Annotated in this window: 90 protein-coding genes (1 of these 90 running past the window's edge); 37 read left to right on the top strand and 53 right to left on the bottom strand. The window is 46.2% G+C overall.

Features of this window, described 5'->3' with window-relative positions; translation table 11 throughout:
* On the top strand, positions 1 to 1737 hold the 3' portion of the coding sequence (locus DVG78_RS18690; protein ID WP_114462564.1) for a phosphocholine-specific phospholipase C. Its footprint begins 840 nt before the window's first position; the window shows 1737 of its 2577 coding nt (coding positions 841-2577); its start codon lies beyond the left edge, outside the window; it ends in the stop codon at positions 1735 to 1737.
* Positions 1738 to 1884: 147 nt separating this feature from the next.
* Positions 1885 to 2406: a c-type cytochrome gene (locus DVG78_RS18685; RefSeq protein WP_114462563.1), complete on the top strand. Its 522-nt coding sequence runs from the start codon at positions 1885 to 1887 to the stop codon at positions 2404 to 2406.
* Positions 2407 to 2556: 150 nt separating this feature from the next.
* On the opposite strand, the gene DVG78_RS18680 is transcribed toward DVG78_RS18685, so the two are convergent.
* From DVG78_RS18680 to DVG78_RS18655, 6 genes are all read right to left on the bottom strand, one after another.
* A complete protein-coding gene (locus tag DVG78_RS18680; RefSeq protein WP_114462562.1) occupies positions 2557 to 3609 on the bottom strand; it encodes a sugar phosphate isomerase/epimerase family protein in 1053 nt (350 codons plus the stop codon).
* Between the two features lie 236 nt (positions 3610 to 3845).
* Positions 3846 to 5612 (bottom strand): RagB/SusD family nutrient uptake outer membrane protein, encoded by a 1767-nt coding sequence (locus DVG78_RS18675; protein WP_114462561.1) that lies wholly within the window; start codon positions 5610 to 5612, stop codon positions 3846 to 3848.
* Between the two features lie 20 nt (positions 5613 to 5632).
* Entirely contained in the window at positions 5633 to 9142 is a 3510-nt protein-coding gene (locus DVG78_RS18670) for a TonB-dependent receptor (protein WP_229598268.1), read from the bottom strand.
* A gap of 239 nt (positions 9143 to 9381) precedes the next feature.
* Positions 9382 to 10479 carry a FecR family protein gene (locus DVG78_RS18665; RefSeq protein ID WP_114462560.1) on the bottom strand — a complete coding sequence of 366 codons (1098 nt, stop codon included), beginning with the start codon at positions 10477 to 10479 and terminating at the stop codon, positions 9382 to 9384.
* Between the two features lie 184 nt (positions 10480 to 10663).
* A complete protein-coding gene (locus tag DVG78_RS18660) occupies positions 10664 to 11278 on the bottom strand; it encodes an RNA polymerase sigma factor (protein ID WP_147277114.1) in 615 nt (204 codons plus the stop codon).
* A gap of 78 nt (positions 11279 to 11356) precedes the next feature.
* Positions 11357 to 12505, bottom strand: coding sequence for a Gfo/Idh/MocA family protein (locus DVG78_RS18655; RefSeq protein WP_199563273.1), 1149 nt, complete (start codon positions 12503 to 12505; stop codon positions 11357 to 11359).
* A gap of 227 nt (positions 12506 to 12732) precedes the next feature.
* On the opposite strand from DVG78_RS18655, the gene DVG78_RS18650 reads away from it, so the two are divergent.
* Positions 12733 to 13959, top strand: coding sequence for an MFS transporter (locus DVG78_RS18650; RefSeq protein WP_114069759.1), 1227 nt, complete (start codon positions 12733 to 12735; stop codon positions 13957 to 13959).
* Positions 13960 to 14049: 90 nt separating this feature from the next.
* Here the strand turns inward: DVG78_RS18650 and DVG78_RS18645 are convergent, their stop codons facing one another.
* A complete protein-coding gene (locus tag DVG78_RS18645; RefSeq protein ID WP_114462558.1) occupies positions 14050 to 14760 on the bottom strand; it encodes a tetratricopeptide repeat protein in 711 nt (236 codons plus the stop codon).
* 186 nt (positions 14761 to 14946) lie between these two features.
* On the opposite strand from DVG78_RS18645, the gene DVG78_RS18640 reads away from it, so the two are divergent.
* A complete protein-coding gene (locus DVG78_RS18640; RefSeq protein ID WP_114462601.1) occupies positions 14947 to 15609 on the top strand; it encodes a hypothetical protein in 663 nt (220 codons plus the stop codon).
* A gap of 72 nt (positions 15610 to 15681) precedes the next feature.
* On the opposite strand, the gene DVG78_RS18635 is transcribed toward DVG78_RS18640, so the two are convergent.
* Both DVG78_RS18635 and DVG78_RS18630 read right to left on the bottom strand, forming a co-directional pair.
* The gene (locus DVG78_RS18635) at positions 15682 to 16380 is read right to left on the bottom strand and encodes an MIP/aquaporin family protein (RefSeq protein ID WP_114462557.1); all 699 of its coding nucleotides are present in this window, start codon (positions 16378 to 16380) and stop codon (positions 15682 to 15684) included.
* 92 nt (positions 16381 to 16472) lie between these two features.
* On the bottom strand, positions 16473 to 18569 hold the full coding sequence (locus DVG78_RS18630; RefSeq protein WP_114462556.1) for a pyrroloquinoline quinone-dependent dehydrogenase: 2097 nt from the start codon (positions 18567 to 18569) through the stop codon (positions 16473 to 16475).
* A gap of 105 nt (positions 18570 to 18674) precedes the next feature.
* Between DVG78_RS18630 and purB the strand changes: the two genes are divergently transcribed.
* Positions 18675 to 20018, top strand: a complete 1344-nt coding sequence (gene purB, locus DVG78_RS18625; RefSeq protein WP_114462600.1) for an adenylosuccinate lyase — start codon at positions 18675 to 18677, stop codon at positions 20016 to 20018.
* A gap of 67 nt (positions 20019 to 20085) precedes the next feature.
* Here the strand turns inward: purB and DVG78_RS18620 are convergent, their stop codons facing one another.
* Together DVG78_RS18620 and pbfA are read right to left on the bottom strand one after the other, a co-directional pair.
* The gene (locus DVG78_RS18620; protein ID WP_114462555.1) at positions 20086 to 21018 is read right to left on the bottom strand and encodes a carbon-nitrogen hydrolase family protein; all 933 of its coding nucleotides are present in this window, start codon (positions 21016 to 21018) and stop codon (positions 20086 to 20088) included.
* Positions 21019 to 21020: 2 nt separating this feature from the next.
* Positions 21021 to 22379 (bottom strand): (R)-1-hydroxy-2-aminoethylphosphonate ammonia-lyase, encoded by a 1359-nt coding sequence (gene pbfA / locus DVG78_RS18615; RefSeq protein ID WP_114462554.1) that lies wholly within the window; start codon positions 22377 to 22379, stop codon positions 21021 to 21023.
* A 180-nt stretch (positions 22380 to 22559) separates the two neighbouring features.
* Here pbfA and DVG78_RS18610 point away from each other — a divergent pair, with 180 nt between their 5' ends.
* From DVG78_RS18610 to DVG78_RS18600, 3 genes are read left to right on the top strand one after another with little or no spacing between them, the layout of a single operon-like run.
* Positions 22560 to 22763: a hypothetical protein gene (locus tag DVG78_RS18610; protein WP_114462553.1), complete on the top strand. Its 204-nt coding sequence runs from the start codon at positions 22560 to 22562 to the stop codon at positions 22761 to 22763.
* 43 nt (positions 22764 to 22806) lie between these two features.
* Positions 22807 to 23289, top strand: a complete 483-nt coding sequence (locus tag DVG78_RS18605; protein WP_114462552.1) for an RNA polymerase sigma factor — start codon at positions 22807 to 22809, stop codon at positions 23287 to 23289.
* Complete coding sequence (locus tag DVG78_RS18600; RefSeq protein ID WP_114462551.1) at positions 23286 to 23828, top strand: hypothetical protein; 543 nt, start codon at positions 23286 to 23288, stop codon at positions 23826 to 23828. The genes DVG78_RS18605 and DVG78_RS18600 overlap by 4 nt, the downstream gene beginning before the upstream one ends.
* A gap of 285 nt (positions 23829 to 24113) precedes the next feature.
* Here the strand turns inward: DVG78_RS18600 and DVG78_RS18595 are convergent, their stop codons facing one another.
* Together DVG78_RS18595 and DVG78_RS18590 are read right to left on the bottom strand one after the other, a co-directional pair.
* Positions 24114 to 25208, bottom strand: coding sequence for an AI-2E family transporter (locus DVG78_RS18595; RefSeq protein ID WP_114462550.1), 1095 nt, complete (start codon positions 25206 to 25208; stop codon positions 24114 to 24116).
* Positions 25209 to 25335: 127 nt separating this feature from the next.
* Entirely contained in the window at positions 25336 to 26796 is a 1461-nt protein-coding gene (locus DVG78_RS18590) for an META domain-containing protein (RefSeq protein ID WP_114462549.1), read from the bottom strand.
* Positions 26797 to 27003: 207 nt separating this feature from the next.
* Here DVG78_RS18590 and DVG78_RS18585 point away from each other — a divergent pair, with 207 nt between their 5' ends.
* Positions 27004 to 28773, top strand: a complete 1770-nt coding sequence (locus DVG78_RS18585) for an AMP-dependent synthetase/ligase (RefSeq protein ID WP_114462548.1) — start codon at positions 27004 to 27006, stop codon at positions 28771 to 28773.
* 16 nt (positions 28774 to 28789) lie between these two features.
* Here DVG78_RS18585 and DVG78_RS18580 read toward each other — a convergent pair whose 3' ends face one another.
* From DVG78_RS18580 to ffh, 6 genes are all read right to left on the bottom strand, one after another.
* The gene (locus DVG78_RS18580) at positions 28790 to 31894 is read right to left on the bottom strand and encodes a ligand-binding sensor domain-containing protein (protein WP_114462547.1); all 3105 of its coding nucleotides are present in this window, start codon (positions 31892 to 31894) and stop codon (positions 28790 to 28792) included.
* 68 nt (positions 31895 to 31962) lie between these two features.
* Positions 31963 to 32940 (bottom strand): glycoside hydrolase family 43 protein, encoded by a 978-nt coding sequence (locus DVG78_RS18575; protein ID WP_114462546.1) that lies wholly within the window; start codon positions 32938 to 32940, stop codon positions 31963 to 31965.
* A gap of 45 nt (positions 32941 to 32985) precedes the next feature.
* A complete protein-coding gene (locus DVG78_RS18570) occupies positions 32986 to 33915 on the bottom strand; it encodes a S66 peptidase family protein (protein ID WP_229598267.1) in 930 nt (309 codons plus the stop codon).
* Positions 33916 to 33984: 69 nt separating this feature from the next.
* Positions 33985 to 34512 (bottom strand): NADH-quinone oxidoreductase subunit J family protein, encoded by a 528-nt coding sequence (locus DVG78_RS18565; RefSeq protein ID WP_114462545.1) that lies wholly within the window; start codon positions 34510 to 34512, stop codon positions 33985 to 33987.
* Positions 34513 to 34532: 20 nt separating this feature from the next.
* Positions 34533 to 35024: a hypothetical protein gene (locus DVG78_RS18560; RefSeq protein WP_114462544.1), complete on the bottom strand. Its 492-nt coding sequence runs from the start codon at positions 35022 to 35024 to the stop codon at positions 34533 to 34535.
* A gap of 39 nt (positions 35025 to 35063) precedes the next feature.
* Complete coding sequence (gene ffh, locus DVG78_RS18555) at positions 35064 to 36377, bottom strand: signal recognition particle protein (protein WP_114462543.1); 1314 nt, start codon at positions 36375 to 36377, stop codon at positions 35064 to 35066.
* Between the two features lie 146 nt (positions 36378 to 36523).
* On the opposite strand from ffh, the gene DVG78_RS18550 reads away from it, so the two are divergent.
* The 13 genes from DVG78_RS18550 (at position 36524) to DVG78_RS18490 (ending at position 47565) form a co-directional block, all read left to right on the top strand.
* Positions 36524 to 38695, top strand: coding sequence for a T9SS type A sorting domain-containing protein (locus tag DVG78_RS18550; protein WP_114462542.1), 2172 nt, complete (start codon positions 36524 to 36526; stop codon positions 38693 to 38695).
* A 147-nt stretch (positions 38696 to 38842) separates the two neighbouring features.
* Positions 38843 to 39211 carry an NADH-quinone oxidoreductase subunit A gene (locus DVG78_RS18545; RefSeq protein ID WP_114462541.1) on the top strand — a complete coding sequence of 123 codons (369 nt, stop codon included), beginning with the start codon at positions 38843 to 38845 and terminating at the stop codon, positions 39209 to 39211.
* An 86-nt stretch (positions 39212 to 39297) separates the two neighbouring features.
* Entirely contained in the window at positions 39298 to 39843 is a 546-nt protein-coding gene (locus tag DVG78_RS18540) for an NADH-quinone oxidoreductase subunit B (RefSeq protein WP_114069742.1), read from the top strand.
* Between the two features lie 58 nt (positions 39844 to 39901).
* Positions 39902 to 40402, top strand: a complete 501-nt coding sequence (locus tag DVG78_RS18535) for an NADH-quinone oxidoreductase subunit C (RefSeq protein ID WP_114462540.1) — start codon at positions 39902 to 39904, stop codon at positions 40400 to 40402.
* A gap of 74 nt (positions 40403 to 40476) precedes the next feature.
* On the top strand, positions 40477 to 41709 hold the full coding sequence (gene nuoD / locus DVG78_RS18530) for an NADH dehydrogenase (quinone) subunit D (protein ID WP_114462598.1): 1233 nt from the start codon (positions 40477 to 40479) through the stop codon (positions 41707 to 41709).
* 12 nt (positions 41710 to 41721) lie between these two features.
* Entirely contained in the window at positions 41722 to 42222 is a 501-nt protein-coding gene (locus tag DVG78_RS18525; protein ID WP_114462539.1) for an NADH-quinone oxidoreductase subunit NuoE family protein, read from the top strand.
* A gap of 21 nt (positions 42223 to 42243) precedes the next feature.
* Positions 42244 to 43584, top strand: a complete 1341-nt coding sequence (gene nuoF, locus DVG78_RS18520) for an NADH-quinone oxidoreductase subunit NuoF (protein WP_114462538.1) — start codon at positions 42244 to 42246, stop codon at positions 43582 to 43584.
* A gap of 31 nt (positions 43585 to 43615) precedes the next feature.
* Entirely contained in the window at positions 43616 to 44707 is a 1092-nt protein-coding gene (locus tag DVG78_RS18515) for an NADH-quinone oxidoreductase subunit G (protein ID WP_114462537.1), read from the top strand.
* Positions 44708 to 44767: 60 nt separating this feature from the next.
* Positions 44768 to 45865: an NADH-quinone oxidoreductase subunit NuoH gene (nuoH, locus tag DVG78_RS18510; protein WP_114462536.1), complete on the top strand. Its 1098-nt coding sequence runs from the start codon at positions 44768 to 44770 to the stop codon at positions 45863 to 45865.
* Positions 45866 to 45921: 56 nt separating this feature from the next.
* Entirely contained in the window at positions 45922 to 46500 is a 579-nt protein-coding gene (locus tag DVG78_RS18505; RefSeq protein WP_114462597.1) for a NuoI/complex I 23 kDa subunit family protein, read from the top strand.
* Positions 46501 to 46509: 9 nt separating this feature from the next.
* A complete protein-coding gene (locus DVG78_RS18500) occupies positions 46510 to 46776 on the top strand; it encodes a type II toxin-antitoxin system HicA family toxin (RefSeq protein WP_114462535.1) in 267 nt (88 codons plus the stop codon).
* Positions 46769 to 46984: a type II toxin-antitoxin system HicB family antitoxin gene (locus DVG78_RS18495; RefSeq protein WP_114462534.1), complete on the top strand. Its 216-nt coding sequence runs from the start codon at positions 46769 to 46771 to the stop codon at positions 46982 to 46984. The genes DVG78_RS18500 and DVG78_RS18495 overlap by 8 nt, the downstream gene beginning before the upstream one ends.
* Before the next feature lie 35 nt (positions 46985 to 47019).
* Positions 47020 to 47565 (top strand): NADH-quinone oxidoreductase subunit J family protein, encoded by a 546-nt coding sequence (locus DVG78_RS18490; protein ID WP_114069732.1) that lies wholly within the window; start codon positions 47020 to 47022, stop codon positions 47563 to 47565.
* 82 nt (positions 47566 to 47647) lie between these two features.
* Here the strand turns inward: DVG78_RS18490 and DVG78_RS18485 are convergent, their stop codons facing one another.
* From DVG78_RS18485 to murA, 11 genes are all read right to left on the bottom strand, one after another.
* Positions 47648 to 48748, bottom strand: coding sequence for a DNA alkylation repair protein (locus tag DVG78_RS18485; RefSeq protein WP_114462533.1), 1101 nt, complete (start codon positions 48746 to 48748; stop codon positions 47648 to 47650).
* Between the two features lie 84 nt (positions 48749 to 48832).
* On the bottom strand, positions 48833 to 50974 hold the full coding sequence (locus DVG78_RS18480; RefSeq protein ID WP_114462532.1) for a 3-hydroxyacyl-CoA dehydrogenase NAD-binding domain-containing protein: 2142 nt from the start codon (positions 50972 to 50974) through the stop codon (positions 48833 to 48835).
* A 49-nt stretch (positions 50975 to 51023) separates the two neighbouring features.
* Positions 51024 to 52229 carry an acetyl-CoA C-acetyltransferase gene (locus tag DVG78_RS18475; protein ID WP_114462531.1) on the bottom strand — a complete coding sequence of 402 codons (1206 nt, stop codon included), beginning with the start codon at positions 52227 to 52229 and terminating at the stop codon, positions 51024 to 51026.
* A gap of 129 nt (positions 52230 to 52358) precedes the next feature.
* The gene (locus DVG78_RS18470; RefSeq protein ID WP_114462530.1) at positions 52359 to 52922 is read right to left on the bottom strand and encodes a hypothetical protein; all 564 of its coding nucleotides are present in this window, start codon (positions 52920 to 52922) and stop codon (positions 52359 to 52361) included.
* 43 nt (positions 52923 to 52965) lie between these two features.
* Complete coding sequence (locus DVG78_RS18465) at positions 52966 to 53637, bottom strand: C1q-like domain-containing protein (protein ID WP_114462529.1); 672 nt, start codon at positions 53635 to 53637, stop codon at positions 52966 to 52968.
* Positions 53638 to 53780: 143 nt separating this feature from the next.
* The gene (gene cydB, locus DVG78_RS18460) at positions 53781 to 54815 is read right to left on the bottom strand and encodes a cytochrome d ubiquinol oxidase subunit II (RefSeq protein ID WP_114462528.1); all 1035 of its coding nucleotides are present in this window, start codon (positions 54813 to 54815) and stop codon (positions 53781 to 53783) included.
* Positions 54815 to 56194: a cytochrome ubiquinol oxidase subunit I gene (locus DVG78_RS18455; RefSeq protein ID WP_114462527.1), complete on the bottom strand. Its 1380-nt coding sequence runs from the start codon at positions 56192 to 56194 to the stop codon at positions 54815 to 54817. The genes cydB and DVG78_RS18455 overlap by 1 nt, the downstream gene beginning before the upstream one ends.
* 119 nt (positions 56195 to 56313) lie before the next feature.
* Positions 56314 to 57732 (bottom strand): amidohydrolase family protein, encoded by a 1419-nt coding sequence (locus tag DVG78_RS18450; protein ID WP_114462526.1) that lies wholly within the window; start codon positions 57730 to 57732, stop codon positions 56314 to 56316.
* 13 nt (positions 57733 to 57745) lie between these two features.
* Positions 57746 to 58993, bottom strand: a complete 1248-nt coding sequence (locus tag DVG78_RS18445) for an MFS transporter (RefSeq protein WP_114462525.1) — start codon at positions 58991 to 58993, stop codon at positions 57746 to 57748.
* 61 nt (positions 58994 to 59054) lie between these two features.
* Complete coding sequence (locus DVG78_RS18440) at positions 59055 to 59927, bottom strand: histidine phosphatase family protein (RefSeq protein WP_114462524.1); 873 nt, start codon at positions 59925 to 59927, stop codon at positions 59055 to 59057.
* 26 nt (positions 59928 to 59953) lie between these two features.
* Positions 59954 to 61261 carry a UDP-N-acetylglucosamine 1-carboxyvinyltransferase gene (gene murA, locus DVG78_RS18435; RefSeq protein WP_114462523.1) on the bottom strand — a complete coding sequence of 436 codons (1308 nt, stop codon included), beginning with the start codon at positions 61259 to 61261 and terminating at the stop codon, positions 59954 to 59956.
* 102 nt (positions 61262 to 61363) lie between these two features.
* Here murA and DVG78_RS18430 point away from each other — a divergent pair, with 102 nt between their 5' ends.
* Positions 61364 to 61966, top strand: coding sequence for a pseudouridine synthase (locus tag DVG78_RS18430; protein ID WP_114462596.1), 603 nt, complete (start codon positions 61364 to 61366; stop codon positions 61964 to 61966).
* 133 nt (positions 61967 to 62099) lie between these two features.
* Positions 62100 to 64205, top strand: coding sequence for a hypothetical protein (locus DVG78_RS18425; RefSeq protein ID WP_114462522.1), 2106 nt, complete (start codon positions 62100 to 62102; stop codon positions 64203 to 64205).
* A gap of 710 nt (positions 64206 to 64915) precedes the next feature.
* Here DVG78_RS18425 and DVG78_RS18420 read toward each other — a convergent pair.
* The 8 genes from DVG78_RS18420 to DVG78_RS18385 form a co-directional block, all read right to left on the bottom strand.
* Entirely contained in the window at positions 64916 to 66010 is a 1095-nt protein-coding gene (locus tag DVG78_RS18420; protein WP_114462521.1) for an aminotransferase class V-fold PLP-dependent enzyme, read from the bottom strand.
* 398 nt (positions 66011 to 66408) lie between these two features.
* Entirely contained in the window at positions 66409 to 66762 is a 354-nt protein-coding gene (locus tag DVG78_RS18415) for a four helix bundle protein (protein WP_114462520.1), read from the bottom strand.
* 266 nt (positions 66763 to 67028) lie between these two features.
* The gene (gene aroQ / locus DVG78_RS18410; protein WP_114462595.1) at positions 67029 to 67445 is read right to left on the bottom strand and encodes a type II 3-dehydroquinate dehydratase; all 417 of its coding nucleotides are present in this window, start codon (positions 67443 to 67445) and stop codon (positions 67029 to 67031) included.
* Between the two features lie 136 nt (positions 67446 to 67581).
* Positions 67582 to 70689, bottom strand: coding sequence for an efflux RND transporter permease subunit (locus tag DVG78_RS18405; protein WP_114462519.1), 3108 nt, complete (start codon positions 70687 to 70689; stop codon positions 67582 to 67584).
* A gap of 32 nt (positions 70690 to 70721) precedes the next feature.
* A complete protein-coding gene (locus DVG78_RS18400) occupies positions 70722 to 71843 on the bottom strand; it encodes an efflux RND transporter periplasmic adaptor subunit (protein ID WP_114462518.1) in 1122 nt (373 codons plus the stop codon).
* Positions 71844 to 72072: 229 nt separating this feature from the next.
* The gene (locus DVG78_RS18395) at positions 72073 to 72576 is read right to left on the bottom strand and encodes a hypothetical protein (RefSeq protein ID WP_114462517.1); all 504 of its coding nucleotides are present in this window, start codon (positions 72574 to 72576) and stop codon (positions 72073 to 72075) included.
* A gap of 60 nt (positions 72577 to 72636) precedes the next feature.
* Positions 72637 to 74043, bottom strand: a complete 1407-nt coding sequence (locus DVG78_RS18390) for a RagB/SusD family nutrient uptake outer membrane protein (protein WP_114462516.1) — start codon at positions 74041 to 74043, stop codon at positions 72637 to 72639.
* Positions 74044 to 74063: 20 nt separating this feature from the next.
* A complete protein-coding gene (locus DVG78_RS18385) occupies positions 74064 to 77048 on the bottom strand; it encodes a SusC/RagA family TonB-linked outer membrane protein (protein WP_114462515.1) in 2985 nt (994 codons plus the stop codon).
* A gap of 228 nt (positions 77049 to 77276) precedes the next feature.
* Between DVG78_RS18385 and DVG78_RS18380 the strand changes: the two genes are divergently transcribed.
* Entirely contained in the window at positions 77277 to 80291 is a 3015-nt protein-coding gene (locus DVG78_RS18380; RefSeq protein ID WP_114462514.1) for a PD-(D/E)XK nuclease family protein, read from the top strand.
* An 83-nt stretch (positions 80292 to 80374) separates the two neighbouring features.
* On the top strand, positions 80375 to 82072 hold the full coding sequence (locus tag DVG78_RS18375) for a M14 family metallopeptidase (RefSeq protein ID WP_114462513.1): 1698 nt from the start codon (positions 80375 to 80377) through the stop codon (positions 82070 to 82072).
* 176 nt (positions 82073 to 82248) lie between these two features.
* Here DVG78_RS18375 and DVG78_RS18370 read toward each other — a convergent pair whose 3' ends face one another.
* On the bottom strand, positions 82249 to 85620 hold the full coding sequence (locus DVG78_RS18370; RefSeq protein WP_114462512.1) for a UvrD-helicase domain-containing protein: 3372 nt from the start codon (positions 85618 to 85620) through the stop codon (positions 82249 to 82251).
* A 145-nt stretch (positions 85621 to 85765) separates the two neighbouring features.
* Between DVG78_RS18370 and DVG78_RS18365 the strand changes: the two genes are divergently transcribed.
* The 6 genes from DVG78_RS18365 (at position 85766) to DVG78_RS18340 (ending at position 92214) form a co-directional block, all read left to right on the top strand.
* The gene (locus DVG78_RS18365; protein WP_114462511.1) at positions 85766 to 86269 is read left to right on the top strand and encodes a GNAT family N-acetyltransferase; all 504 of its coding nucleotides are present in this window, start codon (positions 85766 to 85768) and stop codon (positions 86267 to 86269) included.
* A gap of 12 nt (positions 86270 to 86281) precedes the next feature.
* Positions 86282 to 87514, top strand: a complete 1233-nt coding sequence (locus DVG78_RS18360) for a carboxypeptidase-like regulatory domain-containing protein (protein ID WP_114462510.1) — start codon at positions 86282 to 86284, stop codon at positions 87512 to 87514.
* A gap of 122 nt (positions 87515 to 87636) precedes the next feature.
* Positions 87637 to 89418: an ABC transporter ATP-binding protein gene (locus DVG78_RS18355; protein WP_114462509.1), complete on the top strand. Its 1782-nt coding sequence runs from the start codon at positions 87637 to 87639 to the stop codon at positions 89416 to 89418.
* 23 nt (positions 89419 to 89441) lie between these two features.
* The gene (locus tag DVG78_RS18350) at positions 89442 to 89906 is read left to right on the top strand and encodes a lipocalin/fatty acid-binding family protein (protein WP_114462508.1); all 465 of its coding nucleotides are present in this window, start codon (positions 89442 to 89444) and stop codon (positions 89904 to 89906) included.
* Positions 89903 to 90229 (top strand): MerR family transcriptional regulator, encoded by a 327-nt coding sequence (locus DVG78_RS18345; RefSeq protein WP_114462507.1) that lies wholly within the window; start codon positions 89903 to 89905, stop codon positions 90227 to 90229. The genes DVG78_RS18350 and DVG78_RS18345 overlap by 4 nt, the downstream gene beginning before the upstream one ends.
* Positions 90230 to 90237: 8 nt before the next feature.
* Entirely contained in the window at positions 90238 to 92214 is a 1977-nt protein-coding gene (locus DVG78_RS18340) for a hypothetical protein (RefSeq protein ID WP_114462506.1), read from the top strand.
* Between the two features lie 34 nt (positions 92215 to 92248).
* Here DVG78_RS18340 and DVG78_RS18335 read toward each other — a convergent pair whose 3' ends face one another.
* The 5 genes from DVG78_RS18335 to DVG78_RS18315 form a co-directional block, all read right to left on the bottom strand.
* Positions 92249 to 92638, bottom strand: coding sequence for a DUF5615 family PIN-like protein (locus DVG78_RS18335; protein WP_114462505.1), 390 nt, complete (start codon positions 92636 to 92638; stop codon positions 92249 to 92251).
* Positions 92638 to 92877: a DUF433 domain-containing protein gene (locus tag DVG78_RS18330; RefSeq protein WP_114462504.1), complete on the bottom strand. Its 240-nt coding sequence runs from the start codon at positions 92875 to 92877 to the stop codon at positions 92638 to 92640. Before DVG78_RS18330 ends, DVG78_RS18335 begins: the two co-directional genes overlap by 1 nt.
* Positions 92878 to 93047: 170 nt before the next feature.
* Positions 93048 to 93842 carry a thymidylate synthase gene (locus tag DVG78_RS18325; RefSeq protein ID WP_114462503.1) on the bottom strand — a complete coding sequence of 265 codons (795 nt, stop codon included), beginning with the start codon at positions 93840 to 93842 and terminating at the stop codon, positions 93048 to 93050.
* Positions 93843 to 94045: 203 nt separating this feature from the next.
* Positions 94046 to 96184 (bottom strand): methylmalonyl-CoA mutase, encoded by a 2139-nt coding sequence (scpA, locus tag DVG78_RS18320; protein ID WP_114462502.1) that lies wholly within the window; start codon positions 96182 to 96184, stop codon positions 94046 to 94048.
* Between the two features lie 57 nt (positions 96185 to 96241).
* Positions 96242 to 97621 carry a methylmalonyl-CoA mutase family protein gene (locus DVG78_RS18315; RefSeq protein ID WP_114462501.1) on the bottom strand — a complete coding sequence of 460 codons (1380 nt, stop codon included), beginning with the start codon at positions 97619 to 97621 and terminating at the stop codon, positions 96242 to 96244.
* 363 nt (positions 97622 to 97984) lie between these two features.
* On the opposite strand from DVG78_RS18315, the gene dnaA reads away from it, so the two are divergent.
* Positions 97985 to 99412, top strand: a complete 1428-nt coding sequence (gene dnaA / locus DVG78_RS18310) for a chromosomal replication initiator protein DnaA (RefSeq protein ID WP_114069604.1) — start codon at positions 97985 to 97987, stop codon at positions 99410 to 99412.
* Complete coding sequence (locus tag DVG78_RS18305; protein WP_158550052.1) at positions 99378 to 100436, top strand: GNAT family N-acetyltransferase; 1059 nt, start codon at positions 99378 to 99380, stop codon at positions 100434 to 100436. The genes dnaA and DVG78_RS18305 overlap by 35 nt, the downstream gene beginning before the upstream one ends.
* A 57-nt stretch (positions 100437 to 100493) precedes the next feature.
* On the opposite strand, the gene lysM is transcribed toward DVG78_RS18305, so the two are convergent.
* Entirely contained in the window at positions 100494 to 100958 is a 465-nt protein-coding gene (lysM, locus tag DVG78_RS18300; protein WP_114069602.1) for a peptidoglycan-binding protein LysM, read from the bottom strand.
* A 139-nt stretch (positions 100959 to 101097) separates the two neighbouring features.
* Here lysM and DVG78_RS18295 point away from each other — a divergent pair, with 139 nt between their 5' ends.
* The 3 genes from DVG78_RS18295 (at position 101098) to DVG78_RS30105 (ending at position 102918) form a co-directional block, all read left to right on the top strand.
* Positions 101098 to 102090, top strand: a complete 993-nt coding sequence (locus DVG78_RS18295; protein ID WP_114462499.1) for a 2-hydroxyacid dehydrogenase — start codon at positions 101098 to 101100, stop codon at positions 102088 to 102090.
* Positions 102087 to 102533 carry a GNAT family N-acetyltransferase gene (locus tag DVG78_RS18290; protein ID WP_114462498.1) on the top strand — a complete coding sequence of 149 codons (447 nt, stop codon included), beginning with the start codon at positions 102087 to 102089 and terminating at the stop codon, positions 102531 to 102533. The genes DVG78_RS18295 and DVG78_RS18290 overlap by 4 nt, the downstream gene beginning before the upstream one ends.
* 211 nt (positions 102534 to 102744) lie before the next feature.
* On the top strand, positions 102745 to 102918 hold the full coding sequence (locus DVG78_RS30105) for a hypothetical protein (RefSeq protein WP_158550051.1): 174 nt from the start codon (positions 102745 to 102747) through the stop codon (positions 102916 to 102918).
* Positions 102919 to 102991: 73 nt separating this feature from the next.
* Here DVG78_RS30105 and DVG78_RS18285 read toward each other — a convergent pair whose 3' ends face one another.
* The 8 genes from DVG78_RS18285 to DVG78_RS18255 form a co-directional block, all read right to left on the bottom strand.
* Positions 102992 to 104149 carry a hypothetical protein gene (locus DVG78_RS18285; protein ID WP_114462497.1) on the bottom strand — a complete coding sequence of 386 codons (1158 nt, stop codon included), beginning with the start codon at positions 104147 to 104149 and terminating at the stop codon, positions 102992 to 102994.
* A gap of 12 nt (positions 104150 to 104161) precedes the next feature.
* A complete protein-coding gene (locus DVG78_RS18280) occupies positions 104162 to 104887 on the bottom strand; it encodes a hypothetical protein (protein ID WP_114462496.1) in 726 nt (241 codons plus the stop codon).
* Positions 104888 to 105019: 132 nt separating this feature from the next.
* Positions 105020 to 111157, bottom strand: coding sequence for a SpvB/TcaC N-terminal domain-containing protein (locus DVG78_RS18275; RefSeq protein ID WP_114462495.1), 6138 nt, complete (start codon positions 111155 to 111157; stop codon positions 105020 to 105022).
* A gap of 130 nt (positions 111158 to 111287) precedes the next feature.
* Positions 111288 to 111407 carry a DUF45 domain-containing protein gene (locus DVG78_RS30385; protein WP_229598271.1) on the bottom strand — a complete coding sequence of 40 codons (120 nt, stop codon included), beginning with the start codon at positions 111405 to 111407 and terminating at the stop codon, positions 111288 to 111290.
* A 183-nt stretch (positions 111408 to 111590) separates the two neighbouring features.
* A complete protein-coding gene (locus DVG78_RS30655; protein ID WP_374755723.1) occupies positions 111591 to 111710 on the bottom strand; it encodes a phage integrase SAM-like domain-containing protein in 120 nt (39 codons plus the stop codon).
* A gap of 383 nt (positions 111711 to 112093) precedes the next feature.
* Complete coding sequence (locus DVG78_RS30095) at positions 112094 to 112246, bottom strand: hypothetical protein (protein WP_158550049.1); 153 nt, start codon at positions 112244 to 112246, stop codon at positions 112094 to 112096.
* Positions 112247 to 112355: 109 nt separating this feature from the next.
* A complete protein-coding gene (locus tag DVG78_RS18265; RefSeq protein WP_229598266.1) occupies positions 112356 to 113693 on the bottom strand; it encodes an ATP-binding protein in 1338 nt (445 codons plus the stop codon).
* A 564-nt stretch (positions 113694 to 114257) separates the two neighbouring features.
* Positions 114258 to 115178, bottom strand: coding sequence for a DUF2971 domain-containing protein (locus tag DVG78_RS18255; protein WP_114462492.1), 921 nt, complete (start codon positions 115176 to 115178; stop codon positions 114258 to 114260).
* Positions 115179 to 115343 lie beyond the last annotated feature (165 nt).

The raw sequence follows: 115343 nt of genomic DNA, 5'->3' as shown, positions 1-115343 counted from the left end.
CTGGCCACTCAACTCAAAACACTGCCCGACGAAATTGCCACGTTGGAACAAAAGCTCAAAACGCTTCCACAAACCGGTAAAGAAACCGAAGTGGCCCAAAAAGCCCTGAAACGCAAGCAAGACATGCTCGTACTTGCCAAGCAAGACCGCGAAAAATGGAGTCGTGAGAATTTTGAAAAACTTTCGCAACGCGAAAAAAACCTGCACCAAAAAGCGTTTACCACCAATATCAACGACCCGCATTACCACGAACTGACCACGCATACCTACAAAGATGGTGATGTTGAACGTCAGGTATCTATTCCCAAAGGCGATACGCTGCACCAATTCAGAGAAGATGTAACAACGGGCAAATTACCCACTGTTTCGTGGGTGATTGCCCCCGAAAACTTCTCCGACCACCCCGGCGCGCCTTGGTACGGTGCTTGGTATATTTCGGAGGTCATGGATATTTTGACCCAAAATCCTGATGTTTGGAAAAAGACGATTTTCATCGTGACTTACGACGAAAACGACGGCTATTTTGACCACGTGCCCCCGTTTGTGGCTCCCAAACCCGACCTCTCTGACGGTAAGGTTTCCAAAGGCATTGACCCGAGTGTGGAACACGTGAGCATGGAGCAGGAAAACAAACGCAAAGAGGCAAGTCCGCAAAACAAAGGGCGGGCCGGGTCTATTGGCTTAGGGTATCGAGTGCCCATGCTGATTGCATCACCTTGGAGTAGAGGTGGTTATGTCAACTCTCAGGTATTTGACCATACGTCGGTGTTGCAGTTTATGGAACATTTTTTGAGCCATAAAACCAAGAAAAAAATCGAAGAAACCAACATCAGTGCTTGGCGTCGTACGGTATGCGGTGATTTAACATCGGCTTTCCGACCTTACAACGGCGAAGAAATCAAACTGCCGACTTCGGTGGTCAAAGATGCTTTTATCCAAAGTGTTCACAAAGCCAAATTCAAAAAAGCGCCGTCGAACTTCAAACAACTCAGCGCGGCTGAAATTGAGCAAATCAACCAGAATCCTGTGGCATCGCCGCTGATGCCGCAGCAAGAAAAAGGGATTCGCCCTGCCTCCGCCCTGCCCTACGAACTATATGCCGAAGGCAAATTGAGCGCCGATAAAAAATCGTTTCAGATTCATCTCAGTGCCAAAAATGACGTATTTGGCAAAAAGGCGGTTGGTGCACCTTTTCAGGTATATGCACCGCACAAATACCGCACCCAACCCAGTGGTGCATTTGAAGACCTGAAAGCATGGTCGTATGCCGTGACCGCAGGCGACACCCTGACGGATACGTGGCCGCTGCAAAATTTCGAGAACGACAACTATCACCTTCGCGTGTACGGTCCCAATGGTTTTTTCCGAGAATACAACGGAAATGCCAACGACCCGCAAATCTCGGTGCAATGCGAATACCAGCGGTCGTCGCCGCAGGGCAAACAATTGACAGGCAATGTAGAATTGAAACTGCGTAACCTAGGCTCGCAGCGAAAAATCAAAGTGCAGATTATTGATAATGCCTACAAAACGCCCACTCAAACCAAAACACTCGACGTCGTATCCAACAAAGGCAGTATGCTGTCGGTAGTTCTCGACCTTAAAACCAGTTTTGGCTGGTATGATTTCAGCGTAAAGGTAGAAGGGGTTGACAGCTTTGAACAGCGCTTTGCGGGAAGAGTAGAAACGGGAAAAACCTCTTTCAGCGACCCCGTCATGGGACGAGTGGAGTTATAGCACCGCCGTTAGGTCAAACATTGCAGTAAGGTTTGCAAAAAGTATCACTAAAAGGGGCATTTTATTGCTATTTATTGGCTAATAACTTGCACCTTTTTACTTTTTTCATAAGTTTGCTTTTGTAACTTTTTAACCTCCCTTTTTAGCATGAAAAAATGGATTACTGCTCTTTTTGCACTTACGGCAATTGTGTCGTTGGTTGCACTTACTCCTTCGCCCGTTTCGACCAAGTCGGCCGACCCGCGCGAAGATAGCCTTGCCGCCGACCGCGCCAAATACACCAAAATGGTTAAAGAAGCCATTGCAGGCAAAGAAAAACTACCCGCCGAACAAGTTTTCAAAAACATCAAACTTTTCAAGGGACAACCCGCGGAGGCGATATTGGGTATCATGGAAAACCGTTGGAGCAAAACGCTTGGCGTAAGCTGCAGCCACTGCCACAACGTAAACGACTGGGCATCAGAAGAAAAGCATGACCACGCCATTGCCCGAGACATGGTAGCGATGGTTGGTAAAATCAACGATGATTTGCTGGCTACCATCCCTGCTTACGCCACTAAAGAGCGCAAGCCACGCATCGGATGCAGCACTTGCCACCGTGGTGAGTCACACCCTGGCCGGCCAAACACAGCCCGTGCTGGTGGTCCAGGTGCTCCTGCCAGAAATTAGCCTTTTGTAACGTCGCAAATAAAAAAGCGTCGGACGGTTTGAAACCGTCCGACGCTTTTTTATTATGTCAGGGTTTGAGAACCCTGACATAAGTTTTTATGGGGAACCTTCCGAAAATTTAAAACTTTCGGAAGGCTTTTATTTGACGATTTACAAACCAAGCACTTTACGGTTAAAGGCTTCGTCGGCGCCCGTTCCTGCAAAATCATCAAAGGCTTTTTCAGTCACTTGAATGATATGGTCGGCAATGAACGGTGCTCCTTCGGCGGCTCCTTGAATCGGCGATTTGATGCAGCACTCCCATTCCAACACGGCCCAACCGTCGTAGTTGTACTGCGAAAGTTTTGAGAAAATACCGCTAAAATCCACCTGTCCGTCGCCCAACGAACGGAAACGACCTGCGCGGTCGGCCCAGCCTTGGAATCCACTGTAAACGCCCTGCTTACCTGTTGGGTTGAATTCAGCATCTTTAACGTGATACGCAAAAATACGCTCGTGGTAGAAATCAATGAATTGGAGGTAATCCAATTGTTGCAACACAAAATGGCTTGGGTCGTAGTTGATACCCGCACGTGGGTGATTGCCCACAGCTTCCAAAAACATTTCAAACGTAATTCCGTCGTGGAGGTCTTCGCCGGGGTGAAGCTCATAGCCAACGTTCACGCCCGCTTCGTCGAACGCGTTCAAAATCGGTGTCCAACGCTTTCCGAGTTCTTTAAAGCCCGTTTCCACCAATCCTGCAGGGCGCTGCGGCCACGGATACAAAAACGGCCACAATAACGCACCCGAGAAAGTTACGTGTGAGGTTAAACCTAAGTTTTGAGAAGCTTTGGCGGCCCACATCAACTGCTGCACCGCCCATTCGGTCCGGGCCGCAGGATTATTGCGTACTTCGGGCGACGCGAAACTGTCAAACATGGGGTCATAAGCGGGGTGAACGGCCACCAATTGCCCTTGCAAGTGCGAAGAAAGTTCGGTGATTTCAACGCCAATGTCGGCCAATTTTCCTTTGTATTCGTCGCAATACGTTTTTGACTCGGCGGCGGTTTTAAGGTCAATGCAACGCGGGTCCCAAGTCGGGATCTGAATGCCTTTATAACCCAAATCAGCCATGTAAGCGGCGATGGTATCCAACGAATTAAACGGGGCTTCATCGCCCATGAATTGCGCCAAAAATATGGCAGGTCCTTTGATGGTTTTCATTGATTTGAATAAGTAAAAGACTAAAATTTGGTATTTATGCCCGCAATTAAGCAAATCGCTGCAAGCTTTTTGATAAATAGGTAAAGTAAAAAAAAGAATTTTATTACTGTTTTAAGAATCGTTATTCTCCCCCAAAAACAGCATTAGCTCGGTCATGGCCCGAGCTAATGCACTGATAGCTAATGCACTGATAGCAGAATAAATACTTAACGTCTCGCCTTCATATTAGGCTCAATCTACCAACCTGGATTTTGGGTAAGTTTGGGATTGGTAATAAGATCTCCCGTCGGAATGGGGTAATAGTAGTTTCTCTCCGCCCACTTTCTGGGAATATTATTCAGCCAAGTAAGTTCGCCCGAAGTATCTCCCGAAATAAGCTGAGAATTTGGCTTACCCGCAATAGACGGTGAAACTTCTACGTAGGTTACCCCCGGAACTTTGGTCGGAAGCGTTTTGTAGAAAGCGACATCCAAAATACCATCTTCGTTCAAATCCATCGGTTTATTCAGTTCTGGAACGTACATTCCGTTCCATTCCATTTGCATCAACTCGCCCCTTTTCCAGCGTACGATGTCGTCAAAACGGAATCCTTCTAAGCACAATTCGATGCCTCTTTCGCGGCGTACTTCCAACAAAACAGGGTCAGTAATGGCCGGAAAATACGTGGTTTGCAGATATTTATCAACCACGGTTGGTTTGGTGGTTAGCCCGCCGGTAATCCCCGCTCTTTTACGCAACGCCCCGATGGTTAGGGCCCAATCTGCATCCGTAAGTGTTCCAAGCTCCGCTTTGGCTTCAGCATACGCCAACAACACTTCGGCATACCGGAAAATACTCACTGAGTTGATATTTAGGTCACGGGTATCGTAATACATATCATCCAACGCCCATTTGATGGGCATATAACCCGTAAACGTGTAAGAGAAAAGCGGCGGAGATGGCACCAAAACCCCCGCATTTACGCGCTTATAATCTCCCGCCCGGATGGTTTGGGTCAGCCGCTTATCGCGCCCTTTTACCTCATCTTTAAACAACATGGTTTTGTAGGCTGGATTGTTGGTAAAGGGCGTCCCATCGATGTTCAAGTAAGTATTGATAAAGCTACGGATAAAACTAGCTTTGTCGCCATACGTACCGCTGGTCCAGTACCAGTTGGCATCGTTCAAGTTATTCAATGCCAAATCACACACCGCCGAGAGCATTACTTCGGTCGCAATCGGCGCGCCATTGATAAACACCTGACGGTACGATTTATCAATACCTGCCCCGTCATACAATTTATAGCCCGACTCATCCATCACCTTCTTGGCCGCTACTGCCGCCTGGTTTAGCAACCCACTCGCCGTAGCCTGCAACCCCAGATTGGTGTGGTATTTACGAAATGTACCTTCGTGTAAGGCAACGCGTGCTTTGAAGGCATAGGCCACGTATTTGGTCACCAAACTACGAGAAGGCTCACTTCCCGAAATGATATTTTGACAGGCAAAATCCAAATCAGCCAAGACCGAATCCATCACCATAGCGCGGGGGTCACGTCCCTTAAACAACAATTCAGTATCGGTCACGTCAAGAGGTCTGCCAATCCACGGCACATCGCCAAAACGTTTTACTTTATCGAAATAAAACCACGCTCTGAAAAACTTGGCAATGCCGAGGTAATTGTTGCGGACCGCGACGGGAACTCTGGGGTCGTTACAGTTCTGGATGAAATAATTGATATTTCTTAAATCATTCCATGTCCAGCCCGAGCTTATTTGGGCACTGAAGTTGCCTTCGGTAATAAACGGCGGCGAATCTCTACGGGCCAAGTAGTCCGACATGGCATCGGCCCGGTGAAGATTTTTGCCGTTAAACATCGTGTAAAACGAATTTGTATAGAGTACCAAACCGCTCTCACTGCCAAAAATAGGGCCTTTTGAGGTGGTCGCTTCGGGAAGTTCCTCCAAATTACAGCCCATAAACAAGGCAGAGGTCAGTAATACAAAAATATATTTGAGCTTCATGATCGTGCTTTTTTAGGTGATTAAAACGTGATAGACAAGCCACAGGTGACACTTTTCATCAACGGATAATTATAAGCATCGCCTGAGTTTCCACCGGGATTAAATACTTGATCGGAAGCCACGGCGCTTTCTACGTCAAAATCACGGGTGATTTTGTACAATGGCGACAATGACCAGATATTCTCGGCCGAAAGAAACACCCGAGCGGCCGAAGCGCCGATTTTTCCAGCAATGGTACGCGGCAGATTGTAGCCCAATTGGATATTTTTCAATCGTAGATAAGCTACATTTTGGAGGTATCTGGTCTGGGCGGCGCTGAGGGTTCCGTTGGCATTGCTGGCAATGCGAGAAACGTATCTTGGGAAATAAGCATCGGGGTTTTGTTCCGTCCAGATATTGCCAAGTTGGCTTTTGGGAATGTCGCCATAAGGACGGTTGTACTGCCCCCAAAACAGGTTTGCTTCGCGGCTAGGATACCAGTTTTGTTTTCCAACACCCTGGAAAAAGGCCGAGAAGAAGAAGTTATTCCAATCAGCTCCCAACATCACCCCGTACGTATATCGCGGAGTGGAGTTTCCAATGATTGAACGGTCGCCCGGGTTTTCGATTCTATTAGTACCTGGAGTAATTTCTCCGTCACCATTTGTATCCCGAAACTTAATATCTCCCGGAAACCACAGCCCATTAGACGCCGTTCTGAATAAATTTTGGCTGGCGCTGTTTTTCACGTCATCGGCCGACTTGAAGAAACCTTCGGTCTGATACCCCCAAATTTCTCCCAATACCTGCCCTTCGTAATAATCACTCAAAAGTTTTTGAGGGTTGTTGTACTTGGTAATCACCGCCTTATAATCAGCGAGGGTCAGACGAACATCGAAATTAAAGGGTTTTGAAGCGACCGAAAATTTATCCCGGTACGAAAGCATTGCCTCCCAACCTTTGGTTTCCAAGTCTGCGTAGTTGCCTCGTGGCGCAGCCGCACCAAAAACAGCGGGCAGCGTCAAACCAACCGTAAACATATCGGTAGTGGTCCGGATGTAAGCATCGGCCACAAACGTGAGCCGATTGGAGAGCATCGACAAATCAATTCCGACGTTTTTGGTGGTAGCGGTTTCCCACGTCAACCCTTCTGGCAACACCGTTGGGTTTCGGGTTTGCTGGGGTCTTTGGCCATTGAGCACCATTGCAGATTGCGAAATCGAAAATTGCTCTAGGTATGCATACGAGCCAATGTTACCGTTTCCTAGAGAACCGTACGAAGCCCTGAATTTCAGGTCAGAAATAATGTGCGCGGGCACTTTCCAAAACGGTTCTTTTGAAACTCTCCAACCCACTGAATAGGAAGGAAAGAACGCAAAACGCTGATTGTTCGGAAATTTTGAAGAACCATCGTAGCGGCCGTTCAACTCCAACAAATACCGGTCTTTGTAAGAATAATTAAGTCGGGCAAAACCTCCTTGTATTTTCCAGCGCTCCCAGCCACCCGTGGTGTTGATGGCTTGTCCAAGGGCCAAATTGATGTCGTTGGCATCTTCAAAAATCAATCCGTTTCGCTGCGCCGAAAGGCGTCTGAAATTAGACTGTTCGTAGTTGTATCCCGCCAACACTTTCAAATAATGGTTTTCCTTAAACGTGTCCTCGTACTCGGTATAAAAGTTCGTGGTCATGTAGGCCGTTTCGCGGTACACATCGTTGATATAATTGGTGGTGGTTCCTACGTAAGCTATCGTGCCGGGTTTGATGCTGTAGGGCACGGGTACGGCTTTGGTTCGGTCGTTGTTGTCGGTGTTTTGAATCGTAAAATCACCTTTTACCCTGAATTTATCATTGAAAAACTGGGCCGCAAAACCTGTCGTATTCCTAAACACTTTTTTGTTGTTATCAATACCGTTTTTGCCATAATAAAAGTCTCCGATACTATAGGCCGACGAAAAAGTGAGTGTGCCGTCGGGGTTTAACATGGGAGCTAGCGGGTGGCCTTCATCCGCAATATTTCTCCATATACCACCGCCCTCGCCCACGTTGAGCGGGTTATGGTATTTCATGTCGGAGTATTGCGACATATTGTTGATTTTCAACCAAGGAAAAAGTTGGATTGAGCCTTTTCCCGTAAAGTTAAACACCCGATAATCGTCTGAGTTGTAGCGAAACAAGCCTTCCTGTCCAAAATAACGGCCCGTAATTAAGTAACTCGCCTTGTCGCTGCTCCCAGAAATACTCAGGTTGTGTTCATTCGAGCTGTTGTATTTCTTGTATAGGTGTCCGTAATAGTCGGTACTGCCGTAGTAGACGTACTCGCCCGTCGCGGGGTCAATTTCCACCTCTGGTAATCCCCCTACTTCTGACCTTCTTTTCAATTCGTTTAAATACGCCTGCGAAAATTTAAGGGTTTTGTTGGCGTTTTGGGGGAAAGTACCGCCAAAATTGACAAATGACTCCGCAAACATTGAAGCCCAAGTGTAGCCATCAGTAACCAAATCAGGTCTTGCAATGGGTTGTTTAATTGAATAATTGCTGGAATACGTCACGTTGGTTTTTCCCGCCGTAGGATTTTTTGTGGTAATCAGCACCACCCCAAACACACCCCTAGCGCCATAAATAGACGCAGAAGCCGCATCTTTCAAGAGCGTAATGCTGGCTATATCGTTGGGATTCAACAAACTCGGGTCACCTTCTACGTTGTCAATCAGTACAAGCGCGCTTCCACCTTGGCCGATGGAAGTGGTACCCCTGATGTTAAAACTAGGGGCCTGATTTGGTTTTCCATCCCCCATTTTGATGTTAAGGTTTGGCAAAACACCTTGGAGTCCTTGGTTGATATTGGTCATGGGGCGGTTTTCAAACACCTCACTCGTAATCATATCCACCGCGCCCGTTAGATTGGCTTTCTTTTGAACGCCATACCCTACCACAACCACTTCGTTGAGGGTCTTTAGGTCGGCTTTGAGTGATAGCGTGATGCTGGTCTGATTCCCAACCACAATTTCTTGCGGTAAATAGCCCACATAACTAAAAATCAAAATCGCTTTTTCGTCAGGAACCGTCAACGAAAACTCGCCGTTGGCATCGGTTGTGGCACCGCGTTGCGAGCCTTTAATGAGTACGCTTACACCAGGTAGACCTTCTCCTTTTTCATCGTTGACCCGACCTTTCACATTTTGGTCAATGGTCTTGATGGGGGTAAATCCCCTTTTTTCGAGCAATTGCGTTTCAGCTTTAGTCAAAATAATGTACTCACCCGATGCTTCATACGCTAAGTTGAGCGGTTTGAGTAATTTTTCGAGGATAACCGATAACGGCTGCATATTGGCCGAGATAGACACTTTATCATTTTTGGAAACCAGTTGGGGCAGATAAGTGAATTTCACATTTGCTGATTTTTCCAAGATGCCCAACGCTGTTTTGAGCGGTTTGTTTTCGATCTGCACACTCACGTTTCGGGTAAGGGACTCCTGTGCCAGCCCTTCATTGGCAACGGCCAAGCCACTGAGCACGACGCTGATCAACAACTGTAAACATGTGATTCGCATAGCTATAAGCAACAGTTTGCGCTTTTTTGGTAAACTTTCCATACATTTGAATTGGTTTTAGTTCAAGTTTTTTTGAATAAAAACACCCCTCAGCACCCGATTTGTCGGGTATTTGCAGCTAACAAATGAAGGGGCTAAATCAGAGGGTCGGTAATGGTCGCAACATTGCCGACTTCTTTTTTGTAGTTGGGTAGCTATGGGGACATAGAGTAATGGTTAAAAGGTTATAATTTAAGCAATTACGGACACCCTCGGCTCGAAACCACGATTTCGGTCTCGACAATCTCGTAGCGTGCACCAATCGTTTTACAGATAATATCAAGCTTCACAAAAAGGGGTTCATTGCCCAACGGCGCCGTGACCGAACAGTTTTTCATGAGGTCGGCGTCGTACATGATATTTACACCGTAGGCTTTTTTCAATTTGGCAAATACTTCGGCAATGGGGGTATTTTCAAAGGTAAAATTGGGCGTCTCTACGGGCTGAGTCACGATGGCTGGCTGCTCCACCAATGCCTTATTGAATTTCTCATTTTGTCGTTCAAAAGTAGCCTGTTGATTGGGCAGGAGGTACAAACTTTGCAAATGATAATTGGCGATTTTTTCAGATTTCTTTAGTTCAGAAAGTGAGAAAACCATTACTTTTCCCGTCTTGACGGCCACCACTACTTTTTGCTCCTTAGAATAGGTCTTTACCGTAAAACTCGTCCCTAATACCCTCGTTACCAAATCATTAGCATACACATAAAAGGGTTTATTTGGATTACGAACTACCTGAAAAAAACCTTCTCCCGTCAAGAAAACCTCTCGCTTATCGCCCGAAAATTTCTCCGAAAAACTCACTTTACTACCTTTTTTTAGCTGAACCGTGCTCCCATCAGGCAGCGTTGCAGTATAATCAGAATGGGTGTTGTTCGAGACCTCCACCCGGGTATTTTCAGTGGTTTGCGCGGCTATTTCAGGGCGTTTCAGTTTAGAAATTGAGATAGGGTTTCGAAACCACAACCACCAACCAAGTCCCGCTGCCAAAACCACCACCGCCGCTATACGCGCCCAAAAAGACAGCCCAAAATGGACTTTAAAAGGAGTAGGTTTTTCTACCAACCGCACGATTTTCTCAACCTCCAACGAAATCTCATCTTCGTTGATGGCCGTAGGCTGATTTTTCAGGCCCAGCAACAAAATACGGGCCTGCGTAATCGTTTCCGATTTCTCGGGATGTTCTTCCGTCCAAAATTCCCAAAAAGCAGTATGCTCGGGCGAGGTTCCCTTTACCCAAAGGCAAAAAGACTCATCCGTTACGAAGTCTTCAACTTTAAACCTGCTATAATCTATCATAGAAAAAATAGTACTTATCCGAGCATCTAGTAAGGTATATCCAAAGAATACCTGCCGATACTCATTGAAAGCCAAAAATTTTTGCGCAAAAGAAGAAATTATTTCCCGTTGGGGAGAATTTGAATCATTATCAAATTGTCAAGACTGAGAGCGGGCGAGAATATCTACTTGATAAACAGCATTGTTACGCAATCCAGGCTATCAACAGAAAACCGAGGGTGGTCAGAAAAAAACGGGCTTTGAGCAGGCGCAGACCGTTGTGCAGCAAATTGGCGACAGACTGACGGTTGATGTGCATCACCTCCGCAATTTCATCATTGGTGAGGTCTTGGTAGAATTTAAGAAAAAGAACTTCCTGCTGCCGTTTGGGAAGTGCCTTAAGGTGAAGATTTAACTTGGCAATGATACTTTGGGTAGATTCGGTCGAAATAATCAACGCTTCTTCCGAATCAGCCACTTCCAACTGTTCGAAATAATCTTCAGAAGCTCGTAATTGCTGTTTTTGCAGTTCTTTGTACAGCCGATTCCTTACAATCTTAAGGAGGTATAGCTTTACGTTTTCGTTTGAGTCAATTTGCCCTTTTTTTTGCCAAATCAACAACAAAACATCCTGAATGACATCCTTAATAAGCTCACGGTCTTTGGTAAATTTTCGTCCATAATCAAACAACAGCCGATAATACCGCATGGAAATCTCACCAAAAGCGGCCGTATCGCCCGCTTTCAGTCGCTCCCAAAGCAAGGATTCTTCCTGTTGAATCTGACTGACAATCATGGACGTATAAAAAGCATCGTTCAAAGTAGGTTTGTCAATAATTGAATCATTTTCGGAAAGAATTGAGGAGCGGTTTTTGTTTTCCGCTCCTCAACCTTTTGACTAACTCTTAAATTTCACCCATTTGCTATTGCTTTTGCCAGAAGCAATGACCGTTTCGACAAACTGCATTCCACGGATTCCGTCCTCGATGGTTGGGAAATCTAAGTCAAATTCGTTGGGCTCTTCGCCGTTCATGCGCTTACGCACCGTACGCGCAAAATTTCGATAAACATTGGCAAATGCCTCGAGATAGCCTTCAGGATGTCCAAAAGGAATACGCGTGTGGGCATTGGCCGAGTCAGACAATTTACCGACCGATGGCTGATAGATTTGGTATCCTTCGGTCGTTTTGTGGTGTAGGTACTGGGGGCGTTCTTGGTGCCATTGCAGCGTTCCCAATTCGCCATAGACTCTGATATTCAACCCATTCCAATCTCCGTTGGAGATTTGGCTACAATGCAAAATCCCGTTGGCCCCGTTGTCAAAATGCAGCAATACGTTGGCGTCATCGTCCAGTACGCGTCCTTCCACTACTCGGTTTACGTCGGCACATAGCTCGGTGATTTTCAGGCCCGTAATGTATTCGGCCAAGTTTTCGGCGTGCGTACCAATATCCCCCACCGCACCAGCAATACCCGACCGTTTGGGGTCAGTACGCCATTCGGCTTGTTTTGCCCCTTCTTTTTCAATCGGGAACGACAACCAGCCTTGCGGATATTCCACAATTACTTTGCGAATTTTACCCAACAAACCATTTTTGATGAGTTGGCGGGCTTCCTTCACCATCGCATAGCCCGTGTAGTTATGCGTCAGGGCAAAGGTTAAACCGGTGTTGGCAATAATATCTTTGAGTTTTTTGGCTTCGGACAACGAAAACGTAACGGGTTTGTCGCAAATTACGTGAAAGCCGTTTTCCAATGCCATTTTGGCGGGGCCAAAGTGCATGTGGTTGGGCGTCACAATCGACACCGCGTCGATGCGGTCTTTGCGCCGTTTTTCTTTCTGAATCATTTCTTTATAATCGCCATAGCAACGCGATGGATCGAGCATGAGGTCTTCGCCCGACGCTTTCGATTTTTCGGGCGTTGAACTAAAAGCCCCGCATACGAGGTCAATCTCACCGTCGATAGCGGCAGCAATTCGGTGAACCCCACCGATAAAAGCTCCACGGCCTCCACCTACCATCCCCATTCTGATTTTACGAGCCATATACTTTTGAATTTTTGTGATTTGGTATTTTATTTCAATAAATATTCAGTTTGTTGAGCGTTTCGCCTTTTATAATTGAATGTAAATCAACACTTGCGGCGTCTCATTTTAGTAGGCAAAGTAAAAAAAAACCTTTTTCTCACGAAGTTTGGGTAAAAAAATCAAAATTAATCCTTTGCCTACTTGTATTATGATGTCATATCTAACCTTTAACCAACTTTCCAAAAATGATCAACAAAGCAAGACTTTTTAATGGAAGCTGTTTTGCCCTAATAACAACAGCTTTTTCATTCAGTATCCGAGCTGGAATTCTGGCACAATTAGGAACAGAGTTTAATTTAACTGCTGAGCAACTTGGCTTCATCAACTCTATGTGGTTTTTGGGCTTTCCCTTGGCCATGATTATCGGTGGACTTGTGTATCATACCGTAGGCCCCAAAAAAATCATGATGATTGCGTTTGTTTCTCACGCTTTAGGCATCATTTTGACCATTTATTCAGGAGGCTACACAGGCCTTTTGATTTCTACCTTCTTAATCGGGTTGGGTAACGGCTGTACCGAAGCAGCTTGTAACCCAATGATTGCCGACACTTATTCAGGTGCCGAAATGAGTAAAATGTTAAACCGTTTCCACATGTGGTTCCCAGGTGGAATTGTGGTTGGTAGTTTAATATCAAAATTCATGACCGACGCCAACACTGGCTGGCAAGCACAAATATGGCTGATCATGGTTCCAACCTTGATTTATGCTTATTTGTTTTGGGGTCAGGCGTTTCCAAAACCCAAAACCGAAGGCGTTACTTCGTTGGGTGAAAACCTAAAAGCAATGGCTACTCCGTTGTATATTTTCATGTTCTGCTGCATGGCCCTAACCGCCATCTCAGAATTTGGTCCTCAACAATGGACTGGCTTAATCATGAGTAAATCAGGCGCAAGCCCAATGTTAATCTTGGCTTTGGTAACGGGACTCATGGCCGTAATCAGATATTTTGCGGGGCCGATTGTTGCCAAGTTTGGCCAACAAGGTGTACTGTTGGGTTCAGCAGTATTGGCAACCATTGGTGTATATTTATTCAGTACCCAAACAGGGACAATGGCCTATGTTTCTGCCGTATTTTTTGCCATGGGTGTGGCATTATTCTGGCCTAACATGATTGGTTTTATTGCCGAAAAAGTACCTCTAAGTGGCGCCCTTGGAATGTCAATTCTTGGTGGCGTAGGTATGTTTTCGACTTCTATCTTCCAGCCTATCATCGGACAATGGATTGATGACGCCCGTGCCGAAAAAACGGCGCTTGGCTTAACCGGCGACGAAATGGAGTTGGCAGCAGGTCAGGCTACACTCAGCACTATGGCTATTTTCCCAGCAGTTTTGATTGTTGCATTTGCCATTCTGTATTTCTGGACGCGCAACTATAAAGCAGAAACATCTGCTACCGCTGCCGCGCACTAATACAAGCAATCATTTTATAAACAAAACACCCCGCCAAATAACTTGGCGGGGTGTTTTGTTGTAGGGCAGACGCAAGGCCTGCCCCTACGGTTATTTGCAATATTGTTCAATGGATGCCTTGGCCGCTGGATATTTTAACCGCTCGGCTTGCTTGAGATTGAGGCATCCGATTTCTTTTTGATTCTCTAAAATTTGCGCAACTCCCAACGCGTGAAACGCTTTGCCGAACTTGGCATCTGATTTGACCGCCTTTTCAAAGTTTTCAATAGCACCCTTAAACTCTTCCCTTTGGAATAAAACATTGCCGCGATTGTACCACGCTAGGGCATTGGTTGAATCAAGAACCGTGGCCTGCTCAAAGTCCCGCAGGGCGGCATCAGGCTGCGCCAAGGCGGCCAGTAACTGACCTCGGTTGACAAAAATCTCCGCATTTTTGGGGTCGAGCCGAACCGCTTCGGCATAATCTTTCAACGCGCCGTCGCCGTCATTTTGGGCTACTTTCAACAGCGCTCGGTTGTAATACGGGCGGTAATAATCGGGTTTCAATTTGAGGGCTTGGTCATAATCGAGCAAAGCATTTTGGTATTCTTTTAACTCATAATACACCACGCCCCGGGCGTTTAGGGCTTCGTAGTTACCGTTATCGCTTTCAATGGCTCCGTTTAGAAACGTCAGCGCTTCGCGAAATTTCCCCTCTTTCATCAGGGTTTTTCCTTTCTCAAATTTATCTTCTGACGAAAAACTGCACGATTGAAGACCCAAAATTAAACTGCTTAACAAAATTAGAAGTAGGTGTTTCATTGATTAGTGGTTGAATTGAACGCCCAAAGATACAAGCGAATGATAGCGATGCCAATAAATCAATTGGCCATAAGTAACCGTTCAGTAAGTTTTTATGACATTTCAACCCAATGCCTGACCCAGAACGAGCGGAAAACCTGTACATTTCGGCTTTCAAAAATCATCACATCAAACAGCACAAATGAAATGAATAAGAAGCTAGCGGCGCTTATGATCGGTCTCCTGAGTCAGGTGGCCATGGCGCAAATCTCAAACGACAACAGTCTCTCCGTACAGGTCGACGGCAAAGAATACAAAACCGCCCCGCGACGGATACGAATGGGCAACGTATGGTACATTACGGCCAATGCCACCAGTCCCGACAAATCACTGCGTTTTTGGTTTGTCACTTGGTCAAACAGCGACTTGCCAGAAGTGGGACTTTATAAAATTGTTGATGAAGATTTCAACGGAAAAAATACGGTTCAGCCGATTATGGCCGAGGGTAAATACAAAGGTGTGGCGTACGTTAAGTATGTAGAAGAAACAAAATCGCCGCGCATGGAATACCACGTAGGAAAATCGCGTAGGGAAAACGGCGGAGAAATTGAAGTGACCAAAGCTGCCGACGGATTTTTGGAAGGAAAATTTTCGGGCACGCTAGACGGTACTCATTTCAAAGAAAAAACGTCGGCAACGGCACTGGGTGGATTAGGTCGCCTGAAAGGCAAACTCGAAGATAAAGTATTTACGAGCGCCACGGGTTATGACTCTGACATCGACCCCGAAGGAAGAGGCTATAAGAAACAGGATACGAAAGACGAAATTGTCTTGTCGGGCGGGGTTTTTAAGCTCAAATTTGAGAAGTAACTTAGATTCACGCAAAGGCGCTAAGACGCAGTGATTTCTTTGCTTCTTAGCGCCTTTGTATGAAAAATAGCTTTACAAAAATAAAAATCCAGCGATAATAGCGCCCGTAACTGGCCCCGCAACCGGCACCCACGCGTATTTCCAATCTGAATCACCTTTGCCAACGATGGGCAAAATAGCGTGCGCAATGCGCGGCCCTAAATCGCGGGCAGGGTTGATGGCATAACCCGTGGTTCCACCCAAAGAAAGTCCAATGGCCCACACCAAAATGCCAACGGCAAACGGCCCCAAGCCCGTCGTAACGGCCCCAATTCCCTTTATTCCCATCAATAAAACGATGGTTCCGATTACTTCACTAAAAAAATTGGAACCCGAAGCACGGATGGCTGGGTCGGTAGCAAAAGTGGCCAATTTAGCCCCTTTATCTTCGGTTTTGGCGTATTGCGGTAGGTGATATAACCACACCAAAGTTCCGCCCAGAAAAGCCCCAATCATCTGAGCACTCACATAATCCACTACTTTTCCGTATTCATTTTGCGCAACGGCAAAACCAATCGTGACGGCGGGGTTGAGGTGAGCGTCGTAACCACCAAAGGCTTTCGCCACAAAAATACCGATGGTAACCGCAAACGCCCAACCAGCAGTAATGACAATCCAGCCGCCGTTATGGCCTTTGGTATTTTTCAAAACAACATTGGCAACCACACCGTTGCCTAATAAAATCAAAACGAGTGTACCGAGCAGTTCGCCCAAAAAAGGAGAAGGAGTCATTTAAGTGTAAAGGGTTAAGTTTAGCGTGTAAAGGGTTTGAGCTTAGAGATTATGCAAAACAGTAAAGATTCGCAATTAAATACAAAAACATCTTATGGCAATGCAAAAGCCACGTATTTATCGCCTGATTTGGTTTTTAGCTTTCCGCCACCGCACGCAATGACTACGTACTGCTTGCCCGCAATTGAGTACGTACTCGGCGACGCATAACCCGCCGCAGGAAGTTGAGTCTGCCAGAGTTGTTTCCCCGTTTTTTTATCAAATACCCGTAATCGCTCGTCGCGGGTAGCAGCAATGAAGAGTAAGTCGCTGGCCGTTACGAGTGGCCCGCCGTAGTTGTCGGTGCCCGTAATGGGGATTCCTTTGGCCGTCAATTCTGGATATTCTCCCAAAGGAACTTGCCACAACCGCTCACCCGTGTTTAAATCGGTGGCGGTCAGGGTTCCCCACGGCGGCTGACTGATGGGATAACCATTACGGTCGTACCAACGGTTGTAGCCCGTATGCTGATACGGCAACGCCCCACCCCTTGAACTAACTACCTGCTTATCTGATTCTTTCTGAAAAACAAAATCGACAATGGCTTGGCGCTCAGGCACCGAAAGGTGCGACAACGGCGGCATCATGCCGCGCCCTTTAGGAATAAGTTTGTTGAGAGCATCGGCCGTAAGTCGCTTGTTGATATTCACCAATGATGGATACGAGCCATCGTGATTACCCCGTCGGTCTGTTCCGTGGCAGGCCGCGCAGTTTTGCTTATACAATTGAGCTCCCGTTACAAATCCCCCGTTTGTTTCCTGATTTTTGATTACCAGCGAGGTATACACAGGAATTTCTTTGGAAGGTATGTACAAAACTCCCTGCGGGTCGGCCGCCGCCCCACCCCACTGCCCGCCGCCGTCGGTGCCCGGAAAGAAAATCGTCGTTTCTTTTCCAATGGGAATGTACGGGCCTCCAGTGCGTGATTTCCGAATCAATCCCAGAATCGAATCGCGGTCGGCCACGAATGAATTTAGATCTTGTTCCACAAAACGCTGCCTTGCAAAATACGTTGGCTTGAGGGGTATCGGCTGCGACGCAGCGGGAAATTCCCCAGGTACAGCATCGTAGGAATATTTCCTGTCTTCAATGGGAAACAGCGGTTTTCCCGTCACGCGGTCAAAGACAAAAATGTAGCCCTGCTTCGTAATTTGCGCCACTGCGTCTACTTTTCTGCCGTTGTGCATCACCGTAAGTAAGTTGGGCGGAGCGGGCGGGTCGCGGTCCCAAATATCGTGTCTGACGAGTTGATAATGCCAAAGTCGCTTGCCTGTATTGGCATCAAGGGCCAAAAGACAGTTGGCAAAAAGATTATCTCCTTTGCGATTTCCGCCATAAAAATCAAACGCCGCCGAGCCAGTGGGTGCATACACGATGCCCCGCTCACGGTCGATGGCCATGCCCGCCCACGCGTTGGCGCCACCGATATTTTGCCGCGAATTGGCCGGCCACGTATCAGCCCCCACTTCACCCATTTGGGGAATGGTACGAAACGTCCACACTTTTTTGCCCGTCCGTACATCATACGCACGGATGTCGCCCAGCAGCGCCGTTTCACTTTCCGAAACCCGAACTCCGACAATGAGCAAGTTTTTAAAGATAACGTTGGGCGTATTGGCCACCACATACTCATCCGCGCCCGGGCGTTCGAGGCCTTCTTTTAGGTTGATTCGCCCGTTTTGGCCAAATGAGGTAATGGGTTTTCCCCGCAGGGCATCAAAGGCATAGAGCCATTTTCCCGCCCCAAAAAAGATGATTTTTTCTTGTCCTTCGCGCCAATAGGTTACCCCACGACTGGTGGTGCCTTCGGTTTCGGTAACTTTGGATTTCCAGATGGGGTTTCCATTGGCGGCATCGAGCGCAAACACTTGGGTATTGGCCGAAACACCGTATAAAATTCCGTCGACAATAATGGGATTGCACTGCATTTGGGTACGGTGCCCAATCGTGTCCGCCCCTCCCGATGCGTACGTCCACGCCACTTTGAGCTGGGAAACATTTTCAGCATTGATTTGGGCCAGGGGAGAATAATGATTGCGGGCACCATTTCCGTTGTATTCTGGCCAATTTTCTCCATTTTCGGGAAGGTTGGGGGCGCTGACCAGGGCCGTAATGACCGCTAAAAAGACAACAAAGGGTGCTATTTTCATAAAGGAGAGGATTTGGATACCAAACTGTTTATAAAAGCATTTTCTAGGGTTTTCTACCAAATTTTTCCGATTCCCGGCGTATCTTTGCGCCTTAGAACCCAAGCTATGCAATTAAATTCCCTGACAGCTATCTCTCCCGTAGACGGGCGCTACCGTCGACAAGTTGAAAAACTTGCGCCTTATTTTTCCGAATTTGGGCTGATTCGCTACCGCATCCTGATCGAAGTGGAATATTTTATTTCTCTCTGTGAATTGCCATTGCCGCAATTGAAAGACTTCGACAAAGTGCACTATTCCGACTTGCGCGCGCTGTACGGCGAATTTTCGGAGAAAGACGCGCTGATGATCAAAGAGATTGAATCGGTGACCAACCACGACGTGAAAGCGGTGGAGTATTTCATCAAGGAAAAGCTGAAAGACAAGAAATTAGAGCAGTTTTTGGAATTTATCCACTTCGGGTTGACTTCCCAAGATATTAACAATACCTCCATTCCGTTGTCGCTCAAAGATGCCCTAAAGGCTGAAATTGTACCGATGTTTGATGAGGTGTTGGCCAAATTAAAAGCCTTGGCAGAAGAGTGGAAGCATATTCCGATGCTGGCCCGCACGCACGGGCAACCTGCCTCACCGACGCGCTTGGGGAAAGAATTTGGGGTATTTGCCGAACGCCTTGAAAAACAATTACAAATGCTTCAAGCCGTGCCCTTTGCAGCAAAATTTGGCGGAGCAACGGGCAATTTCAACGCCCACCACGTAGCTTATCCCGACATTGACTGGGTGGCTTTTGGCAATCATTTTGTCAATGATCACTTGGGCCTTTCGCGGAGTCAATTGACTACGCAGATTGAACATTATGACATGCTGGCGGCGCTCATGGATACCTTCAAACGCCTGAATACCATCCTGATAGACCTCGACCGTGATATTTGGACGTACGTGTCGATGGAGTATTTTAAACAGAAAATCAAAGCGGGCGAAATCGGCTCCTCGGCCATGCCGCACAAGGTGAATCCGATCGATTTTGAAAATTCGGAAGGAAATCTGGGCATTGCCAACGCGGTTTTTGAACATTTATCGGCCAAACTTCCTATTTCTCGCCTTCAACGTGATTTGACGGACTCAACCGTCCTCCGAAACTTAGGCGTTCCGTTGGCGCATACCGTCATTGCCTTGAAAGCCTTGATGCGCGGATTGGGCAAACTGGAACTAAACGAGCGCGCATTTTACGCCGATTTGGAAAACAATTGGGCCGTGGTAGCAGAAGCAATTCAGACCGTTTTGCGCCGCGAAGCCTACCCGCAACCCTACGAAGCGCTGAAAAATCTCACCCGCAAAAACGAAAAAATCACGGCCAACGCCATCGCCGAATTCATTGATACTTTGGATGTTTCGGACGAAATCAAAGAAGAATTAAGAGCTATTTCGCCGTTTAGTTATACGGGGGTGTAACGCGAAGTTTTTTATATAATTTACCGCCGTTGGTGTTTCTTACCAACGGCTTTTTTATGGAAGCCAATCACTTCACTTTCAACATGTCCGGTTGCCCCACCACTTTCAGTTGAAAAACATCATTTCGGGAATAATGCCCCACGACGTCAAAATCCAGTTTGCTTTTGGCCAAAACTGAAAAGTCCAATTCGGCAGTGAGTAAACCTTCTTCGTTCCAAAGCGGCCCCGCCAAGACCTCACCCAACGGTGAAATAATGACGCTGCCGCCACTGCTCATGATGGCAGGCTCGTGTATCAAATCTGCCTGAAAACGTTCGGGGTAATCTGATTTTTGAACAAACTGATTAGAAGCCAACACAAAACAACGGCCTTCCAACGCAATGTGCTGCATGGTCGATTGCCACGATTCGCGAGAATCGGCCGTTGGCGCGAGGTAGATTTCCACGCCACGTTGGTACATCGACATCCGCGCCAGCGGCATGTAATTTTCCCAACAAATCAACCCTCCTATTTTACCGATTTCGGTATCAAAACTGACCAATGTACTACCGTCGCTTTCGGCCCAAATGTAGCGTTCTAAGCCCGTAGGCTTGAGTTTGCGGTGTTTGCCGATGAGATTGCCCTGTTTATCAAAATACAGCAATGCACAATGCAACGACCCGCCCACGCTTTCGCGCTCGGTAACGCCCAAGGCCACAAAAATCCCTGCCCTGCGGATGGCTTCACCGATTTGTGCTACATAATGCGACGAAGTTTCGAGGCTATTTTCCCAATACTCCAACCATTGATTCCGACTCTTTTCGGTACGGCGTCCCACAATGGAATCAAAGTCTAACCCACGCGGATAACAGGGAATAAAGGATTCGGGAAAAAGCAACAACTCACAGCCTGCGGCAGCTCCTTTTTCTATCCACTCAATGACAAGTTGAACGGTTTTCTCAATGTCAAACAACGCAGGTGTGGCCTGAACCACACCTACTTTTATCTTTTTGTGTTGCATTTTTACTTGGTTTCTTCGCCTAAAGCATCGTCTATGGTATCAATGATAAAATCGCATTGGTCCTGCGTAAGAATCAGAGAAGGGCGCAGTGTAATGACATTGCCTTCGATGATTTTGAAGGCCAACCCGCGCTCCATGCAGCGATACATAATGCGCTCGGCCTCTTCGTAGGCCCGCTCTTTGGTTTTGCGGTCTTTGACAAGGTCGATGCCGATGTGAAATCCCTTACCCGCCACGTTGCCGATGAGCGGGTATTTATCCTGCATCTCCCGAAAAGCATTCATCAGATACTCACCTTTGGAAGCGGCATTTTCGACGAGGCGGTGCTCCTCAATAAATTCAATTTCGGCCAATCCCGCCGCGCAACAAAGTGGGTTTTTCTCGTGCGTAAAATGCCCGATAGAGCTATCTTGCAGTACGTTATATTCAGATTTAGAAACAATTCCCGCAAACGGCAGCATACCACCACCCAACGATTTGCCCAATACCAGCACGTCGGGCGTGACGTAATGCTCACTGGCAAACATTTTTCCCGTACGCCCCAAACCTTCGATGATTTCGTCAAAAATCAAGAAGATTCCTTCACGGTCGCAGAGGCTGCGGATTTCTTGCCAATAGTTTTGAGACGGTACAACGGGCGTGGACGAAATCGGCTCGGCCACGATGGCCGCAATGTCGGGTTCGTTGCGAATAATGAGCTTGATTTGACGCAGGTATTCTTCGTCGATGGCGTCAGTATCTTCCCATTTCCACGGATTGCGGTAGTAGTTGGGAAACTCCGCGTGCAGCGCCCCGGGCACCATCGGCCCGTTGCCTTTCAGAAAATGTGCCTGTCCGCTGACGGCCCCCGACTGAAAGCCCGTGCCGTGGTAGGCATCCCAGAAGGAAATGGTTTTCCACTTGCCCGTGATTTGTTTTGCCAACATCACCGCCATCTCAATGGCTTCCGAACCGCCCGGACAAAAAAGCACTCGATCCAGTCCTTCGGGTGTAATTTCAGTCAGTTTTTTAGCGAGTTGAATAGCGGGAATGTTGGTATATCTTCGGGGCGTAAAAGCCAACGCTTCCGTCATTTGCCGAATCATCGCTTCCACTACCGCAGGATTGTTAAAACCCGCATTATGGACGCCGTTGCCGTGCATATCCAAGTATTTTTTGCCGTTGAGGTCATAGATATACGCTCCTTCGGTCTTAGAAAGCACGTTCATGACGGGCGTAGAAAGCGCCTGATGAAAGAAATATTTGGCATCTTCTCCCAGCCAATGCAGGGTTTGGGCATCCAACGATTTCGTATACAAATGGCGTTGCTCGGAAGAATTAATATCACCTTGGTCTTCGGAGATTAGGTTTTCGGGGGTCATGGAATGTGGTTTGGAAAGTTAGATAAAAGTGTACCTAAGCCGTGGTTGTAAAGATAAAAGAATTATCATGAACAGGCTTCGGGTCATTTGTTATCCGTTGGTATCAATTATTAAAAAAAATTCGGTCAATGTAAGTTTTCAGTTTGTTCTGCTACTAATTGTTCAAAACATAAAAACAAGATGAAACTATTTAAATACTCCGCCATTGTTCTTTTGCTTTATTGCGCAGCATGTAGCAGTGAATCCTCCCCCGAAGGCCGATCAAAAATACGCGATGAAAAACTCCAAGTTGAAATCGAGCATCTGAACCGGCAAAACAAGGCTGTTCTTGACAGCATCAGCGCTATTCGCAGTGAATTAAACGCGCTGAAAAATCAAAGATAACTATCTTACTTTTCGCGAATTACTGATATGATTAAAACAGACTATGAATGAAACCGCATTCTTAACCCTCATGGCCGAGCACCAAGGGATCATTCATAAAATATGCCGACTCTACCGTGACAGCCGCGAAGATCGTGAAGACCTTTTTCAGGAAATTACGTTCCAGCTTTGGAAATCGTTTCCTTCGTTCAAAGGCAACTCTCTGATCAGCACGTGGTTGTACCGCATTGCTTTAAATACAGCCATCGCTTCTTATCGAAAAGAGAAGCCGACTATCGACTACGTTGAGACATTGCCCGAATTTGCCGAAGAGCCTCAAAACGAAGAGCTTATACTACGCCAAGAGCGTTTACTTACCGCCATGAAGCAGTTAAGTGAAAGCGAAAAAGCAATTATTGCACTCTATTTGGATGATCTGAGTTATCTGCAAATTGCAGAAATCCTTGGAATCAGCGAAAACAATGTGGGCGTTAAGATCAATCGAATAAAAACGAAAATTCAACAACTTTTAGCAAAAGAATCATGAACTCCGACGAATTAAAATCGACTTGGAAAGGCATAGCGCCACCCGCCAAAACAAATGAAGAAATCAAACTGATGCTGCAGGAAAACAGACATCCGGTCTTGAAAGGAATCAGAAAACAACTTACCATTGAGCTGTTGGGCTGGTCTGCCTTTTTAGTTTGTTATTATACTATGTTTGACGGCGCAACAAGACCTCTGCCCATCAATATCATTTTGGTGATTGTGTTAGTGATCTCTATCGCCCATACGCTATACGGCTATGCACTGGTCAAGTACCCGCGAAATGGCGACGCTCTTACGGCTTCGCTGGAAAAGCATATTTCCCGTATCAAACTATACGCAATCGGGTCGCTGATTTCAAGAATTTGCTACGCTGCCGGCTTGTTGTTATTCTTTACGTATTCATTAGAATTCACTACTATCAAATACTATTCTTTGGCCGCGATTATCCTCGTATTCATTGTTCAATTGGCATTTTTATACAGAATTTGGGCAAAACGAATAAAGGGGCTTAACGAAACATTGGCCGGTCTGTCCTGAGGTTTTGGAAACGTAAGCGTTGCCAAGTTTCGAATTTTGTTTTATTATCCAACGATTGATTATAAAGGCTGCGTTGCTCGGAAGAATTAATATCACCTTGGCCTTCGGAGATTAGGTTTTCGGGGGTCATGGAATGGGGATTATGCTATTTTCGTTTTTGTTGAAAAATATAGCTTATTTTCCATTTTTCATCCCAATAAGGTCAAAATAAAAACCTTATTTGACAAAATTTTGTCAAATAAGGTTAAAATATCAAAAACCATCACCTTATTTTCAGTTAAAGAATCACGATTTTTTGACCCGCACTTTAATCGTATCTATAAAACTACTTTTTTTCTTTTTCTTTTCTTCGCCAATCAAAAAACCATAGGGTTGTAAGGGCTCAATATTATCAAAAACAACTTTGGCAATGCCCACCAAAGGAATAGCCATTACCATTCCCGCCACACCCCAAACCAGCTCCCCAACCACAATGGCAATAATGGTAAACAATGGATTAATTTTGACTTGTGCTCCTACCACCAACGGTTCTAAAATATAGGTTTGCAGAAATTGAACCGTTCCGTAGGTAAGTACAATCCCGAGCACCATTCCCGAATCACCTCCCTGCGAGAGTGCGCCAATGACGGTCAGCGTGGTGCCCGTAATGTTGCCTACAAAAGGTACTATTTCAAACAAACCGCAAATCATGGCAAAAAAGAGCGCATTTTTTACGCCGATTATCGAAAATCCAACGCCGTACATCACCCAAAGCATGGCAATCATCATGGCCATCCCCAAGAGATATTGTTGAGCCACGTGCGACGCATCGCTGATGATTTTATTGCCTTTTGCTTTTTGGTCAACGGGCACCATTTTTAGCATGAATTGCTTCAAGTGCGTGCGTGAATACATCAACAAAAAAGTATAAACCAGCACCAATACCATGTCCACCAACAGACTCGTAGAAGAACTCATGACCGACAACACCATTTTTCCGGCATTGCCCACCCCCGACGATTGCTGCTGCTTTAGCAATTCTTTTTGTTTTTGGGGAGAGAGCCCGAATTGATTACTCAATGTCTCTTGCAATTTCTTTTCTAACTCCCCAACGTACTGTTGCATTTTCGGGAGGTCATCGACAAAACTGGCAATTTGCCATGAAAGTATCCCAATAATTCCCATCACAACAACGACTGAAAAAAGAAGGCAAAGAAAGGTGGCCAACCCACGCCCCATCCCTTTCTTTTCCATCCAACGGCCCAGTGGCAGCATCAGCATCGCAATAATGCAGGCCAGCGCCAAGGGCACTAAAAAGGGTTTGGCAAAGTGCAAGCCAGCGATACCCAGAAAAAAAAGGGCAAGAACTTGAAGGGCTTTGAAAAGCGACGAGGTGTGCATAGCGTTGTGACTGAATATAAATCGACCGATTTGTTATTGCCGAGAATCCTAGGTCAATGTTACTAAAAAAATCAGTCTACAATACACCACTTCAGTTACAGAGTAACGAGTTTTTCCCTTCCTACTCCTACTTCCTCACAAACCGCATCACGGCAATATCGCCCATGATAAATGTCAGCGTGTTTTCGTTAATGGAGTACATATTTACTTTTTTCAATGTCTCCAGAAAGCGATTTTCACCCTCACCGGGGCAAAACATCTTGGTCAAAGCCATGGGTGAATTGAAATTGAGCTTGTCACCGTCGGCATTGAGTTTACCCGAAAAACGGTTACAGCCCGTGTTTCCGCTCACTTGCCCCTTGGCTCCGTCAAATATCATCATGGGCTTTGTGTTGGGATACAGGCTATCAAAAAGCACCGAAGCCTCTGCAATATAGTTGAGTTCCCAAGTTCCGTCAAGGGGTGAGGCGGCCGTCATGCTTTCATTGTGGGTGTTAAGTTTTTCGGTCAAATACAGGTACGGCGGGTGGAAATGGTGCGCAAAAATTTTCTCTTTGCTTTCGGGGAAGCGTTGGTAATAGTCCTCGTCGGCCTTCAAAATAATCGTATTTCCCGTGCGTACGTAGTGGTTGCTGTTGTAATACGCCGGCGGCGGAGTGAAGCCCGTCATGTTTTGGCTTACAATCGTCGAGGCCATTTTTTCGAGGTATTTTTGGTAATTTTTATTGGCCTTATACGTCGGCTTACTGAGCTGATTATACGCATATTTGAGGGCGAGGTTTTTGGGGAATTTTTGCTTTTTGATAATGCCCTTGGCCCCCACAAACGGATTCGTCACGTTAAAATCGTCGATGGTCTGAATAGAAATGGGCACTTCTGGCACCCAGTCCGCAGAATTGACGACGTTGTAGGCCCAGCCGTTTTGGGTCAACGACTCGTACTCATACGCAAAATACAGATTTCCGGGCTTGGGGGCAGCGCTACAATAGGTTTTGAAGCGAATGTCGGCAGGAATTGCCTTTTGCTTTTGCAGACTGTAAACGTAAGCCGTCAATAAATACGCAATGGCTCCCCCCTGACTATGCCCCATGATGATGACATCTTTGATGCCTTTTTTGTAACAAGAATCTATTTTTGACAAAATATCCTTCGACATCGTGGCCGTACCAAGCAACCACCCCACATGTACGGCGGCTTTGGGGTCTGACGAAAGTTCGTATTTGAAAATTTCGCTTTGGTTCAATTGCAATTCGCCCTTGGCAGGTACCATCGCGGCGTAGAAATTCGCCAGCCAACTCACTTCTTTCTCGGTCGTTCCTCGGATACTGATTACGGCAATGGTATTGTCGTTGTGCGTCCATAAGTCCCACGTATTGTCCAGCCCAACAATGGGCGAACGGTACACCGATTGGTAATTGGTGGGCGCAGGAAAAGCCGCAACGTAGGCAGGAGCGCCAAACCGGGCCGATATTTTCAGCATTTCGATATATTCGGCTTTGTCAAAACCAGGCCGGAGGCGTTGCGCCTGAAGGCCATTACCCAATAAAAACAAACATCCAACAAGAAGAATAAAATAGAAGGTTTTCATGCGAGAGGGGTGTTTAATAGTTAACCGTTCATAACGAAGAATGACTCATCAAAAGTTAAAACTAAATTACGGCCAAAAAGTTGAACGAATCAACGGTCTACCATTTTTCAATGGTTACTGTTTCATTTTTTACCGTCAAATAACTTTGTTCTTCATACGTCTTCTTTTTTTACTTTACTTTACGCCCAATCAATCTCCTCCAACAACATGCAAACCGTTGCTACCCGTATATTTGATTTTTTAGACCTCTACGTCAAACCACAAAATAAGCCCGATACGCTGGCCTGTAAACGACACGGCGAATGGGTTACGTTTTCGTCACAACAGTTTTGCGAAGAGGTCGACAAAGTCAGTTTGGGCCTCATCCAGTTGGGTGTACAAGCAGGCGACCGCATCGCAATCGTGTCAGAAGGTCGCCCCGAATGGAACATTGTAGACTTTGGTATTCAGCAAGTTGGAGCAGTTTCGGTGCCAATTTACCCTACCCTGACACTCGACGATTTTCAATATATTTTTCACGAAGCCGAAGTAAAGTTCGTATTTGTGGGCGACGCGGGCCTGTTTAGAAAACTGATTGACGTGGTGGCTACGGCCCCTTCTGTAGAAGAAATGTACACATTTGATGCCGTCAAAAGTGCCAAAAATCTTACCGATGTCATGGGCAAAGCCGACGAAGCCAATCGCCCCAAGCTCGAAGCCATGAAAGCCGCAGTCCACCCCGACGATTTATTGAGCATTATTTATACCTCAGGCACCACCGGCGACCCCAAAGGAGTCATGATTTCGCACCGCAATATTTTGAGCAATGCCGAAGAAGGTCGGAAGCTGATTGCCTTTGGTCCCGAAGCCCGGGCTTTGAGTTTTTTGCCGCTCAATCACGTCTTTGAGCGGATGGTCCAGTACGTATATTTGCGCTCGGGCATTTCGATTTATTACGCCGAAAGCGTGGCCACCATTGCCGAAAACCTGCGCGAAGTGCACCCTACGGTGCTCTCGACGGTGCCACGTCTACTCGAAAAAGTATACGACAAAATCGTGGCAAAAGGCTACGAGTTGTCGCGGGTTTCGCGCAATATCTTCCTGTGGGCCTTGGATTTAGGGTTAAAATACGACCCCAACAAAGACATGGGCTGGTGGTACAACACCCAACTTTCGTTGGCCAAAAAACTGGTTTTTAGCAAATGGCAAGAGGCCCTCGGCGGTAAACTCCAGATGATTGTGGTCGGGGCCGCGGCCACTCCGCCGCGCATTGCCAGGGTGTTTTGGGCGGCGGGAATTCCCGTGTGTGAGGGCTACGGACTGACCGAAACCTCGCCCGTGATTTCCTTCAACCGCTTGTATCCCCAACAGGAAATTCGCATCGGCACCGTCGGGATGGTGATTGATGGCGTGGAGGTAAAACTCGCCGACGATGGCGAAATTTTGGTCAAAGGCCCCAACGTTATGAAGGGATATTACCGCAAACCCCACCTGACTGCCGAAGCGATTTCGGCCGATGGCTGGTTTCACACGGGCGACATCGGCCAGTGGGTCGATGATAAATTTTTAAAATTGACCGACCGAAAAAAGGAAATATTCAAAATCTCGGCTGGAAAATACGTAGCCCCGCAGGCCGTTGAAGCAAAATTGAAGGAGTCATTTTTTATCGAACAGGCGGTAGTTCTCGGCGACGGACAGAAATACGCCGCCGCCCTAATTGTCCCTTCTTTTGACGCCATCAAAGAGTTTTGTCGAATCGAAAACATTACCTATACCTCTGACGATGAGATTCTTAAAAACGAAAAGGTAAGTGCTAAAATTCGGAGTGAAATAGAAAACGAGAACAAGGAATTGGCCCCCTACGAGCGCGTAAAGAAATACCATTTATTGGCCCGCGAGTTGACCGCCGCCAATGGCGAACTAACCCCCACCCTGAAACCCAAGCGGAGAATCATCCAAGAAAAATACAAAGCTGAGATTGAAGAGATGTTTGCGTAAAAAACGGAGAAGTTGACTATTTCCGAAAAAACTTCTGAATAGCGTCGAAAATATCCTGCGGGTTGGGGAGAGAAAAAGCGGGAAATCTGGGATACAGCGGAATTTGAATAAAGACTGCGTTTCCTTCTCCCACGATGGGCGTCCACACAATCTGGCCTCGCAAAACCGCCACTCTCGATTCGATATTGCCAATGCCCAGCCCTTGTTTTGCTTGGCTGTACGTAAATCCTTTGCCGTCGTCGAAGTAGTCAAAATGAATAATATCGTCGTCAAGATGGACCCGAATTGTAATTTTTTTTGCTTCGGCGTGTTTAAGGGTATTATTCATCAGTTCCTGCGTGACTCGATACAGGCCCGTTTCAATTTCGGCAGGAAAACGTTCGGGCAAACGCGACGCATCTACTTCTACACTGACCTCCCCCGATTGCCTGATTTTTTCGGCCAAAGCCTCTACGGCGGCCGCATAGCCGTATTGTTCGAGCATTCGGGGGCTGAGTTCCCGCAGCATCCGCCGAATATCTACGATAGAATCATTGATGATTTCGAGGGTCTTTTTCTTGATTTCCTGACTTTCGGGATGGTCAGAAAGGTATTTTGTCAGCGACGACGCGTATAATTTCAGGGTTGCCAAGCGGGCACCTACTTCGTCGTGCAGGTCTTGGGCAATCTGCTTCCGCTCTTGTTCCTGCGCCTCAAGGGCAATTTTTAGGCGTTCTTGCTCCTTCTGTTTTAAGCTGACGAGGCGGTTTCTGCCCGCCATAAACGCCACATAACCCACCAGCCCTGTGCAAAAAATGTAGAACCACCACGTTTGCCAAAAAGGAGGATTTATGCGAATGTACAGTGTCTTTTCACTGTCACTCCACACCCCGTCTCGGTTGGCGGCCGACACCCTAAATACGTATTTGCCATGAGAAAGATTGGCATAACGAACGTAATTTCGATCATTGCTGATGATCCACTTTTTATCTAATCCTTCCAATTTATAACGATAGGTATTTTGCCCATTGCTGTAATAATCAATGGCCGCAAACTCCATCGAAAGGGTGTTTTGATCGTAAGACAGCGAAATTACATCAGTTTCGTTAATTTGTTTTGCCAGAGGATACCCGCCTTCATTCACTTTAAAATTATATAAATGAACGCTCGGTTTAAAGGAAAGTTTTCGAATTCGTTCAGGGAAAAAACTATTAAACCCTTTGACCCCACCAAAAAAAATCTCCCCTTCTTTGCTCATTGCAAAGGCGTTTCCGTTGTATTCATAGCCCTGAATCCCGTCGGTTAGGTCAAAATTGCGAAATTGACGCGTTTGAATATCCAACTGCGAAATCCCGTGGTTGGTGCTGAGCCACAAATTCCGTTGTTTATCAGACACAACGCCATAAATGTACGAATTGGCAATACCATGACGCTCGTCGTAAAACGTATACCGGCGGTCGACTGGATTCAGTTCAATCAATCCTTTTTCAGTACCAATCCAAAGTTTTCGGCTCACAGTATCCTCTCGTATTACGTTGATATTGAACTGCTTCATTCCTGAATACACCTGTTTCCACTGTCGGTTCTGGTATTTAAAACCATACAGTCCCTCAAAATAAGCCGAGAGCCAAATGGTAGAATCTTTGGCCTGATAGACCGAAAACACATTCCTATTTTTCAAAATCGGCGACTCCGAAAACGTTTTGGTCTTGGGGTCAAAAATCCACGGGCCAAGCGGAGTTCCTAAAAACAAGCGTCCATCCGACAACTCCAGAATATTGCGGGTATAGTTGTTTCGGGAAGGATTTTGGTCAAACTGGTATAATTGAAATTTTTCGGTTTTAGCGTCAAATTGCATCAGTCCGCCATAGGTTCCCAACCACATTTGATTTTGGCTGTCGCGGAAAAACGATTTAATAAAATTGACGGAAGGCAGCGAAGGCGAATTCGATTGAGTCAGATAACGTTTAAGAATGGTTCGATTTTTGGGATTTAGTACCGCGATACTCCCCTCGGTTCCAATCCACATATTTCCATCGGGGGCTTGGATTATGCACCGCACCGAAAAGTTGTCTAACCTCCTAGTTGGGGGCAAGTTGGGGCTGTCTGTAATCTTATAAAAAATCGAAGCGTTAGGGATAATTTTAAGCAGTCCGTCGGGGTCAACATTGGCCCAAATGATGCCCCGATTATCAACATATATTCTGGTAATTTCATAATTATCCAAATTTCTCGGCGTCACATGAGGCAAATAAACCGCCTGTAGCTCTCTTTTTTTGGTGTCAAAATTCCAAAATCCGTTGCGCTGCGTACCAATCCAAAGTTTATGATTGATTCCTTCGGCAATGCTGTACACCGCACCCAAATTTCGGTTATCGGGTGTTTTATCAAACAACTGAAACTCTCCGCAAGCAGGGTCGAGTCTAATCATTCCCCGCAATGACCCCAGCCAGACAATATTTTTAGAATCTACGTATAAACAAATGATATTCAGCGGGTAACCTAGTTTATTCTCCGCGTGGTCACTGAAATAATAATGGTATTTTTTTTCTTTAATGCTATATTTTACCACCCCCTTCGTGCCCACCATCCACACATCCCCCGCAGGGGTGCGGGTGGTCCAGTCGATGTAGTCAAAATCCTGAGTAATAAATACTTTGGGGGCTACCACGCGGTGCTTCCCCGTTTTAAATTCATACGCCAAGATACCGTCGCCTTCGCGTATGTACCAAAGCTCATCCGCATTAACATAAAAAGGAGACGTACGGCGTTTTATGCCTTTTTGGGATTTGTCTATCACCAAGCGAAAGCGGTCAGTGGCTCGTTCGTAACAGTTGAGTCCTTCTTCCGTACCTAACCATACGTTTCCTTGCTTATCTTCCACCAGCCCCGCAATATTGACTCCATGCAGCGAATACGGGTCTTTCACGTCGGGTTTATAGACCCTAAACGTGTGTCCATCGTAGCGATTGACCCCATCTTGGGTACCAAACCACATAAACCCACGCGAATCTTTGAGCATGTGGTAGGGAGACCCTTGCGATAGTCCCTGATTCACCCCAATATGCTCCAAACGGTAGTCTTGCGCCCACCCTTTCAGACCCACACCGATTGCTACTATGAGGACGATGAATTTGTACAAGGCCGTAGAAAAGTTTAAATCAACTTCTTCTAATTGAAAGCGTTAGGCAGCAAGTTACAAAAAATATACTATTTACCGAGAAGGCGTTTCCCTACTCCTTCGTTGGTAATCACTACGGGTTTTATCAAACCATTCTCATCAAAAAACAGCTGGTCCATACAGGTTACGCGGGCATTTCCGTCGGTTTCACCCAACGGACGGCGGTGGTAAACAATGTACCATGTATCGTCTTTTTCGTGATGAATCACCGAATGATGCCCCGCGCCCGTGGCTACTTTCGGGTCTTGCTGCAATATCTTTCCAACGCGCTTGAAAGGACCAAAAGGCGAATCGGCGATGGCATACGCCACGCTGTAATTGGGGCCTGTCCAGCCACCTTCCGACCACATAAAGTAGTATTTCCCGTTCTTTTTAAACATAAACGGGCCTTCTACGTAGTTTTCGGGCGTAATTTCTTTAAATGTACTTCCGTCTTCAAAAGGGACAAAGCCCGTAAAATCGTCTTTCAATTTAGCAATGTTACAGTGCCTCCATCCTCCGTAGATGAGGTAATAATTGTTGCCATCTTTGTACACAAACTGATCGATGGGTTGCGCTCCGTTATGAAATTTATCAATCAGCGGTTTGCCAAGATAATCCGTAAATGGCCCCGCTGGGTGGTTGGCCACCGCTACCCCGATACCGCCTTTTTCTTTGTCACTTTGAATGTCGTTAGCTCCAAAAAACAGGTAGTATTTACCGCCTTTTTCAATGATGGAAGGAGCCCACATGGCGCGTTTTGCCCATTTGACGCGGGCGGTATCAAGAATTGTTGAATGCTTGGTCCAGTGAATCAAATCAGGCGAAGAGAAGGCATCAAAAAAAACTTGCTTGTTGTACGGAGCAGAAAACGTTGGATAAATCCAGTATTCCTTACCAAAAATAATCCCTTCGGGGTCGGCATACCAACCCTTAAAAAGAGGGTTTCCAGAAGTCTCTGCGGTGTTTTTTTGGGCGTAGAGTTGAGCGGTGAGCAACAAAAGTGATAGAAACAGTATTTTTTTCATAGAATGGTTGGGGTTTTAAAAAGTAAAACAGGGTTAAAAGAAGAATCAATTTACAAAAATCAATCTTGTACTTTCGGACTTGACTGACAGTTGAGCTTCCCGCCCCACCATCATAGCGCGGTTGTCGGGCACGTGGCCTACGGGAAAATCAAAGCAAACGGGATAATCATATTCCGCTACAAATTCAGCAATTATCTCATTCGCATTTTTGCCGAATTTGATGGTATCATTGTCTTTCATATCCGTAAATTGCCCCACAATCAGTCCTGCCAATTGGTCTAATTTTCGGGCCCTTTTGAGCTGCACCATCATGCGGTCGAGGTTGTAATAGGTCTCTTCTACATCTTCGATAAAAAGTAGCTTGCCTCGGGTGTCCAATTCCGAAAGCGAGCCAATCAAATGCGCCAAGAGGCATAAATTCCCACCGACTACTTGCCCAGTAGCGGTACCAGTCCGATTGAAAGGATGCGCAACTACTTCATACTGTAATGGTTCTCCCCAAAGTGCCTTTCGCAGCGTCTCCACGGCATTGGAGGCCCCTTCTTGTCCAAATAGCTTTGGCATAGTGGCGTGTAAACTTTCAAACGATAGGCGATGAAGATGGCAATGCAAGGCCGTTATGTCACTGAACCCTACAATCCATTTAGGATATTTTTTGAATTCCCTAAAACTCAGTCCATCAATGAGTTTAGAGCTTCCGTACCCTCCCCGTGCCGAAAAAACAGCTTTGATATTCGGGTCGTCCATCATGCGCTGAAAGTCGGCGCGACGCTCATCGTCTGTACCCGCAAATTGGTGGTAACTTGTCCGTAACGTAGCGCCTTCTACCACTTCAAGTTGCCAATCTTCCCGTAGCATTCGCAAGCCTTCAAACAACGCATCGTACGATACCTGACTCGCCAACGCCAATACACCCACACGGTCGCCCGCTTGTAAATAAGGAGGTCGTATCACTTTATAGGAATTATAAATCATAAAGAAAATTTCGGCAAGACATTCAACCTCTACGGCTTTGCATGAATATAAATCAGAGGTTTACGTCCTTCATTTCTCACGCTGCGCCGCAATATAGGCCGCCCCCACCAGAGCCATCAACAACAAAAGTCCCGCAACCTCAAAAGCCCATACGTGCGTAGTCATCAAATGAACTCCAATACTTCGTAACGTAGAGCGCTGCGGTGTAAACTCTGCCAACTGCGGCGAGTGGATAATCATAAAATTAGCGTTGAGAATAACCCAAAACAACACACCAAAAATACCCAAAGCCACTAGCCCGCCCCAAAATTGATTCAGGTGACTGGTCAGCACAAGGTTTTTCTTTTGGTTGCTTTCGCGGTCGGGACGGTAGGTGAGCATAATCCCGAAAATAAGCAAAACCAACACGCCACCTACGTAAATCAAGATTTGCGTAATGGCCAAAAAATCGGCACCCGCCAACACAAACAGCGCCGCAACACCCAACAACGTCAGAAAAAGGCAAAGCGCCGCATACATAACATTGCGGGTAAATAGTATCGTCAATGCCGCACCGATGGACAGCGCCGAAAAACCATAAAATGCAATCTCAGCCATTATGAATTAAAATAAAGTAGCTACTCTTTCCGTCCAAAAGTGTACACAACGCCAAGGTTACTTTTTAAAACGCCAGAATCAAATTTCCGCACCACATAAGGTGCCAGTTCAAACGCGATCCGCACGTTGGGGACCGATTTAAACGGAGCCACGCGCGTGCCGATGTTGAGCGAATACCCTTCCACAATATTGTTGGTCTGGTTGGCAAGCACCCCGATGAAATTAAAACGAATTCCACCCCCCAAATACACCTGATAGTTTTCCTTGCGCGAAAGGTTGACCATCGGCAAAATTTCGGTACTTAAACTTCCAAAAAGCGTGTTGGTTTGAAGCCGAACGTCCAGCCAAACAGGCTTAACGGGATTGGTACTGACGGACAGCAATCCGTTCCAAGGATAATATCCGATGGACTGGGCATTGGCCATGGCGCTTAATCCAAACAATACCAAAAAAATCCCCGACCAACGTCTTTTTTGGTCGGGGAATAAAAACTGAAAATTTACCTTTATCATAAGAGCAACGGCTACAATCACTTTTTACTCTATTCTTTATTACTTCACCTTCAGTTTTCCCATTTTTTCCATCGTGTTCATCTTTTTCATCATCTTCCGCATTTCGTCAAACTGCTTGAGCAGGTTGTTGACTTGCTGGAGTGACGTTCCGCTACCGCCCGCGATGCGTTTTTTGCGACTTCCGTCAATCACATCGGGATTTTCGCGCTCTTTGGGCGTCATAGAATGTATGATGGCTTCAATGGGCTTGAACGAGTCGTTGTCGATTTCCATGTCTTTCATGGCCGACCCCATCCCCGGAATCATCCCCAACAAATCCTTGACGTTACCCATCTTTTTGATTTGTTGCAATTGCCCTAAAAAGTCATTAAAGTCAAATTTATTGGCCCGCATCTTAGCGTTGATGCGCTTGGCTTCGTCTTCGTCAAAGGCTTGCTGCGCGCGTTCCACCAATGAAAGCACGTCGCCCATGCCCAAAATCCGACTCGCCATACGGTCGGGATAGAAGCTGTCGAGAGCTTCCATTTTTTCACCCGTCGAAATATATTTGATGGGCTTGTCTACAATCTGCCGAATCGAAAGGGCCGCTCCACCGCGGGCATCACCGTCCAATTTCGTCAATACAACTCCGTCAAAATTCAGGCGCTCATTAAAGGTTTTGGCCGTATTGACCGCATCCTGTCCCGTCATTGAGTCGACCACAAAGAGGATTTCGCTTGGTTTGATGGAAGATTTGATATTTTCCACCTCCTGCATCATCACCTCATCAACGGCCAAACGACCGGCGGTATCGACGATGACAATCTTCTTGCCCGATTTTTTCGCGTGAGCAACCGCATTTTGAGCAATCGAAACGGCATTTTTGCTATCTGGCTCCGAATAAACTTCAACGCCGATTTGTTCTCCCAATACCTTCAACTGGTCAATCGCCGCTGGGCGGTAAATATCGCAAGCCGCCAACAGCACCTGACGCCCCTGCCGCTTGAGCATGTGGGCTAGTTTTCCCGAAAAAGTCGTTTTACCTGACCCCTGCAAACCCGCAATCAAAATAACGGCGGGGTCGCCTTTGATATTGATGGCTTCGGCCTGTCCACCCATGAGCGCGGTCAGCTCTTCGTGGACAATTTTTACGAACATTTGCCCCGGCTCAACCGCAATCAGGATTTTTTGGTCGAGGGCTTTCTCTCTTATTTTATCCGTAATTTCTTTGGCAACTTTGAAGTTAACGTCGGCGTCTACCAATGCCCGGCGCACTTCTTTTGTCGTTGCCGCTACGTTAATATCTGATATTCTATCTTTCCCTTTAAGGGTCCGAATGGCTTTGTTTAATTTATCCTGTAAGCTTTCAAACATAATAACCGATAAGTAAAATGAGGGGACAAATTTAGTGAATCATGCGTTCAAACCATAATATCTTTATTATCGTGTGTGAAAAGTATTGTTATAATCTTAAATTTGCGCGGCAAAAACACCAAAACTCTTAAAGTTACCCTTACATTATGATGCAAAAAAACACTACCTATTGGCGCTGCTTGAATGTGTTATTAGTCACTTTATTAACAGTAGGTACGTTGACAGCTCAGATAAAAATTACGTTCCCGGTAGAACGGGCCGTTTTTCAACGTAACAACGCAAACCAAGCCTCCATCTCCATCGGGGGATATTATACGCAGGCCGTCGACCGCATTGAAGCCCGTCTTGTTCCGGTTTCGCCAGGTCAAGGTCAAGCCACCGACTGGACCACCATCGAATCCAATCCCAAAGGCGGTGTATTTTTAGGCACTTTAACGGGCCGGGGCGGTTGGTATACGCTCGAAGTTAGGGCGTTTTTTGGGGGCGTAGAAGTGGGTCGCGATGCGCTCAGTAAATTAGGTGTCGGCGAGGTATTTTTAATTGCTGGTCAATCAAACGCGCAGGGCTTTTTCGGTTTTGGCGCTCCCGCCGTCAACGACGACCGCGTAAATACCATCACTTGGGATAACCAAAACTCCGACCGAACCAATAACCTCACGTTTTCATTCACCCGACTTACCGCCGAGGGAGTTATTGGTCCACGCGGCCGCAGCTCGTGGTGCTGGGGGCCTTTGGGCGATTTATTAGCCAGAAAATTAAACGTTCCTATCTTATTTATGAACGCTGGATGGATTGATACATCTACCCAAAACTGGTTGGATTCGGCCAATGGCAAACCAGTCAAAAACCGAATAAACGAGGATTTACCCGCTGGGATGCCCTATCTCAACTTAAAAAATGCCCTCCAATATTACGGCTCTATTCTGGGCCTGCGGTCGGTATTATGGTTGCAGGGAGAAAATGATGCCGCAGCCAATGTAACAAAAGATGCGTACCAAAATTCTTTGCAAGGCTTGGTAAACGTAGCCCGTATTGAGCAAGGCGAAGTACTTTCTTCACTGCCTTGGGTATTATCCCGCACCTCACGGTATGCCATCAATACCAGTTCATTTACCTCTCAATCGGTGATTGATGCCCAAACGGCCATCATCAATATCCCTTTTAATAAATCCTATCCAGGCCCATTTACTGACAATATTCAGGTACCAAGGCCCCTTTTAAATCCCATAAACGGCTCTATTGACCTCGTTCACTTTCAGGGACAAGGACTAATGGATTTGGCCCAAGCGTGGGACAATTCTTTACAACCTAGCTTTTTTGCTACCGTAGTTCCAGTATCACCCCGCCCCGCCCGCCCGCTTACTGTTACTTGTAACTCTGGCAACGTTAGTTTTAACATCAAAGCTCCCGACGGCTTCGTGTCTTACCGATGGGCAAATGGAGAAACCACCCAGACCATCACCGTACAGGGAGCAGGCACCTATCAGGTAACCATGAAAGACAATGCAGGTAATACTTATCTTACTCCTGCATTGGTGGTAACTGAACCCTCCGTAAGACTTCCCGAGCCAGTGGTTACGCCAAGCGGCGAGCAAATCATTTGTGCTGATTCTTCAATTGCCTTAACGGTGAATGTTTCGTCGGTAAATACCGTCACCTGGAGCAACGGTCTCGTTGGTCGAACCATCAACGTAAAAACGCCAGGCACCTACACCGCCCGCCTGAGCAATATTTACGGATGTAGTTCACCTACACTTTCTGCACCAGTGACCATCAAAACCATCAGCATTCAAGCCCCAAAACTCATCCAATCGGGCCCGTATAGTGTTCAGGCCACGCCAGATAGCACCATATTTTCATTTGCCGACACAAAAGTCTCAGGCATTACGTGGGATTGGCGGCAAGGCGGACGAAGCCTTACGGCTACTGAGTCAGCGATTAAAGTAACCCAAACGGGCGAATTTACCACACGCTCAAGAGTGACGTTTGTGGCCAATTCTGGTGGAAGCGCCCGTACCTGCCTTTCTCCCTTTTCTGCTGCTGTACTGTATCAACCTACGGGAGAAACGGCTGAAGGCTTAGTGGTTTACCCAAATCCAAGTCGTTTGGGCAAAGTTGCGATTGAAACGCTCGAAGATTTAACCGATGTAGAAATCACCGTCACGTCGTTGAGCGGACAGGTTGTTTACTCTGGCAAATTTCCAGATTTGAAAATCCGCAAAGAAATTGACCTTAGTTATGTCAATGAAGGAGCTTATATTCTTAAATTATCTTCAACGACGCTTAAACAATCTAAAAGAATTATCATTGATAATTGATATTTTTGGGGCTTCTGCGTTATGCAGAAGCCTTTCTTATTAATTTTACGTCGTCGTTTTAAAACCTGTGTACAAACATTTGGTTTGATTAAACGACAGTTGTAACTTTGGGTTATCTAACCTGCATCAACCAATCACCAAACCGTAATGAATTACCTACCCTCCGATTATCTCCCCATTTTGATTCAACTTGGTCTTGCGCTCGCTTTTATTGTGGGCACGATGCTCGTCACGCACTCCATCGGACCTAAGCGTAACAGCAAACTGAAAGATGAAGCCTTTGAGTGCGGTATTGAGTCTCAGGGAGACGCCCGCACCCCCATATCCATCAAGTATTTTTTGGTCGCCATTTTATTCGTCTTGTTTGATGTAGAGGTCATTTTTATGTATCCTTGGGCGGTCAACTTTATCAAACTCGGCAGCGATGGATTTATAGAAATGATTCTGTTTATGGGACTGCTCTTAGCAGGTTTTTACTACATCATCCGCAAAGGAGTATTGGAGTGGGAAAAGTAAACTAAAACCATCAACAGTCCGAATCAGTTACTGAAATAAGACTTGTTTATTCAGGCCATCGGTCGGTGAAATAACGAAAGAAAAACATGACACAAGATATTAAAATAGTAGAAGCTCCCGAAGGCTACGAAGGCTCGGGGTTTTTCGCCACCTCATTTGATAAAGTTGTAGGGTTGGCCCGTAGCCACTCGTTGTGGCCCCTGCCGTTCGCTACTTCCTGCTGCGGCATCGAGTTTATGTCAACGATGGCCTCTCGTTACGATTTGGCCCGTTTTGGGTCGGAGCGCCCGAGCTTTTCGCCGCGTCAGGCTGATATGCTGCTGGTAGCGGGAACCATTGCAAAAAAAATGGCCCCCATCCTGAAGCAAGTATATCTTCAAATGGCCGAACCTCGCTGGGTGATTGCCATCGGTGCCTGTGCGTCTAGCGGCGGAATTTTTGACACCTACAGTGTATTGCAGGGAATTGACCGGGTGATTCCCGTCGATGTGTACGTTCCTGGCTGCCCGCCCCGCCCCGAACAAATTTTGGAAGGAATTATGCAGGTACGTGAACTGACGCATAACGAGTCGCTTCGCCGTCGCAACGGGCCCGAATACCAAGCGTTGTTGGCCTCTTATAACATTCAGTAAAAAGTTAAACGTTATTCATTAACCGTTTAAGGGTTAGGAGTTAACATCTCAAGTAACTATGCTTACAAACCAATCTGTAGCCGAAGAAATCATCAGAAAATTTGGAGACGACGTGTTCGATTTTGAAGAGCCGTTTGGAATGCTGACCTTCAGTACAACGCGTGAACAAATTATCCCGATGTTGGAGTACTTAAAGGCGCACCCCCAATTTCAAGTAAATTTTCTCACCGACATAATGGCTATCCATTATCCTGACAAGGTTGGTCAGGAATTTTGTATAGTTTACCATACGCATAGTTTCATTCATAACTTCCGAATCCGCATCAAAGTTTTTCTGGCTGAGGCCGATGTTCATATTCCAACGGCGACAGGCCTTTTTGCCTCTGCCAACTGGATGGAACGCGAAACGTATGATTTTTTCGGAATTTTGTTTGACGGGCACCCCAATCTAAAGCGCATTCTGAACATGGACGAAATGGATTATTTCCCAATGCGCAAAGAATATCCCCTCGAAGATCCAACGCGTGAAGATAAAATTGATGCTTTGTTTGGAAGATAACCTTTAAGACGTTTGACATTGAACATCGACGCTGCCCATCAATGTTGGTTGTTCAACATCCTAAGTCCAAAAAAATGACAGAAACTGCAGTTGCCCCCAAAGATACCGCCGACCTCGCCCAAGGCGAAAAGGTACAATACGTCAACGAACTTACGACCCTTAACCTAGGCCCCACCCACCCAGCTACGCACGGTATTTTTCAGAACGTGCTGACGATGGATGGCGAAAAAATCGTGGCAGGTGAACAAACCATCGGGTACATCCACCGTGCTTTTGAAAAAATAGCCGAGCGCCGACCGTTTTATCAGATTACCACCCTCACCGACCGCATGAATTACTGCTCCTCTCCTATCAACAACATGGGATGGCACATGACGGTCGAAAAACTCCTGAGCATTGAAGTACCCAAGCGTGCCCAGTACATCCGGGTTATCATGATGGAATTGGCTCGTATTGCCGACCACATCGTTTGTAACGGTATTTTGGGCGTAGATACGGGAGCATTTACGGGCTTTTTGTACTTGTACGAAAAACGCGAAGATATTTATGAGATATACGAAGAAGTATGCGGTGCCCGCCTGACGACCAACATGGGGCGTGTGGGTGGCATGGAGCGCGATTTGAGCACGACCGCCATTCGTAAAATCAACGACTTCCTCAAAACGTTTCCACCAGTTCTTAAAGAGTTTGAAAAACTGTTTAACCGTAACCGTATTTTCATGGATCGTACCATCGGCGTGGGCGGAATTTCGGCCGAGCGAGCGATGAGCTACGGATTTACGGGTCCAAACTTGCGAGCGGCGGGCGTGGATTATGACGTGCGAGTGATGAGTCCTTATTCATCTTACGAAGATTTTGAATTTGACATTCCCGTAGGACAGCACGGCGATACATACGACCGATACATGGTTCGTAACGAAGAAATGTGGCAAAGTCTCCGCATTATTGAGCAAGCCATGAAAAACCTTCCCGAAGGGCCTTATTACGCCGACGCCCCTGAGTTTTATCTGCCTCCCAAGAAGGAGGTATACCGCAGTATGGAAGCCCTCATCTATCACTTTAAGATCGTGATGGGCGAAATTGAAGCACCAGTGGGTGAAGTTTACCACGCCGTAGAAGGCGGCAACGGAGAGTTAGGTTTTTACCTCATCAGCGACGGTGGCCGTACGCCTTACCGTTTGCACTTCCGCCGTCCAAGCTTTATTTATTATCAGGCTTATCCTGAAATGTGCATTGGAAGTACCATTTCCGACGCCATTGTCACCATGAGTAGTCTAAACGTGATTGCAGGAGAGCTGGATGCTTAATTGACTTAGAAAATGACCGATACCACCACCCCCATCACTTTTACCCCTGAGCGGCTTGCCAAAGCGCAGGAAATCATCGCTCGTTATCCCGCTGGAAAACAAAAATCTGCCCTTCTACCGTTATTGCACCTTGCCCAGGAACAATACGGATGGGTTAGTTCCGACGTAATGGATTATGTTGCGGGTTTGCTTTCCATATTACCAATTGAAGTATACGAAGTAGCTTCATTCTATACAATGTTTCACCTTGACCCTGTCGGCAAACACGTGATAGAATATTGCCGTACGGGTCCTTGCTGCCTGATGGGTGGAGAGGATGTCTATGGCCATTTAAAGCAAAAGTTGGGCATTGATACGGGTGAAACCACTCCTGACGGCAAATTTACGCTCAAAGAAGTGGAGTGTCTGGCCGCGTGCGGTTGGGGGCCTGTTTTTCAAATTCGTGAGAAATATTACATGAATTTGACCAACGGAAAAGTGGATGAAATAATTGAAGAATTGAGTAAAGACTAACAGATTTTCTGAATCCTAATCATGGCAGTTAAAATTCTCACCGAACATATCAACGTCCCCGGTATCAACACCTTCGATGTCTATCGCAAAATGGGTGGTTATGCCGCCGTTGAAAAGGCATTGAAAAAAATGACTCCCGAAGAAATTGTCGAGGAAGTCAAAAAATCGGGCGTACGCGGTCGAGGTGGCGCAGGATTCCCGATGGGGATGAAATGGAGCTTTCTGGCCAAACCCGAAGGTGTACCCCGCTACTTAGTCTGCAACGCCGACGAGTCGGAACCCGGGACGTTCAAAGACCATTTTTTGATGCGCGAAATTCCCCACCTTTTGATTGAGGGAATGATCGTATCTAGCTTTGCCCTTGGGGCCAACAAGTCATTTATTTACGTACGCGGCGAATTGATGTACGTAATTCAAATTCTCGAAAAAGCCATTGCCGAAGCAAAAGCAGCGGGTTTTTTAGGAAAAAACATCCTAGGTTCTAGCTATGACCTTGAGTTGGTTGTGCAGCCCGGCGGCGGTGCCTACATCTGCGGCGAAGAAACCGCTTTGTTGGAATCACTGGAAGGCAAACGTGGAAACCCCCGCAACAAACCGCCATTCCCCGCCGTAAAAGGACTTTATCAATCCCCCACCGTTGTAAATAACGTAGAATCCATTGCCAATACGCCTTGGATTGTTAATAATGGCGGCGACGCCTACGCCTCTCTGGGAGTCGGACGCAGCACGGGAACCAAACTTATCTCGGCCTCTGGCCACATCAATAAACCCGGTGTGTACGAAATCCCACTGGGAATTACCGTTGAAGATTTTATTTATGCCGACGAATGGTGCGGTGGCATTCGCCCAGGTCATCACTTAAAAGCGGTGATTGCGGGAGGTTCATCGGTGCCCATTTTACCCGCTAATCTGATTCTAAATCTTGCCAATGGCGATAAACGCCTAATGACCTATGAGTCGTTGTCGGACGGTGGTTTTGCCACAGGTACCATGCTTGGCTCGGGTGGCTTTATTGCCATGGACGAAACCTCTTGCGTGGTTCGAAATACTTGGACGTTTGCTCGTTTTTACCACCACGAATCCTGCGGACAATGCTCGCCTTGCCGCGAAGGAACGGGTTGGATGGACAAAGTGCTCGAACGTATCGAACACGGTAAAGGAAATATGCACGACATTGATTTGTTGGTGGATGTGGCTAAAAAGATTGAAGGAAACACTATTTGTCCCCTAGGAGACGCCGCTGCGTGGCCCGTTGCCTCCGCCATTCGTCACTTCCGTGATGAGTTTGAATGGCACGTAAAGCATCCACAAGAGGCCACTCAGCCCGGAGCCGTTTATCGCGGTGCCATGGAATTAGTGTAACATTGACTTAAAAAGGAAGTTGACCAAAAATATGGAAAATACCGCACCCCAGTTGTTCAAAATTACATTCGACGGTATCGAAATCGAAGTACCGCCGGGAACAACTATCATGCAGGCTGCTCGTCAGTTAGGGCCGCACTACGCCCCCCCTGCCATGTGCTATTATGAGCCACTCAAAGGAACAGGTGGTAAGTGCCGGGCTTGCTTGGTAAAAGTAACCGCTGGGTCAGCGAAAGACCCCCGCCCCATGCCTAAATTGGTGCCTTCATGCATCACCACCGTTCAGGATGGCATGGTAGTCGAAAACACCACCAACGAATCTGTGCTGGAAACACGTCGCGGAATCGTGGAATTTTTGTTGATTAACCACCCACTTGACTGCCCTGTGTGTGACCAGGCGGGCGAATGTCATTTGCAGGATTTTGCTTTTGAGCACGGTCGTGTTACAACCCGCTACGAAGAAGAACGCCGCACCTTTGAAAAACAGGACATCGGCCCTTATGTACAGTTGCACATGACCCGCTGTATTCTGTGTTACCGTTGCGTATTTACGGCCGACCAGATTACCAATAAACGGGTGCATGGCGTAATGAATCGCGGCGACCACGCCGAAATCAGTACGTACATCGAGAAAGCCATCGACAATGATTTTTCAGGCAACGTGATTGACGTATGTCCTGTGGGCGCTTTGACCGATAAAACCTACCGTTTCAAAAGCCGCGTGTGGTTCAGCAAACCAGTTGAGGCGCATTGCGACTGCGAAAAATGCAGCGGAAATGTAACACTTTGGTACCGGGGCGACGAAGTAATTCGGGTAACTGCCCGCAAAAATGAATGGGGTGAAGTAAAAGAATTCATCTGCAACACCTGTCGTTTTGAACGTAAAAAAACCAGCGACTGGACGATTGAAGGCCCAACCAAAATCTCGCGCCACTCGGTCATTATGGCCAACAAATACCGCGCAGATGTGAAAAAACCTGCGTTTGGATTGAAAGTAGCCGAGGCCCAATACAAACAAATCGACGATTCTCGTCCGTATATTACCGATGGAACCACGATTCGAGAATTGAGCAAAGAAAATAACGCGAAAGCAAATCAGCGTTCACTCGCCGAGAATAATTAATTTTGAATTGACATTACGAGTTAGAAGAAAAGTGATTCTAACCTCCAACGTCCACTAACTATGACTATAGACGTCGCTCTTATCATTAAGGCAATTATTATATTGCTCATTTTTGGGATTACGCTTCTGATAGCGATGTACTCAACCTACGGAGAACGCAAGGTGGCGGCCTTCATGCAAGACCGTATCGGTCCCAACCGCGCGGGGCCGTTTGGTTTATTGCAACCGCTTGCCGATGCCGTCAAAATGTTTTTTAAAGAAGACTTCATCCCTTCTCAAGCCAGCAAGTGGCTTTTCATTTTAGGTCCGTGTCTTTCGATGTTGACCGCCTTGATGACGAGCGCCGTTATTCCGTTTGGCGACAGCGTAAAATATGAGTCAGCACCCGGCAAAGTATGGGACATTCCCGTGCAGGCAATTGACGTAAATATTGGTATTCTGTACGTTTTTGGCGTGGTTTCACTGGGTGTCTACGGAATTATGGTGGGAGGCTGGGCTTCCAACAATAAGTTTTCGTTGTTGGGTGCCATTCGTGCCGCATCCCAAAACATCAGCTACGAAATCTCAATGGGCTTGGCCATTATCGCCATTTTGATGATGACGGGTTCTCTTTCGATTCGCCACATTGTGGAGCAGCAGCACGGCGGCAACTGGAATATTTTCTACCAACCGCTCGGCTTTGTCATTTTTATCACCTGCGCGTTTGCGGAGTGTAACCGTACTCCTTTTGACTTACCAGAGTGCGAAACCGAGTTGATTGGTGGCTATCACACCGAGTACAGTTCGATGAAATTAGGCTTTTATCTTTTTGCCGAATACATCAACATGTTCGTTTCTTCGGCCATGATTTCTAGTCTTTACTTTGGTGGTTACAACTACCCCGGAATGGATTGGGTACAGGCGCAATTAACTGGGTCTTTGGGTGAAATAGCCGGCCACAACGTGGGCACGCTCATCGGAACGTTGGTCTTTTTTGCAAAATCGTTGTTCTTCGTATTCTTTTACATGTGGGTACGCTGGACATTGCCGCGTTTCCGTTATGACCAATTGATGAATTTGGGCTGGAAAGCACTCATTCCGTTGGCCATGATAAATATTATTCTAACGGGAGGTGCTATTTTATTCCTGAAGCCGTTGATAGTGAGTTTCTTAAAATAAATTTCGAAGATTTGACATTGGCCGCCAAGGAGCCCAACGTCCTAAATCATAAAAATATGCAATTAACAAATCGTTCGAAGCAAGTCAGCAACAAGCAAATGACCTTTGCTGAGCGGATTTATCTGCCCGCTATCGCTACGGGTCTGGGAATTACGATAAAGCACTTTTTTCAGAAAAAAGTAACCATTCAATACCCAGAAGTGAAGCAATTTCTCGGCCCAGTATTCCGTGGACGGCACGTATTAAAGCGTGACGAGCAAGGACGCGAGCGTTGCACGGCCTGTGGGTTGTGTGCCGTAGCCTGCCCTGCTGAGGCCATTTCGATGGTAGCCGCTGAGCGCGAAAAGGGGGAAGAAAAACTCTACCGCGAAGAAAAATACGCCGCCGTGTATGAAATCAACATGCTGCGCTGTATTTTCTGTGGTTTGTGCGAAGAAGCCTGTCCTAAACAAGCGATTTACCTGCGCCACGATGAGTTTGTTCCCGTATTTACCGAGCGCGACCAAGTGGTTTGGGGCAAGGATTTACTGGCCGAAAACATGAACAACCGCTATCTGCGCAAAGCATGGACCAAAGAAGAAGCACACGAGCAAGATTTGAAAGGTGTAGAGGCTGAACCAAGAACCCAACTGTAATTTTTAACATTGGGAAAATTTGAAAAGTTATTGGACAAAATCCTTCGTGGATTAGCTGACAATAACATTGATTTTGCAGAGCTTTGTAAACTGTTAGTGCGATTTGGCTTTGATGAACGTATAAGAGGGAGTCACCATATATTTTCAAAAGAAGGTGTCGAAGAAATTATTAATTTGCAATCTGCTTCTGCTAGAAAAGCCAAAGGCTACCAAGTCAAGCAGGTAAGAAGTATAATTTTAAAATACCGATTGTTAAGCCCAAAAGAAAATGAATAACCCCAAATACGAGATTATCATTTATTGGAGCCAAAATGACGAAGCTTTTATTGCTGAAGTTCCCGAGCTTCCGGGCTGTATGGCAGACGGGCAAACCTACAAAGAAGCCTTAGAAAACGCTGAAATAATAATTAGTGAATGGCTCGAAACAGCCATTGAGCTGGGACGTAACATCCCCGAGCCTAAAGGTAAATTAATATACGCTTAACACAAATTGGTTGACAAACCGATACTGAATTAACTATGGATTTTTCCGGCTTTTTAAATAATCTTACGCCTGCAACGGGCTTTTTCTACTTCCTGTCATTTTTGACAATTTTGACGGGCTTGATGGTGGTTTTATCCAAAAACCCCATCCACAGCGTGTTGTATCTGATTGCAACATTCTTCTGTTTATCAGGACATTATGTACTTTTGAACGCCCAATTTCTGGCAGCGGTCAATATTATCGTTTACGCGGGTGCCATCATGGTATTATTCCTGTTCGTCATTATGTTCTTGAACCTCAAACAGGAAGATGAAGAATCAAAAACCAACTTGACCAAAATTGCCGCGATGGTAACGGGCGGGACCCTGTTTTTGATTTTTGTCGCCGTTTTCCGCAAGACACAATTCGGTGCTTTCAATGCGTATAGCTTCGACTCGCAAGTGGGAATGGTGGAAAGCCTCGGTGAGGTTTTATACAAAGATTATTTACTTCCTTTTGAACTGGCCTCCATTCTCTTTTTGGTCGCCATGATTGGCGCCGTGATGCTCGGGCGTCGCGAAGCAGGCGACCGCCACTTCTAGAAACTGAATTTTTTCAAATCAAAATCCCCCGCAGAAGCTCTACGGGGGATTTTGATTTTTAGACTCCACCGACAAATACCGTTTATGCCGTCAATTCAAAAACGCCCATCTCCTTTTCTTCTCCGTTGATAATAATCGAAAGCTGGTGAGTTCCGGGGTAGAATTTTCGGGTAGTGATGGGGACAAATTTTTGTTTTCTTCGAATGGTTGCCCGTTCGGCTGCGGCATATTCTCGCTCACTTATTTTGAATACTTTTTTCGACAGTTGACCATTTTGTTTTTGATAATAAACCGCATATTCCAAGCGCACCGTGTGATGGCTTTCATTTTGGTTGATAATCGAAACCGTAAATTCCAAATTTTCTCCAATGGCAATTTCAGGGGTTAAAATCGAAAAATTTTCTACATGAACCTGCTCACTCACCAAGTTATAAAGGGCCAATACGTCGCGGTGGCCTTGTTTCAGCAATGTACGGCAAGCGTGTTTGATAATGGCATCCGTTTCTTTCGTTTTTCCTTTCCATGCATTAGCCACCTTCAATACCAACTCGGGATGGTCTTTTGAAATATCATTCAAGTGATTGGCCACGCTGCGTCGCACCCATTCGGAAGGGTCATTTTTTAGATTTTCTAGCAACAGTATACAGGAAGTAGGGTCTTTTTTTAGCGCAGGAATCGCCATCGCCCAAGGCAAACGTGGTCGACTGCCTTCACTGGCCAACCGCCGTACTTTATGGCTTTCGTGCCATGCCCACTGATGCATTTGATTCATCATTTTGTCGCCATGCCTCAGCAAAAACGGCCTGACGGCAAACTCACAACTGACAAATTGCGTCACAAATTCAATCGCTTTTACCGAATTTTCGTAGTCTTCCAATCCATAAGTTTCGATGTAATCTGGGAAAAAGATGTACGCCAAGCTATCTTCTTTTTCTTTATTTTGACGAATTTGAGTGATAATTTTTTCAATCAGCACAGCAGCCTCCCTAAATTCTGTCGGCAGAAAATGATGCAGTACCCGTGTGGTATGCCTCATGCGGTCTTTTAGCTCTTTTTGCGCAAATTCTGCATCAAAAATCAAAGCAAGAAACCGCTGTTTGTCAAAATCGGGAATGGTTTTGGCCAGCGTTTCCGCAAATGTGTTGTAAAAATCGGGAGAGTAAATGTCTTTTAATGCACTCATGGCTGTTGGTTTATCTTTACAGGAAAACAGTTTATTTTACTGCAAAGATAAACCCTCACAATGACAACCCTATGGCAGTAGGTTTTAGGAAATTGCCGCCATTTCGCGCAGTTTTTGAGTGGGACGGAAACGTTCACCGTACGTATCGGCTAAGCGGTCGAGGGTACTTACGAAGGTTTTGATGCCTACAAAATCCACAAAAGAGAGCGTGCCGCCCGTATAAGGTGGAAAACCCCACGCCAAAATGGAGCCTAAATCAGCATCTAATTTGGTACGAATGACTCCTTCTTCATAACAACGAACGGTTTCGAGCGCCTGACGATACAACAAACGCGTTTTAACTTCCTCCAACGAAGGTTGCTGCGACGCCACGGGAAATAAGTCTGCGAGTCCCGACCAAAGCTGTTTTTGAGCGCCATCTGGGTATTCATAAAAACCCGCCTTGGCTTTTTTACCCAAGCGTCCCATCTCCGTAAATTGCTTCCCGATTTGGTAGCTCGTATCGGTGTCGGCCAACACACCGTCTTTCACCGCTTGTCCCGAGATTTTATACACTAAATCCAACGCCACTTCATCCGTCACGGCCAAGGGGCCCACGGGCATTCCTGCCAACTTGCCCGCATTTTCAATCAATACAGGATTCACTCCATCTTTGAGTAATTCCATGCCTTCCGACGTGTAGGTTCCGAAACACCGCGAAGTATAAAACCCGCGTGAGTCGTTGACCACGATGGGAGTTTTTCTGATTTTACGGGTATAATCCACCGCCACGGCCAAGGCATAATCGGAAGTTTCCTTCCCAACAATCAACTCCACTAACATCATTTTATCAACGGGTGAGAAAAAGTGAATTCCTACAAAGTTTTTAGGATTTGCCGAGGCTTTGGCCAAGCCTGTAATGGGTAAAGTAGAGGTATTAGAACCAAAAACACCACCTTCTGACAACATGGGTTCGGCTTCTTTGGTGACGGTGGCTTTTAAGTCTCGATTTTCAAAAACGGCCTCAATAATCAGCTCACTGCCCTGTAAATCAGCAGCATTGGCCGTAGGTTTGATAAGGTTCAGGATTCCTTCGGCCTTGAGACTGTCCATTTTGCCGCGTTCGATGGCTTTTTTGAGCAACGCCCGAGAATAATCTTTGCCTTTTTCGGCCGCTTCGAGGCTTACATCTTTCAGCACTACTTCAATGCCCGCCACCGCACTCACGTAGGCGATGCCCGCGCCCATCATTCCCGCCCCCAAAATACCGAGTTTCTTCACATCCGTCTTCGGAATATCCTTCGGACGACTGGCTCCTTTATTGGCTTCGTTAAGGCCCAGAAACATGGTCCGAATCAAATTCCCTGCTACTTTGGACGTGGCTACCTGCACAAAATGCCGCGATTCAATCACAATTCCACGGTCGATATTAACCAATAATCCTTCATACACGCACGACATGATGTGTTGCGTAGACGGGTAATTTCCCTTGGATTTGTCCATCATCATGGCCGTACCCACCGTGAAGGTTTGCATTCCTACGGGGCTTAAAACCGCGCCATTGGGCACTTTAAAATTGTCTTTTGCCTGAATTTTACCCGTTTTCTTATTGACTTCATCCCATGGTTTTACGGGTTTGGGATTCGACACAATCCAAGCCTCTGCTTTTTCGAGCATTTCTTCACGCGTACCCGCAACGGCATCAACGATACCCAAACCCAGTGCTTCTTTGGGCGTCAGTTCTTTGCCTTCCAACATCAACGGTAGCGCCGCCTGCATCCCAATCATGCGGGGCAACCGCTGCGTACCGCCACCGCCCGGCAATAACCCTACTTTCACTTCTGGCAACCCAAGTTTAGTTTTAGGGTTATCCAAAGCCACCCGATAATGGCACGCCAGACAGATTTCCAGTCCTCCGCCCAAAGCCGTACCATTGATGGCCGCCACGACGGGCTTGCCATTGGTTTCTATTTTGCGAAAAAGTTGATTAAGCTCTACCGAGATTTTCAGGATTTCGGTAGGATTTTCGTTCTGATTCCGTAAAATCATTTTCAAATCCGCTCCCGCCACAAATTCGGGCTTGTCAGAAGTGATAATAATTCCCTTAACATCAAAATCACTGTACGCTTTTTCCAACGCCGCCGCAAAGGCAGGCACCGATTCGTCGTTCAGGACATTCATGGGCGAGCTAGTCATGTTCCAGCTCAGGATTGCTATGTTGTTACTAATTGTGTAGTTGATTGTCATAATGTTGTAAATTAACCTCGTTTTGAGGAGAAGGGATCGGGGGATGAGGTTATACCAGCTCAAAAATCGTCGCAATTCCCATTCCTCCACCAATGCACAGCGTAGAAAGGCCGAATTGCTTACCCGAACGTTCCAGTTCGTCAATGAGCGTAGCCGAAATAATCGCGCCTGTCGCGCCCAGCGGGTGACCCAAAGCAATAGCGCCCCCATTAACGTTGACTTTAGCGTGGTCAACGCCCAATTGTTCCATAAAAAAGAGCGGAATGGCGGCAAAAGCTTCGTTTACTTCAAACAAATCAATGTCAGAAATGCTCATTCCTGCTTTTTTAAGCACTTTTTGGGTGGCAGGTACTGGGCCAGTGAGCATGATCGTCGGCTCAGAGCCGACGATGGCAAATGCCTTGATTTTGGCGCGGGGTTTCAAACCTAATTTTTCACCGATTTCTTTAGAGCCTATCAGCAAACCCGCCGCTCCGTCGACGATTTGGGAGGAATTACCCGCGTGGTGAACGTGGTTAATCTTGTCGACTTCGGCGTATTTCATCAGCGCCAAAGCATCTAAACCCATGCTGCCCATCATTTCAAAAGCGGGCTTTAGGTTGCCAAGCGATTCTACGGTTGTTCCCGGACGCACGCCTTCGTCGCGGTCGAGCAGGGTGATACCGAGTTCGTCTTTGTAGACAACCAGTGATTTCGCAAAGCGATTCTCTTTTTGCGCTTCCGTCGCTCTGCGGTACGATTCGGCCGCAAACGTATCTACGTCAGTGCGGGAATAACCGTATTTAGTGGCGATTAAATCGGCCGAAATTCCTTGCGGAACAATTTTATGACGCGCCACAATCTGCGGATTCATAAATAAAGCACCACCGTCGGTGCCCATCGGCACGCGGCTCATGGACTCTACACCGCCCGCCACAATCATATCTACCTGACCCGACATCACGTAAGCGGCGGCTTGGTTGATTGCCTCTAACCCCGACGAACAAAAGCGATTCAGCTGCACGCCCGCCACACTTTCGGCATAGCCTGCTTCAATGACGGCCGTACGGGATATGTCTGCACCTTGTTCTCCCACGGGCGTTACGCAGCCCATAATCACATCATCTACATAGCTGGTATCCAATTGGTTACGCTGCTGTATTTCTTTCAAAACGGAAGTGAGCAATTGAATCGGTTGCACTTCGTGCAGCGACCCGTCCGACTTGCCGCGTCCGCGCGGGGTTCTGACGGCGTCATAAATAAATGCTTCGGCCATGTGGGTTTTAGTCGTTTAAAAAGTAGAAAGAGGATAGCAAACAATACTCTGCCTGCATACTGTTATGCAACAAAAATACAGCGCATTTTGATAAAATCAAGAAGAAGTAAATGAAAAGAAGGAAAGGCGTTATCCCATGAATATTTTCTTGAGGGCGCCCCACAAAGCACGTTTATTTTTATCGTCGGTCTGGACAATATCCAACGACTCGGCCAACAAAAAGTTGACGCCCGAAATGCGTTTAGGGTCGTAGCGGTTCATCATTATTTCGAGGTTAATGTTGATGAACGGCACCCCAAAAGAAATAAAATGATGAACTGTTTTATTTTGCAGCAACGGCCTAAAATCCATTTGTTTTGCCCCTGCCAGATTGAGAATATCCACGCCTTCGAGGTTCAAATTGACCGCTTTCAGTACTTTTTCCAGAAAAATCGTATTACCAGCCGACATCGCCGGCGTTTCGTCCACCAAAATTAGAATCTGATGATTGAGCGTCGGCAAAGGAACTGAAGTTGAAGCAGGCGGGGCGCTCACCTTAGGAACTGAAACGGGAGCAAGTGGAACAGCAGGCTCCTCCACGGCAATCACAGAAGAAGAAGATATTGCTTCCACGAATTCACTGACGGGAGTCTCCCCGTGTACCCGGTATAGGGTTTCGTTTTGATAAAGTAATTGATAAAACGACTTGCTCATGCTACAAAGCTAAAAAGACTTGGGTAAAAACTTCGTCCAACCCTTAATATTTAGTCACTAAATGTCCGCTAAACGTACACATTAAAGCCCCCATTTTTAGGTACTGGGTCCCCGCAACATCTTCAAAGACAGCCACTTTTACTTTGTCGCCAGCCACCAATTTTAAATCACGACTAATCTGAAGAATAAAATTAGAATTTGCCACTGGAATATAGCTCGCTTGGGTTGCCACCGCATTATTAACCAATAATTGAATATTCGCAAAATTACTGCTAATGATTGTTGCACCTGAAATATTCAACGAAACGTACGCGTCAAAGTGATAAATACCATCAAAAGGGGCTATAAATGTGTTAGGGTCTACTCCAGCTGCGGCTAAATTGAAGTTACTCCCAATGTCGTAAGATTCTGTTGTAAAGGGGACAATCGTAGTCCCACTGGTTTCAATGTTTAGCCCACCAATATTGGCAACTCCAAACGCTGGTGCATTTTGAGGGCCTGCTACTTCGGTGTTTATCCAAGCGGTTCCGTTGCAATAATACATTTTATTGTCGGTGGTGTTGTACACCATTCTTCCTTTGGTCGACGCCGAACAACTTGGAAGTGAGGCTACTCGGGGCAAATCCAGTGCAGCGGGATTGATGGTAACTGATTGAGCAAATACTGAGCCGATAAACAGCAGCAAACAAACTGTAAGAATAGTAGTAGCTTTCATGGCGTTAAGTTGAGTTTAAAGAAATGTTTCTTCAAACATAAAACCACTTAAAATCCACCACAAAAACTTCAAATTAAAGAGGAAGAATTGTGAATTAAAACGTAGCAAAAGACAAATCAGCCGTTGTTCTGAAGCCCTATTTTTCAATAACTCGACTCATCTAATTTTACTTTACCTCGAAAAGTCCAAAACACAAACGAAGTATAAACACCCACCAACGGCACTCCAATGGCAGCAAAGGTGAGCATGATTTTGAGCGATTTTTCGGTAGATGAACCATTATAAACCGTAATGTGCAGGTCGGGGTCAATCGTCGACAAAATGATGTTTGGAAAAAGTCCAACCGCTACCAAAATTATCAACATAGCCGTCACAAACGCCGACGAGAGAAAGGCAAAAAAGTACTTCCGATAAGCAATCTGACGGGTAATGTTGGCCACTGCCAAAATAGCCAACACCGGAAAGGCAAACATATAAGGCACTTCTTTGTAGCGCGTAATCATGTGTGGAATGTAGAGCAGCGTAGCCAACGACGTAATGGCAAACATCAGCACGAAGAAATTCGTGGTATTTTTGACCAAAATCGTGAGTTTGGCGTACAGGCGATTCTCGGTTTTCATCACCAAATAAATGGCTCCGTGCATCATAAACAACGCCAGTGTAGTGACCGCCACCAACAACGCATACGGATTAAACAAATTAAGCAAGGTGCCTTGGTAAGCGTAGTTTTTGTCAATTGCAATCCCCTGAATCACATTTCCCAAGACCAATCCCAACGCCAACGCCAGCAGAATACTGGAGGCACTATAGCATATATCCCAAAGCCTACGCCACCAGAGCATCGGCTCTTTGGAACGAAATTCGATGGAAATAGCCCTGAATATAAGCATCACCAAAAACACCATAAACAGTTCGTACAGCGCCGACAAGATGGTGGCATAAACTACGGGAAAGCCCGCAAAAAGTGCCCCACCGCCAATCACCAACCACACTTCGTTGCCATCCCACACAGGCCCGATGGCGTTGAGCGCAATGCGTCGGCTTTCTTCTTTTTTAAAAAACAGGTGCAAAGCCCCCGCTCCGAGGTCAAAACCATCCAGAATTGCGTAACCGCTGAACACCGCACCGATGACCAAAAACCACCAAGTGGGCAAATCAAGACCGAGTATTGTTTCCATCAGTTTAAAATCGGGTTATCACGTTTTGAAGAATCAGGAATCGTTTCGGAGTGGGTATCAACGGGGCCGTGCTTGATTTTTTTGTTCAGTAAATACAAAAACAAGACAAACAAAAGCGCGTAAACGAGAGTAAACATAATCAAAGAAAACAATACTTGTCCCGTTTTGAGAGACTGCGACAGCGCATCTGACGTACGCAACAAACCGTACACCACCCACGGTTGCCGCCCGATTTCGGCCGAATACCAGCCGACCTGGTTAGCGATTTGGGGCAATAGCACCGACCACGCAAACAACTGAAGCAGCCATTTCTGTTCGAATAATTTCCCCTTCCACCATAAAAAAACCGCCAATAATGAAAGACCAATCAACGCCATCCCGATGGCAACCATCAGGTGATAGGTCTGAAATACGACATTGACGGCGCGGGAAGAAGGACGGTCCTCTTTGGGAAAAGCGTCTAATCCTTTTACGGGCGTTGTAAAATTTTGATGAAGCAGGAAAGACAAACCTCCGGGAATTTTCAAACCCGTTATTTCTCGTTTGTCGGCGTTGGTCCAGCCCATCAAGTACATATCCGCCACGGCCGATGAATCATAATGCCCTTCAAAAGCGGCCAGTTTTGCAGGTTGGTGTTTGGCCACACCGTCGGCCGAGCGGTGGCCCGTAAACAATTGCATCAACGAAGCAACGGTGGCCACCGTCAGGGCGATTTTAAAACTTGCTTTGGCAATTTCGAGGTGACGTTTTCGTAAAATATAATACGCGTTGACGCTCAAAACCAAAAAAGAACCCGCCAAAAAAGAACCGATAATAACGTGCGAAAGGCGGTCCACGCTTGAAGGATTGAAGACCATTTCCCAAAAATCGGTGATAACGGCCCGCGCTTTCATGCCTTCGCCTTCGATACGATACCCCGCCGGCGTTTGTTGCCAAGAGTTGGCTACCACAATCCAAATGGCCGAAAACATCGACCCTAAAGCCACCATAATTGTAGAAAAAAAATGCACCCTTGGGCTTACACGATTCCAACCGAAAAGCAGAATACCTAAAAAACCCGATTCGAGCGCAAAGGCAAAAATCCCTTCGGCCGCCAACGCACTACCAAATATATCGCCGACGTAGCGCGAATACACCGCCCAGTTGGTGCCGAATTCAAATTCCATGACGATGCCCGTGGCGACACCGATTCCGAAAATCAAGGCAAAAATCTTAATCCAGAAGCGGGTCATTTGTTCGTAGATTTGTTTGCCAGTGCGGAGGTACATTCCTTCCATAATGACCAAAACAACCCCTAAACCAATGCTCAGCGGAGGGTAGATATAATGGAAAGCAATGGTGAAAGCAAACTGTATGCGAGAGAGAATTTCTGTGTTCATAAGCGTGCTGTGAGTAAGGCTTAAAAGTACAACAAAAAGCCGCAGGCTGAACCAACCGGCGGCTTTTTGTGCGTCATAACCACGCTTAATTTATTATACGTACCGATTTTCGGGGGAGTTTATTTGGCCTTCTTTTTTACTTCATCCAAAATGGCATCAAGCGCGTTGCGGTCATATACTTCACCCCGCAGAATCACCGTATTAATCGCCTGCGTTGCTTCAATATTCTCCAAAGGATTCTGATTCAGCAAAACAATATCGGCGCTTTTTCCCGCCGCAATGTTCCCGTATTGAGGTTGATTCAAAAATGTAGGTCCTGGGATAATCGCCGATTGCAAAGCCTGCAACGGTGTCAAGCCCGCTTTGACGTAATGCTCCAGTTCTTTATGTAATCCCAATCCTGGATATACGTACGAATTCAGAAAACCCGCATCTGTACCCGCAATAATGGTCACGCCTGCATTCAGGAGTAAAGGCAACAAAGAAGTCGTTTTAAAATATATCTCATGACGCTCGGTGATGGCGTCGGGGCTGTCCTGCGCCGCGCGTGTGACGCGCCATTCGTAAGTCTTTTTGAGCCCTTTGCCGATGTATTGCAAATACGCATCGTTTTGGTGGTTGTCTTGGTCCAGAAATGCGGTACTTTGGCTAATACTTAGGGTGGGAACCACAGCGGTGCCGTTTTTGGCCATGCGTCGATACACCGCCATTGCGGTATTTTCGTCAAAACTCTGTAAGGCCATCGGAAGCGCAACGCGGTACGCCAATTTTCCCGCCATTACTTTTTCAGAGATCTCTTTGTCCCGCGTGGAGCCTGCCTTTAGCACGTAGCTCATGTGCTCTACCGAACCTAACCCTGCCGCCGACACTTCGTCCATCGTCAAAGCAAATGGTACGTGCCCAGAGGTTTTAATGCCTCGTTTTTTGGCTTCGGCCAAAATATAAAGATAAATCTCGGGCTTGATGGCGTTGTCGGTGATTTTGATAAAATTCACTTTCATTTTTTGCAGTGAATCCAAACTTTTATTCACTTCCTCTTTGGTACTTACTTCAATGTCACCAATCCACGTCGACTTATAACCTTCCAACTTCGGCCCAGAAGTAAACAACGTGGGGCCGAAAAGCATACCATCGGCAATTTCTTTGCGCCATTGCAAAACACTCGGACTCAAATCAGCCGCGGCATCGCGCACCGCTGTAATGCCATGTGCCACGTACAGAGGCAACAAGTTTTTATTTTCCTGAATGAGCGTATCCCCTCCCCCAAAATGTACGTGCATATCCCAAAGCCCCGGAATGATAAACTTGCCCGTGGCATCAATTACCTTTTTTGCCTGAAAATTCTTGGCCTGTGCTTCATCAAAAATGCCCACGATTTCCTTGCCTTTCACCACAATGATTTTCTTGGTAAGGATTTTGCCCGTCTGAATTTCAATCAGGCTACCCGATTTAATTAGTACATCAACGGATCTTTTTTGAGCAAAGGATAACAGAACGCAGTTTGCTAAAATGTGCGTTAACAGCAGTATTTTTTTCATAATGATATGATTATCACGCTTTTTTTAAATCCACCGTCTTGGTTGGGTCAATTTTGAACCATAGCAATGCAGCTACAAACAGACATCCCGAAATTAGGTACAGCGGAATATTGAAGTTTTTGGTGCTTTCTACCACTGAGCCGAAAATAATAGTAATGAAAAAACCGCCCATTTGACCCGCAAAGTTCATCGAACCAGCTACCGTTCCTGCATTGCGTTTGCCAATATCGACACAGACCGCAAAAGATACAGGCAACGCCAAATCTTTGGTCAATACACAAATGGCCAATAAATAACCCGCCAATTGATTATCAGGCGTAAGCCCAGCCGCCAGAAAGAAGATACTTGATAAGCCCAAACCCGTGATGGCTACGGCGCGGCGTCCGATTTTTAGTCCGTATTTTTTGGTTAAAAAATCGCTCATCAGTCCACCCGTTACGCAGCCGATGGCCCCCAAAAAGTACGACAGAGAAATAAAATTTTTGGATTGGTCTTCGGTCATGCCGCGCCCTTCCTGAAAATAAGTTGACGACCAGTTGGTAAAGAAATACGCGCCGTAAAAAAACAAATGGCACATAAGCATCAGCGCCCAAATATCTGGATTGAGAATGATGGTTTTCCACGGAATGGCGTGGTCGGCGCGTTTGATATTACGGCCAATCTCGATTTCTTCTACTTCTTCGGCCGAAATGCCTTCTTTTTCGGCGGGCTCGTCGCGAAACCAAGCGTACCAAGCCAACGCCCAAACTGCTCCCACACCCCCCAACACCACAAACGACCAGCGCCAGCCCACCGCATGAACCAGCGGAATCACCAACAAGGGCGTTAGCGCTCCACCGATGCGACCAGCCGCCCAAATTACCGATTGTGCGCGACCGATTTCAACGGCGGGAAACCACCGCGAAATGGCAATCGTGGCGTTGGGATACGCCCCCGCTTCGCCCACGCCAAACAAAAAGCGCACCACTAGCAGGTAAAAAAAACTGAAAGCCGTGCCCGTCAGGGCGGTAAAACCCGACCACCACAACACCACCCGGGTCAACACGCGACGGGGGCCAATGGAATCACCCATGGCCCCCGTCGGGATTTCAAACAAAGCATAAGCCAATGAAAATGCGCCCAAAATCCAGCCAAATTCTTCATTGTTTAAGCCTAAATCAGCTTTTACGTACTTACTGACCACGTTCATACAAACGCGGTCAAGAAAGGTAATAATCGAAAGTGCAAACAAAAAAGCTAAGGCACGGTAGCGATATTTCATTCGTTAGGTGGGGTGAGGTTACAGAGGTTAGCGGTCAATGAGCCGAGCAATTGTAAGATTATTACGGTGCTAATTCGGTCCACTCCGCTACTTTTATCTTGGCAATAAAACGAGCAGGCTGACCCGCAACCGATTGAAACACGGCCGCATCGCCCCAGTTAAGATCTGCCAGCGGCGCGGGCGATGGCAATGTCCCCATAAATCCCGTATGCCCTACCAACACCGTATTGTTGACATCTATAACCTGACTATCAACCAATTTCATCATATTTTCATACCGCTTCGCTTCTTCATATACGTAATAGGTCAACTCTTTGGTTTGCTGCGTCGGCACCCCAAGGCTCATCAAGTCGGCGCTGGTAAAGCACCGGCAAAACTCGCTAGAAAATAACCTGCTAACGGGTATTTCCAGATTTTTCAATACTTTACCCGTAGCTTCCGCCTCTTTTTTACCCAAATCATTGAGTTGGCGAGCCAGTTTTGAATCACAAGATTTCCACCAGTTGGCCACTGTCGAGTTGGTTTGGTCCGAGCCAACATCCGCCGCGGCGTGCCGAAATACCAAAACATACCCTCCTTTTTGCAAGGGTCGTAGCACATCGGCGCGCGGCGTAACGACTACTTTTATCACCAAGCTGTCGTTGACATTGTCTTCACTTTTGACCGTAATTCGCTGCGCTCCTACCACACTCGGCGCGGTATAAACCAAAGAATCTTGGGCCGTTTGCGTAGCCGTTCCCGCTGTTGTTTTCCACGTTACACGCTGATTAAACTTAATACGAAGGCTACCCGACGGCAAAACGAGGGCCGTTTTGCCGTCAAACCCCAACGCTTGCAATGGCAAAACCGTGTCTTCCTTTTTACAGGCCACGATGCAAACCGTCAATACCAACGATGACAATAACCACAGTTTTTGATTTATCCCCTGCCCCATGATGTATTTCAGATTTTGTAAGCTCGTTACAAACGCACTATCTCTGCTCCAATGGCATTCAAGCGCGTATCAATGTTTTGGTACCCACGGTCTATTTGCTCAATATTATCAATTATGCTCACTCCCTGCGCCGACATGGCGGCAATCAACAACGATACCCCCGCCCGAATATCAGGAGAAGTCATGCGAATACCCCGAAGTTGCGTAGCTCTATTTAGCCCCACGACCGTAGCGCGGTGCGGGTCGCAAAGGATAATCTGAGCACCCATTTCGATGAGTTTATCGACGAAAAATAAGCGGCTTTCAAACATCTTTTGGTGAATCAATACCGTTCCTTTCGCCTGAATAGCCGTTACCAGCACAATACTTAACAAATCTGGCGTAAACCCAGGCCAAGGCGCATCTGCCACCACCAACATAGACCCGTCGATAAATGATTCAACTTCGTAATGCTCCTGCGCAGGGATAAATATATCGTCGCCGCGAAATTCCATCTGGATTCCGAGTTTTTGAAAAACGCCGGGAATAACGCCCAAATCAGGGATGGAGCAATTTTTGATGGTCAATTCGCTCTTCGTCATGGCGGCCATCCCGATAAACGAACCGATTTCAATCATGTCGGGGAGCATGGTGTGCTCGGTGCCATTCAAAGATGATACCCCTTCGATGGTCAGTAAATTTGACCCAACGCCGCTGATTTTTGCGCCCATTCGGTTGAGCATTTTGCACAACTGCTGAAGGTACGGCTCACAAGCTGCGTTATAAATCGTGGTGATGCCTTCGGCCATGACCGCCGCCATCAGGATATTCGCCGTACCCGTTACGGAGGCTTCGTCGAGAAGCATATAAGTACCGTGCAATCCGCTGGCATCTACTTGATAAAAACCGCCGTCGTTGGGGTCATAGTCAAACTTTGCGCCCAAGCGTTCAAAGCCTAAAAAGTGCGTATCTAAGCGCCGACGCCCGATTTTATCACCACCCGGACGCGGAATACGGCCCTTTTTGAAACGTGCCAACATCGGTCCCAACAACATCACCGAACCCCGAAGGGCCGCCGCTTTTTGGCGGTACATTTCGGTTTCCATAAATTCGAGATGCACATCAGAGGCTTCGAATCGAATGGAGCTGTTGCTCAAACGGGTGCGTTTTACGCCCAAATCACCCAATAAATCAATGAGTTGGTTTACGTCGCGGATGTTGGGAATATTATGAATCGTAACAGGTTCTTTCGTCAACAACACTGCACAAAGTATCTGCAGTGCTTCGTTTTTGGCACCTTGCGGGGTGATTTCACCTTTCATCTGACGACCGCCTGCTATTTTGAATGAAGCCATATTGGGGGACTTGCGTTAGGAATTAAAGAGGATTCGTTAATTATTATTTGTTTTGTGCAAAGCTATCAATTTTTGAAAAAAGATAGCAAAAAAACACGCTCCATGATTCCTGTATTGCACCGCTATTTTATTGTCAACAAACCCTACGATATGCACTCCCAGTTTACGGGCGTGGAGGGTCGGCCCATGTTAGGCGATTTAGGGTATCCCTTTCCTGAAGGCACGCATTGCATCGGCCGGCTCGACCACAACTCTGAGGGTTTATTGATTTTAACGACTAACAAAAAAATTACTCACCTGCTCTTTAAAGGTAAAAAACCGCACCGAAGAACCTATTTATTGCAGGTGTATCGGGAAGTAAAACCCGAAACGCTGGAAGAACTCAAAAACGGGGTGGTGATTCGGGTCAAAGACAACGGAATCTACAAAACGGCTCCCTGCGAAGCGGAAATCATTGAAAAACCTACCAATTTGTTTCAAAGCGGCTGGGAATACCCCGACAATATTCCGCACACGTGGCTCTTGATGACCCTGACAGAAGGCAAATTTCGTCAAATCCGCAAAATGATGACCGCCGTAAAGCACCGCTGTTTGCGCCTGATTCGGATTTCAATCGAAAACCTAGCCCTCGATACCCTCCAGCCCGGCAAAGTACGGGAAATCCCCGAAGTGGAGTTTTTTGAACGGGTTTTCGGGAAAGAATAAAAAAAACTTTTGAAGGTTTTATTCACCTTTTAAATGCCCATAACCACTCTCTGATCGAGCAGCCTACCTACTTATTTCAGTAGTTGAAGCTGATTGGTATAGTTCATACTTTTGAACCAAACCAATTACTTCGATGAAAAAGCTCGTATTCTGCGTCTGCGCTTATATGTTGATGAGTTCAACGGTTTATTCCCAAATCAACATCATACAAAAAACCAATGCCGGAATCACCATCAGTCCCAACGGAATCAGGGGTAGCCTGCCCCTCAGTACGGCCGAAGATACGACCAATATCTCGATGGGTGAAAATGCGCTGAAAAACAATATAAATTCCAAAAGAAACATTGCCATCGGCAAAGACGCCCTAATGACATACTCTAAAGCCTTTATTTCCAGCGACTTGCTAAATGCTTCGCAGTTGGCCATTGGTTTTGAAGCCCTCCGCAATTACAACACCACCAGCGCAGCGCTCAATATCGCCATCGGTACCCGCGCCATGGGTGGCATCACGCAGGACGGCGGCAGCGTGGCCATCGGGCATTTTTCGATGGAAAACAACCGGGGCGGCGGAACCGTCGCCATCGGTCATCGGACGTTGAGCGGGGGAAGCACTGATACCGACCAAGGCGTTTTTATCGGAAACGGCGCTGGCTCTTTTGCTCCTAGCGGGGCGGGAACCGTGGCGATTGGTCATTCGGCCATGAATTTTGGGGGCGGCGGCAACAACACCGTCATCGGGAGTGGAGCGGGCGGCGGCACCGGTACTTCTTCCAAAATTGGCAGTGGCAACATCATGATCGGCGCCAATGCGGGCCGACTAGAAACGGGCGACAATAAACTGTACATCGAAAATACCAGCGGAACTAACCCATTGATTGGCGGTAATTTTTCGACCGACCGCGTGGGCATCAACCGCCAAATCAGCGATATTGACGCCACGCCATTTACGTTGCAGGTGGGCGGTAATGCCCTCGTTACCAATGGCATAAAATTAACCAATATCGGTGAGGCCGAAGGCCGCTTTTTAAGAACAGACGCTGCTGGCAATGCCTCTTGGGCACCACTGTCTTCTCTCTGGCAAGTAGCAGGGGCTGCGGGCAACGAAATTCAAAACACTAACGCAGGCGGATTTTGGTCAAACAACCCCGCCACCGTGGCTTGGTTGGCCACCAACATTACCAATCCTCCCACGGCTCCCGTGTCGGGCGGCGGCACACGCATGATGTGGATTCCCTCCCGGAGCGCTTTCCGGTGCGGCTCCGTCGATAACACCAACTGGGACCCAGCCTTCATCGGACTCCATTCGTTTGCATCAGGCTATAATTCAATGGCCACAGGACGGGGCAACATTGCGATGGGATTCAACGCCATTTCTGACGGCACGTCCAATACCATTGCTTTTGGTGAAAATACGCGGGCTTCTGGCACCAACGCCTGTGCCATCGGCAACGGTGTCAATGCCAATTCGTTTTATTCAACGGTGGTCGGTTCTTTTAACCTTCTTCCCTTCGCAGAGGCCAGCACTTGGGTAAGTACCGACCCCCTATTTACGATTGGGTCGGGCCAAAATGAGCTAAACCGCAGGAACGGGTTACTGATGCTAAAAAATGGAAAAACAGCCATTGGAAATATTACCCCAGAATCTTTTCTGCACGTTTTTGAAAGTGAATCGAGCGCTGCCCCAAGCCCAAACGCCATCGCAACTTTCGAAAAAAATGGAAACGGATATATTTCTCTCCTGACCCCCGAAGCCAGCGAAAATGGCATCACCTTTGGGCTACCCTCCAACGGCGTGAGCGGCGGAATCATTTATAACCCAGCAGGAACCAAAAGCATGCAATTCCGCACGGGCGGCAATACCACCCGTATGGCCATCCTTGCCAATGGTAATGTGGGCATTGGTCTTACTGCTACTACACCCACCGCTAAGTTGGACGTAAGCGGCACCGTAAAAATTGGAACGAACGGAAGTGCCCTTGACGAAATCATCAAAATCAGCGAGGCGGCCGATTTGCCGAGCATTGCTGCCGGCGGTAGTTTTTCTCAAACATTTACCGTGACCAACGCCCAGACTGGCTCCACGGTCTATATTTCACCGGATACTGACCTGACCAATGGCATCATCATCGCCTACGCCTGGGTTTCTGCCTCCAATACGGTTTCGGTAAAATTTAACAATGTATCCGCTGCCCCCATCGACCTAGCTAGTACAAAATTCCATATTACGGTGATTCGATAACCACCCAATTTTCCTGATTTGGCATTATTTAAACACTAAAAACCCGCAAAAACGATGCTTTTGCGGGTTTTTAGTGTTGCCAGCTTTGGTGTCAAAAGCCGCAGTAAGGGGTGTGTTTCAGGCCCTAACGCTCAGGTAACAATACCGTGGGTGACTACCGACGGATTGGAATGAGCGCAAGCGATTTGCTGAGCCGTGCGTACGGATTGCAAATATCAAAAATCATTATGAGTAACCCGATAGCAAGCACGGCTGAATTTTCTAGTGTGAGTATCATCTTATTTGGTTTACTGTTAAAAAAGCATGAGAAAAAATATTGAATGATTGAGCTTGCCTTAACTGTTACCTTTTTCTAAAAGCAAAAAAAGCGGACGAACCTTCAATGATTTGCTTAAAGTTACTTGGTTATTAATGAATTAACTAACGATTCGCCAACTTAAATGATGCAAACCCTAAATTCTTGCGCCCCAAATTCACAATAAACTAACAGTCAACTAATTGACCATCTAAAAACTTCCAGTTTTGGGAAAAGAACATTTAACGAAACTTCAAACGTCGCTCCGTCTTTGCCGAGAAAAGCGCTGCACATACATAACGTTATTAGAAGGTCTTTGTTTTTTAGAGGGGATTAAAATTCTTTGGGTATAAGTAACTTGTGTTGATATTTCTCATTCTACATATTACAGTTACTTGTAGGCGTGCAATATGTTCTAATTCTTTCTTTTCAAAAACGTTTTTAGCATCGCCACTTCTTCGTCCTCAATGGCGGGAAAATTAGCAATGCGGAAAGTGTTATTTTTCCATTCGCCATAACCGTTTCCGAGCGTAATTCCCGCCGCAAGCGCCGCTTTTTTAACGACAGAAACCGCTTCTGGCTCTCCTTTTACGGCAATGACCGTGTCGGAGCGCGTAGCAGGATTTTGAACCAAGGGCTGCCAATCGGTCTCATTTTCCAGAAAACTATACCAAGCCTTCGCCCGCGCCTCACTCCTCGCGCCTACCTCCTGTATATTATCCACTTGCTCCATGACACGCATCAGCAGGTAAATCCCGAGGGTATTCGGGGTATAGTGCGTTTGGTATTTTTCGAAATTTTCGTGCATGAAAAGTAGGCTGTTGTAGCGCAGAATGTCGTTGGCTTGCCGCGCTTTTTCGAGGGTTTTGGGAGAACACACCATGATGCCCAACCCCGCAGGAAGCCCCAAACACTTTTGAACCGAAGCAAACCAAATATCGCCCAAGGTCCAATTAAAAGCCACGCCCCCCAGCGAAGAAGTGGCATCAATTGCAATGAGGGCATCAGTCATCGCACGAATTTTTGCTAATTCTTCCATTCGGATGTGCGTTCCGTTGGAGGTTTCGCTGTGGGTCAGGCACAGCACTTCATAGTCGCGCAAACGCTGACGATTGAATTTTGCCCTGACCGCATCGTTTTCATATTCAAATAAATGATGGGTGAGCGTTTGCTCAATCGGAAACAGCGAACCCGACGTTTGCGGCACAATATGCGAGGCGTAACTGAACCATTTTTTGCCGAAAGCACCATTATAATGATGGGCGCTATGGTGCAATGTCAGCGATTGGGCAATGATTTCCCACGCTTCTGTCGCCGACGAAACCAAATAAATAGAATAATCTTCGGGAATATTGAGTTTGAGGTGCATTAGGCGGAAGGTTTGCCGCAATACTTCCATAAACCCCTGACTGCGGTGGTTCATGCTCAAAATCCCCGAACGAAAGGCATCTTGTAGATACCCTTCCACCTGTGGATATACCTTTGAAGGACCGGGATAAAAGGTAATCATATTGAATAATGAGAAAAAAGGGAATTAATAACCGTAAAACTGTAAAACCGAGAAACCGTAAAATGTAAAAGGGAAATAATAACCGTGAAATGTAAAAGGGTAATAATAACCGTAAAACTGTAAAACCGAGAAACTACAAAATGTAAAAGGGGAATAATAACCGTAAAACTGTAAAACCGAGAAACTGCAAAATGTAAAAGGGGAATAATAACCGTGAAACTGTAAAAACTTATTGGGCATTTCACTTTTTCAGTTTATCATTTTTCGGTTTCGCGGTTTCGCGGTTCCTGCTTCTAAAGCTTCACTTTTGCGGTTCATCGGTTTTGCGGTTCCCGCTTCTAAAGCGTCACTTTTTCAGTTTATCATTTCGCGGTTCATCGGTTTTGCGGTTCCTGCTTTTATGTCTCTCCTCCCTTTGCCGTATCGACGCTTTTCTGAAAAATAGCAACTAGCTGACGCGATTCACTTAGCAAAGGTTCGTCAATGAGCATATTCGCTTTCAACAACATCCGAAGGTTTATAGACGTCTCCCGAAGTTCTTTGAGCGCAATCTTCATTTTATGAACAAAATCTTTTTTTGATTCAGCGGCCTGCGCTTCGCCATACACAAGCGCTGGCGCCGTTCCTGACCTGAGAAGTTGGTCAGCCAAATGCCTGCCAGCAGCCGTTTTGGGCAACCTTTCACTCGCTTCAATGATTAAAACCCCAAAATCAATCAACCGTTCTTCTAAATCAAACTTTCGGTAGTTCATTACTGACATTTTAAAATGTAAGACATCTTTTTATTTGGATTTAGACGTCATTTTACACAGCAATTTACCTTTTGCAGTTTAAAATTTTGCGGTTTTATGCATTTGGGCATAAATTTTAGGGTATTTGAAATACGCTGCTCGGCTGTGAGCAACCGAGCGCACAGGCAATCAAGGCATTAGCATTTATCAGTTTATGATTTTACAGTTTAAAATTTTGCGGTTTTGCATTTTTCAGTTTAAAATTTTTCGGTTCCCTTCTCTCGATTTTATACAAAGTACCTAACCGCCAATTCGTACCCTTTCAGCCCCAAACCCACAATAACCCCTTTGACACGACTGCTCAGGTAGCTATGATGACGAAACGCTTCGCGAGCGTGAACGTTGGAAATGTGTACCTCCACGGCGGGCGTCGTGACGGCCGATAGGGCATCGGCAATGGCCACCGAAGTATGGGTATAAGCCCCTGCATTCAGCACGATTCCGTCAAACGTAAAACCGACCTCATGAATTTTATCAATCAGTGCTCCTTCGTGGTTAGACTGAAAATAGTGCAGTTCTACGTCTGAGAACAGGGTTTGGAGGGTTTGGAAGTACTCTTCAAATGTTTGGCTGCCATAAATGGTTGGCTCGCGCTTGCCCAGCAGATTAAGATTAGGGCCGTTGATAATGAGAATTTGTTTCACAGAATTGGCATTTTGCTTAAGCCGCAATATTACTATCTTCCCACGAAGAAAAAACATTTTTAATGTGCTTTCCCACAAAAAAAGCCTCTGCGTTTCCGCAGAGGCTCTAAAGAAAGGGTATGGAATAACAGCACTATTACGCTTCTTCCGCCATCAGTTTTTCAGGGGCGGCTTTATCAGAATGTTTTTTATTACTCAATGACAAATAGGAATAAATGGCCGGGATGATGTACAAGGTCAGAATAGTAGAGAACAACAACCCTCCTACTACCGAAATCCCCATCGAAACGCGGCTTTCGGAACCTGCACCCAACGCCAACGCAATGGGTAAAATCCCCAAAATCGCGCACAAACTCGTCATAATAATCGGACGGAAACGCGCCGCTGAGGCCGCTTTGACCGCTTCCAGTTTGTTAAGCCCTGCTTCTTTCTGCTGGTTGGCAAACTCCACAATCAAGATACCGTTTTTAGTGACCAGACCCACCAACGTAATGATACCGATTTGGCTGAAAACATTGAGGGTTTGGCTAAAATCCCAGAGCGACAATAAAGCCCCGCAAACCGCCAAGGGTACCGTCAACAAAATAATGATAGGGTCGATGAAGCTTTCAAACTGCGCCGCCAAAATCAGATAAATAAGCACCAGCGCCAAACCAAACGCAAACAAAAGCGATGAAGAACTGTCTTTAAACTCGCGCGACTGTCCGTCCAAGGCCGTGGTGTAGGTATCGTCCAACACGGATTTCGCAATCTTATCCATTTCGTCGAGGGCTTGGCCCAGCGTCACGCCTTTGGCCATACCTGCGGTTACGGTAGCGGCTGACGAGCGGTTGAAACGGAACAACTGCGGCGGAGAACTTTGCTCGGTCAATTTGACAAAATTATCCAACTGAATCAATTCTCCCCGATTGCTTTTTACAAACAACGATTTCAAATCCATGATGTCGTTGCGGTCAACACGGTCGATTTGCCCAATGATTTGGTATTGTTTGCCGTTCATCAGGAAGTACCCAAAACGACGTCCCGAAAGCCCCAATTGCAGCGTTTGGGCAATATCCTGAATCGAAACGCCTAAGTTTTGAGCTTTGTCGCGGTCAATTTCCAGTCGAATTTCAGGCTTTGTAAATTTGAGGTTTACGTCCGTTCCTACAAACATCGAACTTTCATTGACGCGCTTCATGAGTTCGGGAATCACACCCCGCAGTTTTTCATAACTCGTTGCCTGAATCACGTACGACACGGGAAAGTTGTTACCACGTTGTCCAGTTTGTATCGTAGGGTCCTGAATAACGAAAGACTTTGCGCCCGAAATATTCTTCACTTTTGCCTGTATCGCATCAGAAATCTCCATTTGTGACCGCTGCCGCAGCTCAGGTTCGCTCAATACCACCCGCACAAAACCCGTGTTGGTGGCATTGGTAGAAAAACCGGGTGCCGTAATGGTAATCAAAGCATCCCGCTCGTTGGGACGAACTTCATCTTCCACCACTTTGGCAAATTCCATGAGGTATTTATCCGTAAAATCAAACGTAGCACCTTCCTGTAAAGTCAGCGACACCCTCAATCCCCGGCGGTCTTCCATCGGAGCCAACTCAGACGGAATGGCATCGTATTTGAACAACGCGTAAATAATACCGATAAAGCCGACCATCAACACCCACGCCAACCAACGCACCTGCATAAAACCCGCCAACGATGATTCGTAAGCGCCGTTGAGCCACTGGAAAAATGGCTCCGTAACGCGGTACAACCAAGGTTGTTTATGGCGCGTCTTGAGCAGTTTTGAACTCAGCATCGGCGTCAGTGTCAACGACACAAAAGCCGAGATAATTACCGAACCCGCTACCACAATTCCAAACTCTCGGAATAATCGGCCCGTGACACCCTGCAAGAAAATAATCGGCAAAAACACCGCCGCCAACGTAACAGTGGTAGAAATAATGGCAAAATAAATTTCTTTGGAACCCGTAATTGCGGCATCCCACGGCGACATTCCTTCCTCAATTTTGGTATAAATGTTTTCCAACACCACAATGGCATCGTCTACCACCAGACCGATAGAAAGCACGATTCCGAGCAAGGTCAAGACGTTGATTGAAAAGCCCATGATGTACATCAGGAAGAACGTACCAATCAACGACACGGGAATAGCCGTCAGCGGAATCAGTGTACTGCGCCAGTCGCGCAAGAAGATGAAGATAATCAACGCCACCAAAATAAAAGCGGTGATGATGGTTTCTTCCACTTCGGCAATAGAGCGGCGCACCGAACGGGTATAATCAAACCCAATAGCGGGCACGATGTCGGCGGGTAGTTCTTTTTTGATTTGTTCAAAACGCTTATAAACCTCGTCGACGATGGCAATTTGGTTGGCACCCGGCTGCGGTACTACCGCCACTCCCACCATCGGCACACCATCGCGGCGCATGAGCGTGCGCTCATTTTCGGGGCCTAGTTCAGCACGGCCTACGTCGACAAATTTAACTACTCGGTCGGCTTCTTCTTTGACAATCAAGTTGTTAAACTCCTCCACCGTGGTCAAACGGCCCAACGTACGCACCGTAAGCTCGGTCGAAGCGCCTTCAATGGTTCCCGACGGCAATTCTATGTTTTGTTTGGTCAAGGCATTCAACACATCGATGGCCGTGAGCCGATACGACGCTAGTTTGAGCGGGTCAATCCACAAACGCATCGAGTAGCGCTTTTCTCCCCATACCTGAATCGAACTTACGCCCGCAATGGTTTGCAGACGCTCTTTAATTTGTCGGTCCACTACATCGTTGAGGTCGAGCATCGAGCGTTTCTCGCTCTTAACGTTCAGAAAGAAAATGGGGTTGGAATCGGCATCTGCTTTGGAAACAATCGGCGGGTCAATGTCGCGCGGCAAAAGTCCCAACGAACGAGAAACGCGGTCGCGAACGTCGTTGGCGGCGGTTTCTAAATCAACCCCCAAATCAAATTCGACGGTGATATTACTACGACCGTCGCGGCTCGACGAGGTCAGGGTCTTGATTCCCGAAATACCGTTAATCGATTCTTCCAACGGCTCCGTAATCTGCGATTCAATGATTTCGGCGTTGGCTCCCGTATAACTCGTCCCGACGTTAATCACGGGTGGGTCTACGCTAGGATACTCCCGCACCCCTAAATACGAAAACCCAATCAACCCAAAAATGATGATAATCAGCGACATAACTACCGCCAAAACGGGTCGCTGAATGCTGGTTGTAGATAAAGATGCCATAATTAATTATATTTTTTCAAAAACAGGCTAAATTACTGTTTAACCATTGCTTCTTTGATGTCAACTGGTCCTCCCGGCTTCACCTGCAAAATTCCAGAGGTGATAAGCGTGTCTCCTACGTTTAACCCTTTGTATATCTCAATGGTTTTATCACCGCGCGTACCGATTTGCACTTCCACAGGCTCGGCTTTATTATTTCTTACCACAAACACACTGTGACCTTTCAGGCCCGGAATAACGGCCTCGGTAGGTACAAGTATGCCGTTTGCTTTGGTATTGAGGATAATTTCAATCCGAGCAAACGACCCCGGATACAGCTTACGGTTGTTGTTGGGGCTGGTAGCCCGCAGCGTGAGGGTTCGCGTATTGGGGTCAATTTTTGGCTCGATGGCGTAGACGCGACCATAAAATTTTTCATCGCCACTTTCGGTCGTAAACGTAATAGCGGTGCCTTTGGCAACATTGGTCGCGTATTTAGCAGGAACTGAGAAGTCAATTTTAGCGGGATTTACGTTGGTCAGGGTAGCAATTTTCGCCACCGTCCCCGGCGACAAATAACTCCCTTCACTCACATAACGCAAGCCGATGGTGCCGTCGAACGGCGCACGAATCACGGTTTTGGCAATTTGGGCTTCAAGGTTCTGAATGTCGGCATTCATGCTGTTGAGGTTGGTCAAGCTGATGTCATAATCACGTTGACTAATCGCTTCTTTTTCCAACAGTTTTTTCTGACGCTCTTCGTTTACCTCCGCCAATTTTTTCTGGTATTGCAATTTTTGAAGTTGGGCCTGTAAATCAGCATCGTTGATACGCACCAACACCGTCCCTTTTTTTACGTAGTCGCCTTCTTTAAAATTAATGGAAGTGATACGTCCGGCTATTTCACTACGAATGTCCACTTCTTCGTTTGCAATGATGGTTCCCGTCGAAAGTATTTTCTCTTCTAAACGCTGATTGCCGATAACCATAATGTTAATGGGTGCCGAGGCGCCGCCTTTGGCACTACCCTGAGCTGCCGGGCCACCGCCTTTAGGAGCAGCGGCTCCTTTTTCTTCCTTTTTGGACGTATATTCTTTGAGCCGTGGATAAAACGCCAAGCCAGTGATGATTAAAATAACAAGTACGGTTAAAATTGATTTTACAGGTTTGCTCATTCCAGTTAGGTATTCGTAGTAGATAAAAATCTATTAAAATAAAGGGCAAAAATACCCTTTAGGGCTGACTTATGCGTTCTGATTTGGTTTATTTCATAGCTATTTAATCAAAAAAGAACGGTTTTTGATTTGGCATCGACGAAGTTGATTTTTGTGTCGTCTAATGAAACAAAAGAAGCGACACCATAAATGGCGCCGCTTCTTTTGTTTAACCAAGAAATATGCCCGTTTATCGACGAATATTCACCGTAAACGTTTTGTAATTTTCACTTGGTTTTACCTGCTCATTGCCAGATAGGGTCATCACCAACGCAAAGTTTTGCGTAGCTGGAACCGAAGCCGCAATTCCTGGTAAAATCTCATATTTGATGTACGCCGAACTGCTGTTGGCTGGAATCGTCACCGAACCTTTGGTTTCGAGAATGCGATAGTTAACATTCTCCACGGCAGTGCTCTTAGAAGCATCAATCGTATAACCTAACGTAATGGGTGCGCTTTGCTGCGGCCCTACCAATTGAACCAAAATACTGTCTCGGGTCAACAGTTGACGGATGGTCCGTTGGGATACGCCGTTGGATACGTTATTGGCGGGTTGCGTGGCAAAACCTGCCCGAGGGTTCTTAAATTCGGCAACAGGGGCCGAGTCGTAGGTCCAAGTAGGATTCTCAAAACACCCGCTCAATGACAGGGTTAGCAGCCCCATCGCGAAAAAATAAATGATTTTATGTTTCATATTTTTACATTTTTATGTTTCAGACAAACAATGATTTATCCATTGCCAAACGACCGAAAATTAATAGCCCGGATTTTGTTTTAGCTTGGGGTTAAGTTGAATCTGTCCCACCGGAAGTGGAGCCAAAATTCTAAAATCACTGTAAGGAACGGGAGCAGAAAGCGCCGCCTTGGTGATGACCTCACCACGGCGTTTCAGGTCAAAGAAACGGTGGCCTTCCAAGACCAATTCCAAACGACGTTCGCGCATGATGGCATCTATCAGGTCGGTGCCTGTTACGGTAGCCGCCACTGGCGTAGCACCCGCCCGCGTACGAATGCGGTTCAGATCGGCAAGGGCCAAATCAGCCTTGCCCGTTGCGGCGTAGGCTTCTGCACGAATCAACAATACTTCTGAATAACGAATCACGGGGATGTTATCGGTGAACGGCCCACGTGCACCAGGGAATTTACGGCTAAAAAACACCGCTTCTCCTCCTTTGGTAGCGGCAAAAAATCCTTGCGTACGACGGATGTCCGTCGCTTCGTAGAGGCCCAGCAATTCATTGGTTGGCACTACATCCCCCCAGTTACCAGTCGTTAAATTTGTCGTCAGTGAGTGCATAGACTCATTCACGCCCAAACTCTCGGTAGCCTGCACATAGTTGATTTCGAAGAACGATTCAGGATTTGGTGCTGCCGCAAAAGCTGCCACATAATTGGCTCCACTTACCAAAGATGCGCCGTTGGGAGCATCCAGAGCCGCCGTAGCATAAGTAATGGCATCTGCGTATTTTTCCCAATAAAGGTACACCCGAGCCAAAAGCGCGTTAGCTGCAGCTTTGTTGGCCCGTAGGCGATTGCCCGTAGCCGGAAAAGAAGCAATGGCATCCTTCAAATCCTTCTCAATAAATTGATACGTTTCTTCAATGGTAGAACGTGCCCGAAGGTCAGCCTTCGATACATCGTCGGTAGGCTCAGTGCGCAGAATCAACCCTTCATTAAACCCATTGACCACTTTGGTAGGCTCGTAGGCAAACACCCGAGCCATGTCAAAATACAAAAGAGCGCGCAGAAAAAGGGCTTCTCCTTTGATTTGGGCTTTGTCGGCGGTGGTGGTATTGGCTCCGTCAATGGCACTGATGATGAAGTTAGCCTCATTGATTGCCGCATAATTGGCCCAAAACTGCTGCATGTGGGCGCTCGGGGCATTGACACGCTCGTTGAAATAACGGTTTGAGTTGGTATTGGTCAAACGAACGTTATCTGCCATGATTTCAGGAGCAATCATGATACGGGCACCGTAATAGGTGTTGGGTTGCAGACGGTCATACACTGAAATCAGCAACGCCCGAATCCCCGTGATATCCTTGAGTGCCACATCGGAACTCACCGATTGTTTTGGCTCTGTATTGAGTAGGTCACTGCACGAAGAAGCAACCGCCACCAACACCGCTAAACTTATATTTTTCAATTGTCTTGTCAACATCTTGTTCTAATGATTTGGTGTTAAAATTCGATTTGAATACCGCCTGTAATCTGCTTGCTTTGAGGATATGTACCGATTTCGATAGACAATACCTCAGGGTCGAAGCCTGTGTAGGCCGTCCACGTCAATAGGTTGATAGCTTGTGCAAACAAATTCACCCGGCTCATGCCCGCTTTTTTAACCAACCGCGACGGCAAATCATAGCTGAGGGTCACTTGTTTTAGGCGAACGTAGCCCCCGTTTTCAAGTTGTTTCGTCGAAAATGTTTGGAGAGAACTGCTACCCGGTTCGGTGCCCCCTTCGTACGCTCTCGGCACGCGGGTAATTTGTCCTGGCGTTGTCCAACGATCAAGCTGGCTTTGCAAGTTGTTCCAACCCGCCGAAGCTGAACTTTCCATAAAGAAACCGTTGTTATTCAGCAATTTATTCCCCCATTGCCCCTGTAAAAAGAACTCCAATGAAAGGCCTTTGTACGACAAGCGGTTGGTCACACCACCAAATCCTTTGGGCAGTGGAGTCCCCTGAACCCGTGAGTCACGCGCCTGAACGGTGTACGTGAGGTTGCCGAGTGTATCGAGCCACATCGAGCGACCGTCGGCGGGATTGGCTCCTGCATAGGTTGGATACCAGTGGATTGACGTTGGTTCTCCCACGCGCAAACCCGTTCCGATGCGGTCCTGTCCGGGTAATAATTGAAGGATTTTGTTACGCTGAAACGACACGTTCCAGTTGGTTTCCCACTTAAATCCACCACGATTGACGTTGATATGGTTGAATTCTATCTCTAACCCTTTGTTTTCTACTTTTCCGAGGTTTTCAAAAATAGACCCGAAACCGCTATCATCTGGCAATGGACGAGAAAGTAAAAGTCGATCGTTGACCTTGCGATACGCCTGAACTTCTCCATAAATACGACCATTGAAGAGAGAGTAGTTAACCCCTGCGTTGATGGTAGTGGCTACTTCCCAAGAAAGGTTTGCGTTACCCAATTGCGAAGGACGTACCCCAGGAAGGTCGATGTATTGTCCACCCAATCCAAACAAGGCACGTGAAGCAAAGTTGTCGATGTTATTGTTACCTGCTTTACCGTAACCAGCAAAGATTTTCAACTCAGACAACCAGCCAAGACCCTTCATAAAACTTTCTTCCGACAAACGATACCCAACCGATGCCGCTGGGAAAAGTCCGTAGCGGGTGTTGGCTCCAAAACGAGATGAACCATCGTAACGTAACGTTGCCGTTGCTAAGTATTTTTCTTTAAATGAGTAGTTTGCCGAACCAAACAAACTGGCAATACGCCATGTGGTATACGTACCAGTGGTAGTAATCGGGCGCGCCGCCGCGGCCAATGTCCTGAAAAGTCCGTTAGGAAATCCCTGACCAGTTGCTGTTACGGTTTCGCGTACTTCTTCACGATACTCTCCACCACCCAAAACAGTGATGTCGTGATCGTTGGCAAATAATTTGTTCCAACTCAATGTTTGAGCCGTATTCCAGTTGAGGGTATAGCGGCTATTAACCGTTGAGCTACCACCTGTTGATGCAAATTGGGGTACAATTGGATCGCGGTAAGCATCGTCACGGTTGTTGGCATAGTCGATTCCGTAGAAAGAACGGAACTTTAAGCCCGGAACAATTTCATAGTTGAGGGCAAAGTTGCTGACCGTTTGTACCGTTGTGTTAAGACGTGTTTCATACTCAACACTTTGTACCGGGTTATAGCTGAAGGCTCCCGTCAATGGCGCATTGTAAGAGCCATCTTCTTTGTAAACAGGTTGGCCTGGTAAAATCAAAGCCGCCGCAAAAAACGGACTGTTGATAAACGCACCGTCGGCGATGGCTCCGTTTTGCTTGGTAGCCGCTAAACCGATGGATGTTTCAAATTTCAACTTTTTGGTTGCCTGATGGTCTACGTTCAAACGAACGGTTCCGCGACCAAAGTCAGATTTAATTACCTGACCCGCATTGTAGTCATAAGCAGTTGATAGACGGAAATTTGTTTTTCCGTCGCCACCCGCCGCCGAAGCGTTGATAGAACGAAGACGTCCCGTACGGAATACATAATCTTGCCAATCGGTATTCTGAACCGTTGCAGGGTCGCCGTATTGGGCAATGGCATTGGCCCGGGCAGTTTCTACCGATTGGTTGGTTGCCAAAGCACGATTGACAAAGCCTTCGATTTTGAGCGTTGCAAATTGAGAAGCCGTAAGCACATCCAGTTTCTTAAGCAACTGCGTAGAGCCTTCTTGATACGAAACCGTAAACTTGGTTTTACCGGCTTTTCCGCGTTTGGTAGAAATCAACACTACACCATTTGCTCCCTGAGCACCGTAAATGGCCGAGCCTGCCGCGTCTTTCAACACCTGAATCGACTCAATATCGTTAGGGTTGAGTGAGGCCAATACGTTTGAACTTGCCGTGGAAGAAAGACCACCGCTGGCTACTTGTACTCCGTCAATGATGTAAAGCGGCTCATTTCCTGCGTTGATAGAACCTACCCCACGCACCCGAACGTTGATTCCACCGCCCGGTTGTCCACTCAAAGAAGTTACTTGTACCCCCGCAGCGCGACCCTGCAAAGCACGGTCGACCGACTGCAACGGCAGGTTTTCGATGGTTTTTCCGCTTACCTGAGCTACCGCACTTGTGAGGTTCTTCTTAGCCGTTGAACCACCGTAGGCCGTTACCACAACTTCATTCAGGTTGTTGTCGTCGGGCGACAACGCCACATCCACCACGCTTTTCGCACCAATATCCAGAGTACTTTTCAAGAATCCCACATAACTGAATACCAATTGCGCACCCGCTGATAAACTAATTCGATATTTCCCTTCCGCATCCGTGTTGGTTCCTTTGGTGGTCCCTTTCACTAATACGCTTACCCCAGGAAGAGGCGACCCATCGTCGCTGCTGGTAACGGTCCCAGTAACCGTGCGCTCTTGTGCCCGAAGCTGAACACAAATAGACATCAACAGGCAGACGCCTGCCAGTAAAAATTTCCGCATAAGATTTAGTTTGGTTTTTAGGTTAAAATAAAAATGGTGATACTGCTCACAAGCAGTAAAACAACTAACTTTGAAAATTGTTATTGCGAAAATAGGGAGCAAACACACAAGTCAAAAAAATAAAAAAAGATAAATATCATTCAACAGCATACTTTTTGTAACATTCATTTAAGATGTTTTTCATGGACATAATGCTCATTAACATCCACAAATAGCTCATTCCACAAAATGCTTGAATCTTTTCTTGAGAAATCAGCGAAGTATATTTTTGAAACAAAAAGACATACAAAGCGCATTGAGAATTTATTAATAATTGTGCCTACCCGGCGGGCCGCTTATTTTTTTAAACGAGCACTGGCTCAGTGTGCTGACCGTCCCTTTTTGGCCCCAGAAGTGTTGGCTATCGACGATTTTGTGACCCAAAAATGCGGCGTGGAAATTGCCGACAACGTTAGTTTGCTGTTCGAATTATTTGACATTTTCAAAGAAGTTGATAAAAACATCACCTTTGAGCGCTACTTGCAATGGGGCAGTATGCTGCTGCGGGATTTTGATTTAATAGACCAATACCTCGTTGATTCCGATTATTTATTCGACTACATCACCGAAGCCAAAGCCATTGAGCGCTGGGAGATTGACTGGCCCAAAAACAAAGTTTCGACCGACTCTGAGCGCATCAAGGCCTACTTTGAGCTGTTCTCTAATTTACGAGAAGTATACCAACGTTTTCGACAACACCTTCAGTCCAAAAAGCGCGTTTATCGCGGTTTGGCCTACCGTACGTTGGCCGAAAATACGTTTGAACTTTTGTTGAACGACAAAGAAGAGACCAACCAACCAACCTCTGAAGAAACCGTTGAGGACTCCTCCCCCGACTTTTATTTTGTCGGATTAAGCGCTTTGAGTGCCGCACAAGAAAAAATCATTCGGGCCCTTATCAAAGCCCAACGCGCTGAAATTCTGTGGGATACCGATCATTACTACATGCGCGAAAATCCCTACATCGAAGGAGGAAAAGCGTTGCGCGGCTACCGGGATGCCGCGTGGGCGGGCGAATGGAAATGGACCGAAAACCATATTCTCCAAACGCCCAAAGACATTACGGTTTATGCAGTTCCGAATGCCTCAATGCAGGCCAAAGTAGCGGGCGAACTTTACCAACAATGGTGCACCGATGAGCAAGGCGGCACCGAAAACCGCCCCGTGGCAATGGTACTCGCCGACGAAAACCTGCTGGTTCCTGTCTTGAACGGATTGGACGAAACCATCAGTGACCTCAACGTAACGATGGGTCTCACGCTGCGTAATTCGCTGTTGTTCACGCTTGTAGACTCGCTGTTTGAATTGCAGTTTACGGTAGCAGAATTCCGGGCCAAAGACGGACGTTCGGTTAAAATCCCTAAATACAACCACCGAACGGTTCAGAAAGTACTCAATCACCCGTTTATCAGGAGATACGAATTTCTGGCGCTGCAACAGCGCGATTCGACCGCGCCGAGCATCATCCAGACCACCATTGGCGAGATACAACGGCGCAATTTTGTGTACCTCGACCCCAAACAATTGTTGGAATGGGGCGAAAATCACCCGCTTTTTGTGGCACTGTTTGGCCGCTGGGACGACAACCCGCACACGGTCATCAAAGCGCTGTACGTCATCATCGACTTGCTGCGCGAAGTGTACAAAGACACCCAAAACGCCATCGAGACGGAGTACCTGTATTTGTTTTATACCCTCCTAAAACAACTAGAAACGACCCTCAATTCAAGCCATGCCGAGAAGCTGAACTTACGGACTTTCAAGGCATTTATGTACGAACTCATCCGCCAAACCCGGATTCCTTTCAGCGGCGAACCCGTCAGCCCACTGCAAATCATGGGGATGCTCGAAACACAGGCCCTTGATTTTGAACGCATTATTATTCTTTCGATGAATGAAGGCGTTTTTCCTGCTTCAAAACGTCAAAACTCGCTGATTCCGTGGGACATTGCCCAAGAGGCGGGTTTGCCCATTTACCGCGACCAAGACGCGGTGATGTCTTACCATTTTTATCGCCTACTCCAACGCGCCAAGGACGTTCACCTAGTGTACGTCACCGACCCAAGCACCTACAACGGCGGCGAAAAAAGCCGTTTTATTCGTCAGCTAGAACACGAGTTGGTGCCCATGACAAAAGACAAAGGCACCGTTCGTTATCAGGAGATGATGGTGATGTTTAAGGAGGCCGACAAACAGGGAGAAGACGAACAAAAAGTACAGATAGCGCGACAAAAGGCCGCCACAATTGATTGGACTGTGCCCAAAACGCCCGAAACGATTGCCTTTCTCATTGCCTCTCTCGAAAAAGACGGGTTGTATGCTACTCATTTAAACCAGTACCTAAAATGCTCGCTCCAGTATTATTTTAACCGCATTGCGGGCGTGTCGGAAGACGAAGAAGTGGAAGAGCGCATTGGTTCGGCCGATTTTGGTTCTTGGATTCACAAAGTACTGGAACGCATCGACTTAGAATACCTGATGGAAAACAAACCCATCACCGACGAGGAAGTAAAAGCGATTTTACGCGAAGAATTTGATAAACAATTTGGTGGTTATGATGCCGAATCGGGCATCAATCGGCTGTTGTATCAAGTGGCCGAACAAACCGTGGTGGACTTCTTGCGGGAACAGCGCACGCGCAACGATTCGCTGGTGGTGCTGGCTACCGAGCGAAAACTATCGGCGACGTTGCCACTGCAATGGGGCGACAAGACGATTTTGTTTAAAGTGGCGGGAAAAATTGACCGCATTGAGTTGGTGGATAACGTCATTCGCGTAGCTGATTATAAAACAGGAAAAATCGAACAACTCCCCAAAGTCACGCCCGATAAACTGGCCGACATTATGACCTCTGGCAGCAACAGCAACTACGAAAAAATCAGGCAATTATGGATTTATCAGTACTTGATTTACAAACAGATGCTACGCGACCAAGGCCTCAACCTACGCGGTCAGGATTTTCACTTGGACAACTATGAGGTAACGTCTGGATTTTATTCATTGCGAAATATTAAACGAGGTTTCATCGAAAATCCCCTGCAATTTGACCAAGCCAACGACCCCGAAAGTTACGTAGCGCATTCGGAGGAATACCTCAGGGCTTTTATCACCGAAAAACTCCTCAATACCGACGAACCTTTCCGTAAAACTGACCATACCCAAGCTTGTCAATATTGTGACTATAAAGAAATTTGTGGGCGCTAAGGCTTGATGTTGCGTCTATTTTTTACCGATACTTGCACCATAAACTTGTCAATAAACCAACCACTTCATCTACTTCCCACCTTATGAAAAAGTTATTTTTACTGCTTTTGTTGTCCAACGCACTCTTTGCTCAACTTACTTCCTACGAAAAAAGCAAAGGGCAAGAAACCGCCACGTACGACGAAGTCATCCGCTTTTACCAAGCCTTAGACCAAAAATATGACCAAGCCACGCTACTCGAAGTAGGCACGAGCGACATTGGCAAACCGTTGCATTTGTTTGTGTTATCGGCCAATAAAGTCTTCAAACCTCAGGCTGATAAAGTAACTCTATTAATCAATAATGGCATCCACCCCGGCGAACCCGAAGGCATTGACGCCAGCATGATGTGGGCGCGGGAACTGTTGGAAAAGAACATGCTGCCCCCCAATGTGTTGCTGTGCATTGTGCCGGTCTACAACATCGACGGTATCCTTAACCGGGGTGTGTCACGCCCTAATCAGAACGGCCCCAACAGTTACGGATTTCGGGCAAATTCACGGAATTATGATTTAAACCGCGATTTTATCAAAACGGATTCTAAAAATTCGGAGTCGTGGCAAAAGATGTTTCAGGCGTGGAAGCCTCACATCATCGTAGACAACCACACCTCCAATGGCGCTGATTATCAGCACGCTGTTACGTATTTTCCAACCCAAAAAGACAAGTTTAATCCGATTGTTTCGGCCTTTTTCACCAAAGAGTTTAAGCCCGCTTTGGACGCTCAATTATCAAAATCGGGATTTGACCCAGTGCCTTATGTAAACGCCTTCGGCAGCACCCCCGAAACGGGTTATTCGGGATTCAACGATGCCCCTAGGTATAGTTCGGGCTACGCCTCACTGTTCAATTGCGAAACCTTCGTGGTTGAATTGCACATGCTGAAAGATTACCCTACGCGGGTCAAAGGCACTTACGTGTTTATGGAAACGACCCTCAACCTAAGCACCAAACACGCGACGACGCTGATTGCCAACAAACAAAAAGCCGATGAAGCCGTGGCGGCCCAAAAGTCTTTTCCGTTAAGCTGGAAATTGGACCGCAGCGTGGCCGATTCGATTACTTTCAAAGGCTTTGCGGCCAAGTACAAACCCAGCGAAGTGAGCGGACTGAATCGTTTGTATTACGAGCGCAGCGAGCCGTTTACCAAACGTATTCCCTTTTTTGACCACTACGTAGCCGACCTCACGGTGCAGAAACCAAACGCCTACGTGTTGCCGCAAAGTTGGGCGCGGGTGGCAGAACTCCTCAAAATCAATGGGGTAACGCTAAAATCTTTAGAAAAAGATACCGAAATGGAAGTGGAAGTATACTATATTGAAGATTACAAAATCCCCCAAAAGCCTTACGAAGGTCATTATAACCATACGGGCGTAACGGTCAGAAAAGAGACGCAGAAAATACAATTTTACAAAGGGGATTATCTTATTGAAACCAACCAAAAATCCAATCGCTACCTCATCGAAACCCTTGAACCTCAAGGTCCCGATTCATTTTTTGCGTGGAACTTTTTCGATAGTATCTTAGGACAAAAAGAGCATTTTTCAGCCTACGTTTTTGAAGACATTGCGGCTGAAATGCTGCGCAAAGATGCGGCACTGAAACAAAAATTGGAAGAACGCAAAAAGACAGATGAGGCTTTTGCCAAAAGCGGCGCGGCGCAACTCGAATTTATTTATCGCAACTCACCTTATTTTGAGCAGACATATTCACGCTATCCTGTGTACAGGTTGGTGAAATAACCTCGCTTTCCGCAACGAACATTACGGGCTCGGGGGTCTCAAACTCATCTTCATCAAAGTAAAAAAAAGGGTCCATAATGTGGTGGAGGGTTGGGGCTTGTATACACTATACATAACATACGCAAAAACGACCCAAAAAGTCACCACAATTCTAAAAAAAATACGAAATTTAATATTCAAACCCTGATTACCTCATTTCGCTCAATATAAACCAGCAAAGACTCAACCTTTGGGTAGCCCATTTGGTAGAAAAGATTCGCGTAACGTTTAATCTGTATAGTGTGACTTTCGAGCGGAATACCCGTTTTGTAATCAACGATTACGACCCTATCGGCCAAATGAACCACCCGGTCGGGGCGGTGAATATTGCCGTCGGGGGTTAAAATTTCGCGCTCATTGATGACGTTGGACTCAATTTCAAATAGCCCTTGTAAATCAGGGTGTTGAAGAATTTTATCGAGGCTCTTACGAATATCTTCGGCTTCAATTTTCTCAATCATGCCTTCCGTTTGCATTCGCACCAAGGCCGAGGGGACGTCATCGGGCGTACGTACCATCGAAAGAGCGTAGTGAACTTTGTTTCCGTGGTCGCGTTTTTTCTCAAAAGTTTCGACGTCAAAGATGCGGTTGGCCAAGCGCCGGAGGCGCAACTCGCGGCTACGGTCCGTAGAAATAATCTGCGGGACATAAAAAGTGGGTGTCTGAACGGCAGGGTGAGGTGTACGCGGGGTGAGTTGCACCAGTGTTTCAAGGCTCCCGATTGCGGGTTCTGGTGTGCTTTCCAAATACTGATACAGCCAAAAACTTACTTTTCTGGGAGATTTGATTTTGGCAAAATTTTCTTCTTTGGCCAACACGTACAGTTTTTTGGTCGGACGCGTAAACGCCACGTACAACAGGTTTAGATTTTCGACAAACACGCGCTCACGCTCCTCCTTATACTGCGAGGCTACCGACTCGGTAGTCTGCAATAATGTCTCTTTTACTTGAACAGAACCCGTTTGGAGCCACTTGGTCTCCGTGTGTTCAATCATTTCACCACTTTCAGCGTCTTTTGTACTAAAACCGCCAATGCCCAACTCCTCTGACGGGTCAAGATTTACCCACATCGAATCGCGCTTGGCATTGGGCACAAAATCCCAGTCGGCGTACGGAATAATCACCACGGGGTACTCCAAGCCTTTGGAACGGTGGATGGTCTGTACCGTAATCGCATTGGGGTCGGACGGTGCCGAAATGGAAATCTTCTCTTTTTGGGTTTCCCAATAGTCCAGAAAATCGGCCAAATGACTACCGCGTTTGGTATTGAATTCCAAAACTACGTCCAGAAAACGAAACAGATAATCACGTTCTTCTACGATTTCAAACAACCCAAACGTCTGCACCAATTTTTCGGCCAGCTCATACGCACTGATTTGGAGCAATCGGTACGGATTCAAAAATGCATCAATGACATCGCCTTCTTTCAGTTCGCCCGCTTCGGCCTTGACTTGCCGTAAACATTCATTGATAAACACGTAAAACTCCCGCACATCGTGCGACTCCACCACCGTTTTTAGGCGTTGATTGTCTTTGTTGTCGGGAATGCGTTTGACAATCATTCGGAAAAATAAATACAGCGCTTCGTACTTATCCAATCGGCTGTCGGGCTTGACAAGCACGCGCATGAAGGCCGTCACCAAATTGACTGCCCCCGAAAAACGCAGCGAAAGCGAATCGTCGGAAATGATATTGTATCCATTCTCTTTCAGATGATTAGCTATTTTTTTTGCATCTTTCTTGTACCGACACAGCACCGAAATATCGCCCACGCTAAACCCGTCGATTTCGGTTGCTTGCTGAATCAGGGCCAGCGTGCGGTTAATCATGGCGGGCGTATCGTCGTCGTCGTTGGTGTCGTTATTAAGGGCAGGAATAAACTCAATCTGCACTTCACCGCCCGTTTTGGGATTGGGTGGCAACTCCTGCGCCACCTGCTCAAACACATCGTGGGAAAGCGGAAATTGATCGCGATAGAGTTCTTCAATTCTGCCAAAAAACGCGTTATTGAACTCAATGATTTCTTTGGCACTCCGACGATTGATCCGTAGCACATCGCCCGTCAAATGCCACTGAATGCTTTCTAGACGCTCCACCGTCAATTCGCTGTCGCCCAAAGATTGCGCCAATCGGCCGAGATTTTGGGAATGCAGCGCGATAATTTGGTCCATGTCGCCCCCCCGAAAACGGTAAATGGCCTGCTTAGAATCCCCCACCGCGAGGTTGAAGTGGTCGTAGCCGAGGCTATTGTCAATCAGCGGCAACACATTGGCAAATTGCAATTTGGACGTATCCTGAAACTCGTCAATCAGAATATGGTTAAACTTCTCCCCCATCCGCTCATAAATAAACGGCACGGGGTCTTCGGTCACGATTTGCAGGATTTTTTGGTTAAACTCCGAGATATGCACGCGGTTATTTTCCCGCAACTGACGGTCAAATTCCTCCTTAATTTCATTCAACAGCGACAGATGATACAGGTGCGGAATGAGCTGTTGGTACAAAAAATAATACCCACTCACCGCCAAACGATTTTCTTCAATTCGTTCGTAAAAATCCACCAATTGCGGTTTTATCTGCGCCACCGCTTCGACCACAAACGGGCGGGCGGTTTTGGTGAGCCAGCCTTTGTCGTTTTCAAAAGCGTCTTTTTCACGCGCTCCTGGCTCGGTCATCGCTTCGGAAGTATCGGTGCGTTTTTTGAAATACCGAAACACCGTTCCGTACGAAAAATCTTTCTCGTCCAAGCCACTTTCTAGTATCAGTTGATGCCCTTTCTCGGCCCATTGCACCAGTTGGTTCTCCCACTTACGCAACGCGCTCACCAGTTGTCGCCGAATCTTTTTAAAGTCTTTGGCCGACAGATGCGCATTTTTCATGATGGCGGCATAGCGTTGCTCATTGAGCAAATCGTTGGCAAAACCCGCCATCGCTTCGGGCAAGCTGTGGTAATTTTTCCCTTCCTGCCCCGCTTCCAAATAAAAAGATTCGAGAATATCCGTCAACTCGGTATAAGCGTCGTCACCTGTTTTTTCGAGCATTCGTTCTACGGCCATCAGAAGTAACTCTCCCGCTTCCATCTCCACCTCAAACGAAAACGGAATCCCCAGTTCATCGGTAAACGCGCTCACCACCCGTTGCACAAAACTGTCGATGGTCAGAATGGCAAAGTCACTGTAATCGTGCAAAATTTGTTTAAAAACGCGGTTGGCTCGGTTACGAATGTCGCGTTCGCGGAGCTTGTAAGCGCCTTCGCGGTCGGCAAGGGATTCGGGGTATAACTCCAGAATAATGTCCTGCAGCATCGGGTCTTCCTGGCCGTTGGCAAACGCCTCCAACTTGACCATGATGCGGTCTTTCATCTCACGTGTGGCGGCCTTGGTAAACGTGATGGCCAAAATATGCTTGAAATAATAGGCGTTGTCGCTTTGCAAGGCGAGTTTGAGGTATTCTTTGGTAAGCGTGTAGGTTTTTCCCGACCCTGCCGACGAACTGACAATCTTGAACATAAAGAAATCTTCCGGAGTTAAAGTCCTAAAGTTAGTCAGATTCAAAACGAAACCGTAGAAAGTGAGCCCTGAATTTTGTGTTCAACCAAATCCGCCCTATTTTGCCCCTTCAATTCAATTCCTGATTCTGCGAATCCATCACGCTATGTCTGCCATCACTGTTCGTACCGATATTCGTCCCGGAGACCTTGGGTACATTACCTATTTAGTAGGTATCATTTACGCCAAAGAGTACGGAATGACCCTCCTGAACGACATTGAAGTGGCTACTTTTCTGACGCATTTTATCCAACATTATGCTCCCGAAAAGGAACGTTTATGGGTGGCCGAAACCGACGAACACATCGTGGGCTGTATTCTGGTGTACGAAGAAAGTCCTGGCGTGGCGCATCTGCGGTCGCTCATTCTGCACCCTTCGGTGCGAGGGCGTGGGTTGGGGCGTCAATTGATGCAACTCGCCATTGATTTTTGTCGTGAAGTGAGCTATCAAAAAATCACGCTTGAAACCTTTGATGAATTGAATGCCGCACTGCATTTGTACGATTCTTTTGGTTTCCAACTCACGGGCGAACGCTTCCACGCCGAATGGGGCCGCCCCGTCAGGGAAGTGCAATTTGAGTTGGTTTTATCAAATTCGGCCAAATCATAACAAAAACACGACATGAAAACCCTGCTATTGAGTGTGCTTATGGCTTGGTGCACTTTTTCCTACGCCCAAACCATCACCATTGAAGGGCGCGTTTTGGATGTCTCTAATAATCAACCCGTTTCCTTCGCGGGTGTGGGCATTGTGGGCAAAAGCGTCGGAACGGTGGCCAATGAGCAGGGGCGATTTAGCTTAAAACTAAGCCAACAATACGCTTCGGAGGTGCTCATTATCAATTGCATGGGGTTTGAATCGTTCCAAATCCCCGTCAAAGCTGCCGTTCAGTCAAGCCCGCTGGAAATCAAACTGAACGTAAACGCCATTCGACTGAAAGAAGTGGTGGTGAAGCCCGTAAACCCCACCGAAATCATTTACCAAGTCGTAGCGCTCATTCCCCAAAATTATGACCAAAACCCCAGCATTATTGAAGGTTTTTACCGAGAATCTGTCAAACAAGCACAGGTGAATCAATACTTTGCGTTTTCGGAAGGGGTAATTCAACTTTATAAATCGGGCGTGGATACCAACATCCCCGATCAGGCGCGGATGATTAAGGGCCGCAAGAAAGAACTACCGACCGCCGTTGTTACTGTCCAAAATGATACGTGCCCTATTCCGAGCATCACCAACGGACCGTATCTTGGCTATTTTCTGGACGTGGTCCGAGCGCGCGATTTTCCCTTGTATGACTTAAATTCCTACACTTTTGAATACGACGGCGCCCAAAGCATCGGCAACACTTTTCTGTACAAAATCAACTTCAAAAACAATTCCGTCACCAAACGCTCAGTTAATCAGCGATTTGCGGCCTACAAAGGAACACTTTACATCGAAACTGAAAGCCTCGCGGTGGTTAAAGCAGAATACGAATTGAGCGATGCCGCATTGCGTCAATACGAACTCAGCTATCCAGGTATACGCCTCAAACACCGTCAATACTACATCAATTACGCTCCTTTTGAGGGCAAATGGTACCTGCACGATGCCCGTGTGGTGAATGACTTTCAGTACGAATATTATGTCTGGCCCAAAGGAACGCGCCCCAAAAACGCCCCCAAGCGCATTGAAGTGGGGGTCGGCCTCCATAATCAAATGGCTTTTGTAACTACTCACATCAGCAATCGTAACGTGCAAAAATTTCCATTAAATCAAATTTTGAGAATTGATACCTCTTTTTCGGAACAAAGCATGACCTTTGATGATGATTTTTGGAAGGATTTTAATATAATTGAAGAAGAGGAAAACTAACCCACAATGCTCCCTTTTCGGGTAGTTTCTTTGGCTTCTCGGCAAACGTTTTCTGAAAATTTGGTGTTAAAACCGATAGAGTAGACGAAATACAGTCCCGCAACCCAACTACAAGCGTCATTTTGAAAGCACTCGCTCACCTCAACAAATACTTAGTTAAATACAAATGGTACCTAATTTTGGGGACTGTTTTTACGATTATTTCCAATCTTTTTGGAATCATTCCCGCCCAACTGGTCCGTTATGCGCTTGATTTAGTGAAAGATACGCTTGATGTGTACTTTCTCTTCAAAGGCTCTTCGCTCCAAGCCAATCTTTACGACATCTTCGCGTTTAGTATCTTACTCTACGGGATTTTGATTCTTATCATGGCCTTGCTGAAAGGGATATTTTTGTTTTTGGTGCGCCAAACCCTCATCGTCATGTCGCGACACATTGAGTATGACCTCAAAAACGAGATTTACGCTCATTACCAAACCCTGCCGTTGAGTTTCTTTCGTCGCCAAAATACGGGTGATTTGATGGCGCGTATCTCCGAAGATGTCAGCAAAGTACGCATGTACGTAGGCCCGTCCATCATGTACGGTATCAATTTAATAACGCTGTTTATACTGGTCATCAGCTACATGGTTTCGGTCAATGCCAAATTGACATTTTACGTGTTGCTGCCACTGCCGATTCTATCACTCAGCATTTATTTTGTCAACACCATTATCATGAAGCGCTCGGAAGAATTGCAGGCGCAACTTTCCAGCGTTTCGACCTACGTACAGGAATCGTTCTCGGGTATTCGGGTTATCAAAGCCTTTGTCCGCGAACATGAGCAATTGCGCAACTTCGTCAAACAAAGCAACGACTACCGAAATAAGTCACTGAAATTGACCATCGTAGACTCGTTATTTTACCCATTCATCATGGTCCTCGTGGGACTGAGCAATGTGCTTATTGTCTTCGTGGGTGGGCAAGAAATCATGTCGGGTCGACTGACGCCCGGCAACATTACGGAGTTTATTTTGTACGTAAGTATGCTCACTTGGCCCGTGATGGCGCTCGGCTGGACCACCAGCCAAACGCAGCGGGCGGCGGCGTCGCAGCAACGCATCAACGAGTTTCTGAACACAAAAACGGATTTGATTTCGACCAAAAACCTTGAACATGACATTGCCGGAGATATTCATTTCCGCAATGTCAGTTTTGACTATCCCGATACTGGCATCAAAGCCCTCAAAAACTTTAACCTAAGCGTAAAATCGGGGGAAACCGTGGCCATTTTGGGCACGACAGGCTCGGGCAAAAGTACGGTTGCTAATCTGCTCATGCGCCTGTACGACCCCACCGAAGGGGATATTTCGATTGATGGCATTCCCGTTAAAGATTTCAAGCTGCAATCGCTACGCGGGCAAATGGGCTATGTGCCCCAAGATGTATTTTTATTCTCCGACAGCATCGAATCAAACGTGTCGTTTGGCTCAACCGAAATGTCATTTGAAAAAATTGAACAAGCCACCAAAGACGCTGACCTTTACGCCAACATCATTGAGTTTCCAGAAGGCTTTAACACCCGCGTCGGTGAGCGAGGCATTACGCTTTCGGGCGGCCAAAAACAACGTCTTTCCATCGCCCGTGCCATTGCCCGCGACCCCAAAATATTGATTTTGGACGACTGCCTCTCCGCCGTAGATACGCAAACCGAAAACACCATTTTGAACAACATGAGCCGCATCATGAAAGACCGTACGTCGGTCATTATTTCGCACCGGGTTTCGTCGGCGAAACTAGCCGATTTTATCGTTGTGTTGGACGAAGGCCGAATCGTAGAGCAAGGTACTCATGAACTTTTAATGGACCAAAACGGCGTCTATAAAGAGCTGTACGAGAAGCAGTTGCAGGGCGAAGAAGTATAAATATCTCATTTTGTTTTTTCATCATGGACAAAGTACTTCATACATTGGTGGGCACTTGGTTTATTTGCGCCACCAATTTTCCGATGTGGCTCAAGGGAAACAAAACCCATCCAACATTCAATTATAGTTTGGTTGCCCACCAAGAAAGGACCTTATTGGATGAAGTCAAATACCTCAAAAACGGTAAGCCAGCAACTATTACAGGTTATGATTTACAAGACTCAACCGACCCAACGACTTTTATTTGGCGTGGAAAAGGGATGTTGAGCCTGTTGAAAAGCAAATGGAAAGTGGCGCTTCTTGATTCTTCAGGACAGTGGGCCGTAATATGGTTTTCAAAAACACTATTTACACCCGAAGGCGTGGACATTATCAGCCGAACACCTACGCTCTCCCCCACCACCCTCCAAGAAATCAAAGCCAAAATAGCCACGGATTCGGTACTTGCTCTCCACCTCAAAAGCCTCAAACTGTTAGAATCACGATGAATGACGACTCTCATAAACTTTATTATAACATCAACGAAGTGGCCGTTCGTTATGGTTTTGACGCCTCCAAACTGCGGTATTGGGAATCGGTGTTTCCGATGCTAAAACCCGAAAAACGTGGCGGTGACCGCATCTACACATTAGCAGATTTGGAAATTCTCGACGAAATTGTCTACCTCGTTGAGCACAAAAAACACAAACTGTCGGCGGCACGCCAAATCATGGAATCGGACCGCAGTCAACGCACCAAAATAAAACGGGCCATACAACAGTTGGAAGTTGTTAAACGTTACCTCCAAGACGTCAAAGAACTTCTCAAGTGAAAAATAGCATGAAAATAGGCATAACAGCAGGGCTCATTGCGGGTACTTACCTAATCGCAACGTATTTTACTGGCGAACGCACCCCAACCACCACCCTCCAAGTTGTTCCTGCGCTCAAAGCCCTTCCGCGCGCCCAAGCGGCCATTGTTCATTTTGAATTTGAACCTGACCCCAACCGCTACGAAGACCAACAACTCCAATTGCGGATTGAACGCCGCACCGACAATAAATTATACTTGGTCGATGCCTCAAAGCCAGAGCAAGGCCGCACGACTTACTATGCCCTCAACGGCAGTGTCAACCGAGTAGATGCGCGTCAGCTTACGCAACAACCGCTTTTACCCAACCGCTGGATTCATCTTGTCAAATACGTCACGGAAGTAGCCAACGTAAATTCGGAAAGCTGGCTCACGTCGGCGTTTAACGTGGCCGCTGGGCAGGCCAAATACGCCGCCGCCTACGAGGCCATTTTTTGGGTGCGGGATTCGTTGGACAAAACCCCGTCAAAAATCGCCTATACTCAGCCGCTTTGGCCCAATAATGGTGCCGTGGGCGACAGTCGGATTTTCAAACAAACCCCCGCATTTACGTTGCTTAACAAAAAATACGGTTCTGAATCATTGCCCATTGACGAACCCATTAAGAACTTACAAAAGGTCAATTGGAACGTTAACCCCACTAAGTTTAAACTCCTATACGCGGGAGAAGTGGATGGCTTAATCAAGCACATCAAGCCGCGAAATAAGCAAGGAATTACCCGTTTTGATTCAAAGCAACTCGACCAAGCCGCCGATTGGTTGGCTAAAAGCACACCCGCCGACGCTTTTTCGGTCGATTTTGAGCCTGGCAAAGCCGAAGAAGGATGGTATTGGGACATGTCAGACCCCAACTTTGGGAAAATCATGTACGAGCTTTCGGACCGGATTTACAAACGCTACGGAAAGTTGTTTTATTCATGGATTGGGGATGCACCGTCGTTTACGTTTAAGGGAAACACCTTCACATTAGACGGCTACGCCAACGACAACTGGAGCGCTGGCAAAAAAAACATTGATGACTATTTGGCTATTCATCAAGAAACAAAATCCATCCAAAACGTAAAAATTCCTTATCCGGCCATCCTCATGACGGGTTTTGGCTACACGAGCAGCACCGTCAATACGAGTGATGCCACCGACCAACCGCCTCAAGTCTGGAAAGCCCCCATCAACTGGTACCTACGAACGCTGGATGTACTCAATCTGAAATCGCTGATTGTGCCCCCAAAAGTAAAATTCCTCAACTTTCTTTGGCCCTACGAAGACAAGCCCGCCGACGCCAGACGCAGCTACACGCGGCGATTTAAGGTAGGCAACGGCACCAAAGGCTACGTCAGACAACTAGACAATCGGGTGATGTACCCCATGAATCTGGTGCGGGATGCGGTATTTGTTCACCTTTGCAATCCACGCGTTTTCTACACCAATTACTGGATTTTTGGTCAATCCTACAATCCTTATCAGGCGTTGAGGTATTCCAAAATCAACGGAAACCTTTCGTGTGAATCGCAAAAGACGGGGGGCTATTTTGTGTATGAGTACCAAGGACCCGACCAACCCGCTTGCCCCTCACTCAACGAAGATTACATCGGCAAAGACGCCCTCGGGATAGCTACTATGGTGCAGGCGCATGAGTTGTTTGCCAAGTATCAGCACATTCTAGACGGCACCCAAACCCGCGAAAGCTACGGTTTTGATTACCAAAGAGCCACGCAGGAAACCACAAAAGCGGTTTGGCAAAATGACACGGGAGAGTTTGCACGGGCGTTCAAACACAATCAGCCGTGGCTACAAGTGTGGAAAAACCCAAAAACGGGCAAACGGCTACTGCTGTTTCAAGATAATTTTGCCGAAGCCTTCGAGCCCGTCACGTTTACGACCACCATCAACGGCAAAAAAATACAGCGAAATGTAGAGGGGAATACGCTGTATTTGGAGGAGTTGTAATTACAGGATGCATCAAAAAGTACTTTCACCCGGCTTAATAAATCATTGCATTTTTGATTCTTATTTTAACTCCTCCTTTCGCCCATTCCGCAATGACCATAAAAGGAGACTCTATTTCTGGGTTTACATTCAAAAGCGCCTGAAATGTTTGGATATGATACGAAGAATCAAAGTGCCCCGGTCTTAAAAAAACAATTCCTAAAAAAGTAGATTGATCTTTATGCACTAAAGTGCCAAAATCGCTATCTAACGTAATAACTACGCGATTATTTTTGGTTGCCATATCCAATAGAAAAGCATCTGAAGCAGCAAAAAGGTTGTTCTCTTTTGTATCAAACACATCCAATCCCTGTTCTCGGAGAAATACAACTAATAAAGGATCAATGTTTTCGTCGGTGAAAAATAAAAAGTCGGAGAGCTTCATTAAGCAGCGGCAGAATGTTGGACTTCAATGACAATTTCATTTTTCATGGCATCAGAAGCATACAGAATAGCCTGCTGAATTCCTTCTGCGGGTATATGCGGGTATTTTGAGGCAATATCATGAATGGTTGCTCCAGAAGCTATCCATTCTAATATCAGCTGTACGCTAATTCTGGTATTTTTAATACATGGTTTTCCACCCAAAATGTTAATATCCGAAACGATAAGTGGGTATTTCATAATAGTAAACTGTAAAAAAGTACACTAATTTAAAGAAACACACTAACAACACAAAACCTCACTCCAATAACGCTAGCGATAAAGGAGGTAAAACCGAAACAGTCGGATAGTGGCTTGACGATGATGTAATTAACGACTGACTAATCCTTAAATACCTAAAAACCTACCCATTACACCGCTACGGGAGCCTTAATGCCCGGCCAAGGCGCATAGCCTTCGAGCGTAAAATCTTCAAATTTGAAGTCGAATACGCTTTTTACATCGGGGTTTAGTTTCATCATCGGCAACGGTCGCAATTCGCGCGACAGTTGCAACTCTACCTGTTCCAAATGGTTGAGGTAAATGTGCGTATCACCGCCCGTCCAGATAAAATCACCGTACTCAAAGCCGCACTCTTGCGCAATCATCATGGTCAAGAGCGCGTAACTTGCGATATTGAAAGGCACCCCCAAAAACACATCCGCACTGCGCTGATAGAGCTGGCACGAGAGTTTATTATCTGCCACATAAAACTGAAACAAGGCATGGCAGGGGGACAAGGCCATTTTATTCAAATCGGCTGGATTCCAAGCCGATACAATAATGCGTCGAGAATCGGGATTGTTTTTGAGTTGCTTCAACACATCTTGAAACTGGTCAATGATGCGTCCGTCGGGGGCTTCCCAACTGCGCCATTGCTTGCCGTAGACGGGGCCGAGGTTGCCGTCGGCATCGGCCCATTCGTCCCAGATGCTCACGCCGTGGTCTTTGAGGTACTTGGTGTTGGTATCGCCCTTCAAAAACCAAAGCAACTCGTGGATGATGGATTTGGTATGAACCTTTTTGGTCGTGACCAGTGGAAAGCCTTCCTGAAGGTCAAAGCGCATCTGGTAGCCAAATACACTGATGGTTCCCGTGCCCGTACGGTCAGTTTTGCGGGCTCCGTGGGCTAAAATATGGCGAAGTAAGTCGTGGTATTGTTGCATGGTTGAATTCCTGAAACCTAATTTTTACTCAAACATAAACCTAAAATTGTAAATGGGCAACGAAATTACTACGTTACCTATGAGCGACATTGTTCGTATTGCTCATTTCAATTAGATTTCAGATGCCTAGTTAACTTACTATTCAATGCCTTGCTGTTGCTAACAAGGCATCTTCCAAAAGAGTATTTGTTTTTTGTACTCCCTTACTCTCCCATCAATTCCTTCAAAATCTTTTGAGCCGCGACCGAAATCACCGTACCGGGGCCAAATACACCTTTGACGCCCGCTTTGTACAAAAAGTCGTAATCTTGCGGAGGAATGACGCCCCCTGCAATGACCATAATATCTTCCCGACCGAGTTTTTTGAGTTCTTCAATGAGCTGAGGAACAAGGGTTTTATGTCCTGCCGCAAGGCTAGACGCTCCCACAATATGCACATCATTTTCGGCCGCCTGACGGGCGGTTTCTTCGGGCGTCTGGAACAGCGGTCCCATATCGACATCGAAGCCCAAATCGGCAAAACTCGTGGCGATGACTTTGGCGCCCCGGTCGTGACCATCCTGCCCCATTTTGGCCACCATAATTCGTGGTCGACGGCCTTCCAGCTCAGCAAAGCGGTCGGTCATTTCGCGGGCAATTCGGAAATTCTCATCGTCCGAAACCTCCGCGCTGTAAACTCCTGAAATAGAACGTATCACGGCTTTATATCTTCCAAAAATCTTTTCCATGGCATCCGAAATCTCCCCGAGGGTAGCTCTCACGCGGGCGGCTTCAATCGCCAACGCCAGCAAATTGGTTGTATTGTCCATCCCTCCCTGCTGTCGGCAAGCGTCCGTAATGGCCGCCAATGCCTGTTGTACTTTTTCGGTGTTTCGTTGGGCCTTTATACGCGCAAGTTGCGCTACCTGCGCTTCACGAACAGCTTTATTGTCCACTTCCAACAATTCCAGCGGCTTTACCGAATCGGGTTTATACTTGTTTACACCTACAATTACGTCTTTTCCACTGTCAATGCGCGCCTGCTTACGGGCGGCGGCTTCTTCGATGCGCATTTTGGGTAAACCCGCTTCGATAGCTTTGGTCATACCACCCATCTCTTCCACTTCTTCAATCAACGCCCAAGCTTTTTCGGTCAGTTCCTTGGTCAAATATTCGACGTAATAACTCCCGCCCCACGGGTCTACCACCCGACAAATATCGGTTTCGTACTGCAAATACAACTGTGTATTTCGGGCAATCCGCGCCGAAAAATCGGTCGGCAATGCAATAGCTTCGTCGAGCGAATTGGTGTGTAAACTTTGCGTATGTCCCAACGCCGCCGCCATGGCTTCAATGGTGGTCCGGGCCACGTTGTTGAATGGGTCCTGCTCCGTCAGTGACCAGCCCGATGTCTGGCAATGCGTGCGTAACGCCAACGATTTACTGTTTTTTGGGCCAAATTGATTAACAATTTTAGCCCAAAGCAATCGTCCCGCCCGCATCTTGGCGATTTCCATAAAATGGTTCATGCCAATGCCCCAAAAAAACGACAAACGAGGTGCAAAACCGTCAATGTCCATGCCCGCTGCCAGCCCTGTGCGCAGGTATTCTAAGCCATCGGCCAGCGTGTAGGCCAGCTCAATGTGCGCGGGCGCGCCCGCTTCGTGCATGTGGTAGCCGCTAATGCTGATGCTGTTGAATTTGGGCATAAACTTACTGGCATACGCAAAAATATCACCAATGATACGCATACTCGGCGCTGGTGGATAAATGTAAGTATTGCGCACCATGAACTCCTTCAAAATATCGTTCTGGATCGTCCCTGCCAATTGCTCGGGTTTTACGCCTTGCTCCTCCGCCGCCACGATATAAAAGGCCATGATGGGCAATACCGCCCCGTTCATGGTCATCGACACCGACATCTGATCAAGCGGAATTTGGTCAAACAACACTTTCATGTCTTCGATACTGTCAATCGCGACGCCTGCCTTGCCCACATCACCCACCACGCGCGGATGGTCGGAATCATAACCTCGGTGCGTGGCCAAGTCAAACGCCACAGAAAGTCCTTTTTGGCCGGCGGCCAAATTCCGACGATAAAAGGCATTGGACTCCTCGGCCGTAGAAAAACCTGCATATTGGCGAATCGTCCAAGGCTGTTGGACGTACATCGTGCTGTAAGGGCCACGCAAAAAAGGCGGAATCCCTGCCCCAAAAACCAAGTGTTCTGCCTCCCGAATATCCATTTTGGTAAAGGTAGGTTTCACTTTGATACCTTCTGCGGTTACAAAAGCTTTGCTCGACCCCATTTCGGAAATTGGGGCTTGAATGGAAGAGTGTATGTTGAGGAAGTTGGGTTTCATTAGTTGTAGTTCAACTATATTTTTTTAGCAATATTTTGGCAAATTGAACGGTCTGTATCATCGTTCAAATGTTTGGGCGATACGTTGGGGGCGAAGTAATTTAAAAGACACGGCTTTATTGATAGCTTCGGGAGTTGGAGTGTATTTCACTGGCACTTCTTCGTCCACCCGAAATTTGTTCACGCCTACCATTACCCGCGTTCCCTGTTGAAGGGCGGCCAGGGTCTCAGTTGCGTTTTGTTCGATTTTATTTTGAATAAAATCCTGTTCAAAAGCTGCCAATAAGCCGCCTTTTTCTTCAACTTCCAAAAACAAACTCCAAGCGACCTCTGCCAATTGTTGGGTCAGGTTTTCGAGAAAATAACTACCCGCCGCTGGGTCAAGGGTTCTATCAAGATAACTTTCTTCTTTCAAAAGGATAGAAATATTTCGGGCAATACGTTCCGAAAATTCATCTGGCGTCCGAAACGTGGCGTCGTATGCGTGAACGGTCAGCGCATCGCAACCGCCAATCACCGCGCTCATGGCCTCGGTTGTCGCCCGCAACAGATTGGTATTGGGCGTAATGGCCGCGTCGTAGAAAGTCGAAGTTTGGGCGTGAACGTAGGCTATTTTAGGTTCTATTCCCCAACCCACCTGCACCCGTTGCCATAAAAACCGCAACGCCCGCAACTTTGCGATTTCCATAAAGTAGTTGGTACCAATCGAAACCGAAAAATAAAGTTTCGAAAAAACGGCATCTGGGTCAAGGCCCGCATCGGTCAGCTTATCAGCATACGTCACCGCCGAAGCCAGCGCGAAGGCCAATTCTTGCGCCGCGTTGGCACCCGCATTATGAAACACATGGCTACTTACACAGATGGTTTTGAAGCTAGGCGATGCTTTTGTGGCGATGGCTATCGCTGCCAATTCGGCAAAATACGTTTCCGAAAGTTGCCCCGTCGTCATCCACGTTGCCAAGCCATCATCAGCCAAACCTCCTTTCATTTGGTACGCAATAAACGTTTGAAGGGCGCGAATCAAAGCGGTATTTTGTCCGTTGGTTTGAAAAAATAGAGGTGTATCGCTGAGTTTGATTCCGTAGAGAAGTTTGGTAAACTCAATGATTTCGAGGTCTGTATTCCGTAAGTCCAGTGTCAGGGCGTCAACGCCTTTTTGCAAAACCGCCAGCATTGCCGCATTGGTAGCCCGCTCGCTTTCATAGACCACTACGGGTTGATTCAACCAGCCTAATTTCTTTTGTTGAGCCGCCTGCAACCCCGTAAGCTGTGTTTCTTGCACCTCTTGGTCGGTATAATACGGTTCCACCACAAAGCCCTCGGGGGTATTCCACAACAATGTTTTGTCGTAGTCTTTACCTTTCAAATCTTTGAGCGCCTGTTGTACCCACGCGTTTTTATCGGATGGCGAAAATTCTGAAAAAAGGGAAAAGCTCATGAACTGTTTTTAATAAAAAAAAGTACGTTTTACGTTACTGAAGGTAAAAATAGGAGTTATATTTTGAGCTTTCAACTTCCTGCAAAACAAATACCGTCTTATCTATCCTATCTATAATACAATATTAGCTTGTCCCATTTTAAATTTGCCATTCCAAAAACAAAATCAGTATATTTAAGTCATTGTTTCTAATTCATTTTTCCTATTTTTGCAACCCTTAATTTAAGGGCGGTTGTGCAAAAAAGGTTTTTGGTGACCTTACATGTATTCGGAGCTAAACGTTAAAAATCAGATTTACTGACACTTAGATAGTACTCTCTCAACATTTTTGGACCGTTTTTTACGAATAACTCAGGATACTCAGTGGATAGTTTTTTTCAACAAGAAGTGGCTGTTGTATGGGAAAAGTGCCTTCAAGTCATTAAGGCCAACGTTCCTGAACAGAGCTTTAAAACCTGGTTTGAGCCGATAGTACCCTTTCGGCTTGCGGGGAAAACTTTGACCATACAAGTTCCGAGTCAATTCTTTTATGAGTGGCTGGAGGAGAATTATATTCACGTGCTGCGTAGGGCACTCGACCACGCCATCGGTCGCGATGGCCAACTGGAATACTCCATCATCGTAGATACAGGCGGTGACCGGCAACCTCCCATCAAGGTTCACGTTCCGACCACCAACTCACCCGAAGCCGCCGAAGCGCGTCAAAAAGCCGCCTCTGAGCCAAAAAAAGCCACCCCACAACCTCCGCGCAGCCCCGATTCGTCGGAGTTGGATTTGTACCTCAATCCTACTTATAGTTTTGACAATTACATCGAGGGAGATTGTAACCGCTTGGCCCGCTCGGCAGGCATGGCCGTGGCCCAACGCCCCGGGGTAACTTCTTTCAACCCACTGCTGATTTATGGCGGCGTAGGGCTGGGCAAAACACACTTGGTACAGGCCATTGGCAACCACATCAAAGGCCATCACCACGATAAATTTGTGCTGTATGTTTCGTCAGAGAAATTTACCAACCAATTTATCAACGCCATCAAAAGCAACACGCTCCAAGATTTCACCGATTTTTACATGAAAGTCGATGCGTTGATTCTGGACGATGTGCAGTTTTTGTCAGGAAAAGAAAAAACACAAGATACGTTCTTCCATATATTCAACCACTTGCACCAGTCGGGGCGTCAAATCATCATGACTTCCGACCGCCGTCCGAGCGAGTTGCAGGGCTTGCAAGACCGATTGCTCTCCCGCTTTAAATGGGGCCTCACCGCCGACCTCCAGCAGCCCGACTTTGAAACAAGGATTGCCATTATTCAGCGTAAATTGCAGGCCGAGGGAATTTATATCGAATACAGCGTCATTGAATACATTGCCCACAGCGTCAATACCAACGTGCGAGAATTGGAAGGGGTAATCATTTCATTGATGGCCCAAGCTTCGTTGGTTCGCCGCGATATTGACCTCGATTTGGCCAAAGTCGTCATGAAAAACATCGTGACGGCCGAAGACCGCGAAGTCAATATTGATACGATTCAAGAAATTGTATCGGATTATTACGACGTGAGCATTGCCGATTTGAAAGGTAAAAGTCGGAAGAAAGAGTTGGTTTACCCACGTCAGGTAGCGATGTATTTCGCCAAAGAACTGACGGATTTATCGCTAAAATCCATCGGATACCATTTTGGTGGCCGCGACCACAGCACCGTCATTCACGCCATCCAGACCATCAGCGATTTGATGGAACAGGATGATTCGGTCAAAGATGCTGTTCAAAAAATTCGGAGTACTTTCAGTTAGTAATCAGACGATTATTCATGTGCCCGTCCTTCTACTCCATCGCTCCCAACTAGATTCCACCCAATGGGATGATTTTATTGCTGCTTCTCCGCAGCAGATACTCTACGCCTATTCATGGTATTTGGATACGGTTTCGCCTGATTGGAAGGCGCTGGTCTTGACACAAAATGGCCAATGGCAAGCGGTGATGCCTCTGCCCTGTCGCCAAAAATGGGGCTTGAAAGTAATACAACAACCTTTTTTCTGTCAACTTTTAGGAATTTTCGCCCACTTAAACGTTGATTTTCAGGAAGCATCAAATCTGCTTTTGTCTCATTTAACAACCTCATTTCGCTACGTTTCTATTTACACGGGGCGCTTTGCTGCGCAAACGGTTTTTCCCAATTCATTAAAAATAAAAAAAGCGAACAATGTAGTTTTACCGCTGCACCTCCCCTACGCTGTTCTTTTTCAAAACTATTCAAATGACCGAAAAACGAATTTAAAACGCGCGCAACTATTCGGCTGGCAGTCTAAACAAAGTACTGACATTGAGCCGATTATCCAATTATTCCAAAAAAACCATTCCTCCCAAATTGCGGGTGGAGTTTCGGAGAAGGCATACGATTTATTACGAAAAATAACGGCTGTATTAGCGCAAAAAAAAGCCTTGCGATTAGTCTACGCCACCAAAGATGGGCGCATTGAAGCCGGCGCATTGTTTGCAATTTTTGAGAACCGAATCATTTATCTTTTCAACGCGGCCTCACCCACGGGTCGAAAAGGGAACGGCCGCACCTGGCTGATTGACAAAATCATCCAAGAATACGCTGGCACTGATTTTGTCTTTGATTTTGAAAGCCCCGAACTTCCGTCTATTGCTTCATTTTACCAAAGTTTTGGGGGAGTAGAAGAAATATATACCCAATTTACCTTCAATGATTTACCCTTTCCATTGAAGCAAATTCAAAATTGGAGAATTGAAAAATCAGCCAGACAACAAACAACTGATAATAAATCAGTTAAGCATACAAAAAAGGGTTAAAAGTTAGGCAGAATTACCTCAACTTTCAACCCTTTTAAACTTCTAAATCTTTACTAACTAAAGCGCAGGAATGCGTAAAATCTGGCCTGGATAGATTTTATCAGGATCGGACAACATTGGCTTGTTGGCTTCAAAAATGACCGGATATTTCATCATATCACCGTAGTAATGTTTCGCAATCAAAGAGAGCGTATCTCCTTTTTTCACTTCATGATACTGTGCTTCAGGCGCGGGAGTTTCCACAATGATGTTGTTGTCAACCGCCTCTACGCCTTCTACGTTACCAACTGCCAATGCAATCTTTTCAGAATCTTCCTGAGCGGCAACTTCTCCTTCAAGAATAACGGTGTGGCCCGATACTTTTACAATCAATTTGTTGTAAGCAAGCCCAAGCGTCTTCACGTGCTGTAGTAAAGCGCTGGCTTTTAAGTCAGCAACTTTTTCGGGAGCAGCGGTTTCAACTTCTTTGTCTTTACCAAAGACTTTTTCACCTACTCCTTTAAAAAATGACATGAGTCCCATAATTGTTCGAGATTTTGATTAAGTTTTAGAAAAAAATTAACTTGGCAAGACCCAAATCTACCTTTTTTTTAAGTCCTTGCAAATCCTTAGACTATTATTTTACTGTTAGGTCACTTTTAATTTAAGCAACTCATCCATTATGAAAATTTCTTTCTTCAGTTCGAAGTCTTATGACCGCAGCTATTTTAATCGCTTCAACACTTCCTATCAGTTAAAGTTTTATGAAACCGACTTAAGCCTCGAAAGCATTGATTTATTAAATGACAGCCAAGCGGTTTGTGTGTTCGTCAACGACCAACTCAACGCCGAAGTTATTGAGCAGTTGGCCGCCAAAAATGTCAAAATCATCGCGCTGCGCTGCGCAGGGTTCAACAATGTGGATTTACAAGCCGCCAAAGCCCACGGAATTGCGGTGGTGCGCGTGCCGGCGTATTCGCCCCACGCCGTGGCCGAACACGCAGTAGCACTCATCCTGACGCTCAACCGCAAAACCCATAAAGCCTACAACCGCGTACGTGAAGGGAATTTTTCGCTCGAAAGATTGACGGGCTTTGACCTGTTTGGCAAAACGGTAGGCGTAATCGGAACGGGAAAAATCGGCGAAGCCTTTGCCAAAATCATGAAGGGATTTGGCTGTCGGGTATTAGCTTATGACCTACAGCCCCACCCCGATTTAGTTGCTCTTGGCATTGAATACGTTGCTTTGGATGCCCTGTTTGGCACCTCCGATATTGTTTCGCTGCACTGTCCGCTCACGCCACAAACCAACCGCCTTATCAACGCCGATACCTTGCAACAAATGAAACCCAACGCCATGCTTATCAATACCAGTCGGGGTGGGTTGGTGGATACGAGTGCGGTGATAAAAGCCCTCAAAACGGAACATTTGGGCTATTTTGGTATTGATGTGTACGAACAAGAAGCCGATTTGTTTTTTCATGATTTGTCAGAAAGTATCATTCAAGACGACATGCTGATGCGTCTGATGTCGTTTCCAAATGTCCTTATCACTTCCCATCAGGGCTTTTTTACGGAAGAAGCTCTGTGTCAAATCGCGCAGGTTACATTCCAAAATATCCGCGATTTTGAAGCTGGTCAACTGAATCCATCCACCACATTGGTACAACCATGATTGAGTACAAAACCTTTATAAATCAACTTCCCGAGGCTGTTTTAGAAGCAGTTCTAACGCTGCATTTTCAGGTTTTTGACGGGCAGGAACGCCCCCAACTCATTGGAGAAATCAACGAAACATCTCACCTTTTGACCCTCGTTGCGTACGAAAACGATGATGCCGTCGGCTACAAAATGGGCTACCGACGCAAGGAAGGGCATTTTTACAGTTGGTTGGGCTGCGTATTGCCCACTCACCGAGGACAGGGAATTGCGGGTCATTTAATGGAGTTACAACACGAGTGGTGCCGCGCCAACGGCTACCATACGGTGCGTACCATGACTTACAACAAATGGCGCAACATGCTGATTTTGAACCTAAAGCACAACTTCAACATCGTGGGAATATTGACCGACAATGCCGGTGCGCCTAAGATTGTTTTGGAGAAAAGTTTGAATTAATTACGGTTAAGTATGTGGTCAAAAATAATTTGTTCTATTCCAAACCCACCCCGTCGCTACGCGCCCCCCCTCCCAAGAGGGGATTAGAGCGTAAATCCCCTCTTGGGAGGGGTGCCCCAACGGGGCGGGGTGGGTCTATTGAATGTATAAAATAATAAAAACTATTTACGATTCAGTACTTATTTCAAAACATATATTTCACACTTCATCAATGAAAAAACACTTATTTTTCTATTTTCTCTTTCTCATTATTTTACAAACAAAAGCCCAACCTTCGACTGTAAAAAATGCCACGGTAGACAAAAAACTAACGGCCCAACCTCAGGAAGCCATCAAAGGAGTTAGGGGCGATATAGGCGTGTATGTAGGGAATGTGTACGTATAACACTTGGTACTTTGAGTTAAAATTTAGGGGCATTAGCTAATTTTAAACTGTTTGAGTGTTAAGTGGACTTACATTACTTATTACTGATAGGGAGGCGTTTAAGGACTTCCTGATAATCTTTTTTCAAGCCTTCATTCTCATTTTTAAGTTCAATCACATAACGCGTCAGTTCTTCCACTTTTTCCAACAATTTTGCCGTCATTTCCTGCGTACTGACGCCTTTTTCAACCGCTTCGCTTGCAGTAGGGATACCGGGCAAATGCTCATGCTCCTGAATGTAATCTTCCAATTGTGCCAAAGGCATCAATATATATCCTTTCTTAAAAACCCGATCAGCCCATTGGTTTTCGGATTGGTATTTCATTTTGAAATTGGAAACAATAAACTCGCCTTGCTCATCTAACCCTAAGAAATCCCGTCCGTTGATCTTAAGACTTGGACTATTAAAAGCTGCCCGCATATTGATAACGCCCTTTACATCTAAACGATGCTGTGGGTCATGGACACCAATGCCTACTTTCACATTGTTATTCTGAAAATCGCCCAAAACGATGGCGTCATTGATAGAAACACGAGCGTTGTAGCCAACCGCCGCCGCCCTTTGCAAGGATGCGGCGTTAGTGCCAAAACCATTGGCGCTTCCTCCTACATATACATTATTGGCTCCAATTGTATTGGCTTTTCCCGTTTCATAACCAACAAATACGTTAGTTGACCCCGTCGTATTTTCGTAACCCGCCGATTTGCCGATAAAGGTATTGGTTGAACCTGATGAAATTTTAAGACCCGAACTTTCTCCCAAAAAAGTATTGTTCGAACCAGAGTTCGTTCCATTTTCAACCCCTAATCCAGCTAAATTCCCTACAAAAACGTTTTGAGTTCCAGTAGTACTGAATGCTCCAGCACTTCTGCCAACAATAACATTGGAGTTTGCGGTATTTCTCCACCCTGCCGCAAATCCTACAAAAACATTACTGCTTCCGAGGCCATTATAACTCCCGGCCAAATAGCCCAAATAAGTATTGGCAGCTCCAACGGTGATTGCATTTCCGGAATAATACCCCAAGGAGGTATTTGAATTCCCCGTTGTAACATTGCTTCCTGCTTGTAGCCCCATAAAGGTATTTCCATCTCCTGTATTATGAATAAACCGATTTGCTCCTAATTTCAATTGATTTTGGGCAAATGAGGTATGGATGGAAACAAACAGAAACAAAAGCGTCTTTTTCATAATAACTTGATGTTAATTCTCTGATAATGTGACAAATGAATTGTTAGGATAATTAAGAGAACCGGTTCCCAACGTAATACTTTTGGCAAAGCCGTTGACATTCACCTGAACTTCGTGATTAAGATATACCTCATCTGTAACCGTTGGAATACGCCCACACACCCATGTAGTGGTTGCGTTCCAATTCCCCGCTTGGGCAGTTACCAGCACGTCGCCTGAATTACAACCCGTAATTCCCGCAATGCTTACGCTTCCTGAGCCACTGTTGGGGCAATTTCGCTTGGAACAGGTGGCCGTGAATGTGCTCGAAGCCCCATACACCTGCGGGCTAATGGTAAAGCCAATCTGACCGTTTGACCATTTGACCGTACCGGGACATCCGTAAGCCGTCAGCGTGACGGTTTGGCCGTTACGGGTGGTATACAAAGTGGAGGTTATGCCAATGGCATCCGGTGTACATTGATACACTTCCACCGTGGCCTGACCGATGCCGTTGTTAGCGCAGTTAGGCGTAATGCACTCGGCGGTATATTGCGTACTAGTAGCCGGCGTTACGGAGATAGAAGCTCCTTGTTGCCCCGTTGACCACTGCACCGTACCCGGGCAGCCCGAAGCCGTAAGCGTACAAGCCTGATTCGGACTCACCGCCGACGGCGTAGCAACCACGGTTGGATTGTGGCTGCTGCCTTGCAAACTTTTGGAAAGGCGGTTGCCGTTGGTGTCGTAGTTGAGTGTCAAGGTTGTTTGTGAGTACCCAATCAAAGAATAGAAAAATAATTGAGAAAATAACAAACTAGCAGTCCACAATTTAATAGACACGATTATTGCATTTTTTAAACTTCTACACATTGTTAAGGAATAATAAAGTAGTTAATATGCTGGCCTTGGCTCCAATAACGTTTCAAAAAATGTTGCAACTCCTATTGATATGACAAATCCCTTCAACCATGGCATAAGCCCTTTTCCATAAGTTTTGACGGCATTTTCAGTTACCTTTTCCGCTACTATAACCTTTGTAGTTTCTGTAGCTGCTCCAGTCAAATCACCTTCTTTTACTCTAGTTGCGATATCTACAACTGTAATTGCTTTATCTGCTACAGATAACGTCTTTGAAAAGATTTTTCTATCCCTTGACGAATACCCATCATCATCAGATAAATCATGAACCATTGCCTCTGCACTTCCCGCTAAATTTCCAGCCAATGATAATCCTTTATGTAAATCCTCACGTTTCTTAACTTCAGTCATTGCTAAACCTTCTTCATTAAATCCTTTACTATGTATTAAATCATATGTGTTGCCGGTAAATTGTTTTTTCTCATTTTTGTTTCCAATAATTTGTTCATTAGCTGACTTCCGGATTGGTTTACTGCTTTTGGTAGAACTGCTGTTATTTGTAACATTCTGTCCATAGCCAATACTTAATAAATTAGATGGATTTCCACTTGCCGAATTTTGAGCAATTGCAGATGAAGAGAGAACATTTGTACTAGGCGTATTGTAATAAGTATAGCCGGCCTGATTTTGAGCATTTGTATAGCCCAATTGTTGGATGTATATATTCTGATAACTATAGCTTTGACTATAGGCAGATCCAACTTGTTGAATATAAATTTGACTATAGGCAGATCCAACTTGTTGAATATAGGTCTTCTCACCTATATACCCACTAGGGTCCGTCGCGTTCAGTGGGTTATTCATGACATAACTGTACCGATTGAATGCCTGCAAATTGGTTTGGTCCTGAACGATGGGGTCGGGTGAGAGAAAGCGGGCCAATATAGGGTCATATACCCGTCCGTTCATGTCGATTAGGCTGAATAGATCATAGTGCTCGTGCTCGGTAAATCCTCGTTCGTAGCCTTTATAGTTAGTGGTCAATGGAGTCCAATCGGCATTGCGACGTTGGCCCCAGGCGTCGAAACTCAATTCTTCCTGCAACGTACCATTTACACCCGTAAATCCGGTTGAAGAGCCCAAATGGTCTTTCAATAGGTATTTTACCTGTGAAGTGGTGCTGCCGCCGGTGGGTTTTTCATCAACCCATAACCCGATCCCGTTCAAAAAATGCGTTGTACGGGTGCGGCCATCGGCAAAGGTTTCCACTTCCATCAAACTGCCTACGTAGCGTTTGGTTCGGGATAAACTGTTACGAACAAACAACTTCTGCATTACCCGCTGATGACCGGCATCGTACGTAATCTGTGCATACGACGTATCGTTGGACATACGACTTACTTTATTAAAGGAAGTGTATTCCGTTCCAATGTTCAAGGCAAGTGAACAGGATAAGTTGCTTTCCGATGAAACTACCGTTTTCAGCCGATGCGGGCCATTTCCAGCCGGACCGTAAAAATAGTTGCCGACATCAGATTTTGAGGTAATATTCCCCAACTCATCGTACTCCAATTGAATAGCTCCTGCACCTTCTACCTGAGCAGAAGTCAGGCGATTGAGGGCGTCGTAAGTGAATATTTCCCGTTTATTACGCTTTACATCCACGCGCTCGGTGAGGTTGGCCAGATCATTGTATTGATACGCAAACTGCTGAATAACAGAAGTGTTATAGGTAGATTTAATTCCCAGTAAATACTGAGTGGTTGGCTCATATTGTTGGTCCGTAACGACCCCATTCCCAAATTGCTGTTGCACCAAATGCCCGGCCGCATCGGCACTGTTCTGTTTCCAAAAAACAGCATCGGTCGTTCCGTTGCGCAGTTCGGAAAGATAACCGTGTGCATTATAAACGTACTTCAACTTCAGACCCGTTGGATAAGTTAACTGCTGCATACGGCCCTGTGCATCATAGGCGTAGTTAGTGGTGTAGGTCAGGCCATCAATCACCTGCGTTTGCTGACTGCGACGGCCGAGGTTATCATAGCTGTTTGAAGTTTGGGTGGCATAACTGCTGACGGACGAAACTTGCCCAATCGCTTTGTTTCCCGTATCATATTGCCAAGTGGTGACCCCTTCTTTTTGGGTTTGCTTCACAAGCCGACCCAGTTTGTCATACTCCATTCTCACCACATCTCCGTTGGGGTATGTTTGGCTGATCAATTCTCCAAATCCATTGTAGATGTATTGGTATAAACCCAGATCAGGATCCGACATGGCTGTTTCGTAGCCGCGCGCGTCGTAATCATGCACAATGGTGTTGTTTTTAAAATCGCGGGAAGCTACCTGATCACCTGCTGTATTGTACCCATAATAAACGTTATGTCCGTCGTTCCACCGACTTTCTACCAATTGATCTTTACTGTCGCGGACCTCAACTTTTGTTTGACCGGCGAAGTTGGTCATACTGATCAATTGCCCGGCATACGTGGTAAAAGCAATTCGTTGACCACCCGTTTTTGTTTCGTAATGCTTGGAAGGACGACCCAATATATCGCTTTCGCTGAGGGTATAGCCAACGGAGGCTTCACCTTCAAAATAAGGATACGTTTCTTTGGCCTGCTCATTAACGCCCACCCGCTGATAAGTTCGCTGAACCACCGTAAAACGCCCGTCAAAGCCTTTGGTCTTTGTTTGCACTGATCGCCCATACGCATCAAAATGCTCCAACATAATCTGCCCTTGGCTTGTTTGATGGTAGGTAAGATACACCGCACCGAAGGGGCTACTGAACAAACCTGCGCTTGCCGATCGGTAAGCCGTGGCTTGCCAAGTTCCGTCGGGAGACGTTTGCTTTGTAGAGCGACCAAAGCCATCGTATTCATAGGTTGCGGTTAAGTTATTGGGGTCGGTTTCGGTTAGCTTCAGTCCTAAATTAACGTTATAAGTTGCGCCGACTGTCTGATTAAGAGCATTGGTTCGGGTAAGCGCAAATCTACCCGTTGATTCATAGGTAGCTTTGTTGGTTCGGGTTTCATTTTGCGTGCCGTTCCAAGCGGTCAAGTCCTGTTGAGTTATATTCCCGAAAGCATCGTAGGTATAAGCGGTTACCTGTTTTTGTTGGTCGTTAAGATTGGGAAAAGCCGTTTTGCGGGTGACCAATCCGGTCGTAGCTTCATACTCAGCACTGCTTTGACGACTGATGGTCGTTTGTCCAGTTGCCAAATAAAATTGAGTGGTTGTAAGAGGGAGTCCTAATAACCAGCGACTTGTGTCATTTTGGTAGGCAATACGGGTTGAGTCTCGGTAGCCATTGGCATAATCTGTGACTACATAAATCGGATTTCCATACTCGTCCATTTGTTGGCGGGTATAGCGTGTTTTCCCGGTAACATAATCAACCGTTTTTCGATTGCTATAATATCCAAAAAAGCTCTTGGCACGGTTCAGGTTATTGGCGGGGGTATTGGTTGGGTAGGGAATTAAAGTTGAGGTATTTTCAAGCAAAGATATCAGCCCACCGTCTCCGTAAAAACGCTCCACTTTCAGCAGGCTGGCACTGCCATAGCGCCAACTGTTTAAGTCCTGTCGGTACGTTTTAACGGAATAAATTCCCGTGACAGTGTCTGTTTCGATGATCCGTGAAAATCCGCGAAATCCGCGCCCTTCAATGTTCAACGTTGCTCCTTCGTAGCGGTAAGCGGTAGCTGAGGTGTAGCCATCGGGCGAGCTGACACGAACTTTGGCCACGGCATTCAATGCGGCCTGAAAATCAATGATCGGGTATTGGATATTGCCCGTTCGTTTATGAAAATTCTGATTGAGCAGGTTATCATAAACAATCGTCGTGGTCAGATTCGCCCCATTCGTAATCTTAGTGATCAGAATACTGCTTTTTTGACCAAGAGGCATGACATAGGATTTATTCTGCGCGGCATCATAATACAGTACATCAGCAACGGAGCCTTTCATCAATGGCCCTATTTTATACCAATTACCTGTTTTGAACATCGCAGGCGGATATACATTGGTTGACTGAGCGGCAGGTGCAAAAGCAAAATTCCCCTGGTTGAGAAAAAGCACATTGTTACCTGATGTTTTTTCATAAAACACCAGATCCATCAGTCCATCGGCATCATGGTCAAGTTGGAGAAGATTGGGGTAAGTCTTCAGTACGTCGGTTGCTCCTGATTTTGGTTTGATATCTACAGGAGCAGCAAAAGTGCCATCTCCTCTGCTCGGCAAAATTCGAACAAGATTGGAATCGGGCAGGTAATACGTCAGATCAGGAATCTTATCGGCATTGGCATCAAAGAAAACCGTTGTGCCGGCAGATTTGTTAATATAACTCGGCGTGACGCTGTTTTTGGTATATTGACGATAACCGACACGGTAATTGTTTTGGCGTTCAACGACGGAGGAACTTACCAATACGGAGCCGGTAAATACGGTTAGGTTATTCCCGGTATTTTTATCGTAGATAAATAATTCAGACAAACCATCCCCGTTCAGGTCAACGATGTGTTGATTGGGATTAGCATAAGAAAGTCCCGCGTTATAGCCGGGTATATCCGAATATTCGCCTAATTGGTAGTATTCAGCATTGGCATCGCCGGGAATATCACTTACGATTTGGGATGTTCCGATAATGGGCTGGCCGGAAGCATAAGTAAGTACGGTTTGATCGGAAATGGCATCTCCCGAAACATCCGCAAACATCGGAAGAACCGCGCCATAGATAGCCGATCTCGTATATTTATAGGCACACGCATAGGGATTGCTCGGAGTAGGTCTTGAAAGGATAAATTCAAAGCCTGTGTTAACGGGCACCGGAATACCCGGGATATAAGTCAGGTTACTCCAATTCAATACAACATCATCAATATTGTCCCCATTCAACTCGGCAACAAAAGGCGTTCGAGAACTGAGATCGAACCAAGCCTCATCTGACAGTATCATAGGGGTAGGCGGCCTTATCTCACCAGCAAAAATAAAACTACCCTGTCCATTGTTTATCACAAATTGATAAATGGTCGTCACCGACCACTGTCCGACCGCATAGGGCGTAACTATTTTTTGAAAATTTACATAATCGAGCAACCCATCGCCGTTAAAATCACCCATTAGTTTAGTGGTCGTATTACTGAGGGCTACTGCGCTTCCGGGAGCACCGGTTGTATTCTGCCATTGGAATGTTGTTGGGCTAAAGCAATTGCCTGCCCCATCGCATTCTGTTACCGATGTCAGTTGCGAATAGCGGTTGACTTGGTAAGCAAGATCATACTGCCGAATCAGGTTGTTTTGCGCCAAAACCTGAATGGTTTTCAGCCGCCGGGTCAGGCTGCTTTTTTGCTGAAATCGCAAGCCATACAGCGTAGCAACATCGGGGCGAGACTCATAAATGAAAAGAATTTTGTTGTAGGGCGATAGGTTCGCGGCGGCATTTCCTGTATACAAAATACTTTCCGGAAGGTACTCCCCCGTCTGTTCATCGCGCAGGTACGTAAAGGTCATAAAGTTGCCTTTGCGATCTTCGATACGATTGATCAACCATTGAACTCCTACCTGTTTTATAGGATCTGTTACGCGGGAATTATCGGAGTTTCCATATTCAATAATAAGCCCTGATTTAGTATAAGCCCTAAAATACTGTGGAGCGCCCGTTATAGAATTTTCATATAAAATTACCTTCGTAAACGTTTGTTGTTCAGTATAATAAACGGTCTGATCAACGCCATAATTGATATCCAATCGTTGGTTGGTGAGGATAGATTCAGGAGCTAATACCAATCGGTTTCCATCCAGGGAATAACGGTCTTCTTTCGTATAGCTTACATTTAAAGCAACGCTCTTGGTTTGATTGGTCGCCGTCACGGTTTCATCCTGAGCCCGGGTACGACCAATGCGCGTAATGGCCGAAAGTCCCTGTAAACTCCACCCCAAACCTAAGGGGCCGTTTCCGCCGAGACTGTTGTACTGGAGTGAAAGCTGAGGTTGTAAACTACTGGTGCCCGAAGGTACCGCCAATGGAATAGAATAAGTAGCCGCGCCCGCATCAGAAACACTAACAGTTCCCTGTGTATAGCCGAAGTTATTGCCCGCAACGGGCAATTGAGCACGTAAAAATCCAATAGAAATAAGAAGAAACCAAAACAGAAAATAACGAAAAGGCATGGATAAAATAGAGCTTAGTGGGAAGCGTCATAAAAATAGAAAATATCCCTATCCTTCACAAAAAAATCACCAAAAGTTACCTAATGGTACACTTCCCCTATTTTTGAACTGCTACTTCTATATTTTTAACTCAATACTTCCAATCAGAATGACTCACTGGCAGCACGTTTAGCTCCCTTTTCAACTGCTTCCAATTGGGAAGAAATTTGTCCATGTACGAAAGAAAAACAGCGTTGTGGTGACGTTCCAGCAGGTGGATTAATTCGTGTACTACGATGTATTTCAGGCAGGGAAGTGATTTTTGGCCAATTCCAGGTTAAACTTATCCTGACCGACTTTGCTTTTTTACTTTTAAACTTCACCCGCATCGACATTTTTTCAGGCTCAAAAACTCCTGATTTGATGGACTCATTGTAGGATGCTTTTAACGTTTTCAGATTGTTGTGGATGTATTTGTGCCATTGCCGGGCTTTTTCAAGTATCGTTCATAGCCTTTCATCCAATCGTAATCAATCCCTTCAAAAAAGCAAATCTTTTCCTTTGAGGTATACATCAAGCTTGCTCAATACAGATTTACAGGTACTGCGGCTGCTTACGTTGGTGATCTGTTTAGCACGAAGTTTACTATACTGCACAAAACTCTCTCCCGCAATCTCTTTTTTAGTTGCTTTTGAAGGGTCGAAGCTGTTACCTTCCTGCCGGTTACTTGGGTTTTAGGTAGGTCCGTTCAACCTCCGGCAGCTTTGCCTTAATCGTATTGTTGATTTGAGAATGCAATGGGTGTGTTCTTCTTACTTCTTTTTTTCATCATCCCAGTGAATTTTTTGGACCCAAAAGCCACTGCAACCCGAAGCATTTTTTTTGCTTACGTGATTCTTAGTTGAATGTTTTGCGTACCGTCTTTTTTGACGCGATTATCCAATTCTACGTGGAATGTTATTTTACCCATTTTTTCTGAAACTTTTCTGAATAGCTGAGAATCGCACAGAACGAAAAAACCGCTTCTACATAGCGTAGAAGCGGTTTTTCATTGTTGCCGAACTGCACCAAATGTGCATTGTGCGGACGCGTAGGAACTACATAACACATTATTAATCAAATGTTTAATATTAACATGACTACGTGAGTACAAAACAGGTACAAAATCAGGTTGAATTGACCAATCCGAGGGCGTTGAGATTTCAGCGCTTTATCGCTGTTATGGAGTTGGATTCAGAACTTGCCAATATCCTCCATTATCCCCCCCTATTCGTGCAAGCTGTTTTGAGTTTTTGAGTTTACTGATTTGTTTTTCAATAGCGCGAGTTGAGATACCAACTGCCAGCGCAAGTTCTGCAATGGTCATTTGATTATTATCACTGACCAGTTTCAGTATTTTCTCCGAACTTTTCTCCGAACCCTTCACCGAACTTTTCACCGAACTTTTCACCGCCGTAAAATGCACTTCTATCCCTCCCCAATAAAATTCGTAGGTAGGGGCAGGTACATGAGCTTTTTCGCACTCGTTGATGATTTTATAAATACCTCTCCCCCACGACTCAATCATTCCCGCCCGGAAAAAGGTATTGGCAATGTCGGGATTATTGGGACTGGAAGAGTGAATGTTCAGGAATTTCTCCACGCTCCATCCTTCGGGAATATGGCCTGTATTCCACAATGACAATTTGTGGTCATAGACTTTGATTTGAATAGGATTTCCGCTGCTGTAATCTTTGTGCGCTACGGCATTGAGCAGGGCTTCGCGCAACGCGGCTTCGGGAAATAGATAAGTTTCAATGCGCCCAATGCCTTCATAACTCACAATGGCCCGCATATACTTGGTCAGCAACAAGTCCATGGTTTTTTCCACCTGTTCAAAAAGCGTTCCATGGATTTCGTCCTGGTACAGCAAGTCAACCTGATTTTCAAAGAAGCCAATTTTGATGTAAGCTCCCGTGATAAATCTTTCGGGGTCGGGATGAAAAAGCAAAACGGCAGCACGTTTTAGGTGTTGGTTTTCGGTCAATCGCAGGTGTTCCAACAACGCTTCGTTCTTTTCTCCTAAAACCGATTCTTCGACGCGCTTGGAACGCGTGGCTCTTTTTCGGAAATTATCAAATGCCCGGCTGTCGAGGTCGTTGATGGTAACATTAAGAACGGGTACACTGTCCCAATGTCGGCCCGTTTTTTGGAGGATGAATTTGTTCAGGGCCGCGCCTTTCAGCTCCTGCTTGGTGCTACCGCTGCGGTAATGGTACTGACCTTTGTAATTGACCGGATAGGGATAAGGCTCCACCGTAATTTCAAGATATTCCAAGCCGTTTTGCTGATGGCGGTTTACATCGACCACAATGCCTAACACATCCCGTACTTTGTTGGGAATGTCTTCCATGAGTTTGGCCGCATCCGACACACCCACGATGTCACCACCATCATTCTTCCCGATGACAATGGTACCACCCTGCGCATTGGCAAAACCGCATATCCACTTCAGGTATTCGTCACGCCATGATTCTTTCCATTCTGTATTTTGATTTTCGGCGTTCATTTCAATCATATTTTACCCATCAATAACCATTTCATTCCCCTGAAAATATTCTGATTTTTTGTCATAAGAATGCGTAAAGCTACCTAAAAACGCCCTCTCCTACAACCAATACGAGTCTTCAACATTTTTGTACATACAAACTGTACATACACTTGTATATACATCCCATTTTGAACGGTTGAAATAAAAGGTTACCTAGTGGTCTAAATTTAAAAACCCACGTTACAAGCCTGTAACGTGGGTTTTTGAGTAAATATAATATATACCTTATTACTTTGGCTGACAACCGAAAACGTAAGTACATTTGTAATTACACTAGGCAGCAAGCTTGGTTTCTTCTGTTTTAGAAGGTGTAAACTGCACGATTTTAGGACGCATTTTCATTGTTGCTGTCCATAGCTGGAACAGGAACATCACAAAAGCCGCACCAAAGTCAATACACCAAAACCAGTTACGAACTGGGTCGATTTTAAGCTTTATCTGTTCCCTTTTAGAGGCCATTTATATTATACCTACGCAATACTTTTACGCAATTGCAAATTATACACAAAAAATAGTATTTATAAACTTTCCTCATTTTACTTTTTGAAACAAGACCTTGTATTCTGACTTACTTAACTCACCCTGATACACATCTACATGTTGATATTTGAGGTCACTTAATAATTGAAGCACATTATCTTTAAATTCTGGACTAGCATTAACTCCGAAATAAACACTTTTTACCGCTTGCGCATCGAACTTAAATAAATGAATATCACCATTATTAATTTGAATATCAGATTCATTCAGAGGTTGAATCATCCGAAGTTCTTCTTCATACTCCCAATGTTTACTTTTTGTCAATAGTATCTTTTCAACCATGTGATCTATCAATTTGTCTTCTTCAAAATTTGAATCAAAGAGCGTGACATTAGGCCTTTCATCAACATATATGATATCATTGAGCTTTCTTAGTCTATCATTTTCGTTGATGGTTTTATTAAAGTAATGATTCGAGGGATCAAATTCTATAACATACCCTGTATGACTGTTTGTATAATGAGACCACATAGTCAAATTAGCATTCCTTCTCGTCAGGCTCAGCACTCCGAATTGTTTATTAAAAGATTCTTTTAGTAGCGTAGTGGGGTCTGACTCATTCATCTGATTCATTAGTGCACCGAATAAATTACTCGGATGCAATGAAGGCATCATTTCAAAAACCTGATCCATTGGATAAGCTGATAGTATCTCATTCCATTGCTCATCGGGTAACATCCCTCTGACATCTGGAGGCAAAAGCTCTGCTGTTAATTGTAAGCTCATTGCCTGTTGTAGTGCTGGATTTAAATATTCCTCTTGAAATTTATTATTATAGCCTTCATCCATTACTTTAGATATAAACGGAAGATTTTCGAAAGGATCATTTAAGTAATTAGCCTGCGTAAATCGCAGAGTCTGATTCTTCAATACATCAATTCTTTCAGGCGCTAAGTACTTAAATATTCTCATTGGCTATTTAGGTTATATTATTCTTAATAGGCTTTGTTGTGTCCTCATTCCCTAGGCCGCAGCCATTTTTAAATAGAGTTCCTCTTGGTTTAACCATATTTGCTGAGGTGTCTTGCCCTTGAGAGCTGAGTGGGGTCTCTCAAAATTGTAAATTCGCCACCACTC

Source organism: Runella aurantiaca, assembly GCF_003339505.1.
Lineage (GTDB): Bacteria > Bacteroidota > Bacteroidia > Cytophagales > Spirosomataceae > Runella > Runella aurantiaca.
The sequence above is the reverse complement of the archived record's forward strand: the minus strand, read 5'-3'. Positions and strand labels throughout refer to the sequence as shown.

Bases quoted from the DNA above. Each gene is read 5' to 3' on its own strand.
- DVG78_RS18570 (WP_229598267.1), bottom strand. From the start codon at position 33,915: ATGATTTATAATTCCTATAAAGTGATACGACCTCCTTATTTACAAGCG.
- DVG78_RS18470 (WP_114462530.1), bottom strand. From the start codon at position 52,922: ATGAGCAAGTCGTTTTATCAATTACTTTATCAAAACGAAACCCTATAC.
- DVG78_RS18655 (WP_199563273.1), bottom strand. From the start codon at position 12,505: ATGGCTCGTAAAATCAGAATGGGGATGGTAGGTGGAGGCCGTGGAGCT.
- DVG78_RS18295 (WP_114462499.1), top strand. From the start codon at position 101,098: ATGAAAATTTCTTTCTTCAGTTCGAAGTCTTATGACCGCAGCTATTTT.
- DVG78_RS18380 (WP_114462514.1), top strand. From the start codon at position 77,277: ATGCTTGAATCTTTTCTTGAGAAATCAGCGAAGTATATTTTTGAAACA.
- DVG78_RS18385 (WP_114462515.1), bottom strand. From the start codon at position 77,048: ATGCGGAAATTTTTACTGGCAGGCGTCTGCCTGTTGATGTCTATTTGT.
- DVG78_RS18335 (WP_114462505.1), bottom strand. From the start codon at position 92,638: ATGAAGCTCTCCGACTTTTTATTTTTCACCGACGAAAACATTGATCCT.
- DVG78_RS18610 (WP_114462553.1), top strand. From the start codon at position 22,560: ATGAAACTATTTAAATACTCCGCCATTGTTCTTTTGCTTTATTGCGCA.
- DVG78_RS18465 (WP_114462529.1), bottom strand. From the start codon at position 53,637: ATGAAAGCTACTACTATTCTTACAGTTTGTTTGCTGCTGTTTATCGGC.
- DVG78_RS18420 (WP_114462521.1), bottom strand. From the start codon at position 66,010: ATGATTACCTTTTATCCCGGTCCTTCAAAGGTATATCCACAGGTGGAA.
- DVG78_RS18365 (WP_114462511.1), top strand. From the start codon at position 85,766: ATGTCTGCCATCACTGTTCGTACCGATATTCGTCCCGGAGACCTTGGG.
- nuoD (WP_114462598.1), top strand. From the start codon at position 40,477: ATGACAGAAACTGCAGTTGCCCCCAAAGATACCGCCGACCTCGCCCAA.
- DVG78_RS18305 (WP_158550052.1), top strand. From the start codon at position 99,378: ATGCTGTTCAAAAAATTCGGAGTACTTTCAGTTAGTAATCAGACGATT.
- DVG78_RS18475 (WP_114462531.1), bottom strand. From the start codon at position 52,229: ATGGCCGAAGCATTTATTTATGACGCCGTCAGAACCCCGCGCGGACGC.
- cydB (WP_114462528.1), bottom strand. From the start codon at position 54,815: ATGGAAACAATACTCGGTCTTGATTTGCCCACTTGGTGGTTTTTGGTC.
- DVG78_RS18575 (WP_114462546.1), bottom strand. From the start codon at position 32,940: ATGAAAAAAATACTGTTTCTATCACTTTTGTTGCTCACCGCTCAACTC.
- DVG78_RS18265 (WP_229598266.1), bottom strand. From the start codon at position 113,693: ATGATTGAAATGAACGCCGAAAATCAAAATACAGAATGGAAAGAATCA.
- DVG78_RS18645 (WP_114462558.1), bottom strand. From the start codon at position 14,760: ATGAAACACCTACTTCTAATTTTGTTAAGCAGTTTAATTTTGGGTCTT.
- DVG78_RS18590 (WP_114462549.1), bottom strand. From the start codon at position 26,796: ATGAAAACCTTCTATTTTATTCTTCTTGTTGGATGTTTGTTTTTATTG.
- DVG78_RS18255 (WP_114462492.1), bottom strand. From the start codon at position 115,178: ATGAGAATATTTAAGTACTTAGCGCCTGAAAGAATTGATGTATTGAAG.
- DVG78_RS18330 (WP_114462504.1), bottom strand. From the start codon at position 92,877: ATGAAATACCCACTTATCGTTTCGGATATTAACATTTTGGGTGGAAAA.
- DVG78_RS18665 (WP_114462560.1), bottom strand. From the start codon at position 10,479: ATGATAGATTATAGCAGGTTTAAAGTTGAAGACTTCGTAACGGATGAG.
- DVG78_RS18340 (WP_114462506.1), top strand. From the start codon at position 90,238: ATGAAAATAGGCATAACAGCAGGGCTCATTGCGGGTACTTACCTAATC.
- DVG78_RS18680 (WP_114462562.1), bottom strand. From the start codon at position 3,609: ATGAAAACCATCAAAGGACCTGCCATATTTTTGGCGCAATTCATGGGC.
- DVG78_RS18350 (WP_114462508.1), top strand. From the start codon at position 89,442: ATGGACAAAGTACTTCATACATTGGTGGGCACTTGGTTTATTTGCGCC.
- DVG78_RS18560 (WP_114462544.1), bottom strand. From the start codon at position 35,024: ATGATAAAGGTAAATTTTCAGTTTTTATTCCCCGACCAAAAAAGACGT.
- DVG78_RS18490 (WP_114069732.1), top strand. From the start codon at position 47,020: ATGGATTTTTCCGGCTTTTTAAATAATCTTACGCCTGCAACGGGCTTT.
- DVG78_RS18605 (WP_114462552.1), top strand. From the start codon at position 22,807: ATGAATGAAACCGCATTCTTAACCCTCATGGCCGAGCACCAAGGGATC.
- DVG78_RS18545 (WP_114462541.1), top strand. From the start codon at position 38,843: ATGAATTACCTACCCTCCGATTATCTCCCCATTTTGATTCAACTTGGT.
- DVG78_RS18565 (WP_114462545.1), bottom strand. From the start codon at position 34,512: ATGGCTGAGATTGCATTTTATGGTTTTTCGGCGCTGTCCATCGGTGCG.
- DVG78_RS18430 (WP_114462596.1), top strand. From the start codon at position 61,364: ATGATTCCTGTATTGCACCGCTATTTTATTGTCAACAAACCCTACGAT.
- DVG78_RS18485 (WP_114462533.1), bottom strand. From the start codon at position 48,748: ATGAGTGCATTAAAAGACATTTACTCTCCCGATTTTTACAACACATTT.
- DVG78_RS18440 (WP_114462524.1), bottom strand. From the start codon at position 59,927: ATGGGGCAGGGGATAAATCAAAAACTGTGGTTATTGTCATCGTTGGTA.
- DVG78_RS18635 (WP_114462557.1), bottom strand. From the start codon at position 16,380: ATGACTCCTTCTCCTTTTTTGGGCGAACTGCTCGGTACACTCGTTTTG.
- ffh (WP_114462543.1), bottom strand. From the start codon at position 36,377: ATGTTTGAAAGCTTACAGGATAAATTAAACAAAGCCATTCGGACCCTT.
- DVG78_RS30095 (WP_158550049.1), bottom strand. From the start codon at position 112,246: ATGTGTTATGTAGTTCCTACGCGTCCGCACAATGCACATTTGGTGCAG.
- DVG78_RS18400 (WP_114462518.1), bottom strand. From the start codon at position 71,843: ATGAGCAAACCTGTAAAATCAATTTTAACCGTACTTGTTATTTTAATC.
- DVG78_RS18640 (WP_114462601.1), top strand. From the start codon at position 14,947: ATGAATAAGAAGCTAGCGGCGCTTATGATCGGTCTCCTGAGTCAGGTG.
- DVG78_RS18425 (WP_114462522.1), top strand. From the start codon at position 62,100: ATGAAAAAGCTCGTATTCTGCGTCTGCGCTTATATGTTGATGAGTTCA.
- DVG78_RS18650 (WP_114069759.1), top strand. From the start codon at position 12,733: ATGATCAACAAAGCAAGACTTTTTAATGGAAGCTGTTTTGCCCTAATA.
- DVG78_RS18415 (WP_114462520.1), bottom strand. From the start codon at position 66,762: ATGAACTACCGAAAGTTTGATTTAGAAGAACGGTTGATTGATTTTGGG.
- DVG78_RS18550 (WP_114462542.1), top strand. From the start codon at position 36,524: ATGATGCAAAAAAACACTACCTATTGGCGCTGCTTGAATGTGTTATTA.
- pbfA (WP_114462554.1), bottom strand. From the start codon at position 22,379: ATGACCCCCGAAAACCTAATCTCCGAAGACCAAGGTGATATTAATTCT.
- DVG78_RS30655 (WP_374755723.1), bottom strand. From the start codon at position 111,710: ATGTATACCTCAAAGGAAAAGATTTGCTTTTTTGAAGGGATTGATTAC.
- DVG78_RS18370 (WP_114462512.1), bottom strand. From the start codon at position 85,620: ATGTTCAAGATTGTCAGTTCGTCGGCAGGGTCGGGAAAAACCTACACG.
- DVG78_RS18390 (WP_114462516.1), bottom strand. From the start codon at position 74,043: ATGTTGACAAGACAATTGAAAAATATAAGTTTAGCGGTGTTGGTGGCG.
- DVG78_RS18285 (WP_114462497.1), bottom strand. From the start codon at position 104,149: ATGAAAAAGACGCTTTTGTTTCTGTTTGTTTCCATCCATACCTCATTT.
- DVG78_RS18455 (WP_114462527.1), bottom strand. From the start codon at position 56,194: ATGAACACAGAAATTCTCTCTCGCATACAGTTTGCTTTCACCATTGCT.
- DVG78_RS18375 (WP_114462513.1), top strand. From the start codon at position 80,375: ATGAAAAAGTTATTTTTACTGCTTTTGTTGTCCAACGCACTCTTTGCT.
- DVG78_RS18630 (WP_114462556.1), bottom strand. From the start codon at position 18,569: ATGAAAATAGCACCCTTTGTTGTCTTTTTAGCGGTCATTACGGCCCTG.
- DVG78_RS18525 (WP_114462539.1), top strand. From the start codon at position 41,722: ATGACCGATACCACCACCCCCATCACTTTTACCCCTGAGCGGCTTGCC.
- DVG78_RS18540 (WP_114069742.1), top strand. From the start codon at position 39,298: ATGACACAAGATATTAAAATAGTAGAAGCTCCCGAAGGCTACGAAGGC.
- DVG78_RS18600 (WP_114462551.1), top strand. From the start codon at position 23,286: ATGAACTCCGACGAATTAAAATCGACTTGGAAAGGCATAGCGCCACCC.
- nuoH (WP_114462536.1), top strand. From the start codon at position 44,768: ATGACTATAGACGTCGCTCTTATCATTAAGGCAATTATTATATTGCTC.
- DVG78_RS18315 (WP_114462501.1), bottom strand. From the start codon at position 97,621: ATGAGCTTTTCCCTTTTTTCAGAATTTTCGCCATCCGATAAAAACGCG.
- DVG78_RS18535 (WP_114462540.1), top strand. From the start codon at position 39,902: ATGCTTACAAACCAATCTGTAGCCGAAGAAATCATCAGAAAATTTGGA.
- DVG78_RS18685 (WP_114462563.1), top strand. From the start codon at position 1,885: ATGAAAAAATGGATTACTGCTCTTTTTGCACTTACGGCAATTGTGTCG.
- DVG78_RS18290 (WP_114462498.1), top strand. From the start codon at position 102,087: ATGATTGAGTACAAAACCTTTATAAATCAACTTCCCGAGGCTGTTTTA.
- scpA (WP_114462502.1), bottom strand. From the start codon at position 96,184: ATGAAACCCAACTTCCTCAACATACACTCTTCCATTCAAGCCCCAATT.
- purB (WP_114462600.1), top strand. From the start codon at position 18,675: ATGCAATTAAATTCCCTGACAGCTATCTCTCCCGTAGACGGGCGCTAC.
- nuoF (WP_114462538.1), top strand. From the start codon at position 42,244: ATGGCAGTTAAAATTCTCACCGAACATATCAACGTCCCCGGTATCAAC.
- lysM (WP_114069602.1), bottom strand. From the start codon at position 100,958: ATGGGACTCATGTCATTTTTTAAAGGAGTAGGTGAAAAAGTCTTTGGT.
- DVG78_RS18495 (WP_114462534.1), top strand. From the start codon at position 46,769: ATGAATAACCCCAAATACGAGATTATCATTTATTGGAGCCAAAATGAC.
- DVG78_RS18480 (WP_114462532.1), bottom strand. From the start codon at position 50,974: ATGACAATCAACTACACAATTAGTAACAACATAGCAATCCTGAGCTGG.
- DVG78_RS18515 (WP_114462537.1), top strand. From the start codon at position 43,616: ATGGAAAATACCGCACCCCAGTTGTTCAAAATTACATTCGACGGTATC.
- DVG78_RS18345 (WP_114462507.1), top strand. From the start codon at position 89,903: ATGAATGACGACTCTCATAAACTTTATTATAACATCAACGAAGTGGCC.
- DVG78_RS18405 (WP_114462519.1), bottom strand. From the start codon at position 70,689: ATGGCATCTTTATCTACAACCAGCATTCAGCGACCCGTTTTGGCGGTA.
- DVG78_RS18450 (WP_114462526.1), bottom strand. From the start codon at position 57,732: ATGAAAAAAATACTGCTGTTAACGCACATTTTAGCAAACTGCGTTCTG.
- DVG78_RS30105 (WP_158550051.1), top strand. From the start codon at position 102,745: ATGAAAAAACACTTATTTTTCTATTTTCTCTTTCTCATTATTTTACAA.
- DVG78_RS18585 (WP_114462548.1), top strand. From the start codon at position 27,004: ATGCAAACCGTTGCTACCCGTATATTTGATTTTTTAGACCTCTACGTC.
- murA (WP_114462523.1), bottom strand. From the start codon at position 61,261: ATGGCTTCATTCAAAATAGCAGGCGGTCGTCAGATGAAAGGTGAAATC.
- DVG78_RS18360 (WP_114462510.1), top strand. From the start codon at position 86,282: ATGAAAACCCTGCTATTGAGTGTGCTTATGGCTTGGTGCACTTTTTCC.
- DVG78_RS18505 (WP_114462597.1), top strand. From the start codon at position 45,922: ATGCAATTAACAAATCGTTCGAAGCAAGTCAGCAACAAGCAAATGACC.
- DVG78_RS18395 (WP_114462517.1), bottom strand. From the start codon at position 72,576: ATGAAACATAAAATCATTTATTTTTTCGCGATGGGGCTGCTAACCCTG.
- DVG78_RS18675 (WP_114462561.1), bottom strand. From the start codon at position 5,612: ATGAAGCTCAAATATATTTTTGTATTACTGACCTCTGCCTTGTTTATG.
- DVG78_RS18670 (WP_229598268.1), bottom strand. From the start codon at position 9,142: ATGCGAATCACATGTTTACAGTTGTTGATCAGCGTCGTGCTCAGTGGC.
- DVG78_RS18620 (WP_114462555.1), bottom strand. From the start codon at position 21,018: ATGCAACACAAAAAGATAAAAGTAGGTGTGGTTCAGGCCACACCTGCG.
- DVG78_RS18595 (WP_114462550.1), bottom strand. From the start codon at position 25,208: ATGCACACCTCGTCGCTTTTCAAAGCCCTTCAAGTTCTTGCCCTTTTT.
- DVG78_RS18275 (WP_114462495.1), bottom strand. From the start codon at position 111,157: ATGCCTTTTCGTTATTTTCTGTTTTGGTTTCTTCTTATTTCTATTGGA.
- DVG78_RS18445 (WP_114462525.1), bottom strand. From the start codon at position 58,993: ATGAAATATCGCTACCGTGCCTTAGCTTTTTTGTTTGCACTTTCGATT.
- DVG78_RS18325 (WP_114462503.1), bottom strand. From the start codon at position 93,842: ATGCAACAATACCACGACTTACTTCGCCATATTTTAGCCCACGGAGCC.